Here is an 80,846-nt window from a genome sequence, read left to right on the forward strand (position 1 = left end):
CCGGTGGGTGTTGCGGGTGAGTTGTATCTGTCGGGTGTGCAGTTGGCTCGGGGGTATTTCGGTCGGCCGGAGTTGACGGCGGATCGGTTCGTGGCGAATCCGTTCGCCGCAGACCCCGACGGTGGTCGTCTCTACCGCACCGGTGATCTGGTGCGCTGGCTGCCGGACGGCTCGCTGGACTACCTGGGCCGCACCGATTTCCAGGTGAAGGTGCGTGGTTTCCGGATCGAGCTCGGTGAGATCGAATCGGTTCTGCGGAACCAGGATTCGGTGTCGCAAGCCGTCGTCGTCGTGCACAGCGACCGGCACACGGGCGAGCAACTCGTCGGATACGTCGTCCCCGCGGACGGCGCAGCGGTCGACGTGTCGGCGCTCGCGGCCGGGCTCGCGGCGGAACTGCCCTCGTACATGGTGCCGACCGCGTGGGTGGTGCTCGACGCGCTGCCGTTGAACATCAACGGCAAGATCGACCGCAAGGCCCTGCCGGCGCCGCAGGTGGTGCAGCGCGAGTTCCGGGCACCCACGACCCCGGTCGAGCAGGCGGTCGCCGCGGTGTTCGCCGAGGTGCTCGGTGTCGAGCGGGTCGGCTTGGACGACGATTTCTTCGCGCTCGGCGGCAATTCGCTGGTGGCGACGCAGGTGACGGCCCGGCTGGGTGCGGCGCTGGATGCGCAGGTGCCGGTGCGGTCGGTGTTCGAGGCCTCGACGGTGGCGGCGCTGGCGGCGGCGGTCGAGTCGCACGCCGGTTCCGGTGCGCGGGTGGCGCTGACGGCGCGTCCGCGTCCGGAGCGGGTGCCGTTGTCGTTGGCGCAGCAGCGGATGTGGTTCCTGAACCGCTTCGAGCCGGACTCCGCGGCCTACAACATCCCGATTCCGATGCGGCTGAGTGGCACTCTCGACGTCGCCGCGCTCGAAGCGGCGGTCCGTGACGTGATCTCCCGGCACGAGGTGCTGCGCACCTTCTACCCGGAGGTCGACGGCGCCGGCGTGCAGGAAGTGCTTCCGGCCGGGTGGTTGCCGGACGGTCTCGACCCGGTGCAGGTCGCCGACGACACCGAGCTGCGCACCCGGGTCGCGGAACTGCTGTCCGCGGGCTTCGACGTGACCGCGGCGCCGCCCGTGCGCGGCGCCCTGTTCCGGATCACCGAGAACGAGCACGTGCTCGCTCTCGTCGTGCACCACATCGCGGCCGACGGTGTGTCGACCGGACCGCTGGCCCGAGACATCGTCCTGGCCTACACGGCCCGCGTCGGCGGTCAGGCCCCCGCCTGGCAGCCCCTCGAGGTGCAGTACGCGGACTTCGCGCTGTGGCAGCGCGAGGTCCTCGGCGACGAGGCGGACCCCGATTCGTTGCTCTCGCAGCAACTCGACTACTGGGTCGACACGCTCGCCGGAACGCCCGACGTGCTCGACCTGCCCACCGACCGGCCCCGGCCGGCGGTGCGCGACGGCGTCGGCGGAACCGTCGACTTCGCGGTGCCGTCGGATGTCGTCGCCGGGATCAAGCGTCTGGCGGCGGAGCAGCGCGCCACGCCGTTCATGGTCGTGCACACCGCCCTCGCTGTGCTGCTGGCGCGGTTGTCCGGCAGCGACGACATCACGATCGGCACCCCGGTCGCCGGTCGCGGCGAGGCCGCACTCGACGACCTGGTCGGCATGTTCGTCAACACCCTGGTGTTGCGCACCCCGATCGATGCGGCCGCGTCGTTCCGCGACCTGCTCTCGGGAACGTCCCGCGCCGATCTCGGCGCGTTCGCGCACGCGGACGTCCCGTTCGAACGCCTGGTGGACCGCATCAACCCTGTTCGCTCGCAGTCGTTCTCGCCGCTGTTCCAGGTCATGCTGGCGTTCCAGAACTACAGCCAGTCGGTGGTCGAGCTTCCGGGCCTGTCGGTGTCTGCGCTCGAATTCGATTGGCAGGCAGCGCAATACGATCTCTCGGTCACCCTGGTCGAACCGGCCGGAGGTGACGGGTCCTACCTGGGCGAGATCGGCTACGCCGCGGACATCTTCGATGCGGCAACCGTGTCCGCCATCGCGGAGCGCCTCGTCCGCGTCCTGGCGGCCGCGACGGCCGATCCGGACGTCGTCGTCGGCGACCTCGAACTGGTCGACGACGAAGAACGCCGCCGGATGCTCGTCGAGTGGAACGACACCGCCCGACCGGAGACCGACGAACTGCTGCTCGACGGATTCGCCGCGCAGGTGCAGCGGACGCCGGACGCGCCGGCGGTGGTGTTCCGCGACGAGATCCTCGACTACGCGGCGTTCGACCGCCGGATGAACGCGCTCGCGCAGGTCCTCGTCGACCGGGGCGTGGGTCCGGAAGTGCTGGTCGGCGTGTGCATGAGCCGATCCGTCGACATGCTCGTCGCGATCTACGCGATCCTGCGGGCGGGCGGCGGCTACGTTCCGATCGATCCCGAGCATCCCCTCGACCGCACGGCGTACGTGCTCGAGGTCGCGGCACCGCTGCTCGTGCTCACCACCGCCGCGGACCGTGACGCCCTGCCGGGCGAGGTCGCGGCGATCGACGTCGCGGACCTCGACCTCGATGTCGAGACGGCGCAGGTCGACACGGCGCAGGTCGTGACGGCCGCCGGTCTGCGACCGGACAACACCGCGTACGTGATCTTCACGTCGGGTTCGACGGGACGCCCCAAGGGCGTCGCCGTCTCGCACCGGTCCGTCGTCAACCAGATCGCCTGGATGGCGGAGCGGTACGACCTCGGAGCCGGGGACACCGCGCTGCACAAGACGCCCATCACGTTCGACGCGTGTGTGTGGGAGCTGTTCTACCCGCTGCAGGCCGGTGCCCGGCTGGTGATCGCGGAGCCCGGCGGCCACCGCGACCCCGAGTACCTCGTGCAGGTCTCCCGCCGGTGGGACGTGTGCATCCTCGAGTTCGTGCCGTCGATGCTCGCGTTGTTCCTCGCCGACGACGGCCTCGCCCTGCCGCCGTCGCTGCGGTACCTGTCGGCCGGTGGCGAGGCACTGCCCCCGGAACTCGTGGCGCGTTTCGTGTCGCGTTCGGATGCGGTGCTCGACAACACCTACGGGCCGACCGAGGTCACCGTGACCTCGACGGTGTTCCGTTGTGTCGCAGAGGAATCCTCGTCGGTTCCGATCGGTGAGCCGATCCGCGGCGTCCGTGCGTACGTCCTCGACGCACGCCTGCATCCGGTGCCCGTCGGTGTCCCCGGCGAGCTGTACCTGTCGGGTGTCCAGGTCGCCCGCGGCTACCTCGGCCGGCCGGACCTTACCGCCGAGCGATTCGTCGCCGACCCGTTCGATACCACCGGTGGTCGCCTCTACCGGACCGGCGACCTGGTGCGGTGGCTGCCCGACGGCACGCTGGACTACCTCGGCCGCACCGACTTCCAGGTGAAGGTGCGTGGTCTGCGCATCGAACTCGGCGAGATCGAGACGGCGCTGACCGACCTGCCGGAGATCGGGCAGTCCGTCGTTGTGGTCCACGACGGTGAATTCGGTCAGCAGCTCGTCGCCTACGTGGTGCCGTCGGCGGGCGCGACCGTCGATGTCGACGCCGCCCGCGACCGCCTCGGCGAATCGCTGCCCCGGTACATGGTTCCCGACGTCGTGATGGTGCTGGACGAGCTTCCGCTCAACCACTCCGGCAAGCTCGACCGGCGCGCCCTGCCGGAGCCGGTGCTCGCCGTGCGCGAGTTCCGTGGCCCGACGACCGCGGTCGAGGAGATCGTCGCCGCCGTCTACGCCGAGGTGCTCGGTCTCGATCGCGTCGGCCTCGACGACGACTTCTTCGCCCTGGGCGGCAACTCGCTCGTCGCCACCCAGGTGGTCTCCCGGATCGGCAGCGAACTCGACACCCGGATCCCGGTGCGCGCGCTGTTCGAGGCCCCGACGGTCGCCGCACTCGCCGCGGTCGCCGAGCAGCACGCCGGTGCCGGCGGCCGGGTCGCGCTCACCGCGCGGCCGCGTCCGGACCGTATTCCGTTGTCGCCGGCGCAGTCCCGGATGTGGTTCCTGAACCGGTTCGATCCGGAATCGGCCGCGTACAACGTGCCGGTCGCGATCCGCCTGACGGGTGAACTCGATGTGACGGCCCTCGAAGCGGCCGTCAACGACGTCGTCGCCCGGCACGAAACCCTGCGGACCGTGTACCCGGAGGTCGACGGCGCCGGCACGCAGGTGATCCTGACGGCCGCGCAGGCACGGATCGAGCTCCCGCCGCGCGAGGTGACCGAGTCCGAGGCGCTCGAGCGGGTGTTCGCCGCGGTGGGAACCGGATTCGACGTCACCACCGCGGTGCCGGTGCGCGCGGAGCTGTTGCGCGTCGCCCCGGACGAGCACGTGCTGGTGGTCGTGGCGCACCACATCGCGGCCGACGGTTTCTCGATGGGACCGCTGACCCGGGACGTGATGGTCGCGTACGCGTCCCGGTCGCGCGGGGAGCACCCGTCGTGGGCACCGCTCTCGGTGCAGTACGCGGACTACACGCTGTGGCAGCGCGAGGTCCTGGGGGCCGAGGACGATCCGCGGTCGCTGATCGCCGGCCAGCTCGACTACTGGACCACCGCGCTGGAGGGTGTGCCGGATCAGCTGGATCTGCCCACCGACCGGCCCCGGCCGGCCGTCGCGTCGAACACCGGCCGCGACCACCGTTTCGAGATCGGAGCGGACGTCCAGGCCGGCATCGCCGACCTGGCGCGGCGTACGGGCGTGACCGCGTTCATGGTGGTGCACGCGGCGCTGGCCGCGGTCCTGGCACGCATGTCCGGCAGCGACGACATCGCGATCGGCACGCCGGTCGCCGGTCGCGGCGAGGCCGCGCTGGACGACGTGGTGGGCATGTTCGTCAACACGCTGGTCCTGAGGACGCGCATCGACGGCTCGGAGCCGTTCACCGACCTGCTGTCCCGGGTCAAGGACACCGATCTCGGTGCGTTCGGGCACGCGGACGTGCCGTTCGAGCGGCTCGTCGAGGTGCTGGATCCACCGCGGTCGCAGGCGCGGCACCCGCTGTTCCAGGTGATGCTCACGTTCGAGAACATCGGGCAGTCGAGCTTCGAGCTGCCGGGGCTGACGGTCGCCGGTGTGCAGGCCGAGAACCGCACCGCGAAGTTCGACCTGCAGTTCGTGCTGTCGGACACGTTCGCCGCCGACGGTTCGCCCGCGGGAATCGCCGCCGGTGTCACCTACGCGACCGATCTGTTCGACGAGGCGACCGTGGCGTCGCTCGCGCAGCGGTTCACCCGGGTGCTCGCGGCGGTCGTCTCCGATCCGGCCCTGCGGGTCGGTGACGTTCCGGTGCTGGATGCGGCCGAACGGATCTCGGTCCTCGAAACGTGGAACGACACCGCACACGAGACCGATTCGACCGCGACCCTCGTGGATCTGTTCGAGGCGCAGGTCGCGCGGACCCCGGACGCCCCGGCGGTCGTGTTCGGTGACGAGACCCTGACCTACCGCGAATTCGCGTCGCGGGTGCACCGGCTGGCGCGGGTCCTGATCGCGTCGGGTGTCGGTCCCGATGCGCTCGTCGCCCTGACGATGCGTCGCTCGACCGAACTGCTCGTCGGCATGTACGCGGTGGTCGTGGCGGGCGGCGCGTACGTGCCGATCGATCCCGACCAGCCGGCCGAACGCAACGAGTACGTGCTCGCGACCGCGGATCCCGTGCTCGTGCTGTCCACGAGCACCGACGCGATCGAGGCTCCGGGCCGCGACGTGGTGCTGCTCGATCGGCTCGACGTCTCCGGCTACCCGGACGGTCCGGTCACGGACGCCGAACGGCTCGGTGCCGTCCTCCCGGACAACACCGCCTACGTGATCTTCACGTCCGGTTCGACGGGCCGCCCGAAGGGTGTGGCGGTCGCGCACGCCGCGATCGTCAACCGTCTGCTGTGGATGCAGGGGCAGTACGAACTGACCGCGGACGACGTGGTCGTGCAGAAGACCCCCTTCACGTTCGACGTGTCGGTCTGGGAGTTCTTCTGGCCCTTGCAGATCGGTGCCCGCCTGGTCGTCGCGGCACCGGACGTGCACCGCGATCCGGCGGCGCTGGCCCGGCTCGTCGCCGACGCCGGCGTCACGGTCGTGCACTTCGTGCCGTCGATGCTCGCCGCGTACGTCGCCGAGCCGAGCGCGGCGGGATCCGGACTGCGGATGGTGTTCGCCTCGGGTGAGGCGCTGCCCGCGCCGATCGCCGCGCGGATGCGGGAACTCGTGCCCGGGGTCGCCGTGCACAACCTCTACGGGCCGACCGAGGCCGCGGTGGACGTGACCTTCCACGAGGTCACCGACGCGGACGTCGTGACCGTGCCGATCGGTGCGCCCGTGTGGAACACCCGGGTGTACGTGCTCGACGACCGGTTGCAGCCGGTGCCCGTGGGTGTCGCCGGGGAGCTGTACCTGTCGGGTGTCCAGGTCGCGCGTGGCTACGTGCGGCGTCCCGACCTGTCCTCGGAACGGTTCGTCGCCGACCCGTTCGCGACCGGCACGCGCATGTACCGGACCGGTGACCTCGTGAAGTGGTCGGCCGCCGGGGAACTGGAATACATCGGCCGCACCGACTTCCAGGTGAAGGTCCGCGGTCTGCGCATCGAACTCGGCGAGATCGAGTCGGCGCTGACGGACCTGCCCGAGATCGCACAGTCCGTCGTGGTGGTCCACGACGGGGAACTCGGTCAGCAGCTCGTCGCGTACGTGGTGCCGGCGGACGGCGCGGATGTCGAGGTGGCCGCGGTGAAGTCCGCGGTCGGGGCACGCGTGCCCGCGTACATGGTTCCCGACGTGGTGACCGTGCTCGACGCGTTCCCGCTCAACGCGTCCGGCAAGCTCGACCGCAAGGCCCTGCCCGCGCCGGTGTTCGAGGCCCGGGAGTTCCGTGCCCCGGCCACCCCCGTCGAGGAGATCGTCGCGGCCACGTTCGCGCACGTTCTCGGCGTCGATCGCGTCGGTGCCGACGACGACTTCTTCGCGCTCGGCGGCAACTCGCTCGTCGCGACGCAGGTCGCGGCGAGGCTCGGGGCGGCCCTCGACACCGAGGTGCCCGTGCGTGTCCTGTTCGAGGATTCGACGGTGACGGCCCTCGCGGCCCGCGTCGAATCCCGCGCCGGTTCGGGCCGGCGTGCGCCGCTCGAGCCGCAGCCGCGCCCGGACCGGATCCCGCTGTCGCTGGCGCAGTCCCGCATGTGGTTCCTCAACCGGTTCGACACCGCGTCCGCGGTCGACAACATCCCGGTGGCGGTGCGCCTGTCCGGCGAACTCGACGTCGACGCGCTGCGTGCGGCGGTCGCCGACGTGGTGGCCCGGCACGAGGTGCTCCGTACCGTCTACCCGGAGGTCGACGGCGCCGGGCACCAGGTGGTGCTGCCCGCCGGTGAGGCCGGGGTCGAACTGGACGTGCGAGCCGTCACCGCGGACTCGGCGTTCGAGGTGGTCACCGAGATCGTCGAGTCCGGATTCGACGTCACCGCACAGGTTCCCGTGCGTGCCGCGCTGTTGCAGCTCGGCGACGGCGAACACGTCCTGGTCTTCTCGGTCCATCACATCGCCGCCGACGGCTTCTCGATGGCACCGCTGACCCGGGACGTGATGATCGCGTACGCCGCCCGCTCGCGCGGTGAAGCCCCGGCGTGGGCACCGCTGCCGGTGCAGTACGCCGACTTCACGCTCTGGCAGCGCGAGGTGCTCGGCGCCGAGTCCGATCCCGAATCGGTGATCGCACGGCAGCTCGGCTACTGGACCGAGCGGCTGGCGGGCATCCCCGACCAGCTGGACCTCCCGAGCGACCGGCCGCGGCCGGCGGTGGCCACCAACCGGGGCGCGGCCTACACGTTCACGCTCCCGGCCCGGCTGCAGGACGCGATCGGCGCGCTGGCGCGTGACCGTCAGGCGACCCCGTTCATGGTCGTGCACGCGGCGCTCGCGTCCCTGCTGGCGCGGCTGTCCGGCACCGACGACATCGCGATCGGCGCACCCATCGCGGGCCGCGGCGAGGCCGCGCTCGACGATCTCGTCGGCATGTTCGTCAACACGCTGGTCCTGCGCACGGACGTCGCGGCGGGCGAAGCGTTCGAGGAACTGCTCGGCCGGGTCCGGTCCACCGACCTCGGGGCGTTCGCGCACGCCGACGTCCCGTTCGAGCGCCTCGTCGAGGTGCTCGACCCGGCACGGTCGCAGGGCCGGCATCCGCTGTTCCAGGTGGCGCTGTTCTTCCAGAACATGAACCGCACCGCGCTCGAACTCGGCGGACTGTCCGTCGCACCCGTCGAGACCGAGACGAACCTCGTCAAGTTCGACCTGCAGGTCGCGGTCGCCGAGATGTTCGACGACGCCGGCACATCGGCCGGTGCCGCGGTGGAGATCCAGTACGCCACCGACCTGTTCGACGAGTCGACGATCGTCGCGTTCGCGGACCGCTTCGTGCGGATCCTCGAAGCGGTGACCACCGACCCGGCGATCGCCGTCGGTGACCTGCCGGTCCTCGCTGCGGACGAACGCGCCGAGATCGTCGATGCGCGCAACCGGACGCAGCATCCCACCGTCGACACCCTGCTGCTCGACAGCTTCGACCGGCAGGCGGTCCTGACTCCGGACGCGAATGCCGTGGTCTACGAAGGTGATTCGCTCACCTACGCCGAGTTCGACGCTCGTATCACCGCGCTCGCGCGGCACCTGATCGCGCTCGGGGTGGGTCCGGAGTCGCGGGTCGCGCTCGCGATGCGCCGTTCGCTCGAACTGGTCGTCGGCATGTACGCCGTGCTCCGCGCGGGCGGCGCGTACGTGCCGGTCGATCCGGATCATCCGGCCGATCGCATCGCCTACATCCTCGACGCGGCGGACCCGGTCGCGGTGCTCAGCACCGAACGGGACGACTTCACCGCCGCGAGCGGCCGGACCGTGCTGTTCCTCGACACTCTGGATCTGTCCGGTGTCCCGACCGATCCGATCGAGGACTCCGAACGGCGCGGGTCCGTGTACGCGGGCAACACCGCGTACGTGATCTTCACGTCCGGGTCCACCGGCAAGCCCAAGGGTGTCGCGGTCCCGCACGGCGCGATCGTCAACCAGATGGAGTGGATGCAGGGGCAGTACCGGTTCACCGAGGCCGACGTGTACCTGCAGAAGACCGCGACGACGTTCGACGTGTCGCTGTGGGGCTTCTTCCTGCCGCTGCGGGTCGGGGCGACCCTCGTCGTCGCAACCCCGGACGGCCACCGCGACCCGCTGTACCTCGCGGAGCGGATCCGTTCGGCGGGGGTCACGGTCACCGACTTCGTTCCGTCGATGCTGTCGGTGTTCGTCTCCGCGGTGGCGGCGGGCGACGTCGCGGGCCTGCGCGACGTGTTCGTCATCGGTGAGGCCCTGCCCGCAGCGACCGCCGAGGCGTTCGCGCGGATCAGCGGCGCCGGGCTGCACAACCTGTACGGCCCGACCGAGGCGGCCGTCTCGATCACCTACCGGCAGGCCGCGCCGGGCGATACCGGCTCGGTGCCGATCGGTGTGCCGCAGTGGAATTCGAAGGTCTACGTCCTCGACTCCCGCCTGAATCCGGTACCCGACGGCGTGCCCGGCGAGCTGTATCTCTCCGGCGTGCAGTTGGCGCGCGGTTACCACGGCCGCGTCGACCTCACGAGTGACCGGTTCGTGGCCGACAGGTTCGAGGCGGGCGAGCGGATGTACCGCACCGGTGACCTCGTGTACTGGCAGGGCGGTGAACTCGTCTACATCGGGCGCACCGACTTCCAGGTCAAGTTCCGCGGCCAGCGCATCGAGCTCGGCGAGATCGAGGCGGCGCTGCTCGACGACGACGCGGTCATCTCCGCCGCGGTGCTCGTCGTCGACACCGCCACCGGTGAACAGCTCGTCGCGTACATCGTGCCGGGAGCACCGGAGTCGTTCGACCTCGATCGGGCCCGCCAGGCGCTGAGCCGGAAGCTGCCGACCTACATGATGCCGTCGGCCATCGTCGTGCTCGACGCGTTCCCGCTCAACGCGTCGGGCAAGCTCGACCGCAAGGCGCTGCCGGCGCCGGTGTTCGAGGCGCGGGAGTTCCGGGCGCCGTCCACCCCGGTCGAGCAGATCGTCGCCGGAGTGTTCGCGGACGTTCTCGGCATCGACGCGATCGGTGTCGACGACGACTTCTTCGAGCTCGGCGGCAACTCGCTCGTCGCGACCCAGGTCGTGGCCAGGCTCGGAGCGGCGCTCGACGCCGCGGTGCCGGTGCGTGCGCTCTTCGAGGCGACGACCGTCGAAGCGCTCGCCGCGCGTCTCGAGTCGCACACCGGCGGACCGGGTCGTGCCGCACTCGTGCCGCAGCCCCGCCCCGAGCGGATCCCGTTGTCGGCGGCGCAGTCCCGCATGTGGTTCCTCAACCGCTTCGACCCGGGTTCGGCCGCGTACAACATCCCGATCGCGATCCGCATGGCGGGCGCACTCGACGTGGCGGCACTGCAGCTCGCCGTCGACGACGTGGTCGCCCGCCACGAGGTGCTGCGCACCGTCTACCCGGAGGTCGACGGCACCGGGGTGCAGGACGTGCTGTCCCCGGAGCGGGCCCGCCTGACACCGGCCGTCGAGAACGTCTCGGAGACCGCCGTACTCGAGCGGGTCGCCGAGCTGGTCACGGCCGGGTTCGACGTCACGACGGCGGTTCCGGTCCGCGCGGCTCTGCTGCGGATCGCCGAGGACGACCACGTGTTCGTGTTCGTCGCGCACCACATCGCCGCGGACGGTTTCTCGATCGCGCCGCTGACCCGCGACGTCGTCACGGCGTACGCGGCCCGCGTGCAGGGTGGCACCCCCACCTGGGCGCCGCTGCCGGTGCAGTACGCGGACTACACGCTGTGGCAGCGGGACGTGCTCGGCGACGAGGCGGATCCGCAGTCGCTGCTCGCGCAGCAGCTCGGGTACTGGACCGAAGTCCTCGCCGGGGCTCCCGAGGAGGTGACGCTGCCGACCGACCGGCCGCGTCCCGCCGCGCTGTCGCACCGCGGTGCCACCCACCGGTTCACCGTGCCCGCCGACGTGCGGGCCGGTATCGACCGGCTGGCGGGGGAGCGGGGATCGACGCCGTTCATGGTGGTGCACGCCGCGTTGGCGCTGCTGCTGGCGCGGTTGTCCGGCAGCGATGACGTCACCGTCGGTGCTCCGGTGGCCGGTCGAGGTGACGCCGCGCTCGACGATCTCGTCGGCATGTTCGTCAACACGCTCGTGCTGCGCACCCCCGTGGTGGCCGACGAGACGTTCGCGGACCTGCTGGCGCGGGCCAGGACGGCGGATCTCGGCGCGTTCGGACACGCCGACATTCCGTTCGAGCGTCTCGTCGAAGCGCTCGACGTCGAACGGTCCACGGCGCGCAACCCGCTGTTCCAGGTGGCTCTGGTGTTCCAGAACCAGCCGGCTGCGGCGTTCGATCTCGGTGGACTGCGGCTCGCCGCAGTCGAATTCGAGGACGGAGTCTCCCGCTTCGACCTGCAGGTGACCGTCACCGAGGTCGGTGCCGGAGGCGAATACCGCGTCGACCTGACCTACGCGACCGACCTGTTCGACGAGTCGACCGTGGTGGCGTTCGCCGAGCGGTTCGGCCGGGTGCTCGCCGCGGTCACCGCCGATCCCACGATCGTCGTCGGGGACGTCGAGGTCCTCGCGGACTCCGAGCGCGCGGCCCTCGTCGGCGCCGCCCGCGCGGGCGCCGCTGCCGCTCGCGCTCCTCGCGGCCGGGTGTGGACGTCGACCCTGCCCGCGCTCATGGCGGAGGCCGTCGCGAAGAACCCGGACGGGACCGCGCTGGTCTTCGGCGACCGCTCGCTGACCTACCGGGAACTCGACGAGCAGTCCTCGCGCCTGGCGCGGGTGCTGCTCGGCCGGGGAATCGGATCGTCCGATCTCGTCGCGATCGCGGTGCCGCGGTCGATCGAGTCCGTGCTCGCCGTGTGGGCGGTCGCGAAGACCGGCGCCGGCTACGTCCCGGTCGACGTGAAGTACCCGGCCGATCGTGTCGCGCACATGATCGACGATTCGGGAGTCGTTCTGGGCCTGACGATGTCGGCGCACGTCGACGGACTGTCGGACGGTGTCGACTGGCTCGTGCTCGACGACGCGGACGTGCGGTCCCGGTGCGCTGCCGAATCCGATGCGCCGGTCACCTACCGGGATCTGCCCGCACCGATCCGGTCGTCGCAGGTCGCGTACGTGATCTACACGTCCGGTTCGACGGGCCTCCCGAAGGGCGTCGCCGTCACCCACGCCGGTCTGCACAACTTCTGCGTCGAGCAGTACGAGCGGTACTCGCCGACGGAGCAGTCGCGCGTCCTGCACGTGGCATCGCCGAGTTTCGACGCGTCCGTCCTCGAACTGCTGCTGGCGCTCGGCGCGGCCGCGGCGATGGTGGTCTCGCCGCCGGACGTGTTCGGCGGGGACGCACTCGGGGACCTGATCCGGCGCGAGTCGGTGACGCACGCGTTCATCACCCCGACGGTGCTGGCGTCGATGGATCCGGCGGGTCTGGATTCGTTGCAGCATCTCGTCGCCGGTGGCGAGGCGGTCTCGGCGGACATCGTGGAGAAGTGGGCGCCCGGACGGTCGCTGTACAACGGCTACGGGCCGACGGAGACGACGATCATGTCGAACATCTCCGAACCGATGGTCCCCGGTGCGCCGGTCACGATCGGCGGGCCGATCCGCGGAATGCGGGAACTGGTGCTCGACAGCCGGTTGCGGCCCGTTCCGGTGGGCGTGCCCGGCGAGTTGTACATCGCCGGTGTGCAACTCGCTCGCGGATACCACGAGCGTCGCGGTCTGACCGCGGAGCGATTCGTCGCGGATCCGTTCGGTGTTCCCGGTGACCGCATGTACCGCACGGGCGATGTCGTGACGTGGACGGCGGACGGCGAGATCGCCTACGTCGGGCGCAGCGACTTCCAGGTCAAGATCCGCGGTCTGCGCATCGAACTCGGCGAGATCGACGCGGCCCTTTCCGCGCACCCGTCCGTCGACGTGGCCGCGACGGTCGCGCACAAGGACGGCGAGTCCTCGTCGGCGCAGCTCGTCGGATACGTGCTGCCGGTGGCGGGGGAGCGGATCGATCCGGCCGAACTCAAGGAGTTCGTGGCGAGAAGCGTTCCCTCGCACATGGTTCCGTCGGCGATCATGGTCCTCGACCAGCTGCCGCTGACCCCGGTCGGCAAGCTGGATCGCCGGGCCCTGCCGGCGCCGGTGTTCGAGGCGCGGGAGTTCCGCGCACCCGTCACGCCGGTCGAACTCGCGGTCGCGGCCGTGTTCGCCGAGGTCCTCGGTGTCGAGCGGGTCGGTCTCGACGACGACTTCTTCGAACTCGGCGGGCATTCGCTGCTGGTGATCAAGGTGATCAACCGGTTGCGGGACCTGACCGGTCTCGAGGCCGGGGTCCAGGAGTTGTTCGACCACCCGCAGGTCGAGGATCTCGCGCGGGCGATCGACCCGCAGCGCAGCGGACCGGACGTCGCGAGCTTCGCGGAACACGTGAGCCTCGCCGCGGACATCACCGCCGACGGGGCGCAGCCGCCGCGCGTCGAACCCGAGGTCGTGCTGTTGACCGGTGCCACCGGTTTCCTCGGTTCGCACCTGGTGCGGGAACTGCTCGATCGCACCGACGCCGAGGTGTGGTGCCTCGTCCGGGCCGAGTCGCCCGAACACGGCCTGGCCCGCATCGTGGAATCGATGCGCCGCTTCGGATCCTGGCGGGACACCGGAGCCGACCGCATCGTCGCGGTGCCGGGTGATCTCGGGCAGGACCGGCTCGGGCTCGACGAGGACCGGTTCGCCGAACTCGCCGAGCGGGTCGACGCCATCGTGCACAACGGGGCACGTGTCAACCACATCGAGACGTACAGCCGGTTGCATCGGCCGAACGTGCTCGCGACGGAGGAACTGCTGCGGCTCGCCGCGACCGTCCGGCTCAAGCCGCTGCACTTCGTGTCCACCGGCTCGGTCCTCACCGACGAGGCGGCGCTCGCGGAAGGGCGGCCGTACGTCGCGGGCGAGGACGATCTGCTCGAGGCGGAGCGGGTCGGCGGCTCGGGGTACGTCCAGTCGAAGTGGGTCGGCGAGGCCGTGGTCCGGCTCGCCGGCGAACGGGGCGTTCCGGTGTCGATCTACCGGCCCGGTCTGATCACCGGCGACGTGGAAACCGGTGCGTGCGGCTCGGACGACGCGTTCTGGAACATGGTGCGCGCCATCGTCGCGCTGCAGCAGATTCCGGACATCGCGACCGGCACGGTGCCGATGGTCCCGGTCAACTACGTCGCACGGGCGCTGGTGCAGCTCGCCGTCGATCCGGTGACCTGGGGTGGGACCTACCATCTCGTGTCGCAGCGGCGGGTGCCGATGTCCGAGCTCGAAACGCAGTTGCGTGCGCACGGATTCGACCTGCGCACGGTGACGGTGCCCGAGTTCGGGGAGGCGTTGTTCACCACGGCGGAGAAACTCTCCGCGGCCGGTGACGACAGTCTGATGCGGGCGATGCTCGTGTCCGGCCAGTTCGCGTCCGGTCTCGCCGAGATCGAGACGTTCTCGGACGAGAAGACTCGCGCGCACCTGGCCGGGACCGGCGTGGAGTGCCCGGTCGTGGACGCGGAGGTGCTCGGTCGGTACGTGGAGTACTACGCCCGGACCGGCTTCTTCCGCCGGCTCGACGGCTAGAACCGGAAACGGCCGGACCGGAACGTGGGTTCCGGTCCGGCCGTTCCGGTTTCGAGCTGTAGATACGGATCAGACGCCGAGCGCACCGGCGAGGACCGGCCAGGAGTTCTCGAGGTCGTCGCGCCAGTAGCCCCACGAATGCGTTCCGGTGGGCCGGAAGACGACGGTCGCGGGAATGTCCAGTTCGTCGAGCCGCCGCGCCATGTTCTGCGTGCAGCCGTTCGTCGCGGCCTCGATGATCCCGCCGACGACGACCTGATTCGCGAGTACCCCGATGTCTCCGTCGATGTCGGGTCCGGTGAGGGTGTCGTACTGTCCGGGCAGGCCGCTGCCGTTCGACAGGTACAGGGCCAGACCACGCAGCTTCTCGGCGTTGACGTAGGGATCGTTCTCCACCCAGTCGGGGTCGTCCGGTGGGCCCCACATGTTCTCGGTGTTTCCGTCGCCCCAGGTTTCGACCACGAGATTCACGTACGCCTGCCCGACCGGGTCCGACGTCTGCGCGCAGCCGCTGTACGCGGCGACGCCGCGATAGAGGCCCGGCTTCGCGAGGGGAAGCTGCAGCACCGACGTGCCCGACGACGAAAGGCCCGCGATCGCGTTGACGCCGTCGGCGCCCAGACCGGCGTCGATCAACGGGGGCAGTTCCTCGGTGAGGAAGGTGGTCCACTTGTTGACACCGAGCACCGGATCGGGCCGCTGCCAATCGGTGTAGTAGCTCCACTTGCCGGCCATCGGGGTCACCACGTTGATGTTCTTGTCGGCCAGGAACGTCGCCGCGTCGGTCCGTGCCCGCCAGGTCGCACCGTCCTCACCGCCGCCGGCGCCGTTGAGCAGATACAACGTGGGGCGGGGCACGCTCGTGTCCTTCGGACGGATGATATCGAGCGGGATCTCCCGGTCCATCGACCCGGAATACACGTACATCACGAGGGACTGCGCGTCGCGCACCTCGATCCGTGTGATGCGTGAACCGTTGACCGACACCGGCGATGCGAGCGGCTGTGCGTTGTCGATGACCGGATCCGCCTCTGCGGCACCGGCGGTGACAACGGGGAACAGTGCGGTGACGAGGGCGAACGCTGCCGCCTGGGCCACTCGCGCACGCCGCGTTCTGCCCTGGCCGGGCGCGCGGAGCGCATCGCGTGATGCCGGTCGGATCATCGTCGTGGACCTGCCTGTCGGGGGCGTCGGAAGCCCCGACGCCGGCTGGGTTCGGTTGTCTCATCGTCGCGAAACGGGTTTCCGTTTCATCACGGCAATAGTGCCTCGACGGCCGATGCACGGCCAGAGATCCGAACTTCTTTACGGTATCGTCACCGTTGGCGTACGGTGTGATCCGCACCGATGGGGGGTTCGTGCTGTCGCCGCCATCGTTGAACCGGCCGCTGCGGCGGTCGCCTACAGGAGGAGTTCTCAGATGCGTCGTGCACTGACCGTTCTGCTCGGCAGCGCAGCCGCTGCCGGTATCGCTTTCGGCGCCGCGGGTGCCGCTCAGGCGGAACCGATCGTGCCGCAGGCGCCGATCCCGTTCATCGGCCTGACCGTGGATCAGCTCACGGACGCGGTCACTCCGCCGAACTGCCCGCCGGGCAACCTGTTCGCCGTGATCGGCGGTCAGTGCTTCGTGATCGGCTGATACGCGACAACCGTTCGCAACAGTCGACGATGGGATCCCTTCGGGGGTCCCATCGTCGCATGTACGAGGGCGCTGCTCCGCGGTGACCCGACACGCAGGAACAGCAATGGAGAAGGTGGGAAGCGAGCGCATGCGCCGAAACACGAACCGTACGGCGGTAGCCGTCGCGAGGTCCCTTGCCGTGGTACTGACCGCGGCCGCACTGCCCATGGCTGTGGGTACTGCCTCTGCGGGGGCCGATCCGGTCCTCGACACCGGGAAGGTTCTCGCTTCGGTCGAGTCGCCCAACGGTTCGAAGATCACCAAGGCCGAGGTGTACGACGAGCACTCGATCATCATCTGGGTCTACTCGGCGTCGATGGGACGTGAGATCCCGGTCGACGTGTGGCGTCCGGCCGACACGAGCGAACCGCGGCCCACGCTGTACCTGCTCAACGGTGCCGGTGGCGGCGAGGACGCCGGGACGTGGCGTCTTCAGACCGACGCGATCGACTTCCTGACCGAGAAGAACATCAACGTCGTGTCGCCGCTGGGCGGCCGGTTCAGCTACTACACCGACTGGTACTCCCCGGACCCGGTCCTCGGCAACAACAAGTGGACGACGTTCATCACCGAGGAACTGCCGCCCATCGTCGACGCCGCGCTCGGCACCAACGGCGTCAATGCCATCGCCGGCCTGTCCTCCTCCGGCACGTCGGTGTTCTCGCTCGCGACCGCGAAGCCGGGCCTGTTCAACGGCGTCGCCGCCTACAGCGGGTGCGCGCAGACGTCGGACCCGATCGGCAAGCAGTTCGTCAAGCTCACGGTCGAGACCTGGGGTGGCGGCGACGTCGTCAACATGTGGGGTTCGGACGACGACCCGGCGTGGGAGGCGAACGATCCGTACCTGCACGCGGAGAAGCTGCGCGGCCTGGAACTGTACGTCTCGAACGGCACCGGCCTGCCCGGCCGCTACGACAACGGCGACGGCCCGGGTATGAACGGTGACGCCGGGAACGTGGCCAACCAGGTCATCGTCGGTGGCGTGATCGAGGCCGCCACCAACTACTGCACGCACAATCTGCAGGACCGGCTGAACGAGCTCGGCATTCCGGCGACCTTCAAGTTCCGCGACGACGGCACCCACTCGTGGGGCTACTGGGAGGACGAGCTGAAGGAGTCGTGGCCGGTGCTGGCACGCGCGCTCGACATCGACGAGAGCTGATCCGCGAGCGCATCGCGACAGCCGCGACGAACATCTCGGGGCCGGTGACGAACTTCGTCACCGGCCCCGAGGTCGCTTCTACCGGGGAGCGGTTCAGGCCCGCCACACGAACCGGCGCGGCTTGAGCCGGTCGAGGGTGGTCCACAGCTTGTAACGCCGGCCGGGGATGCTCACGACCCGGCCCTTCGCCGCGTCCTCGAGGGCGGTCCGCGCGACGTCCGCGGTGTCGAGCCACAGCTGCTTCGGGACGCCGGACACGTCCTGCCCGCCACGAGGATGGAACTCGGTGTCCATGAATCCGGGGCACAGCGCGACCATGCGCACCCCGTCCGCGGCGACCTTGTGGGCGAGCCCTTCCGAGAACTTGACGACCCACGCCTTGCTCGCGCTGTACGTCGACGCCGGGCCCGTGAACAGACCCGAAACACTCGCGACGTTGACGATCGTGCCGCGGCCCGCAGCCCGCATCGACGGCAACGCGGCGTGCGTCAGCTCCAGCACCGCGGTGACGTTGACCCCGAGCTGGCCGCGCAGCAGGTCGAGGTCCGCGTCCCAGAACTCACCGTCGGTGAGGAAACCGGCATTGTTGACGAGGACGTCGACGCCCTTCGCGAGCCGTTCGGAGGCCGCGTCCCGCCCCGCCTCGGTCGCGAGATCCGCCGCGATGATCTCCGCGCGCACGCCGTGCGTGCCGGCGAGTTCGTCCGCCAGCGCGCGCAGTCGTGCCTCGTCGCGCGCCACCAGAACCAGATCATGCCCCTGCTCGGCGAGCAATCGGGCGAAAGCCGCGCCGAGTCCGGAGGTGGGGCCGGTGACGAGTGCGACCGGGCGGGTCGATGGTGATGTGGCTGCGGAATCAGTCATGCGGCCACCGTAGTGGACCTCGCTCAATTGTGGGCGGCCGCATGGCGATAGCCGCGGACAGCCGGATACAGGAAGACCGCGATCATTCCGAACGACCACGCGCAGGTGAGCAGCAGCGGCTCGAGGACGGGTCCGCCGAGCGAGAGACCCTTCATCGTGTCGACCGCGCAGGAGAGCGGCTGGTACTGCACGACCGGCTGCAGCCACGTCGGATACGCCATCACCGGCACGAACCCCGAATTGAAGAACATCAGCAGAGTGCAGACGATCGACACGGTCTCCACGAGCGGGGAATCGCCGGACATCACGGCCAGCGCGGTGATCATCACCGCGAAACCCATTCCGAACAGAATCGGGATCAGCAGCATGACGACCCCGGCGAGCGGTCCCTGCAGGAAACGGAATCCCAGGGCGGTTCCGACGATCACGATGAGCAGGGTCGTGGCGAAGATCCGTACGGCCTCGGCCATCATGCGGCCGACGAGGCCCGAGGCGCGGTGGACGGGCATCGCCCAGAACCTGCTGAGCAGGCCCTTCTTGCGCTCTTCCCGCAGTCCCACGGCGCTGACGACCGACCCGAACATCGCACCGATCAGCGCGATCAACGGAACGTTGCCGTAGATCGCGGGTTGCCCGGTCGCCGCGGTGATCGAATCGCCCAACACGAGCCGGAACATGAGGAGCGTCAGTGCCGGATACAGCAGTGCCTGAATCATCGTCGCCGGGTCGCGTGACCAGCGTCGCAGCAGCCGGCCGCACTGCATCAGGCTGTGTTCGACGAGCGCGCGTGCCGAGCCCTCCGGATGCGCCGCGTCGGGCTCGGGGAAATCGAACATCCGGTCGGCGTCGAAGGCGCGCTGCGGTACGCGGTCGGTGTTCGTGCTCATCCGCGCCTCACACTCGCCCAGACCGCGAGGGGCGCGCACACCACGAGCAGGCCCGCGCACCACAGGGCCGCCGGCAGCAGCACCGAGGCGGTGATGCCACCCTCCGCCATGTCGCGCATCGCGAAGGAGAACTGGGAGATGGGCTGGTTGCGGACGAACGGGCGGATCCACTCGGGAAAGCCCTCCTCCGGAACGAACCCGCAGGACAGCATGCCCAGGATCAGCTGCGGCAGAGCCAGCGCCTGCGAGGTCGCCTCGGGACTCTTCGCCAGCGAACCGATCGCGTCGGCTCCCAGCGACAGGGTGACGCCTATGAGCAGTCCGAATCCGCAGAACGCCGCTGCCTGCCAGAAACCGGCGCTGAACCGGAACCCGATGACGTGCCCGAAGAGCAGCGCGGCTGTCAGCGCCACCACGGACCGAAAGAAACTGCTGGTCATACGGGAGGTGAGCGGTGCCGGCGCCGATACCGGCATCGTCTTGAGCCGGGTGGTGAATCCGTTCGCGGATTCCCTCGCGGCGACCTGCGAAGCGGAGATCGCGGTGAAGGCCATCGCCTGCAGCACGATGATCGGCATGAGGAACTGCGCGTAGTCGATGCCCTTGATCTGCATGACGAACTTCAACGGCAGGTAGAAGCCGATCGTGAAGACCAGCGGCGCGATGATCGCGATGAACAGCTGTCCCTCGCGGACCATCGCCCGGATGGACCGGCCCGACAGGGCCCGCCACTGGTGGAAACCCGACGGTTCGACCCGTCGGTGCACACCGACGTTCCTGTCGGGCAGCGACAGCCCGGCATCGCGTCGAAGGCTGCGCTGTGCAGTGGCACCCTTCGCGGTCGCGGTCACGTTGCCACCTCTTCCGCCGGCTGTTCATCGGGAAGGGCGGAGTGACCGGTCAAGGTGAGGAACACGTCGTCGAGTGACGGTCGGCGCAGTCCGATGTCCGCGAGCGGAATCTCCTCGGAGTCGAGCCGGCGCAGCGCTTCGGCGAGCGTTGCAGCCCCGCCCGGCGCGGGAATCGAGACGCGGTCGACGCTCGGATGCTGCGCGACCTCGGCACGCACCTCGTCGGGCACCAGGTCGCCGAGCGCTTCGATCACCCGCGGCACCGCTGCCGGGTCTGCCGGGACGACCTCGCAGAAGCTGCCACCGGTGCGGGCCTTCAGTTCGTCGGCCGTACCCTCCGCGACGATGGTGCCCCTGTCGATGACGATGATGTTGTCGCTGAGAAGATCGGCTTCTTCGAGATATTGCGTGGTCAGCAGCACCGTGATGCCCTGGTTCTTCAGTGCCGCGACGAGCGACCAGACGCCCTGGCGGCTCCGTGGGTCCAGGCCGGTGGTCGGTTCGTCGAGGAACACCACCTCGGGCCGCACGACGAGTCCGCACGCGATGTCCACCCGTCGCCGCATGCCGCCCGAGTAGTGCCGGACCGCGCGCCGACCCGCCTCCACGAGATCGAATTCCTCCAGGAGGGCTTCCGCCCGGGCCTTCGCCGTCGCGCGGTCGAGTCCCATCAGGCGACCGAAGAGGATGAGGTTCTCGCGGCCGGTCAGCGCCTCGTCGAGCGCGGCGTACTGCCCTGTCATCATGATCGAGCGCCGGACTTCCGGCGCCTGGGTCACCACGTCGTAGCCGGCGATCCGCGCGCGGCCGCTCGTGGGCCGGATCAATGTCGACAGAATCTTGACGGTTGTCGTCTTTCCGGCGCCGTTCGGTCCGAGGATTCCCAGGACGCTGCCCGGGGGCGCGGAAAAGGAGATTCCGCTGAGTGCGTGCACATCACCGAACGATTTGTGGACGTCTTCCACCAGTACTGCGTAGTCCTGATATCCCAGCATCACGCTCCGCCGTCGAGTTCGATCCGGAATGGCCCGTTCTGTCCCCGTTCCCCTGCACTTCCTGTTCCTCGCTGTTTCTCGGCGCGAGGACCGTCGTCGTCTCGCCGATGCTACCCGCGCGGACGATCCGGACACGGCCGTCCGGAATCGCGCCGTCCGGAATCTTCGTGGATCCGGACCGGGAGGCAACTTCGCGTGCTCTGGTTGTAATGCCCGTTTCCCATCCGAACAGACAATGCGTCGGCTATCGTGAAATTCGCGTCGGGGCGGGACTTGCGGGAGATTCCGAGTGAAAATCCTTCTGCGTGATGGCCAGGCACGGCTCGCGAAGCGAGTGCAATATCGACGGGCGATGACACCGCGTCACGCCCTCGAATTGGTTTCCGACGCGGTTACCGGGGAATCGGCGATCGTGGACGTCTGGGTATTCGCTCCCGGTCCCGACGGTGCCGGCCCGATCGACCGGAATTTTCTGCTCGAATGGATCGGCGACCGGATCTCGCGGTCGAGGGCGCTCACCGAGCAAGTCGAATTCCACCGCTGCCCGGCGGACCCGAACTGGATTCGGGGCATCGACCCGCAGTGGGAGCAGCAGGTGTATTGCGTCGACGTCGCCGGGGAGAACTGGGACGCATTGCGGCGCAGATTCGCGGCCGTGCTCGCGGAACCGATGGATCTGAGCAGGCCGCCCTGGGAATTGCACGTATTGACCGGGGCGAAAGGAATCGACGGTTTTCCCGACGGCTCGACTTTCGTCGTCCTGAAATTCCACCACTGTGTCGGCGACGGAATCGAGACCGTGGCGATCGCTCGCCGGCTGTTCGACGACACGGACGGTGAAGCCGAGCCCGCCGATCCGGACGTGCTGTCCGGTCCACCGCTCCTCGTGCAGACGGCGGCCGTGCCCGTCCGGGTCGTACGCATGCTGCGCGCCTGGCGCCGGGCCCGGGCCGCGGTCGCGGAGTTCGAGGATCTGGTCGCCCGCGAGGAGATCATCCCGGCACCGGCTGCGCCTCGTACCCGCTTCAACGGGCCGTTGTCCGGCCGCACGACCGCCGACGTCCTTCGGTGGGACCTGGGCGCCGTGCAGCAGGCGCGGCGGAAGGTGCCCGGTGCGACCGTCAACGATTTCGTCCTGGCCGTGGTGGCCGGTGGTCTGCGCGGATACCTCGAACGTTACGGGGAGCTGCCCGAGGAACCGCTCGTCGCGGCGATCCCCATGTCCGTGATCCCGCCCCGGGACCGAGTGCGGGCGCCCGAGCGCGGTTCCAACCAGTTCTCGATGGTCCTGCTTTCGCTGGGCACCGACGAACGCGATCCGCTCGTACGTTTCCGGTCGATCGTGTCCGCTTCGGCCGCGGGCAAGGCCCGGGCGCGAACCGCGGCCGCCGTGACCGCGACGACCGCGCTCGACGACTACCCCTGGTGGGTCGCCAAGCGCATCGTCGCCGCTCATCAGCGACGGGTATCGGCGGGAGCGCGGGTGGTCGCGAACACCACCGTGGCGAACGTGCCCCGGGGTTCGGGCGTGCTCACGTGCTGTGGTGCGCAGGCAGTTTCGGCGTTCGGTGTGCTCGCCGTCCACGGCGGGGGAGGGCTCGGACACATCGTGACGTCGTTCGGAGACGAACTGGCGCTCACGTTCACCGCGGACGAGTCGATGATGCCGGATCCCGGTGCCTACCGGGACGACCTGCTCGCCTCCTTCGACGCGCTGGTGACGGCTGTCGACGGTCGTTCACAGGGTGATCCCCCGAGGAACCGCATCTCGGTGTGACCTGAGACAGCTTCGACGTGTATTTCCGTTACCCACCGTTACCGAAAGGTAATGTCCGTATTCGGTGCCGTACCGACTGCCGGTACGACGCCGACACGGCAAGGGGTGTCGTGACATCACCAGATAGGGACGGACGCGGAATGAATGGACGGTCGGGGGCCGGACGCACAGCACGACGCCGGGTGATGACACCCAGGCACGCACTCAATCTCACGGATCCACGGACCGTCGATGAATCGAAGTTCGTGCAGATCTGGGTCTTCGAACCGGGCGAGCCCGGCCAGGAGCCGATCGGCCGCGACGAACTCGTCGAGTGGATGACCACCCGGCTCGACCGGTCCCGGGTGTTCACCGAGATCGTCGAATTCCGGTCGCCGTTGGCATATCCCGTCTGGCGGACGGCCGAGCACGTCGACGTCGCCGACCACATTCGGTGCCTCGACCTCGACGGTGCCGGCTGGGACGGGTTGACCGCCGAACTGGCTCGTATCGTCGCCGCGCCGATGGATCTGAGCAGGCCGCTGTGGGAACTGCACGCGATCACCGGGGTGCGGGACGTGCCCGGCATTCCGGACGACGCCTACTACATCGTGATCAAGTTCCAGCACGCGATCGGGGACGGCATCGAGGCGGGCGCGATCTCGCGGCGGCTTTTCGATGCTCCCGACGCGGACGTCGAGAAGCCCGAACCCGAGTACACCCCGCCGGGGCTGTTGCGTCAGGTCGCGGCGGTCCCCGGGCAGGTGGTGAGCATGCTGCGCGCCGCACGCCGCACCAAGGAAGCGGTCGCCGAACTCGACGCCCTGACCGCCCGCGGGGAGATCCCGCCCGCGCCGACCGCGGTGCCGAACCGGTTCAATTCGCCTGCGAGCGGCGGTGCGGTGGTCGTGGACGTCGCACGGCGATCGCTCGATGCCGCGCAGGCCGCTCGCCGGACCGTGCCGGGAGTCACCGTCAACGACTTCGCACTCGCCGTCATCTCCGGGGCGATGCGTGAGTACCTGCGCCACCACGGTGAGCTCGGTGCCGACCCGGTGGTGGTCGCGTCGCCCATGTCGCTGGTGCCGCTGGCCGAGCGTCGCGGGAACCCGGAACAGGCGTCGAACCAGTTCGGGATGATCCTGGTCGACCTGCACGTGCAGGAACCCGACCCGCGAGTCCGCCTCCAGAAGATCGCCGAATCCACCGCGCAGGGCAAGCAGCGCAGCCGCAGCGCCCCGGCGATGATTGCGACCACCGCGCTCGACGACTACCCGTGGTGGATGGCCCGCAAGGTCGTGGCGGCGACGCACCACGCCGTCGAAGCCGGGACCGGTATCTCCGCGAACGCCATGATCACGAACGTTCCCCGTGGATCGTCCGAACTCACCCTGTTCGGGCGGCGCTCCCTCGAGGCGTTCAACCTGTCGTCGGTCCACTCGGGTTTCGCGATGAGCATCACGTCGCTGGGCGGTGAACTGTCGATCAGCTTCACCGCGAACGCGGCGGCGATGCCGGACCCGCAGCGCTTCCGGCGGGCACTGGAGGATTCGTTCGACGCGCTCGTCTCGGCCCTGGGGTCCACCGATCCGGACCGGCCGACCGTTCCCGTCGGCTGAAGCTCAGTCCCAGACTCCGACTTCGTCGAGGTGCCGGACCAGACGCTGGGCACCGTCGGTGAAGTGCTGCCGGGTCACCTCCCCGGCAGCATCGGAGTCGCCGCGGGCGAGTGCGTCGATCAGCCGCGTGTGACTCTGCACGGCGGCGGCGCCCCAGTCGGGGTCCGAGGAATAGAAGCTGGCCGGCGTGTAGCGGGTGGCATTGAGCAGGAACCAGGACAGTTTGCGCGCGTCCGCCGCCCGGTTCAGGGTCCGGTGGAACACGAACTCGATGTCCTCGATCCGTCCGCCCTCGCCGGCGCGCACGGCCTCGCGCAGCTGCTCGTTGAGTTCGGTGAGTTCTGCGACCGTCTCCGGTGTGATGGCCCGCGCCGCGCGCCGGGCGAGTTCCTCCGCGATCTGTCCCTGGAGCCAGAACAGGTCGTCGATGTCGCCGCGACTCAGCGGTGCGACGACGTACCCGCGGTGCGGGACCAGCTCGACCAGGCCCTCGCCACGCAGAGTCAGCAGCGCCTCCCGCACGGGTGTGACGCTCACGCCGAGTTCCGCGGCGGTCTCGTCCAGCCGGATGAAGTCTCCGGGCCGCACGCCGCCGGACATGATGCGATTGCGTACGTGGACGGCGACGTCGTCGGACAGCTGGGGACGGCGGCGCAGCGCGCGGGACCCGACGGGACGCGGCCGGGCGGACGATGTCATGGGCACTCCTCGGGTCCGGGGCTCGGTGGGGGACCGGATCCGGTCGGTGCAGTATCCCACCCCGGCGCCCGCCCCGGGCCCGCACGGCGATGCGGATCCACCTATTGTCGTTCCGTGACTGCGACCATCAGCCGTCGGCGGTTTCTGGGAGGAGCGGCAGCGGGCGTAGCCGCATGGGGCATGGCCGGGACGCCGGCCGGTGCCGCGACCCCGGAGCGTCGGCTGCCCGACCCCGGCTCCATTTCCGAAACCGACCCGGCGCTGATGAGTGCGCTCTCGGCCGCCGCACTGCTGCACGGCGGCGACCTGCATCCGCGTGAACTGCTCGACGCGTGCATCGCGCGCAGCCGAGCGTTCGACGGTGAGATCGGCGCATGGATCCGGATGTATCCGGAGGTCGCGTACGCGGCGGCGGATGCGGCTGCCGAACGGCTCCGACGCGCCCGCCGCGACGGTGTCGCGGAATCACCGCTGTGCGGATTGCCGGTCGCGTTGAAGGACATCTTCGCGGTGGCTGGGTTACCGCTGACCGCCTCGAGCCGTGTGCGCGAGGGCAACATCGCGGCAGGGGATTCCGGGGTCTGGAGCAGGCTGCGTGACGCCGGGGCCGTTCTCGTCGGTCACGTGCACACCGACGAATTCGCGTTCGGGGTTGCGACCCCGCAGGTAGGCAACCCCTGGAACACGGATTTCTCGCCCGGCGGGTCGTCGGGTGGAAGTGCGGCGGCTCTGGCTGCGCGGTTCGTTCCGCTCTCGGTCGGCAGCGACACCGGGGGCTCGGTGCGGCTGCCGGCGAGCGCGTGCGGCGTCAGTTCGATCAAGCCGTCGTTCGGCCGGGTCACCAAGTCCGGCATGATTCCGCTGACCCCGACCCGTGATCACGTCGGTGTGATGGGACGCAGTGTCGCCGATGCCGCACTGCTCCTGGACGTGCTCGCCGGGGAGGACCCGTCCGACCCCGGGACGCTGCTCGCACCGCCGCTCGCGGGGGAGGGCTTCGCGATTTCGGCGCGCGGCGGCGCCGCCCCGCTGGGTCGGGTGCGTCTCGGTGTCCCCGACGCTGCCGTCGTGAAACTTCCCGCGGCGCTGCGGTCGCTGTTCGACGACCTGCTCGATGCGGCCCGTGCCCTGGGAGCGCAGATCGTTCCCGTGGTGGCCCCGGCCGAGCCCGACTCGATGGTCACCGGCGACAGGGTCGAGGTCGGGGCCTACCATCGGCAGTTCTCGGACCGACTGCACCTGTACCGGCCCGACCTCCTGCCCTCTCTGGCGGCGGCCGCGGCGGGACTGGCGCTCCCGGCGGCCGAGTATTTCGGCCTCGAACGCGACCGGCTCCGGTTCCAGTACGACTACAACCGGATGTTCGTCGACAACAACCTCGATGCGGTGGTGTATCCGGGGACGTTCGTCGACGGCGCGGGCAGGGACGAATTCCTCGGGTACACCGTGTCCGAAAGTGTGCAGGGGGATGTTCGGTGGGCGAATTATGCTGGGGCGCCGGTGGTTTCGCTTCCGGTCGGCCGGTCGTCCGCGACCGGCATCCCGTTCGGTGTGCAGCTCGGTGCCCGAGCCTGGCAGGACCGTGAGGTCGTGGCTCTCGCTCTCGAGCTGCAGGAGGCGTTGCCTGCCTGGCGTGACGTGCCGGCGATCGCAGCGGCGCCTCGCGAGATTCCCGAGGCGCGGGTGATTGCGCCGGGCCCCGGACCCGACCCGACGAACACCCTCGACGCACGAGCGACGATAATTCCTTCCATCACGACGGCCACCGGGCCGAAGTGACGCCGGCGCACGTGGGCACCGGGCCTCCCGAGTTGAGTTTGTGGGAGCAGTCCTGCATACTGGTCGGGTTGCCTTGACCGGGTCATGGTTTTTTTGCGGCTCGGAACGGGTTGGTGTGACAGTCGCGGATCGAGCCTGACGGCCTGGTCGCGGCCACATGCAAGACGGAAGCAGTACCCCTGTGTGCCCGTATGGGTGCATCCGGTGGGTTCCCGCGGCATCGAGCTTCGGTGCCGGGGAATGAGCGGAAGGGCGACACGCCCGACCGCGTGGACCGGAGAACTATTGACAGATGAACAGCGGCAGCGGATCGGGTGCGTCCCGGTATCGCATCGTGTCAGTGCTGTTCTCGGTCGCCGTTCCGGTGGGGCTGTGCAGACGAGGTGGCTCCCGGCTCGTTCGGGTGCTACGAAACGCGGCAAGAAAAGGACACTAAGCGTGGCGGGACAGAAGATCCGCATCAGGCTCAAGGCCTATGACCACGAGGCGATCGACGCATCTGCGCGCAAGATCGTCGAGACGGTGACCCGTACGGGTGCCCGCGTGGTCGGCCCGGTGCCGTTGCCCACCGAAAAGAACGTGTACTGCGTCATCCGCTCGCCGCACAAGTACAAGGACTCGCGCGAGCACTTCGAGATGCGTACTCACAAGCGGCTGATCGACATCCTCGACCCGACGCCGAAGACGGTCGACGCTCTCATGCGCATCGACCTCCCGGCCAGCGTCGACGTCAACATTCAGTGAGCTTGTAGAAGACGCAGCGGAGATAACAAATGACTAACCAGATCAAGGGAATCCTGGGCACCAAGCTCGGCATGACCCAGGTCTTCGACGAGAACAACCGGGTCGTTCCGGTCACCGTCGTCAAGGCCGGACCGAACGTGGTCACGCAGATTCGCACCGAGGAGCGCGACGGCTACAACGCCGTGCAGCTCGCCTTCGGCGCCATCGACCCCCGCAAGGTGAACAAGCCGGTCAGCGGCCAGTTCGCCAAGGCCGGCGTGACCCCCCGCCGCCATCTCGTCGAGCTTCGTGTCGAGGACACCTCGGCTTACGAGATCGGCCAGGAGCTCACTGCAGAGGTCTTCGAGGACGGCGCGTTCGTCGACGTCACCGGCACCTCCAAGGGCAAGGGCTTCGCGGGCACCATGAAGCGCCACGGCTTCGCCGGCCAGGGTGCCTCGCACGGTGCGCAGGCCGTGCACCGTCGTCCCGGTTCCATCGGTGGCTGCGCCACCCCGGGCCGCGTGTTCAAGGGCACGCGCATGTCCGGCCGCATGGGTAGCGACCGCATCACGACGCAGAACCTCTCGGTCCACAAGGTGGACGCCGAGAACGGCCTGCTGCTGATCAAGGGTGCGATCCCGGGCCGCAAGGGTGGCCTCGTGATCGTCAAGACCGCAGTGAAGGGTGGTGCACGGGCATGACCAGCACCGAGACCGCAACCAAGCTGACGCTGGACGTCAAGGCGCCGGGTGGCAAGACCGACGGCACCGTCGATCTCCCCGCCGAGATCTTCGACGCTCCCGCGAACATCGCGCTGCTGCACCAGGTCGTCGTGGCACAGCTCGCCGCGGCTCGCCAGGGCACGCACGCCACCAAGACCCGCGGCGACGTCCGCGGCGGTGGCAAGAAGCCGTACCGGCAGAAGGGCACCGGCCGCGCCCGTCAGGGTTCGACCCGCGCGCCTCAGTTCGCCGGCGGTGGCACGGTCCACGGACCGCAGCCGCGTGACTACAGCCAGCGCACGCCCAAGAAGATGAAGGCCGCCGCCCTCCGCGGTGCCCTCTCCGACCGGGCGCGCAACGAGCGCATCCACGTGATCACCGAGCTCGTCGCCGGGCAGACCCCGTCGACCAAGAGCGCGCGCAGCTTCCTCGCGGAGCTGTCCGATCGCAAGAACCTGCTCCTCGTCGTCGGCCGTGAGGATCTCGCGGCGTGGAAGAGCGTGCAGAACCTGCAGAACGTGCACCCGATCGCGCCGGATCAGCTGAACACCTACGACGTGCTCTACAGCGACGACGTCGTCTTCAGCGTCGAGGCGCTCAACACGTTCATCCACGGACCGGCCGAGTCCGTGCAGCTCGCGAAGGAGGAGAGCAAGTGAGCACGATCGCCGATCCCCGCGACATCCTGCTGGCTCCGGTCATCTCCGAGAAGTCCTACGGGCTGATGGAGGAAGGCACCTACACCTTCCTGGTGCACCCGGACTCGAACAAGACGCAGATCAAGATTGCCGTCGAGAAGGTCTTCGGCGTCAAGGTGAGCAGCGTCAACACCGCCAACCGTCAGGGCAAGCGCAAGCGGACCCGGTTCGGTTACGGCAAGCGCAAGGACACCAAGCGCGCGCTCGTGACCCTCACCGCCGACAGCAAGCCCATCGAGATCTTCGGAGGCCCGGTCGCGTAAGCGGTCGGAACTCGAGAGATAGAGGACGAGAAGACTCATGGCAATTCGTAAGTACAAGCCGACTACCCCGGGTCGGCGCGGCGCGAGTGTCTCGGACTTCGCCGAGATCACTCGGTCGACGCCCGAGAAGTCGCTGATTCGCCCGCTGCACGGTCGCGGTGGTCGTAACGCGCACGGCCGCATCACCACCCGTCACAAGGGTGGCGGACACAAGCGCGCCTACCGCCTGATCGATTTCCGTCGCAACGACAAGGACGGCATCCCGGCCAAGGTCGCTCACATCGAGTACGACCCCAACCGCACCGCCCGCATCGCGCTGCTCCACTACGTGGACGGCGAGAAGCGCTACATCATCGCCCCCAAGGGCCTGGTGCAGGGTGCTCCCGTCGAGTCCGGCCCGACCGCGGACATCAAGCCCGGCAACAACCTGCCGCTGCGCAACATCCCGACCGGTACCACCATCCACGCGGTGGAGCTGCGTCCGGGTGGCGGCGCCAAGATGGCCCGTTCCGCCGGCGCGAGCATCCAGCTCCTCGGTAAGGAAGGCACCTACGCCACGCTGCGTATGCCCTCCGGTGAGATCCGTCGCGTCGACGTGCGCTGCCGCGCCACCGTCGGCGAGGTCGGCAACGCCGAGCAGTCGAACATCAACTGGGGCAAGGCCGGCCGTATGCGCTGGAAGGGCAAGCGCCCGACCGTCCGCGGTGTCGTGATGAACCCGGTCGACCACCCGCACGGCGGTGGTGAGGGCAAGACCTCGGGTGGTCGCCACCCGGTCAGCCCGTGGGGCAAGCCCGAGGGCCGCACCCGCAAGAACAAGGCGTCCGACAAGCTCATCGTCCGTCGTCGCCGTACCGGCAAGAAGCGCTAGTCAAGGAGGGAGTTAGAGAATGCCACGCAGCCTCAAGAAGGGCCCGTTCGTCGACGACCACCTCCTGGCGAAGGTGGATCTGCAGAACGAGAAGGGCACCAAGCAGGTCATCAAGACCTGGTCGCGCCGTTCCACTATCCTGCCCGATTTCATCGGTCACACGTTTGCCGTCCACGACGGCCGCAAGCACGTGCCGGTGTTCGTCTCGGACTCGATGGTCGGACACAAGCTCGGCGAGTTCGCGCCGACCCGTACGTTCAAGGGCCACATCAAGGACGACCGGAAGAGCAAGCGTCGATGAGCACTGAAACCACCAACCCCAGCGCTCGGGCTGTTGCGCGCCACGTGCGTGTGACCCCGATGAAGGCGCGTCGCGTCGTCGACATCGTTCGCGGCAAGTCGGTCGAGGACGCCCTTGCGATCCTCAAGTTCGCTCCGCAGGCCGCTGCCGAGCCGGTCGCCAAGGTGATCGCCTCCGCCGCTGCCAACGCGCAGAACAACCTGGACCTCGACCCCAGCACGCTCGTCGTCGCGACGGCGTACGTGGACGAGGGTGCGACCCTGAAGCGGTTCCAGCCGCGTGCCCAGGGCCGCGCGTTCCGGATCCGCAAGCGGACGAGCCACATCACCGTGATCGTCGAGAGCGTCGCCTCCCGCTCGACCGCGTCCAACCGTAACCGCCGGAAGGGAGCTCAGTAGTGGGCCAGAAAATCAACCCGCACGGCTTCCGCCTGGGCATCACCACCGACTGGAAGTCGCGTTGGTACGCGGACAAGCAGTACGCGGAGTACGTGAAGGAAGACGTCGCGATCCGTAAGTTCCTGGCCTCCGGCCTGGAGCGCGCGGGCATCGCGAAGGTCGAGATCGAGCGGACCCGGGACCGCGTGCGGGTGGACATCCACACCGCGCGTCCGGGCATCGTCATCGGCCGCCGCGGCGCCGAGGCCGATCGCATCCGCGCCGAGCTCGAGAAGCTGACCGGTAAGCAGGTCCAGCTGAACATCCTCGAGGTCAAGAACGCGGAGTCCGAGGCGCAGCTCGTCGCCCAGGGCGTTGCCGAGCAGCTCAGCAACCGTGTCGCGTTCCGTCGTGCGATGCGCAAGGCCATCCAGTCGGCCATGCGTCAGCCGAACGTCAAGGGCATCCGGGTGCAGTGCTCGGGCCGTCTCGGCGGCGCCGAGATGTCCCGCTCGGAGTTCTACCGTGAGGGTCGCGTTCCGCTGCACACGCTGCGCGCGGACATCGACTACGGCCTGTACGAGGCGAAGACCACCTTCGGTCGCATCGGCGTGAAGGTCTGGATCTACAAGGGCGACATCGTCGGTGGCCGTCGTGAGCTGGCCGCTGCTGCCGCTCCTGCGGATCGCCCGCGTCGCGAGCGCCCCAGCCGTCCGCGTCGCTCCGGTGCTTCGGGCACCACCGCGACGAGCACGGAAGCCGGCCGCGCCGCCTCCGCCGATGCACCCGCTTCGACTGAGAATCAGGAGGGCTGACGCATGTTGATCCCACGGCGGGTCAAGCACCGCAAGCAGCACCACCCGAGCCGTACGGGTGCCGCCAAGGGCGGAACCCAGGTGACCTTCGGTGAGTACGGTATCCAGGCTCTCGAGCCGGCCTACATCACCAACCGGCAGATCGAGTCCGCTCGTATCGCCATGACCCGGCACATCAAGCGTGGCGGCAAGATCTGGATCAACATCTTCCCGGATCGCCCGCTCACCAAGAAGCCGGCCGAAACCCGAATGGGTTCCGGTAAGGGCTCGCCCGAGTGGTGGGTCGCGAACGTCAAGCCCGGTCGCGTGCTGTTCGAGATGAGCTACCCGAACGAGGAGATTGCCCGCGAGGCCCTGCGCCGCGCGATGCACAAGCTCCCCTGCAAGTGCCGCATCGTGACGAGGGAGGAGCAGTTCTGATGGCTACCGGTACCCCCGCCGCGGAACTCCGCGAACTGAGCGACGCAGAACTGGCCGACAAGGTCCGTGAGTTCAAGGAAGAGCTGTTCAACCTGCGCTTCCAGATGGCCACCGGACAGTTGGACAACAACCGTCGCCTCCGCGTGGTGCGGAACGAAATTGCCCGGATCTACACGGTGCTGCGCGAGCGTGAGCTCGGCCTGTCCACCGGCCCGAATGCGGGTGACGTGGCATGAGTGAGGAAAAGGCAGTGAGCAAGAACGAAGAGCGCGCGAGCCGCAAGGTCCGCATCGGCTACGTCGTCTCGGACAAGATGGAAAAGACCATCGTGGTCGAGCTCGAGGACCGTGTGAAGCACCCGCTGTACGGCAAGATCATCCGCCGTACCACCAAGGTGAAGGCGCACGACGAGAACGGTCTGGCCGGCATCGGCGACCGCGTCCAGCTGATGGAGACGCGTCCGCTGTCCGCCAGCAAGCGTTGGCGTCTGGTCGAGGTGCTCGAGAAGGCCAAGTAAGGTCCTCTCGCCCTCGCGGAGCGAATCACGCGGCCCGGCATCCCTTTTCGGGGTGCCGGGCCGCGCCGCGTTCGGTGCCGGGGGCGGGGGAGGGCGAGGCAGTCAGTTCCCGGGCCGGTTCACCGAATCCGCCAGCGTGGCGGGTGCCTGCACGCAGTAGGAGTCGGTGAGCATCTCGGCGAGTTCGGTCCAGTCCGTCGCGTCGTCGAGCAGGATGCCGACTGTGGTCTCACCCCAGTTCGTCCGGAAGTAGGGCTCGCCCATGTTCTCGAATGCGGGGACCTCGCCGGGTTCGGTGCGGAAGACGATCCGGAACAGGCCGTCCTCGCCGCCGAACGCGTGCGCGACCGTCGCGCCGCGGACCCGCCAGCGCACTCCCGTCCACGCAGGTTCGTCGACGCATTCGGGAAACGCGCGGAGGATCTCGTGCAACCGCTCGAGAATCGGGCCGGGAAGGTCGGGACGCATGTGCCGACGGTAACCGGCCGGGCCGACAGAGTGTCTGCGCCGCGTCGCGGGCGTCGAGCGGGGAGCGACCTCACAGTTCGCGGATTTGCCCTGCATGCTGTATATCGCCTACCCTGGACGGGTTGCTTCGCGGGACCCGTGTGTCTTTCGCACGTGCGCCGCGAGTAGCCGACGACCGCGTACGTCCAGGTCGGAAATCTGACGTACAAACCAATCCAGGTCAAGGAGAAGTTAGTGATCCAGCAGGAGTCGCGACTGCGCGTCGCCGACAACACGGGTGCCAAGGAGATTCTCTGCATCCGCGTTCTCGGTGGCTCGTCCCGTCGCTACGCCGGAATCGGCGACATCATCGTCGCCACCGTCAAGGACGCGATCCCCGGTGGCAACGTCAAGCGTGGCGACGTCGTCAAGGCCGTTGTCGTGCGCACCGTCAAGGAGCGCCGCCGGCCGGACGGCTCGTACATCAAGTTCGACGAGAACGCCGCGGTCATCATCAAGGGTGACAACGACCCGCGTGGCACCCGCATCTTCGGCCCCGTCGGCCGCGAGCTGCGCGACAAGCGGTTCATGAAGATCGTCTCGCTCGCTCCGGAGGTGCTGTGATGAAGGTGCACAAGGGCGACACCGTGCTCGTCATCTCGGGCAAGGACAAGGGTGCCAAGGGCAAGGTCATCGCGGCCTACCCGAAGGAGAACCGTGTCCTCGTCGAGGGCGTGAACCGGATCAAGAAGCACACGGCGGTCTCGGCCAACGAGCGCGGCGCCTCCTCCGGGGGCATCGTGACGCAGGAGGCCCCGATCCACGTTTCCAACGTCGCGGTCATCGACTCGGACGGCAACCCCACCCGCGTGGGCTACCGGACCGACGAGGAGACCGGCAAGCGCGTTCGGATTTCCCGGAAGAACGGGAAGGACATCTGACATGACCACCACCGAGAACAAGACCCAGCCGCGCCTGAAGGCCCGCTACCGTGCCGAGGTCCGGGACGCGCTGCAGGCGGAGTTCGACTACGCCAACGTCATGCAGATCCCGGGCGTCGTCAAGGTCGTCGTGAACATGGGTGTCGGTGACGCCGCTCGCGACGCCAAGCTGATCAACGGCGCGGTCGCGGACCTGACCCTCATCACCGGTCAGAAGCCCGAGATCCGCAAGGCCCGCAAGTCCATCGCGCAGTTCAAGCTGCGTGAGGGCATGCCGATCGGTGCGCGCGTCACGCTGCGCGGCGACCGCATGTGGGAGTTCCTGGACCGTCTCGTGTCCATCGCGCTTCCCCGTATCCGGGACTTCCGCGGCCTGAACGGCAACCAGTTCGACGGAAACGGCAACTACACGTTCGGCCTGAACGAGCAGTCGATGTTCCACGAGATCGACGTGGACAAGATCGACCGCCCCCGCGGCATGGACATCACCGTCGTGACCACCGCTACCAACAACGAAGAAGGCCGTGCCCTGCTCAAGCACCTCGGCTTCCCGTTCAAGGAGAACTGAGCCCATGGCTAAGAAGGCACTGGTCAACAAGGCCAACAAGAAGCCGAAGTTCGCGGTTCGCGCCTACACCCGCTGCCAGCGTTGCGGCCGTCCGCACGCTGTGTTCCGCAAGTTCGGACTCTGCCGTGTCTGCCTTCGCGAGATGGCACACCGCGGTGAACTTCCCGGGGTTCACAAGAGCTCCTGGTGACGTGAACGGCGGGCGGGTCGCCACTGCGTGACCCGCCCGTCCTCACACCCGTCAGGGGTCCGATCCGTTCTCGCAGTTCGGACCCGCACGAAACCAAGTTCGTTGTAGGCCCACGGCCGGAACCGCGACCACGTCGCGGCGTCGGTGTTGTATGGGAACCGCAGCGAGAAAGGTGAACAGGTCAGCTATGACCATGACCGACCCCATCGCAGACTTCTTGACGCGTCTGCGCAACGCCAACACGGCGTACCACGATCAGGTGAAGCTGCCCCACTCGAAGATCAAGGCGAACATCGCCGAGATCCTCAAGCGTGAGGGCTACATCGCCGACTTCCGCACCGAGGATGCCGAGGTGGGCAAGACCCTCGTCGTCGACCTCAAGTACGGGCCTTCCCGCGAGCGCAGCCTCGCCGGTGTGCGCCGCGTGTCGAAGCCCGGCCTGCGCGTGTACGCGAAGTCCACCAACCTGCCCAAGGTCCTGGGCGGCCTCGGCGTGGCGATCATCTCCACGTCCTCCGGCCTGCTCACCGATCGCCAGGCGGCCAAGCAGGGAGTGGGCGGGGAAGTCCTCGCCTACGTCTGGTAAGGGAGGCCAACACATGTCGCGTATCGGAAAGATTCCCGTTACCGTCCCCGCCGGCGTCGAGGTGACCATCGACGGCCAGGACGTCGCCGTCAAGGGCCCCAAGGGCAACCTGTCGCTGACGATCGCCGAGCCCATCGCCATCGCGAAGGGTGAGGACGGCGCGCTCCAGGTCACCCGCCCCAACGACGAGCGTCGCAGCCGTGCGCTGCACGGTCTGTCGCGCACCCTCGTGCAGAACCTCATCGTCGGTGTGACCCAGGGCTACACCACCAAGATGGAGATCTTCGGCGTCGGTTACCGCGTGGCGCTCAAGGGCCAGGACCTCGAGTTCTCGCTCGGCTACAGCCACCCGGTGCTCATCGAGGCCCCGGAGGGCATCACCTTCGCGGTCGAGACCCCGACGAAGTTCTCGATCTCGGGTATCGACAAGCAGAAGGTCGGCCAGATCGCGGCCAACATCCGTCGTCTGCGCAAGTCCGACCCCTACAAGGGCAAGGGCATCCGCTACGAGGGTGAGCAGGTCCGTCGCAAGGTCGGAAAGACGGGTAAGTGATCATGAGCGAGCAGACAGAGAACCAGAAGGCCAAGCGCATCCCGCGCGGCAAGGACGTGTCCACCACGCGCCGGCTGTCGAAGACGCGTCGTCACTTCCGTCTCCGCAAGAAGATCTCGGGCACCGCAGATCGTCCGCGTCTCGTCGTCAACCGGTCGTCGCGTCACCTGCACGCGCAGCTGGTCAACGACCTGACGGGTACGACGATCGCAGCTGCGTCGACGATCGAAGCCGATGTCCGCGCCCTCGAGGGCGACAAGAAGGCCCGTGGCGCCAAGGTCGGTCAGCTGATCGCCGAGCGCGCGAAGGCTGCGGGCGTGGAAGCTGTGGTCTTCGACCGCGGCGGCCACACCTACAGCGGCCGCATCGCGGCCCTCGCGGACGCGGCTCGCGAAGGCGGGTTGAAGTTCTGATGACCATTTTTTCGAACGGAAGGAACGCCTGATGCCGGGACGTCAGCGGCGTGACGGCGGCAACGGCCCCGCCGGACAGAGTGGCCCCAACACCGGGGACAACCGTGGTGGTCGCGACCGCCGCGATCGCGACTCGCGTGGCGGCGCTGCCGCCGAGAAGTCGAACTACATCGAGCGTGTCGTCTCGATCAACCGTGTGTCGAAGGTCGTCAAGGGCGGTCGTCGCTTCAGCTTCACCGCTCTGGTGATCGTGGGCGACGGCAACGGCCTGGTCGGCGTCGGCTACGGCAAGGCCAAGGAAGTTCCCGCGGCCATTCAGAAGGGTGTCGAGGAGGCTCGCAAGGGCTTCTTCCGCGTCCCGCTCATCGGCAAGACCATCACCCACCCGGTGCAGGGTGAGGCCGCTGCAGGTGTCGTCCTGCTGCGTCCCGCCAGCCCCGGTACCGGTGTGATCGCCGGTGGCGCGGTGCGTGCCGTGCTCGAGTGCGCAGGCATCCAGGACATCCTGTCGAAGTCGCTCGGCTCCGACAACGCCATCAACGTCGTGCACGCGACCGTGGCTGCCCTCAAGCAGCTGCAGCGTCCGGAGGAAGTCGCGGCTCGCCGCGGTCTGGCCCTCGAGGACGTGGCTCCGGCCGGCATGCTGCGTGCGCGTGCACAGGCTGCTGGGAGCGTGAACTAATGGCAGAGCTGAAGATCACCCAGATCAAGAGCACCATCGGCGCCAAGTCGAACCAGCGTGACAGCCTGCGCACCCTCGGCCTGCGGAAGATCCGTCAGTCCGTCGTGCGTGAGGACAACGCGCAGAACCGCGGCTTGATCAACGTGGTGCGTCACCTCGTCACGGTTGAGGAGGTCTGAGAATGACCATCAAGCTGCACCACCTGCGTCCCGCTCCGGGCGCGAAGACGGACAAGACCCGCGTCGGCCGCGGTGAAGGTTCGAAGGGCAAGACCGCAGGCCGCGGTACGAAGGGCACCAAGGCGCGTAAGAACGTCTCGGCGGCCTTCGAGGGTGGCCAGATGCCGCTGCACATGCGGCTTCCGAAGCTCAAGGGCTTCAAGAACGCCTTCCGCACCGAGTACCAGGTCGTCAACGTCGGCGACATCGCTCGTGTGTTCCCCGAGGGTGGCACCATCGGCGTCGACGAGCTCGTCGCCAAGGGCCTGGTTCGCAAGAACCAGCTCGTGAAGGTGCTCGGCGAGGGCGAGATCTCCGTGGCCGCTCAGGTGACCGCGGACAAGTTCTCCGGCTCCGCCAAGGAGAAGATCACCGCAGCCGGCGGCACCGCGACCGTTCAGGCCTGACCTGTTCGCTCGTGCCCGTGCACGGCTCTCGAACGGCCGCGCTGCAGCTACTGCTGCGGTGCGGCCGTTCGTCGTTTCGAGTTGCTGACGTACCCTTGCGGGCACGTCCTTGCGTCTGCGTGGCCCGGCATCGGGCCACGCGCCCGGTGTCGTGCGAGGCCCCCTCGCGTGGTCGCCGCACCGGGCCGCACTGTTAGAGTTCAAGAGTTGTCCACCGTCCGACGGGTGGTACCCATGACCCGTCGTCCCCGCCCGGCCTGCCAGGAGGATCTTTGCTTTCCGCCTTCGTTTCGGCCCTCAGGACCCCGGACCTGAGGCGGAAGATCCTCATTGCGATCGGACTGGTCGCGTTGTACCGGCTCGGTGCGACGCTGCCGTCCCCGGGCGTCGACTACGGAAACGTCCGCGCCTGCATCGACCAGATCTCCGGAGGCGAACAGGCGGGCATCTACTCGCTGATCAACCTGTTCTCCGGCGGCGCGCTGCTACAGCTGTCGGTGTTCGCGATCGGCATCATGCCGTACATCACCGCCAGCATCATCGTGCAGCTGCTCACCGTCGTGATTCCCCGGTTCGAGGAACTCCGCAAGGAGGGCCAGTCCGGTCAGGCGAAGATGACGCAGTACACCCGCTATCTGGCGATCGCATTGGCGGTGCTGCAGTCGACCGGCATCGTGGCGCTCGCCGCGCGAGGGCAGCTCCTGCAGGGATGTTCCGAACCGATCCTGGCCGACGACAGCATCTTCGGCATGGTCGTCATCGTGCTCGTGATGACGGCGGGCGCGGCGCTGGTCATGTGGTTCGGTGAGCTCATCACCGAGCGCGGTGTCGGCAACGGCATGTCGCTGCTGATCTTCTCCGGTATCGCCTCGCGCCTGCCGTCCGAGGGGAACATGATCCTCGAATCCCGCGGCGGCCTCGTCTTCGCGATCGTGTGCGTCGTCGCGCTGGCGATCATCACCGGCGTGGTGTTCGTCGAGCAGGGCCAGCGCCGGATCCCGGTGCAGTACGCCAAGCGCATGGTCGGGCGCCGCATGTACGGCGGCTCGTCGACCTACCTGCCGCTGAAGGTCAACCAGGCCGGCATCATCCCGGTGATCTTCGCGTCGTCCCTGCTGTACCTGCCGAACCTCATCGCACAGCTCACCGGTGCGAGCACGGCGACCGATCCGAGTTGGTGGCAGCGGTTCATCAACGAGTACCTCGTCAATCCGAACAACCCCGTCTACATCGCGATCTACTTCGCGCTGATCGTGTTCTTCGTCTTCTTCTACGTCGCGATCACCTTCAATCCGGAGGAACGCGCCGACGAGATGAAGAAGTACGGCGGGTTCATCCCCGGCATCCGTCCCGGCCGACCCACCGCGGACTACCTCACGTACGTGCTCAACCGCATCACCGTGCCGGGCGCGCTGTACCTGGGTCTCATCGCCACGCTTCCGCACTTCTTCCTGTCCGGTAGCCAGACCGCGTCGAGCATCTTCGGCGGCGCAGCGGTGCTCATTCTCGTCAGTGTCGCGCTGGACACTGTCAAGCAGATCGAAAGTCAACTCATGCAGCGCAACTACGAAGGGTTCCTCAAGTGAGACTTGTACTCCTCGGTCCTCCCGGTGCCGGCAAGGGCACGCAGGCCGCAATCCTGTCGGAGAAGCTCGGCGTCCCTGCCATTTCGACCGGCGATCTCTTCCGCGCCAACATCGGCCAGGGCACCCCGCTCGGCGTCGAGGCCAAGAAGTACATCGACGCCGGCGAGCTCGTGCCCGCCGAGATCACCAACAACATGGTGCGCGCCCGCCTCGCCGAGCCCGACGCGGCGAACGGCTTCCTGCTCGACGGGTTCCCCCGCAGCGTGGAGCAGGCCCGCGAACTCGAGTCGATGCTCAAGGATCTCGACACCGCCCTCGACGGCGTGCTGTCCTTCGAGATCGACGAGGAGATCGTCGTCGAGCGGATGCTCGCCCGCGGTCGCGCCGACGACAAGGAAGACGTGATCCGCAACCGCCTCCGGGTGTACCGCGAGGAGACCGCGCCGCTGCTCGACTACTACGCCGATTCGCTCGTCACGGTCGATGCGGTCGGTGAGGTCGAGGAGATCAACGCCCGCGCACTCGCTGCGCTCGGCAAGTAACAAGCAGGACCGAGGAGTTCGACATGGGTTTCGGGCGCAAGCGCAAGGTCGTCCCGTTCCGCACGTCCGGTGAACTGGACGCGATGGCGGCTGCGGGCGCGATCGTCGGGGCCGCGCTCGTCGCGGTGCGCGACGCCGCGAAGCCCGGTGTCAGCACCCTCGAGCTCGACCGGGTGGCGGAGGCGGTCATTCGCGATGCGGGGGCCGTCCCGTCGTTCCTGGGCTACCACGGGTTCACCGGTTCGATCTGCTCGTCGGTGAACGACCGCGTCGTCCACGGCATCCCGTCCGCCGACGACATCCTCGCCGAGGGCGACCTCGTGTCCATCGACTGCGGGGCGATCCTCGACGGATGGCACGGCGATTCGGCGTGGACGTTCGGCGTCGGTGAGCTGTCGCAGGCCGACGCCGATCTGAGCGAGGCGACGCGGCTGTCGATGGAGGCCGGCATCGCCGCGATGCTTCCCGACAACCGGCTCACCGACGTCTCGCACGCGATCGAACTCGGCACCCACGCCGCGGAGAAACTGCACGGCCGCAGCTACGGGATCGTCGACGGATACGGCGGTCACGGCATCGGCCGCGAAATGCACATGGACCCGTTCCTTCCGAACGAGGGCGCGCCCGGCAAGGGTCCGCGTCTGGTCGTCGGATCGGTGCTCGCGATCGAGCCGATGCTCACGCTCGGCACGTACGACACCGAAGTGCTCGAGGACAAGTGGACCGTCGTGACCACCGACGGCAGCCGGGCCGCGCACTGGGAGCACACCGTCGCGGTCACCGGGGACGGGCCGCGCATCCTCACGCTCCGACCCGAGTAATCGCAGACCCCTGCTTTTCCGAGCGAATGTACCGTTCGATCGGTTGAAGGAGACGAACGGTACATTCGCTCGGATGGGGGAGGCGGCTCACACCTCGAGCAGGAGGGTCACCGGGCCGTCGTTGACGAGGCTCACCTCCATGTGCGCGCCGAACACTCCGGTGGCGACCTCGGCTCCGAGAGCGCGCAGGGCTGCGACGAACTCGTCGACGAGAGGTTCGGCGACCGGACGCGGTGCCGCCGCCGACCACGACGGGCGCCGGCTCTTCCGGGTGTCGGCCATCAGCGTGAACTGGCTGACGACCAGCAGCGGAGCACCCAGATCGGACGCGGATCTCTCGTCCTCGAGGATCCGCATCGTCCACACCTTCCGGGCCAGGGTCGCGGCCTTCGCGGCGTCGTCGTCGTGTGTGACGCCGACGAGAACGAGCAGTCCGTGTCCGCCTTCGGCGGGGGAGATGCGCGCGACCTCGGTGCCGTCCACCGACACCGCCGCCGTCGTGACCCGTTGAACCAGTGCCCGCACCCGCGGTCCTCCTCATGTCGGCTTATTTGGCCAGGTGGGAAACTTCCCGTACGATTGATCGGTGGTGCGCTCTGCGCTCCGGTGATCGGCTTGCCCGTGAACCGGGACTCGCCGAGCGTCACGGTATCGGATGCCGATGCAACCACACACCGAACGACGGATCGCGGAGGATATGGCTAAGAAAGACGGGGCAATCGAGGTCGAAGGCCGTGTTGTCGAACCGTTGCCCAATGCGATGTTCCGCATTGAGCTCGAGAACGGTCACAAGGTCTTGGCTCACATCAGTGGCAAGATGCGCCAGCACTACATTCGCATCCTGCCCGAGGACCGGGTTGTCGTGGAGCTCTCCCCCTACGACCTGTCGCGCGGACGCATCGTCTACCGCTACAAGTAAGAGCTTCCCCGGCTACACGGTCGGGGAGAACCATGTCTTCGACACGGTCTTTTGCCGTGTCCGGGGGCGTACATACAGGAGATCGGACGCACGTGAAGGTTCAGCCTAGCGTCAAGAAGATCTGCGAGAAGTGCAAGGTGATCCGCCGCAACGGCCGGGTCATGGTGATCTGCGAGAACCTGCGTCACAAGCAGCGTCAGGGCTAGATCGACTCTTCTTCGCGAAGATCGGCTTGGCAACAAGCAGCTCGGCAACGAGCACGAAGACCTTCCAGCACCAGTCGCACGGTTACGATTCCCGATTCGTCGGGAAGCTGTGCGATCAACCCCCGGTTCGGAGGCCGGGGCCCCACTGTGTTTGTCGACACACAGTTTCTTCGACGCAGGGGACGGGCTGGGAGCAGACCTCCGCACACCGAAAAGGAATGCCACTCATGGCACGTCTCGCAGGTGTCGATCTTCCCCGCGAAAAGCGGATGGAGATCGCACTGACCTACATCTACGGCATCGGCCGTACCCGCTCCAAGGAGATCCTGGCGGCAACCGGCGTGAGCCCGGACCTGCGCAGCAAGGACCTCTCGGACGAGGACCTGGCGAAGCTCCGCGAGTACATCGAGGAGTCCTACAAGGTCGAGGGTGACCTCCGCCGCGAGGTCCAGGCGGACATCCGCCGCAAGATCGAGATCGGCTGCTACCAGGGCCTGCGACACCGTCGTGGTCTGCCCGTGCGTGGACAGCGCACCAAGACCAACGCCCGCACCCGTAAGGGTCCGAAGCGCACCGTCGCAGGAAAGAAGAAGTAATGCCTCCCAAGTCACGCAGCACCGGTCCGAAGAAGACCCAGAAGGCACGGCGCAGGGACAAGAAGAACGTTCCGCACGGCGCTGCTCACATCAAGAGCACCTTCAACAACACGATCGTGTCCATCACGGACCCGCAGGGCAACGTGATCTCCTGGGCGTCCTCCGGCCACGTCGGCTTCAAGGGCTCGCGCAAGTCGACCCCGTTCGCCGCGCAGCTCGCCGCCGAGAACGCCGCCCGCAAGGCGCAGGAGCACGGTGTCAAGAAGGTCGACGTCTTCGTGAAGGGCCCGGGCTCGGGCCGCGAGACGGCGATCCGTTCCCTCCAGGCCGCGGGCCTCGAGGTCGGCACCATCTCCGACGTCACCCCCCAGCCGCACAACGGCTGCCGTCCGCCCAAGCGGCGTCGGGTCTAACGGGAAAGGAATAGGTACTAGAAAATGGCACGTTATACCGGTCCCGTTACCCGCAAGTCGCGTCGTCTCCGTGTCGACCTCGTCGGAGGCGACCAGGCGTTCGAGCGTCGCCCCTACCCGCCGGGCCAGCACGGCCGCGCGCGGATCAAGGAGAGCGAATACCTGCTCCAGCTGCAGGAGAAGCAGAAGGCCCGCTTCTCCTACGGCATCATGGAGAAGCAGTTCCGCCGTTACTACGAGGAAGCCGCCTCCCGTCCCGGTAAGACCGGTGAGGTTCTGCTGACCATCCTCGAGTCGCGTCTGGACAACGTCGTCTACCGTGCCGGCCTCGCCCGCACGCGTCGCCAGGCACGTCAGCTCGTCACGCACGGCCACTTCCTGGTGAACGGCAAGAAGGTCGACATCCCGAGCTACCGCGTCTCCCAGTACGACATCATCGATGTCCGCGAGAAGTCGCTGAGCACGCTGCCGTTCCAGGTCGCCCGCGAGACCCTGGGCGAGCGCCCGGTTCCGGGTTGGCTGCAGGTCGTCGGTTCGCGTCTGCGGGTGCTGGTCCACCAGCTCCCCGAGCGCGCGCAGATCGACATCCCGCTGCAGGAACAGCTGATCGTCGAGTACTACTCGAAGTAAGGCGCACATGCGCTGCGGTGTTCTTCCGACCCGGATTCTTCGGGGTCACGGCCGGGAGAACACCGCATCCCACGAGGGCGTCATATAGCGGACGCCCACAAGGAGGCAACTCATGCTCATTTCGCAGCGACCCACGCTGACCGAAGAAGTCATCGCCGACAACCGCTCGAAGTTCGTCATCGAGCCGCTCGAGCCTGGCTTCGGGTACACCCTCGGCAACTCGCTTCGTCGCACCCTGCTGTCCTCGATCCCGGGCGCGGCCGTCACCAGCATCCGCATCGACGGCGTGCTCCACGAGTTCACCACCGTCCCCGGTGTGAAGGAGGATGTCACCGACATCATCCTGAATCTCAAGGGCCTCGTGGTGTCCTCGGACGAGGACGAGCCGGTCACCATGTACGTCCGCAAGCAGGGCCCCGGCACCGTGACCGCGGCTGACATCGTGCCCCCGGCCGGTGTCACCGTCCACAACCCGGACCTGCACATCGCCACCCTGAACGACAAGGGCAAGCTGGAGATCGAGCTCGTCGTCGAGCGCGGTCGCGGCTACGTCCCGGCCGTGCAGAACAAGGCGTCCGGCGCCGAGATCGGCCGTATCCCGGTCGACTCGATCTACTCGCCGGTGCTCAAGGTGACGTACAAGGTGGAGGCGACCCGCGTCGAGCAGCGCACCGACTTCGATCGGCTGATTCTCGACGTGGAGACCAAGAACTCGATCACCGCGCGGGACGCGCTCGCTTCGGCGGGCAAGACCCTGGTGGAGCTCTTCGGTCTGGCTCGTGAGCTGAACGTCGAAGCAGAAGGCATCGAGATCGGTCCCTCGCCCGCCGAGGCCGACCACATCGCCTCCTTCGGACTTCCCATCGAGGATCTGGACCTGACGGTCCGGTCCTACAACTGCCTCAAGCGCGAAGGTGTCCACACCGTCGGCGAGCTCGTGGCACGCACGGAGTCCGACCTGCTCGACATCCGCAACTTCGGTCAGAAGTCCATCGACGAGGTCAAGGTCAAGCTGCACTCGCTCGGCCTGTCGCTCAAGGACAGCCCTGCATCGTTCGACCCGAGCACCGTGGCCGGCTACGACGCCGCGACCGGTACCTGGAGCGACACCGATGCCGGTTCCTTCGGCGACACCGACGGCAACGAGGACTACGCCGAGACCGAGCAGCTGTAGCAGCTCACGGTCCGTTACTAGGAGAAAATCATGCCCAAGCCCAAGAAGGGCGCCCGCTTCGGCGGGTCGGCCTCGCACCAGAAGGCGATCATGGCCAACCTGGCCACCGCCCTCTTCGAGCACGGCCGCATCACCACCACCGAGGCCAAGGCCAAGGCTCTGCGTCCCTACGCGGAGAAGCTCGTCACGCACGCGAAGACCGGCACGCTGGCCTCGCGTCGTGAGGTGCTGAAGGTCATCCGCAACAAGGACGTCGTGCACGCCCTGTTCGCGGAGATCGGTCCGTTCTACGAGGACCGCAACGGCGGCTACACCCGCATCATCAAGACCGTCCCCCGCAAGGGCGACAACGCTCCGATGGCGATCATCGAGCTCGTCAAGGAGAAGACGGTCACCTCCGAGGCCGATCGCGCTCGCCGCGTCGCCGCCTCGCAGGCTGCCGAGGAGAACGTCGTCGAGGCTGTCGAAGCCGACGCGACCGACGCCGAGGTCGAGAACGCGGACGCCGTCGTCGAGGGTATCGAGGACAGCACCGCGACGGCCGCCGACGCCGACGAGGCCAAGAAGGACTAGTCCACTTGGTTTCGGCATCCGCTGATGCGAACGAACCCGTCGTCCCCTCGGGGGACGGCGGGTTCTCCGCATCCGAGCCCGGGGACATCACCCGGCTGCGACTCGACATCGCCTACGACGGCACCGACTTCTCCGGCTGGGCCCGGCAGCCCGGCCTGCGCACCGTGTGCGGAGAGATCGAGGAGAAACTCTCCGCGATCGTGCGCACCCCCGTCCTGCTGACGGTCGCCGGGCGCACCGACGCCGGCGTGCACGCCTCCGGGCAGGTCGCCCACGTCGACGTGCCCACCTCCGCCCTGCCCGACGACCCGTCCCGCTGGGTGCGGCGCCTCGCCCGCTTCCTGCCCAAGGACGTGCGGGTGACCGCGATCTCGATCGCCCCCGAACACTTCGACGCCCGGTTCTCGGCGATCCGGCGGCACTACGAGTACCGCGTCACCACCGCCGTGTACGGGGCGGAGCCGCTGCGCGCCCGCGACACCGTCGCGTGGCCGAAGGCCGTCGACCTCGACGCGATGCAGCGGGCGTCGGCGTCGCTGCTCGGCCTGCACGACTTCGCGGCGTTCTGCAAGCGCCGCGAGGGCGCGACCACCGTCCGCGAACTGCAGCGCTACGAGTGGACCCGGGACGGTGACATCCTCACCGCGCACGTGAGCGCCGACGCGTTCTGCTGGTCGATGGTGCGCAGCCTCGTCGGCGCGGCCCTCGCGGTGGGTGAAGGCCGGCGGACCGTCGAATGGATGACCGGTCTGCTCGACGAACGCGAACGCGCGGCGTCGGTCGCGGTCGCGCCGGCGCACGGCCTGTCGCTCGTCGGGGTGGACTATCCCGCCGACGAGGACCTCGCCGCCCGGAACGCGGCGACCCGCGAGGTGCGCGGCCCGATCGCTCCGGGGTGCTGCTAGGGGGCTTCGCCCCGGTGTGTCGTTGTGGCGGTTGGGGCCGCCACAAAGGCACACGGCCTACCGGGTGGTTGGATACAGCCATGGACGGGACCGAGCCGATCAAGCTGGACATCATCGTGGCGAGCGTGCGCGCGGGACGTGTCGCTCCTGTCGTCGCGAACTGGTTCGCGGACACCGCGCGCCGGCGATCCGAATTCGACGTCGGGATCCTCGATCTCGCCGACACCCCGCTGCCGCAGGATCTGTCCGGGGGAGCCGGGGCCGAGGCGTTCACCCGCCGGATCGGTGCCGCCGAGGCGTTCGTGATCGTCACCTCCGAGTACAACCACGGCTATCCGGCGTCGCTCAAGACCGCGATCGACACCGTCAAACACGAATGGCGCACCAAGCCGGTCGGATTCGTCGCCTACGGCGGGCTGTCCGGAGGGCTGCGGGCCGTCGAGCAACTCCGTCAGGTGCTGATCGAGGTGCACATGGTGCCGGTCCGCGAATCCGTGAGCTTCCACCGCGTCAAGCACGCGTTCGCCGCCGACGGCAGCACCTCCGACGGTGCCGCGATCGATGCGGCCGAACGGATGCTCGACGAGATCGCCTGGTGGGCGCGCACCGTGCGGGCCGGGCGGAAGACCGAACCCTATCCGGGCTGACACGCCCTGATCGGCGACCTCAGCGCGCGGTCGCGGGTTCGGCCGTGCGAGGCCGGCCGATGTGCGCGGTTTCGGCGGCGATGGTCACCAGCGTCAACGCGGTGCGTTGCGAGCCGGCGGTGAGAACCACCCGGTTGCCCACGGCACCCGGCTGCACGAGTGTCAGATCGGGACGCTCGCGCGGCCACTGATCCGGATGGGTGTGCACGTGCAGTGCGGTGACGTGCGGCGGCACGGTCGCCGGTCGCACGCCGTCGTAGACGACCGTGTCGAACTCGACGTCGCCCGGATGACGGCCCGCCAGACGCAGCCGATCCGGACCGGCCGCGCCGTCGAGCAGCGGCTGCCACGCGTGCGGGCGGTCGGTGTGGACGACGACCCGGGCGCCGACCGCGACCGCCCGGAACACGATCTGCAGGGCCAGATACAGTTCCCCGGCCACGTGCACCGAGCGCACGCCCGCCCCCGTCAGCCGCGCGGCGACCGCCTTCCCGGACTCGTCGGATCCGATGAGCTGGCCGCATCCGGCAACCGGCAGCGTCAGCGCGTCGAGATCCGCGGTCGTCAGGGAGCGCAGCATCGTCAGATTCTCGAGTCCCGGCACGGCGAGCGGCAACGCGGCCACGAGAGCGGCACGGTCGCGGCCCCGCACCGGACGCAACCCCGGCGCGGCGAGCGGCTCGGCGGAGCGTGTCGTGGTTCGCACGAGTGCACCGGCCCGGAACCGGTCCGGTGTCGAACCCGGCCGCAGCCGCACCGTCACGGTGGACGACAGCGACGGAAGGGACCAGAACCCGGTCAACGTCGCACGTTCGAGCCGGCGCGCCTCGACGACTCCGCCGCTGTCGAATCCGCCGGGCAACGGGACGTTCCGCCAGTGCCTTTCGAGCTCGGCGGGATCGACACCCCGGGTGATGCGCGCGACCGCGGCATCGATCTCGGAAGAACCGAGAATCCGTGTGCGCAGACCGGATTCACCCAGGATCCGCGCGAGTCGTTGCGCCGCGACCGTGATCGTCCGGGCGGCCCCTTCGGCGCCGCCGCCGCGCCGCGTGACGGCGTCGCGGCACCGGGACACGTCGAGCCGCAACGCAAGTCGTACCGTGCACACCGACGCGGCCGGGAGCGGCCCGACGAGCTGTGCGTAGACCCGGCCGGCCGGCGTCGTGTCGAGGACGCGCCGACCGTGCGCGACGACGTCGATCGCGTCGAGGGCGACGTCGTGGTGCGACAGGCCCCGCGCGATCGCCGCGAGCGGCAGCACCCGGCCCGGCGCGGCACGATCGCGGTCGAGGCGAGCGCTGTCGGCAGGCGGGGGAAGAACTTCGAGTACCGCGCTCAGGCAGCTTCCGTCCCGGATCAGTCCGATACGGTCGGATCCGAGGGGGTGATCGACCGGTCGCCCCGGCCGCCGGTATCGCCCGGTGAAGTACAGCCACAGCACCACCGCGAGGTCGGGCACACCGCGACCGCGGATGCGCACGAGTACCACCGCGGCGACGCACACCGCGACGGCGGCGGCGATCGCCACGGGTGCACCGGCCGCCGCCACGGCCACCCACGTCGCCGCGGCGACACACTGGGCGACGACGAGCCGCACGAGGCCCGTCCCTTGTGCCCGTGCGGATTCCACTCGGTCCATCGCTGTTCCCCCGACTCCGGTCGAGGCGGACCGCAGGGCCCACCCGACATTCCCCGAGCGAACTGTACTGTGTGGCGGCAGGGGGCGTGCGGTACGGGGGAGGAAGCATGGCAGCGCAACCCACCACACGGTGGCAGGTCAGCGGTTACCGATTCCTGGTGCGGCGCATGGAGCATGCGCTGGTCCGCCGGGACGTGCGGATGATCGGCGACCCGATGCGTTCGCAGGCGCGGGCACTCGCGGTCGGCGCCGTCGTTGCCTGTCTCGTTCTCGCCGGGTGCGCGGCGCTGGCGCTGTTCCGGCCACAGGACAAGATCGGCAACGCCGCCGTCGTGATCGGCCGTGACTCCGGGGCGATGTTCGTCGCCGTCGACGGTGCGTTCCATCCGGTGCTCAACCTCGCATCCGCGCGCCTCGTGCTGGGCAATGCGGCCGAACCGGTGGTGGTCGCGGACGAGGAGTTCGCGACGCGTCCGCGCGGCCCGCTCGTCGGCATCCCCGGGGCCCCGTCCGCCCTGACGCACCGCTCCGGCGACGAACCGTGGACCGTGTGCGACACGGTGGAGACCGGAAACCGTTCGACGACAACCGCACTCGTCGTCGGAATACCCGAGTTCGGTGATCGGATCGGCGTCCTCGACGGTGAAGCACTGCTCGTCGCCGCCGGAGGAACGCACTACCTGATCTACGACGGGACGCGAGCGGAAATCGACCTGCACGACCGCGCACTGACCCGCGTGCTCGGCATCGACGAGACGATGGTGCGCCCGGCCGGGGCCGGACTGATCGAGGCGATCCCGGAGGTGCCACGACTGACCGCACCCCTCATCGACGGGGCCGGCACCGAACCCGGTTATCCCATCGACGGACTGACGGTGGGCTCGGTGGTCGCGATGGCCGAGCCGGACGGCCGCCGCTACTACGTCGTGCTGCGTGACGGGGTACAGGAGGTGTCCGAGGCCACGGCCCAGATCATCCACTACTCGGATTCGCAAGGCGCCGCGGAGATTCCGATCGTCCCTCCGGATACGACCAACCAGGCGCCGACGGTGCACGAACTGACGGTCGACACGTTCCCGCGGACCGTCCCGTCGATCGTCGACGCGGCCGACCGGCCCGTCGGCTGTCTGACGTGGCACCCCGTCGACGGTGCCGGCGAGCAGCGCCGCTCGGAACTGACGGTCTCCGCGGGTCGCGCACTGCCGATCCCGGAGGACGCCGTGCCGGTCGGGCTGGCCCAGGCCGACGGTCCGGGCCCGAACGCGGACGCCGTATATGTGCCACCCGGGCGGGGCGCCTACGTGCAGAGCACCTCGATCGTTCCGGACGGCGACCGGCGCGGCTCGCTGTTCTACGTCGCGGACACCGGAGTGCGCTACGGCATCGTCGACGCCGAGTCCGCTGCCGCGCTGGGATTCCCGCAGACGCCGGCCCGCGCACCCTGGCAGATCCTGTCGCTGTTCGCGCCGGGACCGGCGCTGGGGCGCGCGGAGGCGCTCGTCGCCCACGACGGTGTCGCGCCCGACCCGCGACCGGCTCCGATGCGTCCTGCCGGATGAATCCGGCCGACACGAAAGATCGTTCGGTCAGGACGGGTGGCGGGTTCGGCGCCGCAACGGAATCGATGCGAGCACCGCGACCGCGAGCACCCCGCACACACCGCCGCCCGCCGCCACTGCGACGGTGCGCGGCCGGTGGTCCGGCGGCGGGACCGGCCGCGGCGGGTCGACCGGCACGGATGCTGCGACCTCGGTCCGGGCGGCGGGATCGGGGCCGGCGACCGCGGCGAGCGGGTCGATCACACCGTGCCCGACCCGGGGATTCCAGCCTTCGGCGGGGGCGTGCGCGGTCGCCTCGATGCGCGCCGTCACGGCGCGGGCGTCGAGTTCGGGGTGGCGGGCACGCACCAGGGCGACCGTCGCCGCGACCAGCGGTGCCGCGAAACTCGTGCCCGCGATCGGCTGCGGTCCGTCCTGTCCCAGGTAGGCGTCGGTGAGCCCACCGGAGGTGGGATGCAACGACACCACGCCGCTGCCCGGCGCGGCCACATCGACCCACGGCCCCGGCAGGCTGTACGACGACGGGGAGCCGTCCTCCTCGACCGATCCGACGGTGAGCACGTACTCGTCGTACCAGGCGGGTGACGCGATCGTGGTGATCGCGGACCACGGATCGCCGTCCGGTGTCAGCGGATCGACACTGCCGGGATTCGATGAGCGGCACAGGTCTCCGGTGTTGCCGGCCGCCGCGACCACCACCGCGTCGTGGACGTCGGTCGCGTACCGGACGGCGGCGCCGAGCGCGCGATCGTCGAGACCGTCCGCGGCCGCCACGCACGCGACCTCCGAGATGTTGATGACGGTCGCGCCCAGGTCGGCGGCGGTCCGCACCGCTGCCGCCATCGTGCGCACGTCCCCGTAGCCGGGGGAGTTGCGCGCGGTCGCGTCGTCGGGACGGTGGTTGCGGTCGGAGAAGTTCCGGCTGGACTGGCGGATCGCGATCACCTCGACATCCGGTGCGCCCCCGGCGAATCCCGAACCCGGCACCGGCTGTGCCGCGATGAGTCCCGCGACGAGGGTGCCGTGCGCATCGCAGTCGTCGGTGCCGTCTCCGGTGGAGACGTAGTCCCCGCGGGGGGACAGGTTCGGAAGTCGCGGATGCCGCGACACCCCGGTGTCGATCACCGCGACCTTCTGTCCGGCGCCGCGGGTGAGCGGCCAGACCGCCGCGAAGTTCAGGATGCGCTGGGCGGCAGGCGGGTGCGGAGCGTCCGCGGCGTCCCGCACCTGCGTGCACAGGTTGCGTTGTTCGGTCTCGTCCGGCGGCGCCGGCGCGGCGGCCGGCGGTAGCGCTCCCGCGTCGACGATCGGCGGTGCCGAGGTCGCGGGAGCGGCCGTGGCGAGCATCCCGGTGGCGACGAACGCGGCGGTCACGGACAGGGTGTGGGCCCGCACGTCAGATGCCGCGCACGGCGGAGTAGAGCCCGAGAACCCAGCAGGCCAGCGGGACGATCGTCGCCACGACGGCGTACTCGGTGATCTCGGCGAACCGGCGCTGCACCGGTGTGAAGGTGCGTCGAGGGGCGACGATCCCGAAGACCAGGGCCCCGACGAGCAGCACGCTCGCCGCCGAGAACAGCACGATGGGCGGCGCGGCATCGGTGATCGCTGCACCGGCGAGCAGCCCGAGCAGGACGAGGCCGCCGCCGAGCACCAGCGGCGCGGCCGTCTCCGCCCCCGCGTGGGTGCGACCGCGGAACATCAGCGCGATTCCCGAGGCGGCCGCAAGTGCGACACCCGGCCACTCGATTCCGTCACCTGCCCGGGGAATCGCCGCGCACCACGCACCCGCGACGGTCAGGACGACGACGGCATACACGAGGCCGGTGAGATAGGACCGGGCCAGGGCTGCACCGGCTTCGAGTTCGTCGAACGTCGGTGCCGGGTTCGTGTCGTCGGGGTCCGCGACCACCGGATCGAGGGACGTCCCGGGTGCCGGCACCGGTGGAAGCGGCAGCCGCGCGAGCATGATCGCGATCCGCGGCGCGAGCGTTCCGGCGAGCAACCCGGCCAGGACGAGACCGGCCCCGACCGAGGCCACCGGAACCGCTACGTACACCGCGACGGTCGACGCGATCGCGGTCACCGCCGCGACCGTCGCGACCGCGGTGAACGTCGCCGTCCCGACCGCGGCGAGGCGCAGGACCACCACGGCGACCGTCCCGGTGAGGACCGCCCCGAGCAGCAGATGCGGGAGGTCGTAGTCCCCGGGTACGAGGAGCAACCCGGTCGCGAACGCGGCCGGGATCGCACACACCGACAGCAGCAGCGCGACGGCACGGTCGCGGTAGACGCGGTGCAGGACGGCGGCCGCGGCGACGAGCAGCACGGTTGCGATCGCCGTCGCGGCGCCGGCGATCGCGCGCTCGGTCCCGGCCGGGGTCTGCAGCAGCGCCGCCGAACCCACGACGACGGCGAGGACCGCGACGACCGCGGCGACCGACTGCGCGGCCGGCGCCGACCAGCGGCGCAGGCGATCTCGGTCGGCGACCGCGACGTGATACATGACGTCGTCGAACAGCGGTGGCGGCGCGGGCACGGCGGCGTTCTCGAGCACGAGCAGTTCACCGTCCCGGATGCCGTGTTCCTCGAGTGCGAGCGCACCGGACAGCGGCGCCCGGCCCAGCCGCGCGAGGGTCCACCGGTCGGGCTCCACCTGATCGGGGGTGGAGTCGAAATCATTGTCGGTGCGGTGTGCCGCAACCAGATCCACGATCCCGGGTACGAGCAGCGCGACGGGGACACCCAGCGGCAGGGCCAGATCGACCTGGCTGTGCCGGGTCAGCACGGTGATCCGGCACAGGTCCGGAGCGCCGATGCCCCGGCTCGGTTCGGTGCCCGCGCGCGTCGGGTCGATGTGCGTAGCCGTCAACGATGTGTCCCCCCAGTCGCATCGAGTGTTCCGGTCCGGCGCGTCGAATTTCCCCTGCGGACGGACCGAACCCGCCGCAGACGATACGACATCCGAGGGACGGACGCCGGGCGCGGGGCGGGATGCGTTACCCTTCGTCGACCGTGGGACGGCGGGCGCGGGGGCGGCCGTGGGGGACGAAGGCGGTCGGGGGGAGTTTGCCGTGAGTACGGTGCGGTTCGTGCGCAGGGCCCGTCGGGAGGCACCGCGCATCCCGGGCGGTGAGGTGAGTCTGCAAGCGCCACCGGAGATTCCACGCGCGACCCCGGGTAACCTGCTGATGAAGTTGCTGCCGCTGGTGATGGTCGCCGCGATGATCGGCATGGTCGCGTTGATGTTCACCTCCGGGATGGCCCGCAACCCGATGTCGCTGATCTTCCCCGTCATGATGATGGTGTCGGTGCTCGGGATGCTCGCCGGCGGCGGTCGTGGGGGTGGAGCGCGCAGCGCGGAGGCGAACGAGGATCGCAAGGACTATCTGCGGTACCTCGATCAGTTGCGCCGGGACGTGACCGACACCGGTGACCGGCAGCGCCGGGCACTCGAGTGGTCACACCCGGACCCGGCACTGGCCTGGACCCTCGCCGGAACGGTGCGCATGTGGGAACGGCGGGTGACGGATGCGGACTACTGCCATGTGCGCGTCGGCCTCGGCGGTCAACGACTCGCGACACGGCTGATCCCGCCCGAGACCGGTCCGGTCGAGGACCTCGAACCGATTGCGGCCGTGTCGTTGCGCCGGTTCGTGCGCACCCATTCGGTGGTGGCCGCGTTGCCGACCGCGGTGTCGTTGCGGGGTTTCCCCGTGGTCGCGATCGACGGTGACCGGGATGCCGCGCGGCGGCTCACCCGGGCGATGCTGGTGCAGCTGTGCACCTTTCACGGACCGGATGTGCTGCAGGTCGCGGTGGTGTGCGGCCCCGACACCGCGGCGGAGTGGGAATGGGTGAAATGGCTTCCCCACGCCCAGCATCCGGAGATGCGCGACGGAGCGGGAAGCGCGCGGACCGTGTTCGGTTCGATGCTCGAACTCGAGACGGTCTTCGGACCGCAGCTGGCGATGCGCGGCCGTTTCGCGCGCAACGCCCCCGCGGTGGAGGGCGTGCCGCAGATCGTCGTCGTGGTCGACGGCGGCGTCCACGGGTCCGGTTCCGGTGTCTTCGACGACGGCGGGATCGATTCGGTCGTGGTGCTCGATCTGTGCCGGTTCGTGCCTCGGCTCGCCGCGACCCGGGGGCTTCAATTGGTCATCGACGGCAGCGAGTCGGACGGCACGGAATCGGACGGCGGGAATCTGGGTGCCCGGGCGGGCAGCACGGTGGAGACGTTCGCGCGGGCGGACGGACTGAGCGTCGCACAGGCCCAGACCATGGCCCGGTGTCTGGCTCCCTACCGGATCTCCGCGGTGACGGCCGGTGACAACGGAGGTGGCGACGAACGGCCGTCGACCTGGCAGGACCTGCTCGGTCTCGGCGATCCGGCGCAATTCGACCCCGCCCGGGCCTGGGTGCCGCGGCGGGGCCGGGACCGGCTGCGGGTCCCCATCGGTGTGGGTGTCGACGGCGCCCCGGTCGAACTGGATCTGAAGGAAGCCGCGGAGAACGGCATGGGGCCGCACGGATTGTGCATCGGGGCCACGGGCTCCGGAAAATCGGAGTTTCTGCGAACACTCGTGCTGGGCCTGATCGCGACGCACGCACCCGACGCGTTGAACCTCGTGCTCGTCGACTTCAAGGGCGGCGCCACGTTCCTCGGTCTGGACCGGGCACCGCACGTGGCCGCCGTCATCACCAACCTCGCCGACGAACTGGCGATGGTGGACCGGATGAAGGACGCCCTCGAGGGCGAGATGAATCGCAGGCAGGAATTGCTCCGCGCTGCAGGCAATTTCGCGAACGTGGGGGACTACGAGCGGGCGCGGGCGTCGGGAGCGCCGCTGGCGCCGCTTCCCGCGCTGTTCATCGTCGTCGACGAGTTCTCCGAATTGCTCACCCAGCAACCGGATTTCGCTGATCTGTTCGCCGCCATCGGCCGGCTCGGCCGGTCGCTGCACATGCACCTGCTGCTCGCCAGCCAGCGCCTCGACGAGGGTAGGTTGCGCGGTCTCGACAGTCATCTGTCCTACCGGATCGGACTGAAGACGTTCTCGGCGAACGAATCCCGCAGTGTGCTCGGTGTGCCGGACGCCTACCACCTGCCGTCGTCGCCGGGCGCCGGTTATCTCAAGTGCGATTCCGCGGAGATCGTGCGGTTCGCCGCAGCCTACGTCTCCGGCCCCTACGAACCCGGCCGCGCCGCGCACCGGAACCCGGGCACCCGCGGACCCGGTGCGGCCCGGCCCCGGCTGTTCACGGCGCGGGAGGTGCCCACCGAGCTGCCCCCGCCGATGCCGGTCCCCGACGCGACCGTCCCGGACCCGGTGCCGGACGGCCGCACGGTGCTCGACGTTCTCGTCGACCGGGTCCACGGCCACGGCCTGCCCGCGCACGAGGTATGGCTGCCGCCGCTCGACGAGTCACCGAGTCTCGACCGGATCGTGCCGCGGTCGCTGCTGACCGGTGAGACGCTGCGGCACGCCACCCTGCGCACCCCGATCGGCATCGTGGACCGGCCCTTCGATCAGCGCCGGGACCCGCTCGTCGTCGACCTGGCGGGCGCGGCGGGCAACGCCGTGGTGGTCGGTGGCCCCCGCTCCGGGAAATCGACGATGCTGCGCACCCTGATCATGTCGATGGCGATGACCCACACCGCCGAACAGGTCCAGTTCTACTGCCTGGACTTCGGTGGCGGCACACTCGCCGGGCTGGCGGGACTGCCGCACGTCGGCTCGGTCGCGGGCCGGCTCGACGCCGACCGGGTGCGCCGCACCGTCGCGGAGATGACCGGCTTGCTGCGGCGCCGCGAACGGATCTTCGCCGAATGGGGGATCGAGTCGATGGCGCAGCTGCGCCGGCTGCGCGGCGACCGGCTCGTGGACACGTCCGCCGACCCCTTCGGCGACGTCTTCCTCGTCATCGACGGGTGGCCCAGCATCCGGAACGATTTCGAAGCCCTCGAGCATCCGATCGGCATCCTTGCGGCGCAGGGCCTGTCCTACGGGATCCATGTCGTGGTCTCCGCTCCACGCTGGGGGGATGTGCGGCCCGCGATGCGCGACCACCTCGGTACCCGCCTCGAACTGCGCCTCGGTGATCCGGCGGATTCGGAATTCGGCCGGAAGAAGGCGGAGACCGTCCCGGCTAACCGGCCCGGACGCGGCATCGACCGCGAGGGACTGCACGTGCTCTCGGCGCTGCCCCGCGTCGACGGCGGTTCCGATGCGGACGACCTCGGGGCGGCGGTGGCGGCCGCTGTGGACGCGATCTCGGCGGCGACGCCGGGCCGTCCGGCACCGCCGGTGCGGATGCTGCCGGAACTCGTCGAACACCGGGCGCTGCTCGCCGCACTTCCGGCCGGCACCCCCGCGTCGGCACACGCGCCGACGGCGGAGCGGCTGCGGATCCCGATCGGAATCGACGAGGCGGAGCTCGCGCCGGTGTGGCTCGACTTCGCGGAGAACCCCCACCTGCTGGTGTTCGGGGACTCCGGCTGCGGCAAGACCGCGCTGCTGCGGGGGATCTGCCGGGGCCTCATGGAATCGAACACCGGCGCCCAGGCCCGCATCGTCGTCGGCGACTACCGGCGCACCATGCTCGGTGTCGTCGAAGGCGATCATCTCGGGGGATACGCGCCGTCCGCGGCGGTGCTCGCCGCGATGGCCCGGGACCTGGCCGCGGTGTTCGAGAAGCGGCTGCCCGGCCCGGACACCACCCAGCAGCAGCTGCGGGACCGATCGTGGTGGACGGGGCCGGAGGTCTTCGTCGTCGTCGACGACTACGACATGGTCGCCACCTCGAGCCAGAATCCGCTGGCGCCGCTGGTCGAGTACCTGCCGCACGGGAAGGACATCGGTCTGCACCTCGTGATCGCCCGCCGCTCCGGCGGCGCGGGACGTGCGCTGTTCGAACCGGTGATCGGACGGCTGCGCGAGCTGTCGTCGGCGGGTCTGATCATGAGCGGAAACCGCGACGAAGGAGCACTTCTCGGCGCGATCCGGCCGAGCCGGATGCCGCCGGGACGGGGCATCATGGTGCAGCGCAGCGGCGAATCGCTCGTCCAGGTCGCGTGGGTCCCCGAACAGTGAGCCACCCCGACACGCTCGGCCTGCTCCTGGCGCCCGGCCGGGTCTTCGCGCGGTGGGTGGACGTCACGCTCGACTGTCCCGCGCTCGCCGCGGACATCGGCGACGGATTCGTGTTCGCGGAAGCGGCCGCGCGCCGCCCGTCCGAGACCCACCTCGACGTCGTCGCCCGGATCGGGGACCGGCCCGGCACCGAGGACGGCCCCGACCTGACCGGCGCACTGACCGGGCTGGTGCAGTACGCGGCGGCCGCGGTCTCCGCGCCCCCGGACGCGGGCACCGTCACGATGGTGTATCCGACTCGATGGAGCGAACGGCGCCGCGAGATCGCCCACACCGCAGCGCGAAACGTCGCCCGCAACGCCGTCCTCACCGCGGCGGCGGTCGCGGCGCGGCAGGCGGTGACCGCGTCGGCGGTGGAACGCTGTGTCGTCGTCGAGGTGGCGGACGGCGAGATCACCGCGTCGCTGCTCGGAGCGGCCCCGGCGTCGGACATGACGCCGCCCGTCGACCGCACCGCGGTGGACAGCCACCTCGGCGCCACGGATCTGGACACTGCGCACGGTTTCGCGCGCTTCGAGGAACTGATCGGCTCCGTCGCCGGTCCCGTCGATCCGGACGTCCTGATCGTCGCGGGTGTTCCGGGTGAACCGTCCGGCGCAGCGCTGTGCGAGCAGATCCGCGAGCGGCTCGGCCGCGGCATCCGGGTCGTGCCGGTCGCCGCGTCGGAGATGCTCGCCGCTCTCACGGCCCCGTCCGCCGCGGTGGTCCCGGTGTCCACCGTCCCGACGACGGCGCAGTGGCTGGCCGATGTGCGCGCGGCGGAACCGCCACCGCGTCCGCCGGCGCGAGGGTGGGGGGTTCTCGCCGCCGTCGTCGCGACCGTCGCTGTGGCCTGTGGGGTGCTCCTCGGGCGCGACGCGGGAACGATCGCTCCACCGGAGACCGACGCGGTCGCGGAGGAGGCCGGGAGTGCGGTGCCGACCGCGGCGGTGCCGTCGACGCGCGCGCCGTCGACCCGATTCGAACTGGGTCCGGTGCGCATCGAGTTACCCGAGCAGTGGCGGCTCCGGGACATCGGCGACACCGGCGACACCGGCGGTGCACGCACCGGTGGCGGACGCAGCGAACTCGTTCCCGGCGGCGGCGAGGACCGGCGGATCGTGGTGGTGCACAGCCGACTCCGGGACGGCATGGACGAGGCCGCGGTCGCTGGCGTGCTCGAACGCCGGGCTGCCGAACGCGGCGGGATCATCCGCGACCTCGACGCCGACACCACCTTCGGGGACCGGTCGGTCATCGCCTACACCGAAGTGCCCGAAGAGTTCTCGACGGTGCGCTGGTTCGTGGTCGTCGACCGTGGATGGCAGGTCGCGGTGGGCTGCCAGTTCCTGGTGGGGGAGTGGGCCGGGATCGGCAAGGAATGCGAGCAGGCCGTCCACACACTCGCGGTCGAGTAGCGCCGGAACATCCGGCCCGACGAGTTTTCGGTTCGAGGGGAACCGATCGGACACAGGTGACGTCCAACCAGGTGTAGGGCGCAATCCGGCCCGGACCGCAGGGGGAACCGGGTCCGGTCCCGGTGCGGAGAACGAGGAGGGAAACGGAAATGTCCGATGTGCAGGACGGTGGGACGGGCGGTCAGCAGGTTGTCGCCGATGTCGCGGAGATGCTGGGCGCGGCGCAGCAGATCGACAACTCGCGCGAGGTGCTCGGCGACATTCTCGCTCAGCTCAAGACGATCGTCGGGCGGTCCGGCGACGTGTGGGGCGGCGACTCGCAGGAGATGTTCGGGATCGTGATGGCGGACTGGGACAAGGCTTCCCGGAACATGAACGATGCGCTCGAGGAGATCGCCGCCGGTATCCGGACCAACGGGCACTCGTACGAGCAGGCGGTCGAGGAGCAGGCACGCGCGATCGCCGACGTCGGCAGCACCCTCAAGGGCAGCTACACCTGATCGCCACCGCGCGCAGAGTTCGGATCGACAGGGCAGTTCGGATCGACTGAGGCAGGGAGAACAGGACCGTGGTCAAACAGATCAGGCAGGAATTCGCGGGTGTCCATCAGGTGTACAAGGACCTCACCGCGCTGCAGAGCGCGATGAACGACGAGCTCGACACCGTCGGAACGACGGCCGAGCGGTTCGTGCAGACCTGGGACGGCACCGCCCAGGAGGAGTACTACAAGTCGCAGACCAAGTGGAACACCGCTGCCTTCGAGCTGAACTTCATTCTCGGGCAGATCGGCGCGTCGGTCGCGACCGGCAACCGGAACATGGTCGATCTCGAAGACGGGCTCACCCGCCAGTGGGGTTCGAGGTGATGCCTCTGGTCGTGTGACACATCCGTGTGGGCCGCGACGTCCCGGTGGTGGAGAGGCCGCCGGGGCGTCGCGGTTCCGTGCGCCTGCCCGACGGGCTGTTTTGACCGCCCCGTGGCCGGACCGGTATCGTGTCCGTTTGGCGTGTCGTGCGCTGCCGTGGCCTCGTGCCCGGTGGACGTCGCTTCTCGGGTCTCAACTGGCCGCCGAGGGTGATCATCGGCGATGCGCGGGCCAGCAGCGAAACGATAGACGAGGAAGATCTGTGTCTACGTACACACCGAAGGCCGGCGACGTGACCCGCCAGTGGCACGTCATCGACGCCACTGACGTGGTGCTCGGCCGCCTCGCGGTGCAGGCGGCGAACCTGCTCCGCGGCAAGCACAAGCCCACTTTTGCTCCGCATGTCGACGGCGGTGACTTCGTCGTCATCATCAACGCCGACAAGGTTGCCATCTCCGGCAACAAGCGGACCGACAAGTTCCTCTACCACCACTCGGGCCACCCGGGTGGTCTCCGCGCGCGTTCGGTGGGCGAGGTTCTCGACAAGAACCCCGACCGCCTCGTGGAGAAGGCCGTCACCGGCATGCTCCCGAAGAACAAGCTCGGCCGCGCCATCGCGAAGAAGCTGAAGGTCTACGCGGGCCCGAACCACCCGCACGCCGCGCAGCAGCCGGTTCCGTTCGAGATCAAGCAGGTGGCCCAGTGACTGAGCAGAACGTGAACGAAGAGTACGGCGACGACTCGGTCGAGAACGTGGTCGAGGAGTACGCGGTCGACGAGGTCGCCGCTGCGCCCGCCCCGATCGTGCTCGACCGTCCGGTCCAGACCGTCGGCCGCCGCAAGGAGGCCGTCGTCCGCGTCCGCCTCGTGCCCGGCTCCGGCAACTTCGTGCTCAACGGCCGCACCATCGAGGACTACTTCCCGAACAAGGTGCACCAGCAGCTCGTGAAGTCCCCGCTGGTCACCGTCGAGCGCACCGAGTCGTTCGACATCCACGCTCGCCTCACCGGCGGCGGCCCGTCCGGCCAGGCCGGCGCGCTGCGTCTCGCCATCGCGCGTGCGCTGATCGAGGTCTCGCCCGAGGATCGTCCGGCTCTCAAGCGCGCCGGCTTCCTCACGCGTGACGCCCGCGCCACCGAGCGCAAGAAGTACGGCCTGAAGAAGGCCCGCAAGGCACCTCAGTACTCCAAGCGCTGATGTGTTGCCGACGCTGACCCCGTGGTCGGCCTCGGCACCTGTTCGACCACGAGAGCAGGCGCCGGTAGAGAACTCCTACCGGACGCCTGCTCTTGTGCATTCCCGCCCTGTTCGCTCGGGCGGTTCTCCCGGCGGGGGCTCGCCGGATCTACGACACGAGAGGTTGTCCATGGGGCGGTTGTTCGGTACCGACGGTGTTCGCGGTCTTGCGAACGCGAAGTTGACGGTGGAACTCGCCGTCCGGATCGCAGGTGCCGCGGCCGCGGTGCTCGCGGCCGGTACCGACGGGCGCAGACCGGTCGCGGTCGTGGGCCGGGACCCCCGCGCGAGCGGCGAGATGCTGGACGCGGCCGTGACCGCGGGCCTGACCGCCGCCGGTGTCGACGTGCTGTCGGTCGGGGTGCTGCCGACCCCCGCGGTCGCCTACCTGACGGACGCCTACGCCGCCGACCTCGGGGTGATGATCTCCGCGTCGCACAATCCCATGCCGGACAACGGCATCAAGATCTTCGCGGCCGGCGGCCACAAACTCGAAGACGCCGTCGAGGACCGTATCGAGGCGCTGCTGCACGGCGAGCAGACGCCCGAGCGGCCCACCGGTGCCGGCATCGGACGGGTCCGCGTCGCCACCGACGCGACCGCCCGCTACCTCGAGCATCTGGCCGGCGCGACCACAGCCCCGCTCGCGGGCCTGAAGGTCGTCGTCGACTGCGCCCACGGCGCGGCCTCCCGGGTCGCTCCTGCCGCCTACGCCGAGGCCGGTGCGACGGTCATCGCGATCGGTGCGGAACCGGACGGCCTCAACATCAACGACAACTGCGGATCCACGCACCTCGACGCGTTGCAGAAGGCCGTCGTCGAGCACGGCGCCGACCTCGGGCTCGCGCACGACGGGGACGCCGACCGCTGCCTGGCCGTCGACGCCGCCGGGTCGATCGTCGACGGTGACGCGATCATGGCGATCCTCGCGCTGGCGATGCGCGACAGCGGGGAACTGCACGAGAACACGCTGGTCGCGACGGTAATGAGCAACCTCGGTCTGCACCTGGCGATGCGGGAGGCCGGTATCACGGTCGTGACCGCCGGGGTCGGTGACCGTTACGTCCTCGAGGAACTGCGGCGCGGCTCGTTCAGCCTCGGCGGCGAACAGTCCGGCCACATCGTCTTCCCCTCCCACGGCACGACCGGTGACGGGGTGCTGACCGGTCTGCGTCTGATGGAGCGCATGGCGGTCACAGGCTCGGCCCTCGCGGACCTCGCGTCGGTGATGCGGACCCTGCCTCAGGTGCTGATCAACGTGCCCGTCTCCGACAAGACGGCGGTCGCGGGCCACCCCGCCGTCGTCGAGGCTGTTGCCGCCGCCGAGCACGAACTCGGCGACACCGGCCGGGTGCTGCTGCGTCCGTCCGGTACCGAACAGCTCGTGCGCGTCATGGTCGAGGCGGCCGACGACACCGTGGCGCGGGTCCTCGCCGATCGTCTGGCCGACGCGGTCGCCGCAGTCTGAGTCGCTCCGGTCCGAGGGGAACCGACGACCCCGCGCCTGCGTCCAATCCCTACGACGGCCCTGCCACGGTGGCGGTGCCGCGGGGGAGGTGCGCGTGGGGCACGGGAGAACGAACGCCGACGGCGTGCGGGTGGACGTGCCGGAGGTACGTGCGATCGCGGCTGGTCTCGGTCGCGCGGTGGCCGGCACCGAGCGGCAGTGGCAGCGTGCGCTGGGGGGACTCTGCTTCGATGCGGGTGCCGCGGGCCCGGGTTATCGCGGTCGCGGGGATGCGGTGGACGCGGGCTACCGTCGGCTGCGCCGGGTGCTCGAGGCGTGGTCCGACGAAGCGACCGGCGTCGCCGACCTCCTGGGTCGTACCGCCGACGGCTACGGGTACGAGCTGGATCGGCAGGTGACTGCGCTCACCGGGATCGACGCCGACGTGCGAGGCCCGCGGTGAGCGGTCCCGCCGGTATCGACGACCTGCTCGACGCCGGTGCCGTCGGTCTCCGGTTCTTCGCCGAGTTCCTGCCGCGCGCACATCGGATCGGTGCGGCGTCGACCGTCACGATGTCCGATCTGACGGACCGATACGACGCGCAACGCGGACTCGACGTCACGCGGCTCGCGTCCGACGCCGACGCCGTGCGCACGGTGTGGTCGGTGCTCGGCACGGGCGTCGACGAGCAACGCGATCGGCTCGCGTCGGTGCCGGCGGTGTGGGAGGGCGGCGCGTCGTGCTCCGCGTCCGACCCGCTCGCCGCCCACCTCGAACGGTCACGACGGCTGCACGACACGGTCGGTGTCCTCGCGCACACGCTGGCCGCGGCGGCGAGCGCGATCGGCGCGATCGTCGACGAAAAATCAAGGGCTGCAGCGACATTCGCCGACCCGGTGATCGGAGGTCTGGGTCCGGCGGACGTCGACGCGGTTCTCGCCGGGGCATCGGGGGCGGGCACCGGCCCCACCGGCGAACAGCTCGCCCGCTGGTCCACCGGCCTCGCCGAAGGGGATTCCGCGGCGGTCGCGCAGTGGTGCAGCCGTTGGTTGCACGAGGTGTTCGTTCCGGGAGTCGAGACCGCGGCCGCCGTGTTCGGCGGCCTGTGCGACGACGCCGACCGCGCGATCGGTGCGGTGTTCGACGAACTGGCCCGCGCGTTCGACGATCTCGACGAGCACCGGTTCCCCGGAGTCGGCACGGACCTGTCGTCGGCCGGCCGCAGCGCCTCCGAAGCCCACGACGCCCACGAGACCCGCGACATCGTGCCTGCCTGGGGATCGCCCGGCGCTACACCGGCCGACATGCTGCGGGCCGGGGTATCGCTGGTCGAATCGGGCCTCGAACTGGCCACGGCGGTCGGGGAGCTGACCGGGGCCGTCGTGGAGCTTGCAACGGCTGTCGTCGAGGCAGTGACAGAGAGGGCCGAGGCAGTGACAGAGAGGGCCGAGGCAGCGACCGACATGGTCGAGGCAGCTACGGGCGAAGTCCCGGACCACGCGGTGGTCGTGCCCGACCCGGCACCCGAACCGCAATCGGCAACAGTTCCGCCGACGGACCCCGCCCCGCCCGCCGAGGTGGTACCGCCGCCGGAACAGCCGACACCATCAGCGGTTCCTGCCACGCCCGCGGACGTCCTGCGCGCGGTCCCGGCCGCAGAAGAATCACCGGCGGCGACCACCGTCCCCGGACCCGGGGTGCCGGGTCGGGCCGGTGCCGTGGCCAGGGACGATCGTGAGGCTGCCGATCGTGAGGCTGCCGATCGCGGTCCCGCGGAATCCGCCGAGCAGGTGCCGGACGGCGGCGTGGTCCTTTCCGAGGCGGGTCCGCTGTGAACGCGGAGATCGAGCGGATCGTCGCCGCGTACCGCCGAGCGGCCGGTCGTCGGCTCGGCGACCTCGAGGAGGTCCGCAGGCCACGGCAACTGCCGGCGCCACCGCCTCGGTCCCGAGAGGTGGAGCCGGAGCCGGAGAGCGAGGAGCCGTACTACCGCCCCAAGAGCTGGCTGATCTGAGTCACCGGATCGGATTCGATCAGCGACGGATCCGCGATCACTTCGGACCCCGGAATCTCCGCTTCCGGATCCGAGAAGCACGCGTAGGTCTTGTCGCCGGTCAGGCGATGCAGCAGGAAACCGGTGAGCAGCGCGCGGGTGCGTTGCTGCGTGCGGCGCTCACCTCCGCCGAGCCCGAGGAACGACAGCAGTTTGCGGCCCTCGACGAGGCCCTCGTCGGAGGCCTTGTGCACCGACCGCAACAGCACCTCGCCGCCCCATGCCTTCGCGACCGCGACCGCGTCGCTGTTCATCGATCCGAGGCTCTTCGCGCCGACGAGGACCAGACCGGGCGCATCGACCCGGGTCGCGACCGCCGCGGCGGACGGGGCGGTCGGGGCCGGGAACAGTGCCGCCACCGCCGCCACGTCACGACGGGACGCGGCCAGCACCGCCGCGCCCGCGCCCAGTCCGTGGCCCGCCAAGGCGACCCGGTCGGGGTGCACGCTGATCCGGCCCGTGCCCAGCCGGACGCTCGTGCAGATGTCGAGCACGGTGATGAGATCGGTGGACAGACCCAGCGCCGACGGAACCGGACCGCGCTCGGTGTTCGGTGCCGCGGCGACGATGCCCCACGACGCGAGATGTTCGAGCAGGCCCGAGTAGCTTGCGGTCCCGCTCAGCCAGCCGTGACCGAACGCCACCGCGGGCAGTCCGAATCCTTCGGCGGGGGTGTATACGACGCCTGGCTGACCCGCCAGCGCCAGGTCGCCACGCAGGACCGAATGGGGTCCGCGCCGGGAAAGCTGCTGAGCCAAGGATTTCGGGTTCGCCGCCACGGCGTGAACGTTAGCCGATCACCCGCCGACCCGGTACGGCACCGGCCGTGACCCGGGCCATTGCGTTCCCGACGAGTTGTCGGCGCCGGGTCGTCGACCAGTACCCTGCTAACCATGTGCGGAATCGTGGGTTATGTCGGGCACCGCAATGCTCTCGACGTCGTGGTGGAGGCACTGCGGCGTATGGAATACCGAGGTTACGACTCGGCGGGCATCGCAATCCTGGACGGTCGCGGCGGATTGGCCGTCGAACGGAAGGCCGGGCGGCTGGCGAACCTCGAAGCCGAGCTCGACGAGGTCGGCCGGGACCGCTTCGCGGGCACGGCCGGCATGGGCCACACCCGCTGGGCGACCCACGGACGCCCCACCGACCGCAACGCGCACCCGCACCGCGACAAGACCGGCTGCGTCGCGGTCGTCCACAACGGCATCATCGAGAACTTCGCGCCGCTGCGCGCCGAACTCGAGCACGCGGGCGTCGAACTGGCGTCCGACACCGACACCGAGGTCGCCGTGCACCTGGTGGCCCGCGCCTACGCCGAGGGGCCCACCGCCGGGGACTTCGTCGAGAGCGCCCGCAGCGTGCTGCGCCGGCTCGAGGGCGCCTTCACGCTCGTGTTCGCGCACGCCGATCAGCCCGGCACGATCGTCGCGGCCCGGCGATCCACGCCGCTGGTCGTCGGTGTCGGCGACGGCGAGATGTTCATCGCCTCCGACGTCGCGGCGTTCATCGAGTTCACCCGCGACGCCGTCGAGCTGGGCCAGGACCAGGTCGTCGTCATCACCAAGGACTCCTACGTGGTGACCGATTTCGACGGCAACACGGACGTGCCGACGCAGCCGTTCACGATCGACTGGGATCTCGCCGCCGCCGAGAAGGGCGGTCACGACTACTTCATGCTCAAGGAGATCGAGGAGCAGCCCGAAGCGGTCGCGGACACGCTGCGCGGGCACTTCGTCGACGGGCGCATCGTGCTCGACGAGCAGCGGCTGTCCGATCAGGAACTGCGTGAGATCGACAAGGTGTTCGTCGTCGCGTGCGGCAGTTCCTACCATTCCGGTCTCGTCGCCAAGTACGCCATCGAGCACTGGACCCGCCTGCCCGTGGAGGTGGAGCTGGCGTCCGAGTTCCGCTACCGCGACCCTGTGCTCGACCGATCGACGCTGGTCGTGGCGATCTCCCAGTCCGGTGAGACCGCCGACACCCTCGAAGCCGTCCGGCACGCGAAGGAGCAGAAGGCGCGGGTGCTCGCGGTGTGCAACACCAACGGCGCGCAGATCCCGCGGGAGGCCGACGCCGTGCTCTACACCCGCACCGGCCCGGAGATCGGCGTTGCGTCGACGAAGGCGTTTCTCGCGCAGATGGCGGCGAACCTGCTCGTCGGCCTGGCGCTGGCGCAGGCCCGCGGCACCAAGTACCCCGACGAGGTGGCCCGCGAGTACGAGGATCTCGCGGCGATGCCTCCGCGCATCGCGCAGCTGCTCACCACGATGGAACCGGTGCGCGAGCTCGCCCGGGAACTGTCGGCGTCTCCGGCGGTGCTGTTCCTGGGCCGTCACGTCGGCTATCCCGTCGCGCTCGAAGGTGCCCTCAAGCTCAAGGAACTCGCGTACATGCACGCGGAGGGCTTCGCGGCCGGTGAGCTCAAGCACGGCCCCATCGCGCTCATCGAGGACGGCCTGCCCGTCATCGTGGTGATGCCGTCCCCGAAGGGACGGGCCGTGCTGCACAGCAAGCTGCTCAGCAATATCCGGGAGATCCAGGCGCGCGGCGCCCGCACCGTCGTCATCGCCGAGGAGGGCGACGAAACCGTGCGCCCGTTCGCCGACCATCTCATCGAGATCCCGTCGTCGCCGTCGCTGCTGCAGCCGCTGCTGTCGACGGTTCCGTTGCAGGTCTTCGCCGCCGAGGTCGCGCAGGCACGCGGTTACGACGTGGACAAGCCCCGCAACCTGGCCAAGTCCGTGACGGTCGAATAGACCCGCGCTCCGATCGGAGGGGTGATGCGCAGCTACCACCCGTGCGACCGGGTCCGGGCCGCGGAGGCCCCGCTGCTCGCGTCGCTGCCCGAGGGCACGCTCATGCGCCGGGCCGCACACGGTCTCGCTCGCGTCGCCGCCGCGGAACTGCGGTCCCGCACCGGCGGGATCGCAGGGCGGCGCGTGGTCCTGCTCGTCGGGTCCGGCGACAACGGTGGTGACGCACTGTGGGCGGGAACGTTCCTGCGCCGCCGCGGCGTCGCGGTGACCGCGCTGCTGCTCGCCCCCGACCGGGCCCACCCCGGCGGACTGTCCGCGTTGCGGACCGCCGGGGGACGTGTGGCCCCGGCGGTCCCGGAGTCCCTCGGCGACCCCGATCTGGTGCTCGACGGCATCGTCGGCATCTCCGGCCGCGGTCCGCTGCGTCCGGTGGCCGCGGCGCTGGTCGACGCGATCACCGCCCCGATCATCGCCGTCGACACCCCCAGTGGTGTCGACCCGGACACCGGCGCCGTCGACGGCCCGGCCGTCACCGCTGCGGTCACCGTCGCGTTCGGGGCCCTCAAACCGGTGCACTCGCTCGCCACGGCGCGGTGCGGCCGCGTCGAATTCGTCGACATCGGCCTGGACCTGCCGGTGTCGGACCTGGTCGCCGCCGAACCCTCCGAGATCGGCGCGATCTGGCCGGTGCCGGGGCCCGACGACGACAAGTACAGCCAGGGCGTCGTCGGCATCGTCGCAGGCAGCGCCACCTATCCGGGTGCCGGTGTGCTGTGCGCCGGCGCCGCGGTCGCGGCGACCTCCGGCATGGTCCGGTACGCCGGGACCGCAGCGGATGCGGTCCTCGCCCGGTATCCCGAGGTCGTGGCGGCACCGTCGTTCGCCGCGGCCGGCCGCGCGCAGGCCTGGGTCGTCGGTCCGGGCGCCGGCACCGACGAGACGGCCGCGCGCACCCTGCGGGACGTGCTGGCCACCGACCTGCCCGTGCTCGTCGACGCGGACGGACTGACACTGATCGCGCGGGACCCCTCCGTGGTGCGCGACCGCCCGGCTCCGACCCTGCTCACCCCGCACGCGGGGGAGTTCGCCCGGCTGACCGGGTCGAGGCCGGAGCCGGACCGGGTGGCCGCTGTGCGAGCGCTCGCCGCGGACTGGCAGGTCCACGTGCTCCTCAAGGGCCGGGCCACGCTGATCGCCCGTCCGGACGGGCACGTGTTCGTCAACGACGCGGGTGGTTCGTGGGCGTCCACCGCGGGCGCAGGCGACGTGCTGTCCGGTCTGATCGGGGCACTCATGTCGGCGGGTATGGCACCGGATCTCGCCGCTGCGGCCGGTGCCCGGGCGCACTCGCTCGCCGCGAACCTCGCCGCCCGTGACGGAGTGGGCGCCGCCCCGGTGTCCGCGAGCGCGATCCTGTCGCAGGTCAGGGCCGCGGTGCGCACGCTGCGCCGGTATTGACGCCGGACCGGCGTGGTGGTCATATATGTCCGAATTGTGATCGGAACGCCACCACCAGCGCGCGGCGCGCGAATCGGGCAGTGGCAGGATCGAAGATCATGACCACCGCAGCACGCACCCAGGAACAGCACCGACACGCCCAGCCCCAGGCCGAGGCGGTGATCGACCTGGATGCGGTCGCGGACAACGTTCGCCTGCTGCGCGAATACGCGGGGAACGCCGCGGTGATGGCCGTGGTCAAGGCCGACGCCTACAACCACGGCGCTGTGCAGGTCGGGAAGGCGGCGCTCGCCGCCGGCGCGCGGGAACTCGGTGTCACGACCCTCGCCGAAGCTCTGGAGCTGCGCGCGGCGGGCATCGACGCGCCCATTCTGGCGTGGCTGCACACCGTCGACGCCGATTTCGCGCCCGCGATCGCCGCCGGCGTCGAGATCGGTGTGTCCTCGCCCCGTCATCTCGCCTCCGTCGCCGCCGCCGCCCGCGAGACCGGCATCACCGCGACGGTCACCGTCAAGATCGACACCGGACTCAACCGTGGTGGCGTCGCCCGCGACGAATGGCAGGACTTCCTGCGCGACCTCGGTCGCGTGCAGGCGGAAGGCGCGGTGCGGTTCCGGGGTGCGTTCTCCCATCTCGCACACGCCGACGAGCTCAACCACCCGGAGATCGACGCGCAGCGGGACCGGCTGATCGAGGCCGTCGCCGATCTGCGTCGGCAGGGCACCGCCCCGGAAGTGGTGCACCTGTCGAACTCCGCCGCCGCCGTCACCCGCCCCGACCTGCGATTCGACATGATTCGGCCCGGAATCGCGATGTACGGGTTGTCTCCGATTCCCGAGGTCGGTGACTACGGGTTCCGGCCCGTGATGACGCTGCGGACGAGGGTGGCGCTCGTGAAGAAGGTGACAGCAGGATCCGGGGTGTCCTACGGGCATCACTGGATCGCGCCGGTGGACACCACCGTGGCGGTGTTGCCCATGGGCTACGCGGACGGAATCCGGAGGAATCTCAGCGGCCGCTTCGAGGTGTTCCTCGGTGGCCGGCTCCGGCCCCAGGTCGGCCGCGTGTGCATGGACCAGATCGTGGTGGACCTGGGCTCGGACGGCGGTGGAGTAAGCGAAGGCGATCATGCGTTGTTCTTCGGTGACGGACGCCACGGAGAGCCCAACGCCCAGGACTGGGCGGACCTGCTGGACACGATCAACTACGAGGTCGTGACCGGCGTCGGCGGACGCACCGTACGGACCTACATCGGTGGTGAAGGAGGCGGGTCGGAATGAGCATGATGGGCAGGATGGGGCTTTTCGCCGCGAGTCTGGCCACCCTCGCCTCCGCGGCCGGCCTGTACGCGGTGCGATCCGCGGGCATGCCCGCCCCCGAGATCTACGCCGACGAGGACTTCGACGCGATGCTGGCCGCGCCCAAGCGCATCGTCACCACCGAGGACGGGGTCGAACTCGCCGTGCGCGAATTCGGATCCCCGCGTGCCCCGCTGACCGTCGTGTTCGTCCACGGATACTGCCTTCGCATGCAGTCCTGGCACCTGCAGCAGCGTTACCTCACCGAACGGTGGGGCCGCGACGTCCGGATGGTGTTCTACGACCAGCGCGGGCACGGCGAATCCGGTGCCGCCGGAGCGAAGTCCTGCACCATCGCGCAACTCGGTCGCGACCTCGGCCGCGTCATCGACGAGACCACCCCGGGCGGGCCCGTCGTGGTCGTCGGGCATTCGATGGGTGGCATGACCGCCATCGCGCTCGCCGCGCAGCGCCCCGACCTGTTCGACTCCCGGATCGTGGGTGTCGGTCTGCTCTCGACCACCGCGGCCGGCCTGAGCAAGACCGGGCTGGGCCGCAACCTGGAGAACCCGGTGATCGACGGGTTCCGTTATACCGCCCGCACCGCCCCCGGGTTCGTGCAGTACGCCCGCGGCACCGCGAAGGCGATCGTCTCGCCGATCCTGCGGGCCGCTTCGTACGGCACGGTCGTGAGCCCGCGGCTGGTGGAATTCTCCGACCGCATGCTCAACGAGACGTCGGTGCTGACCATCGTCAACTTCCTCCGCACCCTGGAACTGCACGACGAATCAGCCGCCCTGCCGACCGTCGGCAGGGTGCCGGTCCTGGTGCTGTGCGGTGATGCCGACATGGTGATCCCGTTCTCCGGCTCCGAGGAACTCGCCGCGAGTCTGCCGGACTGCGAGCTCAAGCGGGTGCGGGGCGCAGGGCACCTCGTCCAGCTCGAGTTCCCGGAGGTCGTGTGCAAGGCCTTGGACCGGCTGGTGCAGCGGGCCTTCGCATACGACGCGCGCAACCGGCGGGCCGTCGGTGTCTGAACACGTGAAGGATGATGCTGTGTCCGACCACGCCGTGTCCGATCACGCCGGCGAGCAGTACGCCGAGCTGCCGACCGTCGAGGACACCGAAGCGCTGGGCCGCCGGCTCGCCGCGGACCTGCAGGCGGGCGACCTGGTGGTGCTCGACGGACCCCTCGGCGCCGGAAAGACTGCGCTGACCAGGGGTATCGCCGCAGGTCTCGGGGTGCAGGGGCGGGTCACCTCCCCGACATTCGTGATCGCCCGCGAGCACCGGCCGGGGGAGCGCCCCGGCGGGAAACCGGTAGGGCTCGTGCACGTGGACGCCTACCGGCTCGGCGACGGCCCGGACGCCCTGGACGAACTCGACGCCCTCGATCTCGATACCGACCTGACCGCCGCGGTCGTCGTCGTCGAATGGGGCGAGGGACTCGTGGAGAAGCTGACCGACCGGCATCTGCGGGTGCGGTTGCGTCGCGACCCCGAATCCGATGTGCGCCGTGCCACCTGGGGCTGGGTCGGGTAACTATCAAACCGGCGGTATCCTGGGTAATCGTGCTCGTTCTCGCCGTCGATACCGCCACCCCCGCCGTGACCTCGGGGCTGGTCCGCCTCGGCGACGGCACGCCGCAGAATCTCGAGACCCTGTCGGTGCGGGTCTCCGACAATCCGCGGGGGCACGCCGAGATCCTCACGCCCCAGATCCTCGAATGCCTCGCCGAAGCGGGATGCGAATCGGCGGACCTCGACGCTGTCGTCGTCGGTGTGGGTCCCGGACCCTTCACGGGATTGCGCGTAGGGATGGCGACCGCCGCCGCGTTCGGTGACGCGCTGGGCATCCCGGTATACGGAGTGTGCACCCTCGATGGGCTCGCCGCGGACGTGTACGCGGCCGATGAGAACGGCCCCGATCTGCTCGTCGTCACCGACGCCCGCCGCCGCGAGGTGTACTGGGCGCGATACGCCGACGGTCGCCGGGTGGAGGGTCCCGAGGTGCGCAAACCCGCCGAGGTGACGGCCGCGCCCTCGCAGCGGGTCGCGGGATCACCCGCCCACACCCCGCTGTTCGACCTGCCCGCCGTGCCGGTGCACACGCCGTCGCCGGCCGGGCTGGTCGCGGTCGCCGCACCCGAGCTGCTCGCCGCGACCGCACCGCAGCCGTTGGTGCCGCTGTACCTGCGTCGGCCGGATGCGGTGGAGACGGCGGCCCGGAAGAAATGACCGTGTCCATCGATGCGCTGCGCCCGGACGACGTCGAGCGTTGCGCGGAACTCGAACAGGTCCTGTTCCCCGGGGACGACCCGTGGAGTGCCGACGCGTTCCGGTCGGAACTGGCGTCCCCGCACAACCACTACGTGGCCGCCCGCGACGACGACGGTCGCCTGATCGGTTACGCCGGTCTGGCCCGGCTCGGTACCGGTGTGCACCCCGAATCGGAGGTGCACACGATCGGTGTCGACCCGGACCTGCGGCAACGCGGCATCGGGGGCGCGTTGCTCGACGAGCTGCTGCGTGTCGCCGACGCCTGGGGCGGCCCGGTGTTCCTCGAGGTGCGGACCGACAACGACGCGGCGATCGCGTTGTACCGGCGTGAGGGCTTCGAGATCGTGGGCACCAGGAAGCGTTATTACCAGCCGAGCGGAGCCGACGCGTACACCATGTGTCGGCCGGACCGGCGAGAGGAGCGAAAGCCGTGATCGTGATGGGCATCGAGAGCTCGTGCGACGAGACGGGTGTCGGGATCGTCCGGTGGGTCGGCGACGGCACGCTCGAACTGCTCGCCGACGAGGTGGCTTCGAGCGTCGACGAGCACGCCCGCTTCGGCGGCGTGGTGCCGGAGATCGCGTCCCGCGCGCATCTCGAGGCGATCGTCCCGACGATGCGCCGGGCGCTGGCGGCCGCCGGCATCGGCAAGCCCGATGCCGTGTGTGTCACCATCGGCCCGGGCCTGGCCGGCGCGCTGCTCGTGGGGGTCGCCGCCGCGAAGGCGTACGCCGCGGCCTGGAATGTGCCGTTCTACGCGATCAACCACCTGGCCGGGCACGTCGCCGTCGACACGATCGAGAACGGTCCGATGCCGCCGTGCATCGCGCTGCTGGTTTCGGGCGGGCACACCCACCTGCTGCATGTCGAGGACCTCGGCAAGCCGATCGTCGAGCTCGGCACCACCGTCGACGACGCGGCCGGTGAAGCGTTCGACAAGGTGGCACGGCTGCTGGACCTCGGATACCCCGGTGGCCCCGTGCTGGACAAGCTGGCCCAGCAGGGCGATCCGACCGCTGTGGTCTTTCCGCGCGGCATGACCGGGCCGCGCGATGCGCGCCACGACTTCTCGTTCTCCGGTTTGAAGACCGCGGTCGCGCGGCATGTCGAAGCGCTGGAACGCGCCGGGCAGCCGGTTCCCGTCGCCGATGTCGCGGCCGGATTCCAGGAGGCGGTCGCCGACGTGCTCACCATGAAGGCGGTGCGCGCGGCTCAGGATGTCGGTGTCGACACGCTCGTGCTCGGTGGCGGCGCGACCGCGAATTCGCGGTTGCGTGCGCTCGCGCGGGAACGGTGCGAGGCCGCCGGGATCACGCTGCGGGTGCCGCGGCCGCGGTTGTGCACCGACAACGGTGTGATGATCGCGGCGCTCGGTGCGCACCTCATCGCCGGGGGCGCGCAGCCGTCGCTGCTGACCGCCGCCACCGATCCCGGCCTGCCGGTGTCCGTGAGCCAGGTGGTCTGAACCGGTCTCATCCGCCGACGGTGGATCCGGCCGGCGGTAGTGCCGGTGCTTCCGGTGTTGCGGGCATGAGTGTCGGAGCACCCGAGTCCGGCCCGATCGGAGTCCGATCCGGCTGAGACGTCCCCGGCGCACCGGGTTCCGTCGTGACCGGCTCCTCCGGGTGCGGTTGCGGCGTCGTCGATCCGGCGTCGGGCACCGTCGTCGGCGGCAGCGGGGTCGTGGTCACCGGCGGGGTGGAGGTCGGCGGGGTCGGCTGCGGGGGCGTGGTTCCCGACGTGGTCGAGCCCGGACGCTCGTCGTCGTCATCGGGGCTCTGCATGGTCGGCGATATCGGCGGGAGCAGCGACGTCGTGGTTTCCGGCACCGTCGTGGTCGGCATCGTCGTCCGGTCCTCGTCGTTGTCGGTGGTGACCCCGCCCGAGGGGAGCCGGGTGGGAACCGGATCGTAGGACGGGATGCGTGTCTCGGTCGGGGCGGTCGCGTCGGGCTCGACCGTGTCGGAGGTGATCGGCGGGACCGAGTCGCTGGATCCGGCGGGGGAGACGGGCCGGTCGGTGGTCGCCGGCTCGGCGATCTGATCGGTCGCGTAACCGGCGACGAGTGCCCCGGCGACCAGCGCGCCGACGAGCACCCCGGCGGTGCGGCCCGAGGAGCGGGACGCACCGGACTCGGTGCTCCCGGCGAGCGGGTAGCGGTCGAGGTGGGGGTGATCGTCCAGGTACGCGGCGCCGTGTGCGGGAACGGTCGCGGGTTCGTCGACGGTGACCGCGGGACCGTCGAACGCGGCGGTGACCGCTGCGGCCAGCGCCGGAAGGGACGATGCGCCGCCGACGAGTACGAGCGCCTGCGGGGTGGCCGGGGCCGCGGCGCAGGTCCGGGCGGTGAACTCCGCGGCCTCACCGACCAGATCCGCGACCAGCTCGTCGAGTTCGGTGCGGGTGACCGTGACGGACACGCCCGGTCCGGCCTCGCCGATCTCGATGTGGGCGGTATCGCCGGCGGTGAGGGCTTCGAGGGCACCCAAGCAGCGCGCGGAAAGCAGTTCGTTGTCGACCGGCATGCGGGTGCGGACACCGTCCGTGGATCGGTGGACGTGGTCGAGGAGCCGTCCGGTGATCGTCTCGCCGCCGACTGCGTCGATGCGGTCGGTGTGCAGGATCCTGCCGTCGACCCGGTCGACGACCGACACACTCATCCCGGACGCGCCGACGTCGGCGATCGCGATCGCGCCGTCGGAGTCGGCGAGTCCGGTGGTGTGCAGGTAGGTGACGACCGCGGTCGTCTCCGGGATCAACCGGACGAGGCGGCCCTCCCGGTTCGCGGCGGCGCGGACGGAGTCGGCCTGTTCGGTGGTGCGGTAGGCGACCGTGACGACTTCGGGCGCCGGGATGTCGGCGATCTGCGTCGTCATCAGCGTGACCGCGTCGAAGACGAGGGCACCGAGGTCGCGATGATCGTGCGTGTCGGCTGTGAGTTCGCGGTATTCGGTGGTCCGGCCTTGCGGCGCGTCGATCACCAGCGCGGAACCCACCCCGGATGCTCCGGTGGAGATTCCCAGCGACGTGCGCATTGTTTACCTTCCGAGCGTGACCGGAGGCCAAGGAGCTCGTGTGCACCTCGATCGGTCACCGTATGGTCACGCTTCGTGTCTCTGTTATCCGAACGTAACAGAAGGACGGTACGACGCGCCGAGTACGAGTAAGCGCCCGGAAGCCTTGAGTGCTGGCACTCGCATGTATAGAGTGCTAGTGACACCGAGCGTCGGCCCGGCACCCGCGACGACGGGACCTCGCGCGGAGTCTGTGGTGACTGAACGAATCCGAGTCCGGGAGCACAAGTTTCCGGACCCAAGTACCCCTGAAAGTGGAGGGCTCATCGTGGCGAGCGTGAACATCAAGCCGCTCGAGGACAAGATCCTCGTCCAGGCCAACGAGGCCGAGACGACGACTGCCTCCGGCCTCGTCATTCCGGACACGGCGAAGGAGAAGCCCCAGGAGGGCACCGTCGTCGCCGTCGGCCCCGGCCGCTGGGACGAGGATGGCGACAAGCGCATCCCCCTGGATGTCAAGGAAGGCGACGTCGTCATCTACAGCAAGTACGGCGGAACCGAGATCAAGTACGCAGGCCAGGAGTACCTGATCCTGTCGGCTCGCGACGTGCTGGCCGTCGTCGCCAAGTAAGCCGCGTGCATTCCGCCCCGGAGTTCCTCAACGGACCCGGGGCGGAGTCCGTTCCGGAGAAATTCGACAGGAGTAGTCGGAGAACATGTCCAAGCAAATCGAGTTCAACGAGACCGCGCGGCGCGCGCTCGAGCGTGGCGTCGACCGCCTCGCCGACGCCGTCAAGGTCACGCTCGGCCCGCGCGGGCGGCACGTCGTGCTCGCCAAGGCGTTCGGCGGTCCGACCGTCACCAACGACGGTGTGAGCATCGCCCGCGAGATCGAGCTGGAGGATCCGTTCGAGAACCTCGGTGCCCAGCTCGTCAAGAGCGTCGCCACGAAGACCAACGACGTCGCCGGTGACGGCACCACCACCGCGACCGTCCTCGCCCAGGCCCTGGTCAAGGCCGGCCTGAGGAACGTCGCCGCGGGTGCCAACCCGATCGCGCTCGGCGCGGGTATCGCGAAGGGCGCCGACAAGGTCACGGAGGCGCTGCTCGCGCTCGCGACCCCGGTGCAGGGCAAGGAGGCCATTGCGCAGGTCGCGACGGTTTCGTCCCGCGACGAGGAGATCGGTGCGCTGGTCGGCGAGGCCCTCAGCACCGTCGGCGAGAACGGTGTCGTCACGGTCGAGGAATCCTCGACGCTGCACACCGAACTGGTCGTCACCGAGGGCGTTCAGTTCGACAAGGGCTACCTGTCGCCGTACTTCGTCACCGACGTCGACGCTCAGCAGGCCGTCCTCGAGGACGCGCTGGTGCTGCTCTACCGCGAGAAGATCAGCTCGCTGCCGGACTTCCTGCCGCTGCTCGAGAAGATCGCCGAGTCCGGCAAGCCGGTCCTGATCATCGCCGAGGACATCGAGGGCGAGGCACTGTCGACGCTGGTCGTCAACGCGATCCGCAAGACCCTCAAGGCCGTTGCCGTCAAGGCGCCGTACTTCGGCGACCGCCGCAAGGCGTTCCTGGAGGACCTCGCCGTCGTCACCGCGGGCACCGTCATCAATTCCGATCTCGGCCTGACCCTCAAGGAAGCCGGGCTCGAGCTGCTCGGTTCCGCCCGCCGTGTCGTGGTGAGCAAGGACAACACCACGATCGTCGACGGTGCCGGCACCCCCGAGGCCATCGAGGAGCGCGCCGCCCAGCTGCGCCGTGAAATCGAGGCCACGGACTCCGACTGGGATCGGGAGAAGCTCGAAGAGCGCCTGGCCAAGCTCGCCGGCGGCGTTGCCGTCATCAAGGTCGGCGCGGCCACCGAGACCGACCTCAAGGAGCGCAAGTTCCGGGTCGAGGACGCGGTGAACGCCGCCAAGGCCGCCGTCGAGGAGGGCATCGTCCCCGGTGGTGGTTCGGCACTGGTGCAGGCGTCGCTCGAGCTCGCCGAGCTCGAGGCGTCTCTGTCGGGTGACGAGGCCACCGGTGTCGCGGTTCTGCGGACGGCGCTGTCGGCTCCGCTGTTCTGGATCGCGGCCAATGCGGGGCTCGACGGCTCCGTCGTGATCTCCAAGGTCGCCGAGAGCCCGAAGGGTCACGGGTTCAACGCCGCGACGCTCACCTACGGCGACCTGCTCGCCGACGGTGTCGTCGACCCGGTCAAGGTGACGCGTTCGGCGGTTGTCAACGCCTCGTCCGTCGCCCGCATGGTGCTCACCACCGAGAGCGCGGTCGTCGACAAGCCCGAGGAAGCTGCCGACGCCGGCCACGGTCACGGTCACGCCCACTAGGGCCACCGACCGCAGGTCACGCGACAGACACGAAGCCCCGCCCGGGACTCCCGGGCGGGGCTTCGTCGTCTGGCTCGAAACAGTCAAACAGCGATCTTGCGGCGCCTGTGTCGCGCGTACATCTCGCGCTCGGTCTCGGACATTCCTCCCCAGATGCCGTATGGCTCGGCGACATTGAGAGCATGCTCCCGGCACTGGGCGATCACCGGGCAGGCTCGGCACATCTCCTTGGCGCGGCTCTCCCGCTGGGCGCGAGCGCGTCCGCGCTCACCGTCCGGGTGGAAGAACATCGAGGAGTCCACGCCGCGACACAGGCCGTGCATCTGCCAATCCCAGATGTCCGCGTTGGGTCCGGGCAGGTGATGTGGTGCAGGCATGGTGGCACTCCTTTGCAGCATGCTCGCGTTGGTGCGAGCGGACCGTGGCCGGGAACCGCGTCCCGGCCGAGCATTCTTTCGAACACGGCCACCGTAAAAGCGCGGTGCAAATCACGTCAATACTTTCGTGACGTGGGAAATTACATATCGCTCATAGCGAGAATTAACCTGCGAAATGTTTACTTCGGGGTCGATTCATGATTGGCTGTCGTTCGGCTCTGGCCTGCTGCGATGTCCTGGATGACCCCGGCAATTCCTCCGATGCGCCGTTCACCTGCGGTTTTTTAGGGCGTCCCGTTCTTCCGGCCGCCGCTTCGGCCGCATCTTCCATGAAATCCCGAGTCCCGCAGCGTACATGCACCCTGTTTGAAATTAACGGACTGTAAACGGCCCGCGAATGGCGCACGAAGACCGGAATTCGCAGTCGATATATTTGCGCTCCCGGTGCTTGTTTCTCGCCGGTAGGGGACCGGGGATGTCCGGTCGCGACGATGATGCAATGATTTCGGCGTGTCCGCGACCGTTGCATCTGCGCGCCCGTCCGCTGTCCCTGCCGAGGACGCACTCTCCGCCGAGGATGCGGTCCTGACGGCTGCGGCGTTCGGGGACAGGCCGGGCACGAGTCCGCTGCCTGCCGCGACCGATCCTTACCGGCGATGGCTCCGCGCGGTCGCTCTGGGTGGCCAGGGCTTCTACAGCGGTGCCCGGGCGGAACTGGCGCGCCTGCAGCGCGAGGTCCCGGAAGGCCCCCTGGCGTCCCTCGCGGCGAGCACCGAGGCCTCGCTGTTACGTCAGCTCGGATGGCACCGGCAGGCCGCGACGCACGACGGTCGCGCGTTCGCGCTGGCCCGCGCGGCCGTTCCGCGGCTTCCGGGGGACACGACCCGCATCGTCGAAGCGCAGTGCGATGCCCTGACCGGCCTGGCCGCCGATGCGCTCGGGTGCGGCCGCCTCGACCTGTCGCGGCGGCTGCTCGCACACTGCGCGGACCTGCTGGGGGCCGCCGGGGACGACGCCGCTGCCGGGACCTTCTGGAGGCAGCGGATCAGGCTGCACTGGGTGACTGCGGAAACCGCGCTGGCCTCCGGCGATTTCGCGACCGCGAAGCAGCACGCCGCGCAGGCCTCCGCCCTGGCCGACCGGAGCCCGTCCGTGCGGCACCGGGTGAAATCCGACCTGCTGCGCGCGGCGTCGGCGACCGGCGACCCCGACCTCGGGCCGGCGCGTGTGCTCGCCGCCGACGTGTCCGAGCGTTGCGCGGAACACGGCCTGGTGCCGCTGCGCTGGGCGGCGGCGATGCTGGCACACGGAATCGGTGCCGTGCCCGGCGCAGATCACGTGCGGGACGAATGTGCCCAGGTCGTGACCTGTCGCGGCGGGCGGTTCGCAACGATCCGAAACTAGTTCTGCCAGGGCGAATCGGAGTTGTCCGGGCATGTCGTTAGGCTGGTGGCGTTCCACCGTCAGTGGAAGCACTCCCGGGCGGGGACGTGCCACTTGTAACACCAGGACATACGCAATCGATGACTGTTATGGGTGAGGAGTTGGACTCGGCAGTCGCTGCGGCTTCGCAAGGCGATCGGGCTGCCCTCGCCCAGGTTCTCGCAAGCATCCGACCCCTGGTCGTGCGGTACTGCCGGGCAAGGGTCGGGTCTGCGGAGCGCGGCCAGCACTCCGCGGACGACGTGGCGCAGGAGGTATGCCTGGCTGTGATGACGGCGCTGCCGCGATACCAGGACCAAGGACGGCCCTTCATGGCGTTCGTCTACGGGATCGCAGCGCACAAGGTCGCCGACGCGCATCGGAGTACCGCCCGTAATCGGTCGGACCCGGTCGCTGACGTTCCCGAAGTGATGTCGCTGGAAGACAGCCCGGAAGAACATGCGCTCAACGCGGAGATGAGCCGGCAGATGAAAGACCTGCTCGGAACGCTCCCGGAGAAGCAACGCGAGATCCTGATCATGCGGTTGGTGGTGGGGTTGTCGGCGGAGGAGACGGCAGCCGCAGTTGGAAGTACGGCGGGGGCCGTTCGAGTGGCTCAACACCGAGCCATCGCCCGACTCAAGAAGGAAGTGACGAGAGCAGGTGAGAGGAATGGGTAGGAAGCGCGGTGACGACGACTTCCACGCTGATCTCGCCGACGACGGCACCCCGGTGGACATCGCGGCAGTGCGTCGTGATGATGCCCTCATCGACGCGATCTCCGGTGACGGTCCGGTAACGACGGAATCGGCCGAAGAGTACGAACTTGCCACGCTGCTGGCGGGATGGCGCGCGGAGATCCTCTCCGAGCCGTTACCGGCCGGCCCCGATCTCGACGAGATCGTCGCCGCGGTCCATCGTGAAATCGATGCCCGCGATGCCGAGACGGCCGGTCGAGCGCGCTCCCGCACCCAGCTTCGCCTGCTGCGTCCCATCGCCGGAGCCGCTGCCCTCGTCGCGATAGCTGTCGGCGGTGCGGCGGCCGTGTCCTACGGCGCCGAACCGGGTGACCCGCTCTGGGGCGTCAAGGAAGTCGTTTTCAGCGAGCAGGCGCAGAGCACCGTCGCGCGGATCGATACGACGTCGAGTCTCGAGCAGGCCGAGCGTGCGCTCGCCGCCGGCGACACCGAGGTCGCCAAGCAACTGCTCGAATCGGCGCAGGTCCGATCCAGCGATGTCGTCGACGCCGGTCAACGAGACGAACTGGGCGACTGGCTGCAGCGACTGTCGGACGAACTGAGCAAGCTCGTGCCGGTCCCGCTGCCGGGTCTGCCGGCACCGGCCCCGGCCCCGGTCCCCGCGCCGGTGCCACCGGCGACGGTCCCGCAGTCCGACGCCGCGGTGCCTCCGCAGACACCCGGCACGACAGGGGAGGGAACCCCGTCGGGCACCCCCTCGGACGCCGCGACGCAACCGTCCCCATCCCCGTCCTCGTCGCCCGATCCGACGATCCTGAACCAGCCGACGACGCAGCCGCCGGTGCCGACGGTCGAGCCGAGCACTCGCCCGACGACCACGCAGCCGCAGACGCAGCCGCCGCCGAGCACCCAGCCGAGCACGCAGCCGCAGACGCCGTCCACCACGAATCCGCCCACCACGACAGCGTCGGCCTCGGCATCGACGACGTCTCTCGAGCAGCAGTCGATCAGCGCGCCGGTGGGTACACCGGGTACGCGCTCGGAAGAGACCACGGAAGTGCCCTGACGGTCACCTCGACGTGAAACGCGGCGCCGGCACACCCGAGGGGGTGGGCGCCGCCCGGTTTGTGGGGGTGGGGTGGAGGGGGGAGGAATAGAAGGCGGGAG

Annotated in this window: 77 protein-coding genes; 63 read left to right on the forward strand and 14 right to left on the reverse strand. The window is 69.4% G+C overall.

Going from position 1 to position 80,846, the window contains the following annotated elements; translation table 11 throughout:
- Nucleotides 1–14,667 (forward strand): non-ribosomal peptide synthase/polyketide synthase (locus ACWDTS_RS22275; protein ID WP_450119054.1); only part of this gene is annotated, 14,667 nt, incomplete at its 5' end.
- Nucleotides 14,668–14,736: 69 nt separating this feature from the next.
- On the opposite strand, the gene ACWDTS_RS22280 is transcribed toward ACWDTS_RS22275, so the two are convergent.
- Nucleotides 14,737–15,831, reverse strand: a complete 1,095-nt coding sequence (locus ACWDTS_RS22280) for an alpha/beta hydrolase (protein WP_282582239.1) — start codon at nt 15,829–15,831, stop codon at nt 14,737–14,739.
- A 256-nt stretch (nt 15,832–16,087) separates the two neighbouring features.
- Between ACWDTS_RS22280 and ACWDTS_RS22285 the strand changes: the two genes are divergently transcribed.
- Both ACWDTS_RS22285 and ACWDTS_RS22290 read left to right on the forward strand, forming a co-directional pair.
- Nucleotides 16,088–16,306: a hypothetical protein gene (locus tag ACWDTS_RS22285; RefSeq protein WP_197257071.1), complete on the forward strand. Its 219-nt coding sequence runs from the start codon at nt 16,088–16,090 to the stop codon at nt 16,304–16,306.
- Nucleotides 16,307–16,436: 130 nt separating this feature from the next.
- Nucleotides 16,437–17,510, forward strand: a complete 1,074-nt coding sequence (locus ACWDTS_RS22290; protein ID WP_197257091.1) for an alpha/beta hydrolase — start codon at nt 16,437–16,439, stop codon at nt 17,508–17,510.
- A gap of 93 nt (nt 17,511–17,603) precedes the next feature.
- Here ACWDTS_RS22290 and ACWDTS_RS22295 read toward each other — a convergent pair whose 3' ends face one another.
- The 4 genes from ACWDTS_RS22295 to ACWDTS_RS22310 are packed head-to-tail and all read right to left on the reverse strand — an operon-like array spanning nt 17,604 to nt 21,107.
- Nucleotides 17,604–18,374 carry an SDR family NAD(P)-dependent oxidoreductase gene (locus ACWDTS_RS22295; RefSeq protein WP_450119055.1) on the reverse strand — a complete coding sequence of 257 codons (771 nt, stop codon included), beginning with the start codon at nt 18,372–18,374 and terminating at the stop codon, nt 17,604–17,606.
- A 23-nt stretch (nt 18,375–18,397) separates the two neighbouring features.
- Complete coding sequence (locus tag ACWDTS_RS22300) at nt 18,398–19,261, reverse strand: ABC transporter permease (RefSeq protein ID WP_450109295.1); 864 nt, start codon at nt 19,259–19,261, stop codon at nt 18,398–18,400.
- Entirely contained in the window at nt 19,258–20,112 is an 855-nt protein-coding gene (locus ACWDTS_RS22305; RefSeq protein WP_450119056.1) for an ABC transporter permease, read from the reverse strand. The genes ACWDTS_RS22300 and ACWDTS_RS22305 overlap by 4 nt, the downstream gene beginning before the upstream one ends.
- Nucleotides 20,109–21,107 carry an ATP-binding cassette domain-containing protein gene (locus ACWDTS_RS22310; RefSeq protein WP_450119057.1) on the reverse strand — a complete coding sequence of 333 codons (999 nt, stop codon included), beginning with the start codon at nt 21,105–21,107 and terminating at the stop codon, nt 20,109–20,111. Before ACWDTS_RS22310 ends, ACWDTS_RS22305 begins: the two co-directional genes overlap by 4 nt.
- A 352-nt stretch (nt 21,108–21,459) precedes the next feature.
- Here ACWDTS_RS22310 and ACWDTS_RS22315 point away from each other — a divergent pair, with 352 nt between their 5' ends.
- On the forward strand, nt 21,460–22,884 hold the full coding sequence (locus ACWDTS_RS22315; protein WP_248675546.1) for a wax ester/triacylglycerol synthase domain-containing protein: 1,425 nt from the start codon (nt 21,460–21,462) through the stop codon (nt 22,882–22,884).
- Between the two features lie 245 nt (nt 22,885–23,129).
- Entirely contained in the window at nt 23,130–24,482 is a 1,353-nt protein-coding gene (locus ACWDTS_RS22320; RefSeq protein ID WP_450119058.1) for a wax ester/triacylglycerol synthase domain-containing protein, read from the forward strand.
- A gap of 3 nt (nt 24,483–24,485) precedes the next feature.
- Here the strand turns inward: ACWDTS_RS22320 and ACWDTS_RS22325 are convergent, their stop codons facing one another.
- Nucleotides 24,486–25,181, reverse strand: coding sequence for a GntR family transcriptional regulator (locus ACWDTS_RS22325; RefSeq protein ID WP_450119059.1), 696 nt, complete (start codon nt 25,179–25,181; stop codon nt 24,486–24,488).
- 114 nt (nt 25,182–25,295) lie between these two features.
- Here ACWDTS_RS22325 and ACWDTS_RS22330 point away from each other — a divergent pair, with 114 nt between their 5' ends.
- From ACWDTS_RS22330 to rpsQ, 12 genes are all read left to right on the forward strand, one after another.
- Nucleotides 25,296–26,960, forward strand: a complete 1,665-nt coding sequence (locus ACWDTS_RS22330) for an amidase (protein WP_450109301.1) — start codon at nt 25,296–25,298, stop codon at nt 26,958–26,960.
- 438 nt (nt 26,961–27,398) lie between these two features.
- A complete protein-coding gene (gene rpsJ / locus ACWDTS_RS22335) occupies nt 27,399–27,704 on the forward strand; it encodes a 30S ribosomal protein S10 (RefSeq protein WP_003938093.1) in 306 nt (101 codons plus the stop codon).
- A 29-nt stretch (nt 27,705–27,733) separates the two neighbouring features.
- Nucleotides 27,734–28,387 (forward strand): 50S ribosomal protein L3, encoded by a 654-nt coding sequence (gene rplC, locus ACWDTS_RS22340; protein WP_450109302.1) that lies wholly within the window; start codon nt 27,734–27,736, stop codon nt 28,385–28,387.
- Nucleotides 28,384–29,067 (forward strand): 50S ribosomal protein L4, encoded by a 684-nt coding sequence (gene rplD, locus ACWDTS_RS22345; protein WP_450109303.1) that lies wholly within the window; start codon nt 28,384–28,386, stop codon nt 29,065–29,067. Before rplC ends, rplD begins: the two co-directional genes overlap by 4 nt.
- Nucleotides 29,064–29,369, forward strand: coding sequence for a 50S ribosomal protein L23 (rplW, locus tag ACWDTS_RS22350; protein WP_197257056.1), 306 nt, complete (start codon nt 29,064–29,066; stop codon nt 29,367–29,369). Before rplD ends, rplW begins: the two co-directional genes overlap by 4 nt.
- A gap of 37 nt (nt 29,370–29,406) precedes the next feature.
- Nucleotides 29,407–30,240, forward strand: coding sequence for a 50S ribosomal protein L2 (gene rplB / locus ACWDTS_RS22355; protein ID WP_169685525.1), 834 nt, complete (start codon nt 29,407–29,409; stop codon nt 30,238–30,240).
- A 19-nt stretch (nt 30,241–30,259) separates the two neighbouring features.
- A complete protein-coding gene (rpsS, locus tag ACWDTS_RS22360; protein ID WP_068163597.1) occupies nt 30,260–30,541 on the forward strand; it encodes a 30S ribosomal protein S19 in 282 nt (93 codons plus the stop codon).
- Nucleotides 30,538–30,939, forward strand: a complete 402-nt coding sequence (gene rplV / locus ACWDTS_RS22365; protein ID WP_068163599.1) for a 50S ribosomal protein L22 — start codon at nt 30,538–30,540, stop codon at nt 30,937–30,939. Before rpsS ends, rplV begins: the two co-directional genes overlap by 4 nt.
- Entirely contained in the window at nt 30,939–31,733 is a 795-nt protein-coding gene (gene rpsC, locus ACWDTS_RS22370) for a 30S ribosomal protein S3 (RefSeq protein ID WP_197257053.1), read from the forward strand. Before rplV ends, rpsC begins: the two co-directional genes overlap by 1 nt.
- 3 nt (nt 31,734–31,736) lie before the next feature.
- Nucleotides 31,737–32,153: a 50S ribosomal protein L16 gene (gene rplP / locus ACWDTS_RS22375; RefSeq protein ID WP_068163605.1), complete on the forward strand. Its 417-nt coding sequence runs from the start codon at nt 31,737–31,739 to the stop codon at nt 32,151–32,153.
- Nucleotides 32,153–32,389 (forward strand): 50S ribosomal protein L29, encoded by a 237-nt coding sequence (rpmC, locus tag ACWDTS_RS22380; protein WP_068163609.1) that lies wholly within the window; start codon nt 32,153–32,155, stop codon nt 32,387–32,389. Before rplP ends, rpmC begins: the two co-directional genes overlap by 1 nt.
- Nucleotides 32,386–32,670, forward strand: a complete 285-nt coding sequence (gene rpsQ / locus ACWDTS_RS22385) for a 30S ribosomal protein S17 (RefSeq protein ID WP_197257052.1) — start codon at nt 32,386–32,388, stop codon at nt 32,668–32,670. The genes rpmC and rpsQ overlap by 4 nt, the downstream gene beginning before the upstream one ends.
- Nucleotides 32,671–32,772: 102 nt before the next feature.
- Here rpsQ and ACWDTS_RS22390 read toward each other — a convergent pair whose 3' ends face one another.
- Nucleotides 32,773–33,138: an MmcQ/YjbR family DNA-binding protein gene (locus tag ACWDTS_RS22390; RefSeq protein ID WP_450109304.1), complete on the reverse strand. Its 366-nt coding sequence runs from the start codon at nt 33,136–33,138 to the stop codon at nt 32,773–32,775.
- Nucleotides 33,139–33,372: 234 nt separating this feature from the next.
- On the opposite strand from ACWDTS_RS22390, the gene rplN reads away from it, so the two are divergent.
- The 13 genes from rplN to map all read left to right on the forward strand — a co-directional run bounded on the left by rplN (nt 33,373) and on the right by map (nt 40,624).
- On the forward strand, nt 33,373–33,741 hold the full coding sequence (rplN, locus tag ACWDTS_RS22395) for a 50S ribosomal protein L14 (RefSeq protein WP_068163686.1): 369 nt from the start codon (nt 33,373–33,375) through the stop codon (nt 33,739–33,741).
- Nucleotides 33,741–34,058, forward strand: a complete 318-nt coding sequence (rplX, locus tag ACWDTS_RS22400; protein WP_006947157.1) for a 50S ribosomal protein L24 — start codon at nt 33,741–33,743, stop codon at nt 34,056–34,058. Before rplN ends, rplX begins: the two co-directional genes overlap by 1 nt.
- A 1-nt stretch (nt 34,059) precedes the next feature.
- Nucleotides 34,060–34,626: a 50S ribosomal protein L5 gene (gene rplE / locus ACWDTS_RS22405; RefSeq protein ID WP_450109305.1), complete on the forward strand. Its 567-nt coding sequence runs from the start codon at nt 34,060–34,062 to the stop codon at nt 34,624–34,626.
- Nucleotides 34,627–34,630: 4 nt separating this feature from the next.
- Nucleotides 34,631–34,816: a type Z 30S ribosomal protein S14 gene (locus tag ACWDTS_RS22410; protein ID WP_006947159.1), complete on the forward strand. Its 186-nt coding sequence runs from the start codon at nt 34,631–34,633 to the stop codon at nt 34,814–34,816.
- A 187-nt stretch (nt 34,817–35,003) separates the two neighbouring features.
- Nucleotides 35,004–35,402: a 30S ribosomal protein S8 gene (gene rpsH / locus ACWDTS_RS22415; RefSeq protein ID WP_068163625.1), complete on the forward strand. Its 399-nt coding sequence runs from the start codon at nt 35,004–35,006 to the stop codon at nt 35,400–35,402.
- A 13-nt stretch (nt 35,403–35,415) separates the two neighbouring features.
- Nucleotides 35,416–35,955 carry a 50S ribosomal protein L6 gene (rplF, locus tag ACWDTS_RS22420; protein ID WP_197257049.1) on the forward strand — a complete coding sequence of 180 codons (540 nt, stop codon included), beginning with the start codon at nt 35,416–35,418 and terminating at the stop codon, nt 35,953–35,955.
- 2 nt (nt 35,956–35,957) lie between these two features.
- Nucleotides 35,958–36,368, forward strand: coding sequence for a 50S ribosomal protein L18 (gene rplR / locus ACWDTS_RS22425; protein WP_248675545.1), 411 nt, complete (start codon nt 35,958–35,960; stop codon nt 36,366–36,368).
- 31 nt (nt 36,369–36,399) lie between these two features.
- Nucleotides 36,400–37,050 carry a 30S ribosomal protein S5 gene (rpsE, locus tag ACWDTS_RS22430; RefSeq protein ID WP_197257047.1) on the forward strand — a complete coding sequence of 217 codons (651 nt, stop codon included), beginning with the start codon at nt 36,400–36,402 and terminating at the stop codon, nt 37,048–37,050.
- A complete protein-coding gene (gene rpmD / locus ACWDTS_RS22435) occupies nt 37,050–37,229 on the forward strand; it encodes a 50S ribosomal protein L30 (protein WP_006554593.1) in 180 nt (59 codons plus the stop codon). Before rpsE ends, rpmD begins: the two co-directional genes overlap by 1 nt.
- A gap of 2 nt (nt 37,230–37,231) precedes the next feature.
- The gene (gene rplO, locus ACWDTS_RS22440; RefSeq protein ID WP_068163632.1) at nt 37,232–37,675 is read left to right on the forward strand and encodes a 50S ribosomal protein L15; all 444 of its coding nucleotides are present in this window, start codon (nt 37,232–37,234) and stop codon (nt 37,673–37,675) included.
- A gap of 272 nt (nt 37,676–37,947) precedes the next feature.
- Entirely contained in the window at nt 37,948–39,261 is a 1,314-nt protein-coding gene (secY, locus tag ACWDTS_RS22445; protein WP_450109306.1) for a preprotein translocase subunit SecY, read from the forward strand.
- Nucleotides 39,258–39,803 carry an adenylate kinase gene (locus tag ACWDTS_RS22450; protein WP_450109307.1) on the forward strand — a complete coding sequence of 182 codons (546 nt, stop codon included), beginning with the start codon at nt 39,258–39,260 and terminating at the stop codon, nt 39,801–39,803. Before secY ends, ACWDTS_RS22450 begins: the two co-directional genes overlap by 4 nt.
- Nucleotides 39,804–39,826: 23 nt before the next feature.
- Entirely contained in the window at nt 39,827–40,624 is a 798-nt protein-coding gene (gene map / locus ACWDTS_RS22455; RefSeq protein ID WP_450109308.1) for a type I methionyl aminopeptidase, read from the forward strand.
- An 87-nt stretch (nt 40,625–40,711) separates the two neighbouring features.
- Here map and dtd read toward each other — a convergent pair whose 3' ends face one another.
- Nucleotides 40,712–41,149 carry a D-aminoacyl-tRNA deacylase gene (dtd, locus tag ACWDTS_RS22460; protein WP_197257039.1) on the reverse strand — a complete coding sequence of 146 codons (438 nt, stop codon included), beginning with the start codon at nt 41,147–41,149 and terminating at the stop codon, nt 40,712–40,714.
- A gap of 172 nt (nt 41,150–41,321) precedes the next feature.
- Between dtd and infA the strand changes: the two genes are divergently transcribed.
- The 9 genes from infA to ACWDTS_RS22505 all read left to right on the forward strand — a co-directional run bounded on the left by infA (nt 41,322) and on the right by ACWDTS_RS22505 (nt 46,687).
- The gene (gene infA / locus ACWDTS_RS22465) at nt 41,322–41,543 is read left to right on the forward strand and encodes a translation initiation factor IF-1 (RefSeq protein WP_003418601.1); all 222 of its coding nucleotides are present in this window, start codon (nt 41,322–41,324) and stop codon (nt 41,541–41,543) included.
- Between the two features lie 92 nt (nt 41,544–41,635).
- Nucleotides 41,636–41,749, forward strand: a complete 114-nt coding sequence (rpmJ, locus tag ACWDTS_RS22470; RefSeq protein ID WP_003938068.1) for a 50S ribosomal protein L36 — start codon at nt 41,636–41,638, stop codon at nt 41,747–41,749.
- Between the two features lie 227 nt (nt 41,750–41,976).
- Nucleotides 41,977–42,345 carry a 30S ribosomal protein S13 gene (gene rpsM / locus ACWDTS_RS22475; protein WP_197257037.1) on the forward strand — a complete coding sequence of 123 codons (369 nt, stop codon included), beginning with the start codon at nt 41,977–41,979 and terminating at the stop codon, nt 42,343–42,345.
- Nucleotides 42,345–42,758, forward strand: a complete 414-nt coding sequence (gene rpsK / locus ACWDTS_RS22480; protein WP_006554585.1) for a 30S ribosomal protein S11 — start codon at nt 42,345–42,347, stop codon at nt 42,756–42,758. The genes rpsM and rpsK overlap by 1 nt, the downstream gene beginning before the upstream one ends.
- A gap of 24 nt (nt 42,759–42,782) precedes the next feature.
- Nucleotides 42,783–43,388 (forward strand): 30S ribosomal protein S4, encoded by a 606-nt coding sequence (rpsD, locus tag ACWDTS_RS22485; RefSeq protein ID WP_197257035.1) that lies wholly within the window; start codon nt 42,783–42,785, stop codon nt 43,386–43,388.
- 112 nt (nt 43,389–43,500) lie between these two features.
- Nucleotides 43,501–44,562: a DNA-directed RNA polymerase subunit alpha gene (locus ACWDTS_RS22490; RefSeq protein ID WP_197257027.1), complete on the forward strand. Its 1,062-nt coding sequence runs from the start codon at nt 43,501–43,503 to the stop codon at nt 44,560–44,562.
- A gap of 30 nt (nt 44,563–44,592) precedes the next feature.
- Nucleotides 44,593–45,135 (forward strand): 50S ribosomal protein L17, encoded by a 543-nt coding sequence (gene rplQ / locus ACWDTS_RS22495; protein ID WP_197257025.1) that lies wholly within the window; start codon nt 44,593–44,595, stop codon nt 45,133–45,135.
- Nucleotides 45,136–45,140: 5 nt separating this feature from the next.
- Nucleotides 45,141–46,040, forward strand: a complete 900-nt coding sequence (gene truA / locus ACWDTS_RS22500; protein WP_231611645.1) for a tRNA pseudouridine(38-40) synthase TruA — start codon at nt 45,141–45,143, stop codon at nt 46,038–46,040.
- Between the two features lie 80 nt (nt 46,041–46,120).
- Complete coding sequence (locus ACWDTS_RS22505) at nt 46,121–46,687, forward strand: NADPH-dependent FMN reductase (RefSeq protein ID WP_450109309.1); 567 nt, start codon at nt 46,121–46,123, stop codon at nt 46,685–46,687.
- Nucleotides 46,688–46,706: 19 nt separating this feature from the next.
- On the opposite strand, the gene eccE is transcribed toward ACWDTS_RS22505, so the two are convergent.
- Entirely contained in the window at nt 46,707–48,329 is a 1,623-nt protein-coding gene (gene eccE / locus ACWDTS_RS22510) for a type VII secretion protein EccE (RefSeq protein WP_450109310.1), read from the reverse strand.
- A 107-nt stretch (nt 48,330–48,436) separates the two neighbouring features.
- Here eccE and eccB point away from each other — a divergent pair, with 107 nt between their 5' ends.
- Nucleotides 48,437–49,888, forward strand: a complete 1,452-nt coding sequence (eccB, locus tag ACWDTS_RS22515) for a type VII secretion protein EccB (RefSeq protein WP_450119060.1) — start codon at nt 48,437–48,439, stop codon at nt 49,886–49,888.
- Between the two features lie 27 nt (nt 49,889–49,915).
- Here eccB and mycP read toward each other — a convergent pair whose 3' ends face one another.
- Nucleotides 49,916–51,235: a type VII secretion-associated serine protease mycosin gene (gene mycP / locus ACWDTS_RS22520; RefSeq protein ID WP_450119074.1), complete on the reverse strand. Its 1,320-nt coding sequence runs from the start codon at nt 51,233–51,235 to the stop codon at nt 49,916–49,918.
- 49 nt (nt 51,236–51,284) lie between these two features.
- Complete coding sequence (gene eccD, locus ACWDTS_RS22525; protein ID WP_450119061.1) at nt 51,285–52,760, reverse strand: type VII secretion integral membrane protein EccD; 1,476 nt, start codon at nt 52,758–52,760, stop codon at nt 51,285–51,287.
- Nucleotides 52,761–52,962: 202 nt separating this feature from the next.
- Between eccD and eccCa the strand changes: the two genes are divergently transcribed.
- The 10 genes from eccCa to ACWDTS_RS22575 all read left to right on the forward strand — a co-directional run bounded on the left by eccCa (nt 52,963) and on the right by ACWDTS_RS22575 (nt 64,002).
- Nucleotides 52,963–56,982: a type VII secretion protein EccCa gene (eccCa, locus tag ACWDTS_RS22530; protein WP_450119062.1), complete on the forward strand. Its 4,020-nt coding sequence runs from the start codon at nt 52,963–52,965 to the stop codon at nt 56,980–56,982.
- Nucleotides 56,979–58,439, forward strand: coding sequence for a type VII secretion-associated protein (locus tag ACWDTS_RS22535; protein WP_450119063.1), 1,461 nt, complete (start codon nt 56,979–56,981; stop codon nt 58,437–58,439). Before eccCa ends, ACWDTS_RS22535 begins: the two co-directional genes overlap by 4 nt.
- Nucleotides 58,440–58,588: 149 nt before the next feature.
- Complete coding sequence (locus ACWDTS_RS22540) at nt 58,589–58,939, forward strand: WXG100 family type VII secretion target (protein ID WP_248676422.1); 351 nt, start codon at nt 58,589–58,591, stop codon at nt 58,937–58,939.
- Nucleotides 58,940–59,007: 68 nt separating this feature from the next.
- Nucleotides 59,008–59,304 carry a WXG100 family type VII secretion target gene (locus ACWDTS_RS22545; RefSeq protein ID WP_450119064.1) on the forward strand — a complete coding sequence of 99 codons (297 nt, stop codon included), beginning with the start codon at nt 59,008–59,010 and terminating at the stop codon, nt 59,302–59,304.
- A 262-nt stretch (nt 59,305–59,566) separates the two neighbouring features.
- The gene (gene rplM / locus ACWDTS_RS22550; RefSeq protein ID WP_197252551.1) at nt 59,567–60,010 is read left to right on the forward strand and encodes a 50S ribosomal protein L13; all 444 of its coding nucleotides are present in this window, start codon (nt 59,567–59,569) and stop codon (nt 60,008–60,010) included.
- Nucleotides 60,011–60,021: 11 nt separating this feature from the next.
- Entirely contained in the window at nt 60,022–60,501 is a 480-nt protein-coding gene (gene rpsI / locus ACWDTS_RS22555) for a 30S ribosomal protein S9 (RefSeq protein WP_374068702.1), read from the forward strand.
- A 169-nt stretch (nt 60,502–60,670) separates the two neighbouring features.
- On the forward strand, nt 60,671–62,008 hold the full coding sequence (gene glmM, locus ACWDTS_RS22560; RefSeq protein ID WP_450119065.1) for a phosphoglucosamine mutase: 1,338 nt from the start codon (nt 60,671–60,673) through the stop codon (nt 62,006–62,008).
- Nucleotides 62,009–62,102: 94 nt separating this feature from the next.
- Nucleotides 62,103–62,450, forward strand: a complete 348-nt coding sequence (locus ACWDTS_RS22565; RefSeq protein ID WP_450119066.1) for a hypothetical protein — start codon at nt 62,103–62,105, stop codon at nt 62,448–62,450.
- The gene (locus ACWDTS_RS22570; protein WP_450119067.1) at nt 62,447–63,823 is read left to right on the forward strand and encodes a hypothetical protein; all 1,377 of its coding nucleotides are present in this window, start codon (nt 62,447–62,449) and stop codon (nt 63,821–63,823) included. Before ACWDTS_RS22565 ends, ACWDTS_RS22570 begins: the two co-directional genes overlap by 4 nt.
- Nucleotides 63,820–64,002, forward strand: a complete 183-nt coding sequence (locus ACWDTS_RS22575; protein ID WP_450119068.1) for a hypothetical protein — start codon at nt 63,820–63,822, stop codon at nt 64,000–64,002. The genes ACWDTS_RS22570 and ACWDTS_RS22575 overlap by 4 nt, the downstream gene beginning before the upstream one ends.
- Here ACWDTS_RS22575 and ACWDTS_RS22580 read toward each other — a convergent pair.
- Entirely contained in the window at nt 63,975–64,820 is an 846-nt protein-coding gene (locus ACWDTS_RS22580; protein ID WP_248676420.1) for a dienelactone hydrolase family protein, read from the reverse strand. The genes ACWDTS_RS22575 and ACWDTS_RS22580 overlap by 28 nt on opposite strands.
- 114 nt (nt 64,821–64,934) lie before the next feature.
- Between ACWDTS_RS22580 and glmS the strand changes: the two genes are divergently transcribed.
- From glmS to tsaD, 8 genes are all read left to right on the forward strand, one after another.
- Nucleotides 64,935–66,800, forward strand: coding sequence for a glutamine--fructose-6-phosphate transaminase (isomerizing) (gene glmS, locus ACWDTS_RS22585; protein WP_197250656.1), 1,866 nt, complete (start codon nt 64,935–64,937; stop codon nt 66,798–66,800).
- Nucleotides 66,801–66,824: 24 nt separating this feature from the next.
- Entirely contained in the window at nt 66,825–68,258 is a 1,434-nt protein-coding gene (locus tag ACWDTS_RS22590) for an NAD(P)H-hydrate dehydratase (RefSeq protein ID WP_450119069.1), read from the forward strand.
- Nucleotides 68,259–68,356: 98 nt separating this feature from the next.
- Nucleotides 68,357–69,538: an alanine racemase gene (alr, locus tag ACWDTS_RS22595; RefSeq protein ID WP_450119070.1), complete on the forward strand. Its 1,182-nt coding sequence runs from the start codon at nt 68,357–68,359 to the stop codon at nt 69,536–69,538.
- Entirely contained in the window at nt 69,535–70,593 is a 1,059-nt protein-coding gene (locus ACWDTS_RS22600; RefSeq protein ID WP_197250654.1) for an alpha/beta fold hydrolase, read from the forward strand. Before alr ends, ACWDTS_RS22600 begins: the two co-directional genes overlap by 4 nt.
- A 19-nt stretch (nt 70,594–70,612) precedes the next feature.
- The gene (gene tsaE, locus ACWDTS_RS22605; protein WP_248676417.1) at nt 70,613–71,098 is read left to right on the forward strand and encodes a tRNA (adenosine(37)-N6)-threonylcarbamoyltransferase complex ATPase subunit type 1 TsaE; all 486 of its coding nucleotides are present in this window, start codon (nt 70,613–70,615) and stop codon (nt 71,096–71,098) included.
- A gap of 29 nt (nt 71,099–71,127) precedes the next feature.
- Nucleotides 71,128–71,793 (forward strand): tRNA (adenosine(37)-N6)-threonylcarbamoyltransferase complex dimerization subunit type 1 TsaB, encoded by a 666-nt coding sequence (tsaB, locus tag ACWDTS_RS22610; RefSeq protein ID WP_450119071.1) that lies wholly within the window; start codon nt 71,128–71,130, stop codon nt 71,791–71,793.
- Entirely contained in the window at nt 71,790–72,269 is a 480-nt protein-coding gene (rimI, locus tag ACWDTS_RS22615; RefSeq protein ID WP_248676415.1) for a ribosomal protein S18-alanine N-acetyltransferase, read from the forward strand. Before tsaB ends, rimI begins: the two co-directional genes overlap by 4 nt.
- On the forward strand, nt 72,266–73,300 hold the full coding sequence (gene tsaD / locus ACWDTS_RS22620; RefSeq protein ID WP_197250651.1) for a tRNA (adenosine(37)-N6)-threonylcarbamoyltransferase complex transferase subunit TsaD: 1,035 nt from the start codon (nt 72,266–72,268) through the stop codon (nt 73,298–73,300). Before rimI ends, tsaD begins: the two co-directional genes overlap by 4 nt.
- Nucleotides 73,301–73,307: 7 nt before the next feature.
- Here tsaD and ACWDTS_RS22625 read toward each other — a convergent pair whose 3' ends face one another.
- The gene (locus tag ACWDTS_RS22625) at nt 73,308–74,870 is read right to left on the reverse strand and encodes an Hsp70 family protein (protein ID WP_450119072.1); all 1,563 of its coding nucleotides are present in this window, start codon (nt 74,868–74,870) and stop codon (nt 73,308–73,310) included.
- Nucleotides 74,871–75,177: 307 nt separating this feature from the next.
- Here ACWDTS_RS22625 and groES point away from each other — a divergent pair, with 307 nt between their 5' ends.
- Both groES and groL read left to right on the forward strand, forming a co-directional pair.
- Nucleotides 75,178–75,480, forward strand: a complete 303-nt coding sequence (gene groES, locus ACWDTS_RS22630; RefSeq protein ID WP_068154369.1) for a co-chaperone GroES — start codon at nt 75,178–75,180, stop codon at nt 75,478–75,480.
- Nucleotides 75,481–75,565: 85 nt separating this feature from the next.
- Nucleotides 75,566–77,182 carry a chaperonin GroEL gene (groL, locus tag ACWDTS_RS22635; RefSeq protein ID WP_450109326.1) on the forward strand — a complete coding sequence of 539 codons (1,617 nt, stop codon included), beginning with the start codon at nt 75,566–75,568 and terminating at the stop codon, nt 77,180–77,182.
- An 83-nt stretch (nt 77,183–77,265) separates the two neighbouring features.
- Here groL and ACWDTS_RS22640 read toward each other — a convergent pair whose 3' ends face one another.
- Nucleotides 77,266–77,559, reverse strand: a complete 294-nt coding sequence (locus tag ACWDTS_RS22640) for a WhiB family transcriptional regulator (protein ID WP_197250868.1) — start codon at nt 77,557–77,559, stop codon at nt 77,266–77,268.
- Nucleotides 77,560–78,069: 510 nt separating this feature from the next.
- On the opposite strand from ACWDTS_RS22640, the gene ACWDTS_RS22645 reads away from it, so the two are divergent.
- The 3 genes from ACWDTS_RS22645 to ACWDTS_RS22655 all read left to right on the forward strand — a co-directional run bounded on the left by ACWDTS_RS22645 (nt 78,070) and on the right by ACWDTS_RS22655 (nt 80,745).
- The gene (locus ACWDTS_RS22645) at nt 78,070–78,963 is read left to right on the forward strand and encodes a hypothetical protein (RefSeq protein ID WP_450119073.1); all 894 of its coding nucleotides are present in this window, start codon (nt 78,070–78,072) and stop codon (nt 78,961–78,963) included.
- A gap of 119 nt (nt 78,964–79,082) precedes the next feature.
- A complete protein-coding gene (locus tag ACWDTS_RS22650) occupies nt 79,083–79,661 on the forward strand; it encodes a sigma-70 family RNA polymerase sigma factor (RefSeq protein ID WP_197250872.1) in 579 nt (192 codons plus the stop codon).
- A complete protein-coding gene (locus ACWDTS_RS22655; RefSeq protein ID WP_450109327.1) occupies nt 79,654–80,745 on the forward strand; it encodes an anti-sigma-D factor RsdA in 1,092 nt (363 codons plus the stop codon). Before ACWDTS_RS22650 ends, ACWDTS_RS22655 begins: the two co-directional genes overlap by 8 nt.
- Nucleotides 80,746–80,846: the final 101 nt, after the last annotated feature.

This window comes from Rhodococcus sp. NPDC003383, assembly GCF_053589115.1.

Excerpts from the sequence above, each read along its gene's own strand:
- rplX (WP_006947157.1), top strand. The coding sequence starts at position 33,741 with ATGAAGGTGCACAAGGGCGACACCGTGCTCGTCATCTCGGGCAAGGAC.
- rplO (WP_068163632.1), top strand. The coding sequence starts at position 37,232 with ATGACCATCAAGCTGCACCACCTGCGTCCCGCTCCGGGCGCGAAGACG.
- rpmC (WP_068163609.1), top strand. The coding sequence starts at position 32,153 with ATGGCTACCGGTACCCCCGCCGCGGAACTCCGCGAACTGAGCGACGCA.
- mycP (WP_450119074.1), bottom strand. The coding sequence starts at position 51,235 with ATGCTCGCCACGGCCGCTCCCGCGACCTCGGCACCGCCGATCGTCGAC.
- ACWDTS_RS22290 (WP_197257091.1), top strand. The coding sequence starts at position 16,437 with ATGCGCCGAAACACGAACCGTACGGCGGTAGCCGTCGCGAGGTCCCTT.
- rplB (WP_169685525.1), top strand. The coding sequence starts at position 29,407 with ATGGCAATTCGTAAGTACAAGCCGACTACCCCGGGTCGGCGCGGCGCG.
- rpsQ (WP_197257052.1), top strand. The coding sequence starts at position 32,386 with ATGAGTGAGGAAAAGGCAGTGAGCAAGAACGAAGAGCGCGCGAGCCGC.
- ACWDTS_RS22650 (WP_197250872.1), top strand. The coding sequence starts at position 79,083 with ATGACTGTTATGGGTGAGGAGTTGGACTCGGCAGTCGCTGCGGCTTCG.
- glmM (WP_450119065.1), top strand. The coding sequence starts at position 60,671 with ATGGGGCGGTTGTTCGGTACCGACGGTGTTCGCGGTCTTGCGAACGCG.
- ACWDTS_RS22295 (WP_450119055.1), bottom strand. The coding sequence starts at position 18,374 with ATGACTGATTCCGCAGCCACATCACCATCGACCCGCCCGGTCGCACTC.
- rplQ (WP_197257025.1), top strand. The coding sequence starts at position 44,593 with ATGCCCAAGCCCAAGAAGGGCGCCCGCTTCGGCGGGTCGGCCTCGCAC.
- rpsK (WP_006554585.1), top strand. The coding sequence starts at position 42,345 with ATGCCTCCCAAGTCACGCAGCACCGGTCCGAAGAAGACCCAGAAGGCA.
- rpsM (WP_197257037.1), top strand. The coding sequence starts at position 41,977 with ATGGCACGTCTCGCAGGTGTCGATCTTCCCCGCGAAAAGCGGATGGAG.
- infA (WP_003418601.1), top strand. The coding sequence starts at position 41,322 with ATGGCTAAGAAAGACGGGGCAATCGAGGTCGAAGGCCGTGTTGTCGAA.
- groL (WP_450109326.1), top strand. The coding sequence starts at position 75,566 with ATGTCCAAGCAAATCGAGTTCAACGAGACCGCGCGGCGCGCGCTCGAG.
- rplV (WP_068163599.1), top strand. The coding sequence starts at position 30,538 with ATGAGCACTGAAACCACCAACCCCAGCGCTCGGGCTGTTGCGCGCCAC.
- rplR (WP_248675545.1), top strand. The coding sequence starts at position 35,958 with ATGAGCGAGCAGACAGAGAACCAGAAGGCCAAGCGCATCCCGCGCGGC.
- eccB (WP_450119060.1), top strand. The coding sequence starts at position 48,437 with ATGGCAGCGCAACCCACCACACGGTGGCAGGTCAGCGGTTACCGATTC.
- ACWDTS_RS22590 (WP_450119069.1), top strand. The coding sequence starts at position 66,825 with ATGCGCAGCTACCACCCGTGCGACCGGGTCCGGGCCGCGGAGGCCCCG.
- ACWDTS_RS22540 (WP_248676422.1), top strand. The coding sequence starts at position 58,589 with ATGTCCGATGTGCAGGACGGTGGGACGGGCGGTCAGCAGGTTGTCGCC.
- rimI (WP_248676415.1), top strand. The coding sequence starts at position 71,790 with ATGACCGTGTCCATCGATGCGCTGCGCCCGGACGACGTCGAGCGTTGC.
- ACWDTS_RS22505 (WP_450109309.1), top strand. The coding sequence starts at position 46,121 with ATGGACGGGACCGAGCCGATCAAGCTGGACATCATCGTGGCGAGCGTG.
- ACWDTS_RS22655 (WP_450109327.1), top strand. The coding sequence starts at position 79,654 with ATGGGTAGGAAGCGCGGTGACGACGACTTCCACGCTGATCTCGCCGAC.
- rpsH (WP_068163625.1), top strand. The coding sequence starts at position 35,004 with ATGACCATGACCGACCCCATCGCAGACTTCTTGACGCGTCTGCGCAAC.
- eccE (WP_450109310.1), bottom strand. The coding sequence starts at position 48,329 with ATGGACCGAGTGGAATCCGCACGGGCACAAGGGACGGGCCTCGTGCGG.
- ACWDTS_RS22280 (WP_282582239.1), bottom strand. The coding sequence starts at position 15,831 with ATGATCCGACCGGCATCACGCGATGCGCTCCGCGCGCCCGGCCAGGGC.
- map (WP_450109308.1), top strand. The coding sequence starts at position 39,827 with ATGGGTTTCGGGCGCAAGCGCAAGGTCGTCCCGTTCCGCACGTCCGGT.
- rpmD (WP_006554593.1), top strand. The coding sequence starts at position 37,050 with ATGGCAGAGCTGAAGATCACCCAGATCAAGAGCACCATCGGCGCCAAG.
- rpsE (WP_197257047.1), top strand. The coding sequence starts at position 36,400 with ATGCCGGGACGTCAGCGGCGTGACGGCGGCAACGGCCCCGCCGGACAG.
- ACWDTS_RS22300 (WP_450109295.1), bottom strand. The coding sequence starts at position 19,261 with ATGAGCACGAACACCGACCGCGTACCGCAGCGCGCCTTCGACGCCGAC.
- ACWDTS_RS22640 (WP_197250868.1), bottom strand. The coding sequence starts at position 77,559 with ATGCCTGCACCACATCACCTGCCCGGACCCAACGCGGACATCTGGGAT.
- ACWDTS_RS22410 (WP_006947159.1), top strand. The coding sequence starts at position 34,631 with ATGGCTAAGAAGGCACTGGTCAACAAGGCCAACAAGAAGCCGAAGTTC.
- ACWDTS_RS22325 (WP_450119059.1), bottom strand. The coding sequence starts at position 25,181 with ATGACATCGTCCGCCCGGCCGCGTCCCGTCGGGTCCCGCGCGCTGCGC.
- ACWDTS_RS22390 (WP_450109304.1), bottom strand. The coding sequence starts at position 33,138 with ATGCGTCCCGACCTTCCCGGCCCGATTCTCGAGCGGTTGCACGAGATC.
- alr (WP_450119070.1), top strand. The coding sequence starts at position 68,357 with ATGACCACCGCAGCACGCACCCAGGAACAGCACCGACACGCCCAGCCC.
- rplP (WP_068163605.1), top strand. The coding sequence starts at position 31,737 with ATGTTGATCCCACGGCGGGTCAAGCACCGCAAGCAGCACCACCCGAGC.
- rplE (WP_450109305.1), top strand. The coding sequence starts at position 34,060 with ATGACCACCACCGAGAACAAGACCCAGCCGCGCCTGAAGGCCCGCTAC.
- ACWDTS_RS22315 (WP_248675546.1), top strand. The coding sequence starts at position 21,460 with ATGACACCGCGTCACGCCCTCGAATTGGTTTCCGACGCGGTTACCGGG.
- ACWDTS_RS22285 (WP_197257071.1), top strand. The coding sequence starts at position 16,088 with ATGCGTCGTGCACTGACCGTTCTGCTCGGCAGCGCAGCCGCTGCCGGT.
- rpsS (WP_068163597.1), top strand. The coding sequence starts at position 30,260 with ATGCCACGCAGCCTCAAGAAGGGCCCGTTCGTCGACGACCACCTCCTG.
- ACWDTS_RS22310 (WP_450119057.1), bottom strand. The coding sequence starts at position 21,107 with ATGCTGGGATATCAGGACTACGCAGTACTGGTGGAAGACGTCCACAAA.
- rplF (WP_197257049.1), top strand. The coding sequence starts at position 35,416 with ATGTCGCGTATCGGAAAGATTCCCGTTACCGTCCCCGCCGGCGTCGAG.
- rpsD (WP_197257035.1), top strand. The coding sequence starts at position 42,783 with ATGGCACGTTATACCGGTCCCGTTACCCGCAAGTCGCGTCGTCTCCGT.
- ACWDTS_RS22625 (WP_450119072.1), bottom strand. The coding sequence starts at position 74,870 with ATGCGCACGTCGCTGGGAATCTCCACCGGAGCATCCGGGGTGGGTTCC.
- ACWDTS_RS22600 (WP_197250654.1), top strand. The coding sequence starts at position 69,535 with ATGAGCATGATGGGCAGGATGGGGCTTTTCGCCGCGAGTCTGGCCACC.
- rplD (WP_450109303.1), top strand. The coding sequence starts at position 28,384 with ATGACCAGCACCGAGACCGCAACCAAGCTGACGCTGGACGTCAAGGCG.
- glmS (WP_197250656.1), top strand. The coding sequence starts at position 64,935 with ATGTGCGGAATCGTGGGTTATGTCGGGCACCGCAATGCTCTCGACGTC.
- rplC (WP_450109302.1), top strand. The coding sequence starts at position 27,734 with ATGACTAACCAGATCAAGGGAATCCTGGGCACCAAGCTCGGCATGACC.
- ACWDTS_RS22490 (WP_197257027.1), top strand. The coding sequence starts at position 43,501 with ATGCTCATTTCGCAGCGACCCACGCTGACCGAAGAAGTCATCGCCGAC.